General features: G+C 38.7%; 111 protein-coding genes, 4 tRNA genes, 2 pseudogenes and 1 riboswitch. Of the genes and pseudogenes, 12 read left to right on the top strand and 105 right to left on the bottom strand.

From position 1 onward, the window contains the following. The coding region (locus NGR58_RS02005) for an IS3 family transposase (RefSeq protein ID WP_133296300.1) at positions 1-97 on the top strand (97 nt) is incomplete at its 5' end. A 69-nt stretch (positions 98-166) separates the two neighbouring features. Here the strand turns inward: NGR58_RS02005 and glyS are convergent. The 16 genes from glyS to coaBC form a co-directional block, all read right to left on the bottom strand. Then, complete coding sequence (gene glyS, locus NGR58_RS02000; RefSeq protein WP_258088038.1) at positions 167-2,251, bottom strand: glycine--tRNA ligase subunit beta; 2,085 nt, start codon at positions 2,249-2,251, stop codon at positions 167-169. 1 nt (position 2,252) lies between these two features. Further along, on the bottom strand, positions 2,253-3,179 hold the full coding sequence (gene glyQ / locus NGR58_RS01995; RefSeq protein ID WP_115471308.1) for a glycine--tRNA ligase subunit alpha: 927 nt from the start codon (positions 3,177-3,179) through the stop codon (positions 2,253-2,255). Positions 3,180-3,488: 309 nt separating this feature from the next. Further along, positions 3,489-4,271 carry a DNA repair protein RecO gene (gene recO / locus NGR58_RS01990; protein ID WP_258088037.1) on the bottom strand — a complete coding sequence of 261 codons (783 nt, stop codon included), beginning with the start codon at positions 4,269-4,271 and terminating at the stop codon, positions 3,489-3,491. Positions 4,272-4,328: 57 nt separating this feature from the next. After that, positions 4,329-5,237, bottom strand: a complete 909-nt coding sequence (gene era / locus NGR58_RS01985) for a GTPase Era (protein ID WP_258088036.1) — start codon at positions 5,235-5,237, stop codon at positions 4,329-4,331. 25 nt (positions 5,238-5,262) lie between these two features. Continuing rightward, on the bottom strand, positions 5,263-5,688 hold the full coding sequence (locus tag NGR58_RS01980; protein WP_258088035.1) for a diacylglycerol kinase family protein: 426 nt from the start codon (positions 5,686-5,688) through the stop codon (positions 5,263-5,265). Further along, positions 5,672-6,154: an rRNA maturation RNase YbeY gene (ybeY, locus tag NGR58_RS01975; protein ID WP_258088034.1), complete on the bottom strand. Its 483-nt coding sequence runs from the start codon at positions 6,152-6,154 to the stop codon at positions 5,672-5,674. The genes NGR58_RS01980 and ybeY overlap by 17 nt, the downstream gene beginning before the upstream one ends. A gap of 2 nt (positions 6,155-6,156) precedes the next feature. Then, on the bottom strand, positions 6,157-7,143 hold the full coding sequence (locus tag NGR58_RS01970; RefSeq protein ID WP_258088033.1) for a PhoH family protein: 987 nt from the start codon (positions 7,141-7,143) through the stop codon (positions 6,157-6,159). Positions 7,144-7,230: 87 nt separating this feature from the next. Further along, positions 7,231-7,671: a GatB/YqeY domain-containing protein gene (locus NGR58_RS01965; RefSeq protein WP_258088032.1), complete on the bottom strand. Its 441-nt coding sequence runs from the start codon at positions 7,669-7,671 to the stop codon at positions 7,231-7,233. A gap of 73 nt (positions 7,672-7,744) precedes the next feature. Further along, the gene (rpsU, locus tag NGR58_RS01960; RefSeq protein WP_002828392.1) at positions 7,745-7,930 is read right to left on the bottom strand and encodes a 30S ribosomal protein S21; all 186 of its coding nucleotides are present in this window, start codon (positions 7,928-7,930) and stop codon (positions 7,745-7,747) included. A 123-nt stretch (positions 7,931-8,053) separates the two neighbouring features. Next, entirely contained in the window at positions 8,054-8,935 is an 882-nt protein-coding gene (locus NGR58_RS01955) for a YitT family protein (protein ID WP_258088031.1), read from the bottom strand. Between the two features lie 251 nt (positions 8,936-9,186). Next, a complete protein-coding gene (aspS, locus tag NGR58_RS01950; RefSeq protein WP_258088030.1) occupies positions 9,187-10,992 on the bottom strand; it encodes an aspartate--tRNA ligase in 1,806 nt (601 codons plus the stop codon). A gap of 6 nt (positions 10,993-10,998) precedes the next feature. Beyond that, complete coding sequence (hisS, locus tag NGR58_RS01945) at positions 10,999-12,306, bottom strand: histidine--tRNA ligase (RefSeq protein ID WP_258088029.1); 1,308 nt, start codon at positions 12,304-12,306, stop codon at positions 10,999-11,001. A 296-nt stretch (positions 12,307-12,602) separates the two neighbouring features. Then, complete coding sequence (locus NGR58_RS01940; protein WP_258088028.1) at positions 12,603-13,487, bottom strand: N-acetylmuramoyl-L-alanine amidase; 885 nt, start codon at positions 13,485-13,487, stop codon at positions 12,603-12,605. 248 nt (positions 13,488-13,735) lie between these two features. Next, positions 13,736-14,131, bottom strand: coding sequence for a nucleoside 2-deoxyribosyltransferase (locus NGR58_RS01935; RefSeq protein WP_258088040.1), 396 nt, complete (start codon positions 14,129-14,131; stop codon positions 13,736-13,738). A 178-nt stretch (positions 14,132-14,309) separates the two neighbouring features. Next, complete coding sequence (locus NGR58_RS01930; protein WP_258088027.1) at positions 14,310-15,476, bottom strand: hydroxymethylglutaryl-CoA synthase; 1,167 nt, start codon at positions 15,474-15,476, stop codon at positions 14,310-14,312. An 8-nt stretch (positions 15,477-15,484) separates the two neighbouring features. Continuing rightward, the gene (gene coaBC, locus NGR58_RS01925; protein WP_258088026.1) at positions 15,485-16,687 is read right to left on the bottom strand and encodes a bifunctional phosphopantothenoylcysteine decarboxylase/phosphopantothenate--cysteine ligase CoaBC; all 1,203 of its coding nucleotides are present in this window, start codon (positions 16,685-16,687) and stop codon (positions 15,485-15,487) included. Positions 16,688-16,902: 215 nt separating this feature from the next. On the opposite strand from coaBC, the gene NGR58_RS01920 reads away from it, so the two are divergent. From NGR58_RS01920 to NGR58_RS01910, 3 genes are all read left to right on the top strand, one after another. Continuing rightward, a tRNA-Glu gene (locus NGR58_RS01920) sits at positions 16,903-16,974 on the top strand. Between the two features lie 30 nt (positions 16,975-17,004). Further along, positions 17,005-17,076 (top strand) — tRNA-Glu (locus tag NGR58_RS01915). A gap of 83 nt (positions 17,077-17,159) precedes the next feature. Beyond that, positions 17,160-17,248: transfer RNA gene (locus tag NGR58_RS01910), tRNA-Ser, on the top strand. Between the two features lie 147 nt (positions 17,249-17,395). Here NGR58_RS01910 and NGR58_RS01905 read toward each other — a convergent pair. Beyond that, complete coding sequence (locus tag NGR58_RS01905; RefSeq protein ID WP_258088025.1) at positions 17,396-17,980, bottom strand: hypothetical protein; 585 nt, start codon at positions 17,978-17,980, stop codon at positions 17,396-17,398. 42 nt (positions 17,981-18,022) lie between these two features. Then, the gene (locus NGR58_RS01900) at positions 18,023-18,670 is read right to left on the bottom strand and encodes a hypothetical protein (protein ID WP_258088024.1); all 648 of its coding nucleotides are present in this window, start codon (positions 18,668-18,670) and stop codon (positions 18,023-18,025) included. A 193-nt stretch (positions 18,671-18,863) separates the two neighbouring features. Between NGR58_RS01900 and NGR58_RS01895 the strand changes: the two genes are divergently transcribed. Continuing rightward, positions 18,864-19,004 carry a hypothetical protein gene (locus NGR58_RS01895; protein WP_258088023.1) on the top strand — a complete coding sequence of 47 codons (141 nt, stop codon included), beginning with the start codon at positions 18,864-18,866 and terminating at the stop codon, positions 19,002-19,004. A gap of 108 nt (positions 19,005-19,112) precedes the next feature. Here the strand turns inward: NGR58_RS01895 and NGR58_RS01890 are convergent, their stop codons facing one another. Beyond that, a complete protein-coding gene (locus tag NGR58_RS01890; protein WP_258088022.1) occupies positions 19,113-20,042 on the bottom strand; it encodes a manganese-dependent inorganic pyrophosphatase in 930 nt (309 codons plus the stop codon). Between the two features lie 210 nt (positions 20,043-20,252). Between NGR58_RS01890 and budA the strand changes: the two genes are divergently transcribed. Next, positions 20,253-20,960 carry an acetolactate decarboxylase gene (gene budA / locus NGR58_RS01885; protein WP_258088021.1) on the top strand — a complete coding sequence of 236 codons (708 nt, stop codon included), beginning with the start codon at positions 20,253-20,255 and terminating at the stop codon, positions 20,958-20,960. 69 nt (positions 20,961-21,029) lie between these two features. Here the strand turns inward: budA and NGR58_RS01880 are convergent, their stop codons facing one another. The 3 genes from NGR58_RS01880 to ccpA all read right to left on the bottom strand — a co-directional run bounded on the left by NGR58_RS01880 (position 21,030) and on the right by ccpA (position 25,325). Then, a complete protein-coding gene (locus tag NGR58_RS01880) occupies positions 21,030-22,370 on the bottom strand; it encodes an aspartate aminotransferase family protein (RefSeq protein ID WP_258088020.1) in 1,341 nt (446 codons plus the stop codon). 40 nt (positions 22,371-22,410) lie between these two features. Next, the gene (locus tag NGR58_RS01875) at positions 22,411-23,883 is read right to left on the bottom strand and encodes an APC family permease (RefSeq protein WP_258088019.1); all 1,473 of its coding nucleotides are present in this window, start codon (positions 23,881-23,883) and stop codon (positions 22,411-22,413) included. Between the two features lie 431 nt (positions 23,884-24,314). Then, positions 24,315-25,325 carry a catabolite control protein A gene (gene ccpA / locus NGR58_RS01870; protein ID WP_258088018.1) on the bottom strand — a complete coding sequence of 337 codons (1,011 nt, stop codon included), beginning with the start codon at positions 25,323-25,325 and terminating at the stop codon, positions 24,315-24,317. Between the two features lie 257 nt (positions 25,326-25,582). On the opposite strand from ccpA, the gene NGR58_RS01865 reads away from it, so the two are divergent. Further along, the gene (locus NGR58_RS01865; RefSeq protein WP_258088017.1) at positions 25,583-26,683 is read left to right on the top strand and encodes a M24 family metallopeptidase; all 1,101 of its coding nucleotides are present in this window, start codon (positions 25,583-25,585) and stop codon (positions 26,681-26,683) included. 98 nt (positions 26,684-26,781) lie between these two features. Here the strand turns inward: NGR58_RS01865 and NGR58_RS01860 are convergent, their stop codons facing one another. The 15 genes and pseudogenes from NGR58_RS01860 to NGR58_RS01790 all read right to left on the bottom strand — a co-directional run bounded on the left by NGR58_RS01860 (position 26,782) and on the right by NGR58_RS01790 (position 37,613). Beyond that, on the bottom strand, positions 26,782-27,372 hold the full coding sequence (locus NGR58_RS01860) for a hypothetical protein (RefSeq protein WP_258088016.1): 591 nt from the start codon (positions 27,370-27,372) through the stop codon (positions 26,782-26,784). Positions 27,373-27,407: 35 nt separating this feature from the next. Further along, entirely contained in the window at positions 27,408-27,806 is a 399-nt protein-coding gene (locus tag NGR58_RS01855) for a DUF948 domain-containing protein (RefSeq protein ID WP_115471287.1), read from the bottom strand. Positions 27,807-27,952: 146 nt separating this feature from the next. Then, positions 27,953-29,767 (bottom strand): oligoendopeptidase F, encoded by a 1,815-nt coding sequence (pepF, locus tag NGR58_RS01850; protein ID WP_258088015.1) that lies wholly within the window; start codon positions 29,765-29,767, stop codon positions 27,953-27,955. A 102-nt stretch (positions 29,768-29,869) separates the two neighbouring features. Continuing rightward, on the bottom strand, positions 29,870-30,889 hold the full coding sequence (locus NGR58_RS01845) for a competence protein CoiA (RefSeq protein WP_258088014.1): 1,020 nt from the start codon (positions 30,887-30,889) through the stop codon (positions 29,870-29,872). Between the two features lie 87 nt (positions 30,890-30,976). Next, positions 30,977-31,747, bottom strand: a complete 771-nt coding sequence (locus tag NGR58_RS01840; RefSeq protein WP_258088013.1) for an adaptor protein MecA — start codon at positions 31,745-31,747, stop codon at positions 30,977-30,979. A 158-nt stretch (positions 31,748-31,905) separates the two neighbouring features. Beyond that, the gene (gene spx, locus NGR58_RS01835) at positions 31,906-32,304 is read right to left on the bottom strand and encodes a transcriptional regulator Spx (protein WP_115471283.1); all 399 of its coding nucleotides are present in this window, start codon (positions 32,302-32,304) and stop codon (positions 31,906-31,908) included. Positions 32,305-32,451: 147 nt separating this feature from the next. Next, a pseudogene (locus tag NGR58_RS01830) lies at positions 32,452-33,437 on the bottom strand (toxic anion resistance protein). A 115-nt stretch (positions 33,438-33,552) separates the two neighbouring features. Next, positions 33,553-33,762, bottom strand: a pseudogene (locus tag NGR58_RS01825) (5-bromo-4-chloroindolyl phosphate hydrolysis family protein); the annotation flags it as partial. A 12-nt stretch (positions 33,763-33,774) separates the two neighbouring features. Beyond that, entirely contained in the window at positions 33,775-34,329 is a 555-nt protein-coding gene (locus NGR58_RS01820; RefSeq protein WP_258088012.1) for a hypothetical protein, read from the bottom strand. A gap of 69 nt (positions 34,330-34,398) precedes the next feature. Continuing rightward, positions 34,399-34,869 (bottom strand): phosphate-starvation-inducible PsiE family protein, encoded by a 471-nt coding sequence (locus NGR58_RS01815; protein ID WP_258088011.1) that lies wholly within the window; start codon positions 34,867-34,869, stop codon positions 34,399-34,401. A 240-nt stretch (positions 34,870-35,109) separates the two neighbouring features. Continuing rightward, positions 35,110-35,193: transfer RNA gene (locus NGR58_RS01810), tRNA-Leu, on the bottom strand. A 58-nt stretch (positions 35,194-35,251) separates the two neighbouring features. After that, a complete protein-coding gene (locus NGR58_RS01805; RefSeq protein ID WP_258088010.1) occupies positions 35,252-35,758 on the bottom strand; it encodes an antibiotic biosynthesis monooxygenase family protein in 507 nt (168 codons plus the stop codon). A 92-nt stretch (positions 35,759-35,850) separates the two neighbouring features. Beyond that, a complete protein-coding gene (locus NGR58_RS01800; RefSeq protein ID WP_258088009.1) occupies positions 35,851-36,579 on the bottom strand; it encodes a CPBP family intramembrane glutamic endopeptidase in 729 nt (242 codons plus the stop codon). Beyond that, positions 36,566-36,772, bottom strand: coding sequence for a hypothetical protein (locus tag NGR58_RS01795; RefSeq protein WP_075269970.1), 207 nt, complete (start codon positions 36,770-36,772; stop codon positions 36,566-36,568). Before NGR58_RS01795 ends, NGR58_RS01800 begins: the two co-directional genes overlap by 14 nt. A gap of 1 nt (position 36,773) precedes the next feature. Beyond that, complete coding sequence (locus NGR58_RS01790) at positions 36,774-37,613, bottom strand: Cof-type HAD-IIB family hydrolase (RefSeq protein ID WP_258088008.1); 840 nt, start codon at positions 37,611-37,613, stop codon at positions 36,774-36,776. Between the two features lie 178 nt (positions 37,614-37,791). On the opposite strand from NGR58_RS01790, the gene mscL reads away from it, so the two are divergent. Next, entirely contained in the window at positions 37,792-38,178 is a 387-nt protein-coding gene (gene mscL, locus NGR58_RS01785) for a large conductance mechanosensitive channel protein MscL (RefSeq protein WP_258088007.1), read from the top strand. Between the two features lie 192 nt (positions 38,179-38,370). After that, a complete protein-coding gene (locus tag NGR58_RS01780) occupies positions 38,371-39,009 on the top strand; it encodes a deoxynucleoside kinase (RefSeq protein WP_258088006.1) in 639 nt (212 codons plus the stop codon). A 106-nt stretch (positions 39,010-39,115) separates the two neighbouring features. Here NGR58_RS01780 and NGR58_RS01775 read toward each other — a convergent pair whose 3' ends face one another. From NGR58_RS01775 to rimM, 8 genes are all read right to left on the bottom strand, one after another. Then, positions 39,116-40,558: a C40 family peptidase gene (locus NGR58_RS01775; RefSeq protein WP_258088005.1), complete on the bottom strand. Its 1,443-nt coding sequence runs from the start codon at positions 40,556-40,558 to the stop codon at positions 39,116-39,118. 227 nt (positions 40,559-40,785) lie between these two features. Continuing rightward, positions 40,786-42,291 (bottom strand): glycerol kinase GlpK, encoded by a 1,506-nt coding sequence (gene glpK, locus NGR58_RS01770; protein ID WP_258088004.1) that lies wholly within the window; start codon positions 42,289-42,291, stop codon positions 40,786-40,788. A gap of 110 nt (positions 42,292-42,401) precedes the next feature. After that, on the bottom strand, positions 42,402-42,587 hold the full coding sequence (locus NGR58_RS01765; protein ID WP_075269976.1) for a 2-hydroxymuconate tautomerase: 186 nt from the start codon (positions 42,585-42,587) through the stop codon (positions 42,402-42,404). A gap of 24 nt (positions 42,588-42,611) precedes the next feature. Continuing rightward, the gene (locus NGR58_RS01760) at positions 42,612-43,565 is read right to left on the bottom strand and encodes a YitT family protein (protein ID WP_258088039.1); all 954 of its coding nucleotides are present in this window, start codon (positions 43,563-43,565) and stop codon (positions 42,612-42,614) included. Positions 43,566-43,731: 166 nt separating this feature from the next. Continuing rightward, positions 43,732-45,021, bottom strand: coding sequence for a dicarboxylate/amino acid:cation symporter (locus NGR58_RS01755; protein WP_258088003.1), 1,290 nt, complete (start codon positions 45,019-45,021; stop codon positions 43,732-43,734). Between the two features lie 84 nt (positions 45,022-45,105). Beyond that, a complete protein-coding gene (gene rplS, locus NGR58_RS01750; RefSeq protein WP_258088002.1) occupies positions 45,106-45,462 on the bottom strand; it encodes a 50S ribosomal protein L19 in 357 nt (118 codons plus the stop codon). Positions 45,463-45,582: 120 nt separating this feature from the next. Continuing rightward, positions 45,583-46,320 carry a tRNA (guanosine(37)-N1)-methyltransferase TrmD gene (gene trmD, locus NGR58_RS01745; protein ID WP_258088001.1) on the bottom strand — a complete coding sequence of 246 codons (738 nt, stop codon included), beginning with the start codon at positions 46,318-46,320 and terminating at the stop codon, positions 45,583-45,585. 1 nt (position 46,321) lies between these two features. Further along, complete coding sequence (gene rimM, locus NGR58_RS01740) at positions 46,322-46,828, bottom strand: ribosome maturation factor RimM (protein WP_258088000.1); 507 nt, start codon at positions 46,826-46,828, stop codon at positions 46,322-46,324. Between the two features lie 126 nt (positions 46,829-46,954). Between rimM and NGR58_RS01735 the strand changes: the two genes are divergently transcribed. Beyond that, entirely contained in the window at positions 46,955-47,623 is a 669-nt protein-coding gene (locus NGR58_RS01735; RefSeq protein WP_258087999.1) for a histidine phosphatase family protein, read from the top strand. Between the two features lie 105 nt (positions 47,624-47,728). Here the strand turns inward: NGR58_RS01735 and rpsP are convergent, their stop codons facing one another. The 54 genes from rpsP to NGR58_RS01465 form a co-directional block, all read right to left on the bottom strand. Then, the gene (gene rpsP / locus NGR58_RS01730; RefSeq protein ID WP_258087998.1) at positions 47,729-48,001 is read right to left on the bottom strand and encodes a 30S ribosomal protein S16; all 273 of its coding nucleotides are present in this window, start codon (positions 47,999-48,001) and stop codon (positions 47,729-47,731) included. Positions 48,002-48,092: 91 nt separating this feature from the next. Next, positions 48,093-49,550, bottom strand: a complete 1,458-nt coding sequence (gene ffh, locus NGR58_RS01725) for a signal recognition particle protein (protein WP_115471266.1) — start codon at positions 49,548-49,550, stop codon at positions 48,093-48,095. A 4-nt stretch (positions 49,551-49,554) separates the two neighbouring features. After that, positions 49,555-49,896, bottom strand: coding sequence for a putative DNA-binding protein (locus NGR58_RS01720; RefSeq protein ID WP_258087997.1), 342 nt, complete (start codon positions 49,894-49,896; stop codon positions 49,555-49,557). Next, positions 49,896-51,140, bottom strand: a complete 1,245-nt coding sequence (ftsY, locus tag NGR58_RS01715) for a signal recognition particle-docking protein FtsY (RefSeq protein WP_258087996.1) — start codon at positions 51,138-51,140, stop codon at positions 49,896-49,898. Before ftsY ends, NGR58_RS01720 begins: the two co-directional genes overlap by 1 nt. Before the next feature lie 16 nt (positions 51,141-51,156). After that, on the bottom strand, positions 51,157-54,711 hold the full coding sequence (gene smc / locus NGR58_RS01710; RefSeq protein WP_258087995.1) for a chromosome segregation protein SMC: 3,555 nt from the start codon (positions 54,709-54,711) through the stop codon (positions 51,157-51,159). A gap of 9 nt (positions 54,712-54,720) precedes the next feature. Further along, on the bottom strand, positions 54,721-55,419 hold the full coding sequence (rnc, locus tag NGR58_RS01705) for a ribonuclease III (protein ID WP_258087994.1): 699 nt from the start codon (positions 55,417-55,419) through the stop codon (positions 54,721-54,723). 144 nt (positions 55,420-55,563) lie between these two features. Then, entirely contained in the window at positions 55,564-55,806 is a 243-nt protein-coding gene (gene acpP / locus NGR58_RS01700) for an acyl carrier protein (RefSeq protein ID WP_258087993.1), read from the bottom strand. A gap of 66 nt (positions 55,807-55,872) precedes the next feature. Further along, positions 55,873-56,907 carry a phosphate acyltransferase PlsX gene (plsX, locus tag NGR58_RS01695; protein ID WP_258087992.1) on the bottom strand — a complete coding sequence of 345 codons (1,035 nt, stop codon included), beginning with the start codon at positions 56,905-56,907 and terminating at the stop codon, positions 55,873-55,875. A 93-nt stretch (positions 56,908-57,000) separates the two neighbouring features. Beyond that, positions 57,001-59,037 carry an ATP-dependent DNA helicase RecG gene (gene recG, locus NGR58_RS01690; protein WP_258087991.1) on the bottom strand — a complete coding sequence of 679 codons (2,037 nt, stop codon included), beginning with the start codon at positions 59,035-59,037 and terminating at the stop codon, positions 57,001-57,003. A 119-nt stretch (positions 59,038-59,156) separates the two neighbouring features. Next, complete coding sequence (locus NGR58_RS01685) at positions 59,157-60,842, bottom strand: DAK2 domain-containing protein (protein WP_258087990.1); 1,686 nt, start codon at positions 60,840-60,842, stop codon at positions 59,157-59,159. A 24-nt stretch (positions 60,843-60,866) separates the two neighbouring features. Beyond that, a complete protein-coding gene (locus tag NGR58_RS01680) occupies positions 60,867-61,229 on the bottom strand; it encodes an Asp23/Gls24 family envelope stress response protein (RefSeq protein ID WP_075269992.1) in 363 nt (120 codons plus the stop codon). 127 nt (positions 61,230-61,356) lie between these two features. Next, positions 61,357-61,557 (bottom strand): large ribosomal subunit protein bL28, encoded by a 201-nt coding sequence (locus NGR58_RS01675; RefSeq protein WP_115471150.1) that lies wholly within the window; start codon positions 61,555-61,557, stop codon positions 61,357-61,359. Between the two features lie 122 nt (positions 61,558-61,679). Further along, positions 61,680-62,348, bottom strand: coding sequence for a thiamine diphosphokinase (locus NGR58_RS01670; RefSeq protein ID WP_258087989.1), 669 nt, complete (start codon positions 62,346-62,348; stop codon positions 61,680-61,682). Continuing rightward, the gene (gene rpe / locus NGR58_RS01665) at positions 62,348-63,007 is read right to left on the bottom strand and encodes a ribulose-phosphate 3-epimerase (RefSeq protein ID WP_258087988.1); all 660 of its coding nucleotides are present in this window, start codon (positions 63,005-63,007) and stop codon (positions 62,348-62,350) included. Before rpe ends, NGR58_RS01670 begins: the two co-directional genes overlap by 1 nt. A gap of 26 nt (positions 63,008-63,033) precedes the next feature. Continuing rightward, positions 63,034-63,948 (bottom strand): ribosome small subunit-dependent GTPase A, encoded by a 915-nt coding sequence (rsgA, locus tag NGR58_RS01660; protein ID WP_258087987.1) that lies wholly within the window; start codon positions 63,946-63,948, stop codon positions 63,034-63,036. A 21-nt stretch (positions 63,949-63,969) separates the two neighbouring features. Beyond that, positions 63,970-65,904 carry a Stk1 family PASTA domain-containing Ser/Thr kinase gene (gene pknB, locus NGR58_RS01655; RefSeq protein ID WP_258087986.1) on the bottom strand — a complete coding sequence of 645 codons (1,935 nt, stop codon included), beginning with the start codon at positions 65,902-65,904 and terminating at the stop codon, positions 63,970-63,972. Further along, positions 65,905-66,645 (bottom strand): Stp1/IreP family PP2C-type Ser/Thr phosphatase, encoded by a 741-nt coding sequence (locus NGR58_RS01650; RefSeq protein WP_258087985.1) that lies wholly within the window; start codon positions 66,643-66,645, stop codon positions 65,905-65,907. A 30-nt stretch (positions 66,646-66,675) separates the two neighbouring features. Beyond that, entirely contained in the window at positions 66,676-68,046 is a 1,371-nt protein-coding gene (gene rsmB, locus NGR58_RS01645) for a 16S rRNA (cytosine(967)-C(5))-methyltransferase RsmB (RefSeq protein ID WP_258087984.1), read from the bottom strand. Next, entirely contained in the window at positions 68,039-68,989 is a 951-nt protein-coding gene (gene fmt / locus NGR58_RS01640; protein WP_258087983.1) for a methionyl-tRNA formyltransferase, read from the bottom strand. Before fmt ends, rsmB begins: the two co-directional genes overlap by 8 nt. A gap of 62 nt (positions 68,990-69,051) precedes the next feature. Then, positions 69,052-71,472: a primosomal protein N' gene (gene priA / locus NGR58_RS01635; protein ID WP_258087982.1), complete on the bottom strand. Its 2,421-nt coding sequence runs from the start codon at positions 71,470-71,472 to the stop codon at positions 69,052-69,054. A 162-nt stretch (positions 71,473-71,634) separates the two neighbouring features. After that, entirely contained in the window at positions 71,635-72,825 is a 1,191-nt protein-coding gene (locus NGR58_RS01630) for an acetate/propionate family kinase (protein ID WP_075270002.1), read from the bottom strand. A 105-nt stretch (positions 72,826-72,930) separates the two neighbouring features. After that, positions 72,931-73,938, bottom strand: coding sequence for a class I SAM-dependent methyltransferase (locus NGR58_RS01625; RefSeq protein ID WP_258087981.1), 1,008 nt, complete (start codon positions 73,936-73,938; stop codon positions 72,931-72,933). A 67-nt stretch (positions 73,939-74,005) separates the two neighbouring features. Continuing rightward, positions 74,006-74,302, bottom strand: coding sequence for a hypothetical protein (locus tag NGR58_RS01620; RefSeq protein ID WP_258087980.1), 297 nt, complete (start codon positions 74,300-74,302; stop codon positions 74,006-74,008). After that, complete coding sequence (locus NGR58_RS01615; protein ID WP_258087979.1) at positions 74,286-74,675, bottom strand: hypothetical protein; 390 nt, start codon at positions 74,673-74,675, stop codon at positions 74,286-74,288. The genes NGR58_RS01620 and NGR58_RS01615 overlap by 17 nt, the downstream gene beginning before the upstream one ends. A 20-nt stretch (positions 74,676-74,695) precedes the next feature. Next, the gene (locus tag NGR58_RS01610; protein WP_258087978.1) at positions 74,696-74,866 is read right to left on the bottom strand and encodes a hypothetical protein; all 171 of its coding nucleotides are present in this window, start codon (positions 74,864-74,866) and stop codon (positions 74,696-74,698) included. Between the two features lie 13 nt (positions 74,867-74,879). After that, positions 74,880-75,221 (bottom strand): hypothetical protein, encoded by a 342-nt coding sequence (locus NGR58_RS01605; RefSeq protein WP_258087977.1) that lies wholly within the window; start codon positions 75,219-75,221, stop codon positions 74,880-74,882. 51 nt (positions 75,222-75,272) lie between these two features. Continuing rightward, positions 75,273-75,599, bottom strand: a complete 327-nt coding sequence (locus NGR58_RS01600) for a competence type IV pilus major pilin ComGC (protein ID WP_258087976.1) — start codon at positions 75,597-75,599, stop codon at positions 75,273-75,275. Continuing rightward, positions 75,596-76,600 (bottom strand): type II secretion system F family protein, encoded by a 1,005-nt coding sequence (locus NGR58_RS01595; protein ID WP_258087975.1) that lies wholly within the window; start codon positions 76,598-76,600, stop codon positions 75,596-75,598. The genes NGR58_RS01600 and NGR58_RS01595 overlap by 4 nt, the downstream gene beginning before the upstream one ends. After that, the gene (gene comGA, locus NGR58_RS01590; protein ID WP_258087974.1) at positions 76,560-77,483 is read right to left on the bottom strand and encodes a competence type IV pilus ATPase ComGA; all 924 of its coding nucleotides are present in this window, start codon (positions 77,481-77,483) and stop codon (positions 76,560-76,562) included. The genes NGR58_RS01595 and comGA overlap by 41 nt, the downstream gene beginning before the upstream one ends. A 124-nt stretch (positions 77,484-77,607) precedes the next feature. Then, on the bottom strand, positions 77,608-79,059 hold the full coding sequence (locus NGR58_RS01585; RefSeq protein WP_258087973.1) for an NCS2 family permease: 1,452 nt from the start codon (positions 79,057-79,059) through the stop codon (positions 77,608-77,610). 271 nt (positions 79,060-79,330) lie between these two features. Continuing rightward, a complete protein-coding gene (locus NGR58_RS01580; RefSeq protein WP_258087972.1) occupies positions 79,331-80,053 on the bottom strand; it encodes a YebC/PmpR family DNA-binding transcriptional regulator in 723 nt (240 codons plus the stop codon). 77 nt (positions 80,054-80,130) lie between these two features. Further along, complete coding sequence (gene recD2, locus NGR58_RS01575; protein ID WP_258087971.1) at positions 80,131-82,641, bottom strand: SF1B family DNA helicase RecD2; 2,511 nt, start codon at positions 82,639-82,641, stop codon at positions 80,131-80,133. After that, the gene (locus NGR58_RS01570; RefSeq protein WP_258087970.1) at positions 82,622-83,290 is read right to left on the bottom strand and encodes a tetratricopeptide repeat protein; all 669 of its coding nucleotides are present in this window, start codon (positions 83,288-83,290) and stop codon (positions 82,622-82,624) included. The genes recD2 and NGR58_RS01570 overlap by 20 nt, the downstream gene beginning before the upstream one ends. Positions 83,291-83,305: 15 nt before the next feature. Further along, positions 83,306-83,968, bottom strand: coding sequence for a histidine phosphatase family protein (locus NGR58_RS01565; RefSeq protein WP_258087969.1), 663 nt, complete (start codon positions 83,966-83,968; stop codon positions 83,306-83,308). 112 nt (positions 83,969-84,080) lie between these two features. Then, a complete protein-coding gene (gene ileS / locus NGR58_RS01560) occupies positions 84,081-86,873 on the bottom strand; it encodes an isoleucine--tRNA ligase (protein ID WP_258087968.1) in 2,793 nt (930 codons plus the stop codon). Between the two features lie 280 nt (positions 86,874-87,153). Then, positions 87,154-87,801, bottom strand: coding sequence for a DivIVA domain-containing protein (locus tag NGR58_RS01555; protein ID WP_258087967.1), 648 nt, complete (start codon positions 87,799-87,801; stop codon positions 87,154-87,156). Between the two features lie 14 nt (positions 87,802-87,815). Further along, positions 87,816-88,601: a YlmH family RNA-binding protein gene (locus NGR58_RS01550; RefSeq protein ID WP_258087966.1), complete on the bottom strand. Its 786-nt coding sequence runs from the start codon at positions 88,599-88,601 to the stop codon at positions 87,816-87,818. Between the two features lie 8 nt (positions 88,602-88,609). Further along, the gene (locus NGR58_RS01545; RefSeq protein WP_075270017.1) at positions 88,610-88,873 is read right to left on the bottom strand and encodes a YggT family protein; all 264 of its coding nucleotides are present in this window, start codon (positions 88,871-88,873) and stop codon (positions 88,610-88,612) included. An 11-nt stretch (positions 88,874-88,884) separates the two neighbouring features. Further along, the gene (locus NGR58_RS01540) at positions 88,885-89,337 is read right to left on the bottom strand and encodes a cell division protein SepF (RefSeq protein ID WP_258087965.1); all 453 of its coding nucleotides are present in this window, start codon (positions 89,335-89,337) and stop codon (positions 88,885-88,887) included. An 11-nt stretch (positions 89,338-89,348) separates the two neighbouring features. Further along, entirely contained in the window at positions 89,349-90,593 is a 1,245-nt protein-coding gene (gene ftsZ, locus NGR58_RS01535) for a cell division protein FtsZ (RefSeq protein WP_258087964.1), read from the bottom strand. Positions 90,594-90,622: 29 nt separating this feature from the next. Continuing rightward, positions 90,623-91,984: a cell division protein FtsA gene (gene ftsA, locus NGR58_RS01530; RefSeq protein WP_258087963.1), complete on the bottom strand. Its 1,362-nt coding sequence runs from the start codon at positions 91,982-91,984 to the stop codon at positions 90,623-90,625. 107 nt (positions 91,985-92,091) lie between these two features. Continuing rightward, the gene (locus NGR58_RS01525; protein ID WP_258087962.1) at positions 92,092-93,072 is read right to left on the bottom strand and encodes a cell division protein FtsQ/DivIB; all 981 of its coding nucleotides are present in this window, start codon (positions 93,070-93,072) and stop codon (positions 92,092-92,094) included. 33 nt (positions 93,073-93,105) lie between these two features. After that, positions 93,106-94,203, bottom strand: coding sequence for an undecaprenyldiphospho-muramoylpentapeptide beta-N-acetylglucosaminyltransferase (gene murG / locus NGR58_RS01520; protein WP_258087961.1), 1,098 nt, complete (start codon positions 94,201-94,203; stop codon positions 93,106-93,108). A gap of 27 nt (positions 94,204-94,230) precedes the next feature. Next, entirely contained in the window at positions 94,231-95,565 is a 1,335-nt protein-coding gene (murD, locus tag NGR58_RS01515; RefSeq protein ID WP_258087960.1) for a UDP-N-acetylmuramoyl-L-alanine--D-glutamate ligase, read from the bottom strand. 60 nt (positions 95,566-95,625) lie between these two features. Next, a complete protein-coding gene (mraY, locus tag NGR58_RS01510) occupies positions 95,626-96,621 on the bottom strand; it encodes a phospho-N-acetylmuramoyl-pentapeptide-transferase (RefSeq protein ID WP_258087959.1) in 996 nt (331 codons plus the stop codon). 29 nt (positions 96,622-96,650) lie between these two features. Then, positions 96,651-98,840, bottom strand: coding sequence for a penicillin-binding protein (locus tag NGR58_RS01505; protein WP_258087958.1), 2,190 nt, complete (start codon positions 98,838-98,840; stop codon positions 96,651-96,653). 1 nt (position 98,841) lies between these two features. Continuing rightward, the gene (ftsL, locus tag NGR58_RS01500; RefSeq protein ID WP_258087957.1) at positions 98,842-99,219 is read right to left on the bottom strand and encodes a cell division protein FtsL; all 378 of its coding nucleotides are present in this window, start codon (positions 99,217-99,219) and stop codon (positions 98,842-98,844) included. A 21-nt stretch (positions 99,220-99,240) separates the two neighbouring features. Continuing rightward, the gene (gene rsmH, locus NGR58_RS01495) at positions 99,241-100,185 is read right to left on the bottom strand and encodes a 16S rRNA (cytosine(1402)-N(4))-methyltransferase RsmH (RefSeq protein WP_258087956.1); all 945 of its coding nucleotides are present in this window, start codon (positions 100,183-100,185) and stop codon (positions 99,241-99,243) included. A 36-nt stretch (positions 100,186-100,221) separates the two neighbouring features. Next, positions 100,222-100,656, bottom strand: coding sequence for a division/cell wall cluster transcriptional repressor MraZ (mraZ, locus tag NGR58_RS01490; protein ID WP_258087955.1), 435 nt, complete (start codon positions 100,654-100,656; stop codon positions 100,222-100,224). 401 nt (positions 100,657-101,057) lie between these two features. Next, the gene (locus NGR58_RS01485) at positions 101,058-101,438 is read right to left on the bottom strand and encodes a hypothetical protein (RefSeq protein ID WP_258087954.1); all 381 of its coding nucleotides are present in this window, start codon (positions 101,436-101,438) and stop codon (positions 101,058-101,060) included. A 21-nt stretch (positions 101,439-101,459) separates the two neighbouring features. Continuing rightward, on the bottom strand, positions 101,460-102,200 hold the full coding sequence (locus NGR58_RS01480) for an RsmE family RNA methyltransferase (RefSeq protein ID WP_258087953.1): 741 nt from the start codon (positions 102,198-102,200) through the stop codon (positions 101,460-101,462). Then, positions 102,200-103,153 carry a 50S ribosomal protein L11 methyltransferase gene (prmA, locus tag NGR58_RS01475; protein ID WP_258087952.1) on the bottom strand — a complete coding sequence of 318 codons (954 nt, stop codon included), beginning with the start codon at positions 103,151-103,153 and terminating at the stop codon, positions 102,200-102,202. The genes NGR58_RS01480 and prmA overlap by 1 nt, the downstream gene beginning before the upstream one ends. A gap of 148 nt (positions 103,154-103,301) precedes the next feature. Further along, positions 103,302-104,726, bottom strand: a complete 1,425-nt coding sequence (pyk, locus tag NGR58_RS01470) for a pyruvate kinase (protein ID WP_258087951.1) — start codon at positions 104,724-104,726, stop codon at positions 103,302-103,304. A gap of 252 nt (positions 104,727-104,978) precedes the next feature. Next, the gene (locus NGR58_RS01465) at positions 104,979-106,454 is read right to left on the bottom strand and encodes an amino acid permease (RefSeq protein ID WP_258087950.1); all 1,476 of its coding nucleotides are present in this window, start codon (positions 106,452-106,454) and stop codon (positions 104,979-104,981) included. A gap of 95 nt (positions 106,455-106,549) precedes the next feature. Further along, positions 106,550-106,727, bottom strand: a riboswitch (Lysine riboswitch). Positions 106,728-106,900: 173 nt separating this feature from the next. On the opposite strand from NGR58_RS01465, the gene NGR58_RS01460 reads away from it, so the two are divergent. Continuing rightward, positions 106,901-107,548, top strand: a complete 648-nt coding sequence (locus tag NGR58_RS01460; RefSeq protein WP_258087949.1) for a hypothetical protein — start codon at positions 106,901-106,903, stop codon at positions 107,546-107,548. Between the two features lie 53 nt (positions 107,549-107,601). Here the strand turns inward: NGR58_RS01460 and NGR58_RS01455 are convergent, their stop codons facing one another. From NGR58_RS01455 to mreD, 5 genes are all read right to left on the bottom strand, one after another. Then, positions 107,602-109,269: a formate--tetrahydrofolate ligase gene (locus NGR58_RS01455; RefSeq protein WP_258087948.1), complete on the bottom strand. Its 1,668-nt coding sequence runs from the start codon at positions 109,267-109,269 to the stop codon at positions 107,602-107,604. Between the two features lie 281 nt (positions 109,270-109,550). Then, on the bottom strand, positions 109,551-110,384 hold the full coding sequence (locus NGR58_RS01450) for an amino acid ABC transporter substrate-binding protein (RefSeq protein ID WP_258087947.1): 834 nt from the start codon (positions 110,382-110,384) through the stop codon (positions 109,551-109,553). Continuing rightward, a complete protein-coding gene (locus tag NGR58_RS01445; RefSeq protein WP_258087946.1) occupies positions 110,381-111,031 on the bottom strand; it encodes an amino acid ABC transporter ATP-binding protein in 651 nt (216 codons plus the stop codon). Before NGR58_RS01445 ends, NGR58_RS01450 begins: the two co-directional genes overlap by 4 nt. A 12-nt stretch (positions 111,032-111,043) precedes the next feature. After that, positions 111,044-111,688, bottom strand: a complete 645-nt coding sequence (locus NGR58_RS01440; RefSeq protein ID WP_258087945.1) for an amino acid ABC transporter permease — start codon at positions 111,686-111,688, stop codon at positions 111,044-111,046. Between the two features lie 326 nt (positions 111,689-112,014). Next, complete coding sequence (gene mreD / locus NGR58_RS01435; RefSeq protein ID WP_258087944.1) at positions 112,015-112,635, bottom strand: rod shape-determining protein MreD; 621 nt, start codon at positions 112,633-112,635, stop codon at positions 112,015-112,017. 151 nt (positions 112,636-112,786) lie between these two features. Between mreD and NGR58_RS01430 the strand changes: the two genes are divergently transcribed. Beyond that, positions 112,787-113,413, top strand: coding sequence for a carbonic anhydrase family protein (locus NGR58_RS01430; protein ID WP_258087943.1), 627 nt, complete (start codon positions 112,787-112,789; stop codon positions 113,411-113,413). A 63-nt stretch (positions 113,414-113,476) separates the two neighbouring features. Here the strand turns inward: NGR58_RS01430 and NGR58_RS01425 are convergent. After that, positions 113,477-113,973, bottom strand: a 497-nt coding sequence (locus tag NGR58_RS01425) for an IS3 family transposase (protein ID WP_258087942.1), incomplete at its 5' end; no start/stop codon positions are given.

Genomic DNA, 113,973 nt, shown 5'->3' with positions numbered 1-113,973 from the left:
TTATATCTATTACTACAACAATAAACGGATTAAAACAAAGCTGGCCGGAAAAACTCCGGTTCAATACCGAAGTCTTTCCGACCAGCTAGTTGCTTAAACTTCTCTCCAATTTTTGGGGTTCAGTTCACAACCTCTTTTATGAAAATTATTCGTATTTATCAGAAAATTAGTTTGATTTCACATCAAGCGCCATAAAGTTAGCAACCTTTTCCGCTTCATCAGAAACTAATTGCAAGGTTGCCAGACGATTCTGCTTGACAGCTTCATCGTCAACCATAACCATCGTTTGGTCAAAGTATGCAGCAATAGCTGGTTGCAAACTTAATAATGCAGCAACTAATTCATCAGTCGTAAATGCTTTATCAGCGAATGACCCAATTACATCATAAAGTTGCTTTTCGGCTTCATTTTCAAACAAAGCCGTATCAACAGCTGCATCCGTTGGGTTTTTAGAAGTTAAGCGCATCACACGAGTTAATGATTCGACACCTTCACGGAACATTGAGTCTTCACTATGCGCCAATAACGCACTCGTTGATGTAAACATTTGCGTTGTATCTGTTAACTTACCAGTAGTTACCGCGTTGATAACATCATAACGAACCTTTTCAGTCTGTAATGCTTTAACAACACGATCAGTTAAGAATGCAATGACATCATTAATCACAGCTTGCAAGTTATGGGCAACATCTTCAGGAAGTCCCATATAACTGTCATCCGCTAAGACATCATCTGCCAAGGTTGATAGAAGGTCATTGACTGGCAAGTGCCAATCGTTCGCATGCAAAATATTAACCACACCAGAAGCAGCACGACGTAGCGCATATGGATCATTAGAACCTGATGGCATCATACCACCCGCAAAGAATGATAGTAGACTATCTAACTTATCAGCCAAGGCCAAAACTTTACCAAGCACAGATTCTGGTAGATCCCCGTCAGCAGAAATTGGCATATAATGCTCACGGATAGCTTGAGCAACGGCTGGGTCTTCGCCAAACAACAAGGCGTACTTCTCACCCATCACACCTTGCAATTCGTCAAATTCGCCAACCATGCCCGTCATTAAGTCGAACTTATAAATCTCGGCAGCACGAGCTAATTGATGCTGTTGGTTTTCAGACAATGAAATATTGTGACCAATTATGGCAGCTAATGCTTGAACACGAGTTGTATGACTAGCAACTGAACCTAATTTGGCGTGGAACGAAACAACCTTCAACTTATTATTATAAAAGTCTATGTCATTCTTTTGGTCTTCATGATAAAAGAACTTGGCATCTTCCAAACGAGCAACCAACACTTTTTCATTTCCAGCAATAACGTTATCTAAGTGTTCATTATTACCATTACGTACTGAAACAAAATATGATAATAATGATCCTGACTCATCAATAACATGGAAGAATCGTTGGTGCTCACGCATTGAAGTAATCAAAACTTCATCAGGTAATTCTAAGTACTCCGCATCAAAACGACCAACAAAGGCAGTTGGATACTCAACAATATTATTAACTTCCTCTAATAAGTCAGCATCCTTTTCAATCTGCCATTTGTTTTCTGCTGCAAGTGCATCAATTTGAGCGACAATATTCGCCTTACGCTTATCAGCATCTGCCTGGACGTAAACTTTTTCCAAATCATTTTCGTAATCAGTTGCATTTTCAATGTCAATGGTTTGACCCAAGAAACGGTGACCACGTGTTTCGCGTCCTGAAATGACATCTAAGATATTAATTGGCACAATCGTATCATCAAGTAAGGCAACAATCCAACGAATTGGTCGTACATACTCAAACGTATGACGTGCCCACTTCATCGTTGTTGTAAATGTCATACTTGTGATCACTTCTTTAAAGCCTGCTAAAACTTCTGCAGCTGGTTGACCAGCTTCGAACTTTGTCACAAAAATATACTCATTACCCTTGAATTCTTTAAAAGTAATATCGTCAGTGGTCATTCCTTGACCACGAGCAAATCCTTGGGCTGCCTTTGAATAATTACCTTCTTTATCAAAAGCGGCTTTTTTAGCAGGTCCTTTAATTTCTTTCGTTAAATCATCTGCTTTATCGGCAACATCTGAAATTAAGATTGCCAAACGACGAGGTGTTGAAAATGGCTTGATGTCACCATATTGTAACCGGTTTTCTTTCATAAAATCTGCTGCACGTTCAACCAGTTGATCAATTGCTGGTGTCACCAAATGTGCTGGCATTTCTTCTAAACCAATCTCTAATAAAAAGTTTGCCATATTAGTTTTCCTCCTCGTCAGCTGGCAAGTACTTTGCCCGCAATTCTTCATCCTTTAATAGTGGGAAGCCTAGTTTCTTACGCTCATCAATAAATGCACGTGCGACTGAACGAGCCATGTTTCGAATACGTGAAAGATATTTTGCACGCTCGGTAACAGACACAGTACCACGAGCATCTAGCAAATTAAATGTGTGTGATGACTTCAAGATATAATCATAGGCTGGATGAACAAGGCCTTCTGCTAATAATTTTTTAGCTTCCGCTTCATACTCGTTAAAATGACGTAGCAACATCTCTGAATCTGACTTTTCAAATGAATAAACGGAATGCTCATATTCAGGTTCCTTAAAGATATCACCATACATTACGCCATTTCCCCATTCCAAATCATAAACAGTTGGCACATCCTGAATATACGAAGCTAAACGCTCCAAACCGTAAGTAATTTCAGATGTTACAGCATCGACTTGGATGCCTCCAACTTGTTGGAAATAAGTAAACTGGGTCACTTCCATACCATCAAGCCAAATTTCCCAACCAATACCAGCAGCTCCCATTGATGGGTTTTCCCAGTTATCTTCAACAAAGCGAATATCATGAGCTAACGGATCAATTCCCAGTGCCTGTAATGAATTCAAATATAATTCTTGAATATTATCAGGGGATGGCTTCATAACTACTTGAAACTGGTGATGCTGATAAAGACGATTAGGATTATCACCATAGCGACCATCAGCTGGTCGACGTGATGGCTCAACGTAGGCTGCGTGCCATGGTTCAGGACCATTCGCACGCAAAAAAGTAAATGGGCTCATAGTTCCCGCACCTTTTTCGGTATCATAGGCCTCCATTAACATGGCTCCTTGGTCAGCCCAAAACTTTTGTAACGTCAAAATAATATCTTGCACACTCATTTTTGCGCTCATTATGACAAATATTCCTTTCTTTCTACTGAGCAAAGCCACAAAAAAGCCCTACATCAACCATCAAACATTGGTTAATGTAGGGACGATAATTTCGCGGTTCCACCCTACTTCTAGTACCGAAATACTAGCAGCTTTTTTAATTGAGTTTATTAATTAGTAGTGCCCCTTAATTATTACTAGACCACCCTCACATTAACGATGGCTTGCTGCGCTAATAACAGATTAATTTTTCCACTAATTGTCGTAAGCTTTACAATTTATAAGTTTAGCACGCCTTACTTACTTGTCAATAAGGACATTTCATGGTGTTCAGTTATCATCATTTTCTTCACGCTTTATCATTCGATTTTGCCAAGAAGCTAACTGCTGAATAAATGACTTTGATTTTAAATGAATACCAACTTGATCATCATACAGTTTGTCCATCACACGCGCCATTTCTTGTTTCGTTTGCAGCTTTAAATCCAAAGTACCAACTAATCTTAGGTCAATGTGTGCCAATTTAGATAGAATACGCACCGCCTTAGCGTCTGCATGTAAACGATGCTCATCAACCGACCAATGTTGTTGACACAAGGTGCCATTTAATTCTTCAGAGAAATCCAATGGCAGATCACTACGACCACAAATCACACATTGTCCCCAAGTAGGTCGTATACCAAAAACAGATAATAACTGTATCTCAAAATAATTTGCAATCCCTTGTGGATCAAGACCGTTCTGTAATTTATCAAGTGCTTCAATAATCAAATCATACCATTTCGTAATAGGTTGATTATCGACAAAGGCCGCATCAATCAAGCCCAAAATATAGGTCATATATGCATTTAAAACAATATCCGTCATTAAGAATGTTGTATCTTTAGTCGCCTTCACATCATTAATAAAACTTAAACCAGTCGTATTAATCGTTCCCTCAAAGGTGGCTGCACTCAGTGGTTGGATTTCGGCCGTAAATTGATACCTTTGGCTTTTGCCATGACGAATATAAAACATTCGTTTGCCCGCTTGACGTGTTAACATTTTGACCATTAAGTCCTTTTCTTTATGGTCGCGTTGATACATGACAATTGCATCAAAAATTTCTGTCATTTTATTCACCTATTAAAAAAGAGTGAGACAAAATCACTGCTAAACTCTTACTTTTTACTATATATCTGAATCTTCCTTGTAACCATATGACTGTAAAGCTTGTGGTTTATCTCGCCAACGATCTTCCACCTTCACCCAAGTTTCAAGGAATATTTTGTCACCAAGTAAACGTTCAATATCTTTACGGGCACGTATCCCAATTTCCTTGATCATAGCACCACGCTTACCGATGATAATATTTTTTTGACTTGGACGTTCAACAACAATCGTTGCTTGAACATGTAGCTTTTGTTCATCCTCACGAGCAATCTTATCAATAACGACTGCAACGGAATGCGGTACCTCTTGACGTGTTAACTCCAAAACTTTTTCACGAATCAATTCACTCATAATAAAACGTTCCGGGTGATCTGTTAATTGATCTGCTGGATAATACTGTGGTCCAGCAGCCATATGATCCATTGTAAACTGCAGCAACTCCGGTACACCCTCACCTGTTAGGGCAGAAATTGGGAAAATTTCGGCAAAGTCCATCTGTGCATTGTAATCTGCAATTTGATTCAACACCTCAGCACGGTCAATTAAGTCTACTTTGTTAATAATCAAATAAACTGGCGTATTTGATTCTTTTAAACGGTTAATGATGAAATCGTCACCAACGCCACGTTCTTGATCTGCATTCACTAACAACCAGACCATATCTGACTCACGTAGCGCTGACATCGCAGTTTTCACCATATAATCTCCTAATGAGTTATGAGGTTTATGGATACCAGGCGTATCCATGAAAACCATCTGACCTTCATTAGTCGTGTAAATACCTTGGATTTTATTACGGGTCGTCTGGGCTTTAGGTGACATGATGGCAATTTTTTCACCAATCATCTTATTTAAAAGCGTTGATTTTCCAACATTTGGTCGACCAACAAGGGCAATAAACCCAGACTTAAATTCTTGTTCGCTCATTAAACTTCTCTCTATTTCTTTTTTATTATCTAAAAATCATTTGTAAATTGGGTAGCAAATATGGTTGAAAAATTAGGATACCGACAACAATTGCAAAAGCAGCGGCAGCCAAGACGCCCCCGGATGCAACATCCTTAGCGACTTTAGCTAGCGGATGATAATTTTCACCCACTATCAAGTCAACAATTGCTTCAACAACTGTGTTCAAAAACTCCGCACTAATCACAGTAAAGACGGCGACTGAAATCCACAACCAATCTGAGCGTCCTAAATCAACGTAAATTCCTACGATTAGTACCACACAAGCAGCAAATATGTGAAAACGCATATTACGCTCACGTACCAATAATTCACCAATTCCCGCCATGGCATGACCGAACGCTTGCACAAAATGGGAATTTTTGTGAACTTGATGGGTATCTTCTTTTTTCTTATTATCTTTTGAGTCCATAGCTATCTAATATTTCACGCTGCAAATCAAACATGATTTTTTCATCTGCTTCACTTCGCATGTGGTCGTATCCGTTTAAGTGTAAGAATCCATGTACGACCAAAAATCCTAGTTCACGTTCATATGAGTGCTCAAGATATTCAGCTTGCTCACTGATTTTATCAACTGAAACAATGATATCACCAATATTCTTCGCGATATCATCTACCATCTCATCATCCATCAATAAAGGCATATCATCACCATCATCTTCGATAGCAAAAGAAATAACATCAGTTGCTTTATCTAAACCACGATATTCCCGATTATATCTTTGAATCTCATCATTATTAACAAAAGTTACCGACATTTCGGTATCATCTGGCAAAGATAGATAATTACCAGCATAATTTAAAACATCGTTAACTAATTTTACTTGTTCCTCTGGAACGCCTGGTTTTGATTGATCGATTATTGCTAAATCCATTTTTATTCCTTTTCACTTGTTTGATTTTGTTTAACATCGTACGCCTCATAAGCATTAACAATTGCCCCAACAACCGGGTGTCGAACAACATCATCTGCATCAAATGTCACAAAAGAAATATGTTGCACATCTGATAACACTCTTTGCGCCTGAATCAACCCAGACCGCGTCTTTGTTGGTAAGTCAATTTGTGAAATATCACCATTAACGAGCATTTTTGAGCCAAATCCTAGACGTGTTAAGAACATTTTCATTTGTTGTGGCGTTGTGTTTTGGGCCTCATCTAAAATAATAAATGCATCATCTAATGTACGACCACGCATATATGCCAATGGGGCAATTTCAATCGTTTCACGCTCCATCAAACGTTCTGTATGCTCCTTACCCAAAATGGCATATAGTGCATCATAAATTGGACGTAAATAAGGGTCAACTTTTTCCTTCAAATCACCTGGTAAAAAGCCAAGACTTTCACCTGCCTCAACCGCTGGACGTGTAATGATAATGCGTTCGACATCCCCACGCTTCATTGCCGCAACCGCCATGACAACGGCCAAATACGTTTTACCCGTTCCTGCTGGTCCAATCCCAAATGTAATATCATTTTGGCGAATAGCATGAATATAACGGCGCTGGCCATAATTTTTAACTCTTACCGGGCGACCTTTAACATCACGTAGTAGCGTTTCAGTATACATATCTTCAAAGTATTCTATTGTACCACGCTCAGCCATATTGATAGCAGATACAATATCAGCGGGACCTATTTTGACACCCCGTCTTATCAATGATGTTAACGCCGAGACTACTGAATAAGCAGCTGCAACCTTTTCCGCATCACCCTTTATCGTTAGTTGATCACCCAAAACCGATAAGGTCACTGCCAAACCTTCTTCAATCAATTTTAGCTGACTGTCTTGTGGTCCGACTAAACCAATTTCTTGTTCTGCATTTTCAAAATGATAAATTTTTTCAACTTGAGTTGCCAAACGTTAAATCCCTCACATTTCAATGTTTTTTGCTTAAGTATAGTATAACGCAAATATTTATGTATCGGGGAGACCCCCGTTTTGGAATTATAGTAGTGATTGCACTTTTTGGCTAACTAGCTTACCATCAGCTTTTCCTTTAACCTTTGGCATCAATGCGCCCATTACCTTACCCATATCAGCCTTGCTTGTAGCGCCAACTTCACTGATAGTTGTCTTAACAATGTCTTCCACTTCTGATTCAGACAATTGTTTAGGCATATATTTATTTAAAACATCAATTTGTTGCTGAATATTTTGTGCCAAATCATCACGATTTGCCTCCTGATAAGAATCCAACTCTTCCACACGTTGTTTCATTTCACGTGATAACACGGTCATTTCTTCGTCAGGTGTCAAGTCATGCCCTAACTGAATTTGCTCATTTGACAATGCAGACTTGACCATGCGGATGACACTAAGTGTTTCCTTATCCTTTGCCTTCATGGCCACTTTCATATCTTCTGTTAATTGTGCTAATAGTCCCATGGTATACTCCTATTTTTTCTTCATTATACAACAAAACCGGACTACCAACTAGGATAGCCCGGTGCGAACCGTTTTAACGGCCCTTCTTGTTCTTGCGCTTACGTGCGGCCTCAGCCTTCAACTTACGTTGTACTGATGGCTTGATGTAAAATTCACGCTTACGGTATTCTTGTAGAGTACCGTCCTTTGATACACCACGCTTAAAGCGACGGAGAGCATCATCAAGAGACTCATTCTTACGAACAACAGTCTTTGCCATAATGTTTACCCTCCCTTCACGTGTGAAGATTTCAACTTATATTTAATATATGTCGCACACTTTGTTCTTTATTATTCTATCAAAATAAGCGTGTTTGTCAATCGTCACTTTGAAAATAGCCGCCTATAATTTTGGCTCATAGAAGCCACCAAAGATCCGATCAACTCGCCATAACGATGCCCATGCCGTTGGATCTACCCGGTAAATAGCCTCATGTAATTCAAATTGCTCGTACATCGAAATAACTGTAAACAAAATTTCTTTTTTTCGATGATTGTAACCGCCTTCAGCCTGATGAACAATCGTGATACCACGATGCAAACCATCCTGAATTTCAGCAATTACCTTCTCTGGCTCTTCTGTAACAATCATCACTTGCATTTTCTGTTGTCTTGTATAAACTAAATCGATTACACGTGCATTAACTACTAATCCAATTGCCGTAAATAACGCATATTGGACACCGAACATGATACCAGATGCCACTAGAATAAAGAAATTAAAGGTTAAATTCACTGCCCCCATTTTGGCACCCGTTCTACGTCGAACAATGATACCAATAATATCCAATCCACCGGTCGATAACCCATTACGTAAAGCAAATCCTGTTCCAAAACCATTGATGGCACCACCAAAAATCGCCATTGCTAAGGGATCATCTGTCCACAAATGGGTGGGTTGCTTTATCCAATTCATGGCAATAGCTGCTAACAAGATGGCCAGGCCAGTAAAGAAAGCAAAACGCTTACCAATTTTTCGATAAGCCAAAATAAATAACGGTAAGTTCAGCAAAACTAACCAAACACCAACGGGTATTTGGACACCAATCAATCTAGTTACTAATGTATTTAGTAACTGCGCTAACCCAGTAAATCCCGATGAGTAAATATGACCTGGTGTCCAAAAAAAGTTCAAGGCAACCGCCGAAGCCAAAGCATAAATCATGGCACTACCAAAACGACTTGAATATTGATGCTGATTAAAATACTGTTCTAACTGCTCCATTTTCCCTATTCTTTCATAATACACTGCAATAAGTCCGTTTATGATTTTATCATGCGATGTACTTTTATCCAAGTTATTAAACTAAAAGCTTGTCGTCCCACCAAGACAATCTTTTATCATATGTTCCTAGTCGCAATTTACAAGCTTTTTAGTTAATAATAAAGGCGGAACATTTTTATCTGTTCCGCCCTATTTATTGATTAAATTAATAACTATTTAGTAATATCAAACGTATGCGTAACTGCAAGTTATTACTCTTCTGCCATATTTGGTGCAGTGACATCAGCGTATTCTGGTGCCGTTAACTTCAAATCGCCAATAATTTGTGCTTTAGCTACTGGTGTTGGTGCCTCAGTCATTGGCTCTGTTGCCTTAGAGTTCTTAGGGAAGGCAATCACTTCACGAATGTTATCCTGACCAGCCAACAACATAGCTAATCGATCAAGTCCTAGCGCAATACCACCCATTGGTGGGAAACCATACTCCATACCTTCCAAGAGGAACCCAAAGGCTTCATGTGCTGCTTCTTTAGTAAATCCTAACGCAGACAACATCTTTTCCTGTACAGCCATCTGATGAATACGGATTGAACCAGAACCTAGTTCATAACCATTCAACACTAGATCATAAGATTGTGCATGCGCCTTGTGGGCACCTTCAGTCGTTTCCAATAATGGCAAATCCTCTTCATTTGGCATCGTAAATGGATGATGAGCAGCAATCCAACGGTCCTCTTCTGGTTGGTAATCAAACAATGGCCAGTTAACAACCCAAGCAAAGGCCCACTTACTTTCATCGATCAAATCTAATTCTTGTGCCGTTCGACGACGTAGCGCATCCAAAGTTGCAGCAACAATATTCTCATTATCTGCTGCGAATAATAGCAAATCACCAGCCTGTGCGTTTGTTTCTGCTAACAAATCAGCTTCTTTATTTTTAAGGAACTTCGCAATTGGTCCAGAAATACCCTCATCGCTAACTTTTAGCCAAGCTAATCCTTTGGCACCAAAACGCGCAACATATTGGGCCATCTTATCAATGTCCTTACGAGAATAGTGTTCTGCCCCACCAGGTACGACGATTGCCTTTACTTCACCACCATTCTTGATAGCATTCGCAAAGACACCAAATTCTGAATCAGCCATTAATGTTGATAGATCTTGCAACTCCAAACCAAAGCGCATATCAGGCTTATCGGTTCCAAAACGACGCATTGACTCAGCATAATCCAAAACAGGAATAGTCGTCTTATCAAGATCGTAATTCACAGTCCGTTTCATAATGGCTGCTACCCAATCAGATACCAAATCCATGATTTCATCTTGATTCATAAATGACATTTCAACATCAAGTTGTGTAAATTCAGGTTGACGATCACCACGTAAATCTTCATCACGGAAAGCACGCGCAACTTGATAGTAACGGTCAAAACCAGCTCCCATCAACAATTGCTTAAACAATTGCGGTGACTGAGGCAATGCATAAAATGAACCAGGATAGACACGTGATGGCACCAAATAGTCACGTGCTCCTTCAGGTGTTGATTTTGCAAGATATGGTGTTTCAATATCGATAAAGCCATTTGCATCCAAAAATTCATGCGTTGCAGCTGTTATCTTTGAACGGATTCGTAAATTGCGTTGCATTTCAGGACGACGTAAGTCCAAGTAACGGTACTTTAAACGTAATTCATCAGAAACATTGATGTCATCTTCAATATAGAAGGGTGTTGTCTTTGATTCTGATAAAATTTTAGCAGCTGTGACGTGTACTTCAATTTTACCAGAACGCAAATTTTCATTAACCGCTCCTTCACCACGTGACTGAACAGTTCCAGTAACTTCAATAACGTATTCCGTACGCATATCTTCAGCAACTTTTAAAGCTGTTTCGCCAAATTCGTTTGAAAAGGCTAATTGGACGATACCTTCACGATCACGTAAATCAACAAAAATTAAGCCACCTAAATCACGGCGTTTCTGTACCCATCCCTGAAGCGTTACTTCCTGCTCTAAATACGCTTCGTCAATTAATCCTGCATAGTTTGTTCGTTTCATTATTACTTATTCTCCTTCATCTTCAGGTGACTTTATATATTCTGGTAAGTTAGTGTACAATTCAGCAAGCTTAATAGAAGTTTCTTTACCTGTTGCCATGTCTTTCAAATGAGCAGATTGTTCTGCGAGCTCACGTTCACCAATGGTAATCATGTAACGCGCATTTAAACGATTAGCTGTCTTGAATTGCGCCTTTAGCTTGCGGTCTTCATAATCGCGATCGGCACTGTAACCAAATGAACGAATTGCTTGAACCATTTGCATCGCTGTAATATCAGTATCCTGCCCTTGATTAGCTACATAAATGTCTAATTTATTTTTTTCTGGTAGGGGTGCATTTTCTGATTCTAACAGTAACATTAGTCGTTCTAATCCGATTCCAAAACCAACACCAGCCATTTCAGGGCCACCGAACTCTGATACTAAGCCGTTGTAGCGACCACCACCAGTAATCGTTGACCAACCATGTCCCAAAGCCTTTGACTTCGTCATCACTTCAAAAATTGTGTGGTTATAGTAATCAAGGCCACGCACCACATTTTCATCAATTTCATAATCAATACCTAAAGCATCCAAATATTGTTGAACTTTTTGCCAATGACTTTGTGCATCTTCCGTCAAGTAGTCCAAAATTGATGGTGCATCAGCCACAATTTCCTGATCCTTAGCATCTTTTGAGTCCAAAACTCGCAATGGATTTTTCTCTAATCGCTCTTGAGAGTCCTGTGACAATTCATCAAAGTGGGGTTTTAAGAAATCAATCAATGCTTGGCGGTAGTTTTCACGAGACTCCTTATCACCTAATGAATTAACCTTAACCTTTAAGTTGGTGATTCCTAAGGTCTGGAAGAAATCAACCGCCATTGCAATAACCTCAGCATCAAGAGCTGGTGATTCTGAACCTAGTGCTTCAACCCCGATTTGATGAAATTGACGCATTCGACCAGCTTGTGGTCGCTCATAGCGAAACATTGGTCCAACATAAAATAGTTTATATGGCTTAGCATGTTCTGGTCCAAATAGTTTATTTTCCACAAAAGCACGTACTACACCGGCTGTTCCCTCAGGACGTAGCGCAATGTGTCGATCTCCCTTGTCCTTAAAATCATACATTTCTTTTGTCACAACATCTGAAGTATCTCCAGCTGATCGTGCAAAAACATCAAAGTTCTCGAAAATTGGCGTGCGAACTTCTGCATACTGGTAGTCGCTGAATAATAATCTAGCTGTTTCTTCTACATAATGCCACTTGATTGACTCAGCAGGTAGTAAATCAGCTGTCCCCTTTGGCTTTTGAAATAATTGCTTTGCCATAAAACTCTTCTCCTATTCGTTTTTACAAAATAAAAAAACACCCTTAACGATATCGCAAACATCGTCAAGGGTGCTTATCACAACAGCACGGTACCACCTTGTTTTTTTGGCTAATAGCCGTAACGTGGCTCTACGCACAAAAATTGTGACCTTAAAAGTGTCCCCTCAAAAACAACAACACGGACTTTCACCTATTTCCGCTCGCTTTGGTTATTCTTAATGAGTTTTCTTTCTCATCGGTTTTATTTATTACATCTTATTATCTTATAGTTCTAAAACGCCGTCAAGTAAACATCCTATTGCGCTGTTGTCGTTTGATTACTTAAATAATTTTGAATTCCCACTGGAATTGCCTTAGCAATCTTTTCTTGATAAGCCTTTGATTTAATTGATTTAAAGTCATCTTTTGAATTCATATAGCCATTTTCAAGCAAAACTGCTGGTACGGAATTATCACGAATAACCAAGAAATTACCATATTCAACACCTTTATTAACCAACGGCAGCGATAACTCAGCATTGATGTTGCTAGCAAGGTCATACGACCCATTATTTTTATGATAATAGTACGACGTATAGCCTGTGGCCGAGTTAGGTTCGGGTGACGAATCAAAATGGAACGAAATAAACATGTCTGCATGATTATCTTCTGCTACTTTAGGTATTTTAGCCAAATAAACTAATTTATCTGTATTACGAGTCATAATCACACGAGCACCACGTTGACGTAATTGTTTAGCAACACGCTTTGCCAACTGTAACGTGTATGTTTTTTCGTATTTATTATTTATCGATAACGAACCAACATCGGAACCACCATGGCCTGGATCAAGAACAATAGTTGTTTCTGATAGTGGTGTTACTGTCTTTAACGGTTTTTGCCTATGTAATAACCAGCCGGCCACCCAGCCAGTTGATTCATCCTCGCGACGAATTTGATACCAACCTTCAGACTTTTTTAGAATTTGTAAATGTTCACCTTTTTTTAATACGGAAACTGGCGCACTTTGAACGCCTTTTTGCTTTCGCAATGTCAAATTAGGAATTTGCACAGTTACTTGCTGTTTATGTAACAACACAACTGTCAACGAAATCGCCGTTCCAAGCATGACAATTACAATTGTTAACGGCACCCAGAATTTCATTAACCATTGTCGCAATACTTGTATTAAATCTTTCATGATTTGACCTCATATTCTGGTTATATACCCATTAGTTTACCCTTTTTTAGGCTAAATAGCGACACAAACTCATAAAAAAAGAGGGAGACAATTATTGTCACATTGAATTCTCAGATTTTTGAAATGCGTCGATGTTTTGAATTTTTAAAATCACCAATAGTTAATTTTAACCATAAAGAGGATGGAACATCTTCTTTTGTCCCATCCTCTAGTACATTGTAATCTATCTCAGTATAGACTGAAGCCTCTTAAAAAGCCTTACCTGTCCACTTACTTGCAGGCAATTCATCAAAATCATAGGTTGCAATATCAGCAGCATCTGTCACAACAGTATGAGCTGGTACAGACATCATCAAATTAATCGCACCTTCTTTTTCCTTGACTAAAATCACTGGTTTTTGAGTTGCCTCAGAATAGCCAATTTCCCACGCTGTACCTGGATCAACGTGTTCATTATCATAGTCAATAACCGCCACGACTACATCGGCTGGATCTAAGTGGTCTTTGTCACCTTTATAGATTGCCTCTGCCCATTCTGGCGAGCCAAATTCAAATTCATCGTGCACTTCCGTACGAGGACTAAAAAATTCAGACACTGTCTGATTATTCGTCAACGCCTCTTCTAACCGTTCAATACGATCAATTTATTCATCATCAAAAAATGGTCCAGCAAGATAAACGCGCTTCATAGTACTATCCTCTTTTATCAATCGTTTTAATGATATTATTTTATCAAATAAATAGCGAACAATCAATTAAAAATAGAACGTTTTTTGATTAATTTGTGAACTTAATGAAGCTTATTGATCGTTTTATCAACTTTTAATTACAGATATACTGACGTCGTTCATTTTTTAATCCATGAAGAACAAATTTGGCAGGATCACCTTTGAAGTCAAACTCCCGATCTGCTGCACCCTTTAGCTGATTATTAAATATCTTTTCGTAATCAGCAATCGTTACATACTGTCGATTAGCTAATAGGGTGTCAATTTGCCCGGTTACTAAGCCAGCACTAAAGTGTGGACGCAAAGTCAATGAATAAAACTCTCCCTCTGCACCAGATCCGTAAGAAAACATCCCAATACGATCACCAGCTTTGAGAGATTGTGAATTGTCTAGTAATGAATACAAACTTAGGTACAATGACCCTGTATATAGGTTACCAATTCGCTTATTGTACACACGGCTAGCTTCGAATTCATCCATTAACACGACCTGCTGTTCATCAGTTGCTTCAGGCAATACATCACGTAAGGCTTTCAATCCCATTTTAGTAAATGGCAAGTGAAAGGCTAACGCTTTAAAATCGGCAATGTCACGACCAGTTTTAGACTTATACCGTGTCCAAACCTTTTTGAAAAAGTCTTGATAGACATTTGATGAATATTTACCATCGACCCTAGCAGTATCCGCATAAACAGGACGCCAAAAATCCATGATATCTCGTGACAAGAATTGGCTATCTTGGTTAATTTCAGCAATCATGGGGTTAGCAGCTACCAACATGGCAACAGCACCACCACCTTGAGTGACTTCACCACTTGTTTGTAAACCATAGCGGGCAATATCAGAGGCAACCACGAGCACTTTTTCGTCAGGATGTAAGGTTACATAATCGCGAGCTTGCATTAGTGCGAAAGTCCCTGCATAACAGGCTTGCTTCAATTCGATTGTGCGCGCATAAGGGTTAATACCCAGTAATCGTTGTAAATAAACGGCCCCAGATTTAGAATTATCAATTCCCGATTCCGTTGCAAAAAGAATCATCGTAATTTTCTTACGATCTGAAGCTGTTAACATTTCATCAGCCGCATTTGCAGCCATCGTCACAACGTCTTGCGTTGATGGAATGACTGCTTGTTCCGTCTGGCCGATGCCAATTAGATATTTATTGGGTTCTTCACCACGTGCATTAGCTAATTCAACCATATCAATATATTGATGTGGTGAAAAGAAACTCATTTTATCAATTCCAATAATTGTCATTTTTCTACCTACCCATTGATTGCAACACTAATTTTTTTCATAATTTCACGAGCCAGCGTAATTTTACTCTGTAGTGGCAATGACTCTGGTTCATTATCCTTCGTCAAAATAGTCACTTGGTTCGTATCATATCCAAAACCGACTTGATCTTTTGACACATCATTCGCAACTAACATGTCAGCATTTTTCTTTTTCAACTTATTTTGGGCATAAGTCATCAAATTTTGGGTTTCAGCTGCAAAGCCAACTAAATACTGATCGGTTTTTGCTGAACCTAATTGAGCTAAAATATCAGGGTTTTCAACTAAGGTCAAGTGTAGTTGCCCTGAATCTTGCTTTTTGAGTTTGTTTTCAGCCGTCTGGGACATGCGGTAATCTGAAACGGCTGCAGCCATAATAATAACATCCGCATGTGGCAACATCACAAACATTTTATCCGATAATTCTTGTGCGGATTGAATGTGGATCGTTGTGACACCAACTGGATCAGGAAGCTGCGTCGTTGCTGATACCAAGGTCACATCAGCGCCCTGCTCAGCTGCCGCACGCGCTAGCGCATAGCCCATTTTACCTGACGAGCGATTTGAAATGTAACGTACCGGATCAATTGCTTCAACGGTTCCGCCTGCAGAAATAACAATTCGCTTATCTTTTAGCTGACCATGTTTTTGATAAATAGCAAGTTCGCTAAGCGTTAAGATTTCCTGGGGCTCTGGTAAACGACCTTTCCCAGCATAACCCTCTGCTAACATGCCATCAACTGGTTCAACGACAATGTCTCCATCTAACTGGATTTGTTGTAGATTCCTTTGCACAGCAGATTGTAAGTACATATTTTCGTTCATTGCTGGTGCAACAATCATTGGTGTATGTCTAGCAGCTAATACAGAACTAGCCGCATCATCGGCCACCCCATTAGCAATTTTCGCAATGATGTTGGCTGTTGCTGGAACGACAAAAAAATAATCTGCCCAATCGGCCAAAGCAATATGGTCAATGGATTCTCCCGTCTTATCGGTAAATAAATCTGTCAAAACGGGCTGACTTGTTAATACAGCCATTGTTTTCGGTGTGATAAATTCGGCAGCTGTTGCAGTCATGACGACTTTCACCGTTGCATCCATTTTTACCAATAAACGTGCAAATGACGCAGCTTTATATGCTGCAACACCTCCACTAATGACTAATACTATGTTTTTTTGTGAAAACATACGCTTTTCTCCTTAGTTTAAAAAATCCGGATATATTTAGTTTACCATGAACAACAAGCCTTAAATTAAAAACAAATTGCTACCCGTTATTTTAAATGACAACCATGATAAATAACAATATTCAAGATTTTTTCAATAAATCCTTGCATCGTTTCAATTCATCTGGTATATTATTATTTGTTGTTGAAACAGAGGCAACATAGTTAACATTACATGGCTCATTGGTCAAGCGGTTAAGACTCCGGTTTTTCACACCGGCATCCAGGGTTCGACTCCCTGATGAGCTATTGGTTTCGACCAAAAAACTTCATATTTTTGGCTCATTGGTCAAGCGGTTAAGACTCCGGTTTTTCACACCGGCATCCAGGGTCCGACTCCCTGATGAGCTATTGATGTTACTAGGATACCTTTTATCCTAGTTTTTTTATACTTGAAACACACGCGCGATATCGGTATAATATTTAGTTGTGATGGAGCTATGGCAGAGTGGTAATGCAGCGGACTCGAAATCCGCCGAACCGGTGTTGAACCGGCGCACGGGTTCAAATCCCGTTGGCTCCTTTTTAGGGTTTACAAGTATCTCTATAAGTAAGAAAGCTCAACGCTAATCATGTACATGATTAGCGCTTTTATTTCGCTTAAAAAAACACCAGTAAATAAATACTCGTGTTCAATGGTTATACTGATATGATATCCAACTATTAAAAATTAATTAGCTTTTTCAACCCTTCCATCTGGATAAATGATGCCAATTGAACCAGTACTCGACCTGACATCACGTCCCCAAATAACTAAATTTTCTGATGGCGGAGCTGGCATAAAGGAAAAGCCCCAAGCCTTCATTTGAATCATTTTTTGTTCATACGTTAAAGGTGCAGTGACAATATAATCTAAGTTTTCTAAATCTTCATTTCGTTGTCGATCGCTTTCAGCAATACCTGCATTATCCTGCTGACTTTCTTCAACCGAATGGCCGTACGCATTAACTTCTTGGCTCTCTTCAGTTACCTCATTTTGTGAGCTCGTTATTTCATTAGCTGTGTCCTCATCATTACTGTCTTCACTTGATGAGCTACTATTAGTTTCTTCATGACTATTATTAGGCACTGTATGTTTTTTTACAGAGGATGCTGATTCTTGTGTGTCTATTTTATTTTGCTTGTTCAACTGATGAAAAACAAACGCACCACCAATAATAATTAATGCAGTAATAATAGTAATAGTTAGCACAATCCGTTTTTTAACTTTCTTGTAATGCTGTTGCCCCTTTGTCCGTTCCTGCCTTGAACTCATTGCCCTATCCTCTTTCGTTATTAAAGATATAGATCAAAAAATCTATCTTATGCCATACTGATGCAATTCTTCTTCTGTAGGCGATGGATAACCAGCGCCGCCCATTCCGCTAGGTTTTTCTAATATAATATTTTCGAAAATATTCTCACCATCGGCTTCTACTTGCCAACCTTGATTTTCTTCAAATTTGTAATCATCCGCAAGTCCTTCAGAGTTATCAACCTCTTTCACTTTAAGAATATTCCCATTATCAAAATAAACGGTAAATCCATGTGGTATTTCTGTCATGTAGCTAAAGTTTGGCGTATCTTTACTTCTATCATAATAGACTGACTTATTGATTCCTAATACAATTTCTTGCCGCTGACGAAGCATCTTCGTTTCATGCGCCGTTACATCATCACCTTCAGAACGATTTGAATTCATAACGTCTTCTGAACTACCTATAGCACCTGCTGAATCACTTGTGCTATCAACCATTGAACTTGAGTTTTCTAATTTGGCATTTTCTTCTGATGAAACATTACTCATTGAACTAGCTGACTCCATCTTGTTAGACTTATTTAACTGATGTGAAAGTCCCCAACCTATGCCACAAATCAACATTATCAACACAATAACAAATGCTATAATAATAGCTTTTATTTTGTGTCGTTGTTTTGCCTCTGTCCGTTCCTGCCTTGAGCTCATATATTCACCTCTTTCTCAAATTTCTAAACTAAGCCTGTCCTACTACATAAATATTGCAGCTAATATTGAGAACTAGCAAGTAATCCACGATATAAAAAATAGAAGTTTCTCAATATGTGTTAAAATTATCGTATATCATAACAAACAAATAGACATATACACCATATGTTTTTCATTCAGAAAGGACGATACTATGTACTGGAAAGGTTTATCTAAAACAACTGAAAAGCGCCTCTCAAAAGACAGTGTCACACCACTTTCTCAAACTGAGACACCAACACTATCAGAAACCAATAAGGATGGCTTACAAGACTTGTTAACCAGTCAAAATTAATCAATAGGTCCACTTTCAATATACTTTAATAATCAATATTCAAAAATTAATTAGTATGAACTTCCATCATACTAAAATAACGCTACTCAATTAATTGAATAGCGTTATTTATTTGGCTAGAGAGGCTTTGATCAATAGTGGAATAATCTGTTTTTTACGCGAAACAACACCTGGCTGATAACACATATCATGATTTAATTTAGTATTAAACGCGCGCTCAACAACTGCCCTTTCATCCCCCAACACCACTATCATAGAATCAATTTTTAGAATATCTGTCACAACAAACATAAATAAATCACAATAATTTTTTGAAATGTGTTTATTCATTTCATTCTTAATATCTGTTATTTTTTCTAAAACTGGTGCCATATCTGTCACGTATACTTGTGCTATGCGAATGTGTTTGCCATGAATAAAATATTCTTTGACATCACCATTAATAAAATCTTTGGCCGTATTATTATTTATTGCCGCACCTGCTTTTAACATTTCTGCACCATACCTATCAACATTAGCTACACCACTAATATCAGCTAAATCTTGGTAGGCCACACAATCCTTCTTAGTTGTCGTTGGCCCTTTTAATAGTAAAGTATCAGAAATGATAGCTGATAACATTAAGCCAGCTATTTTTTCAGGGATACTAATTCCTAATTCTTTATATTTAAAATAGATGATTGTCGCTGTTGCACCAACGGGTTCGCTTAATAAATAGATTGGTTTATTGGTCTCAATTTCAAGCTTATGATGATCAATAATTGCTAATACTTCTGAGTTTTTAAAGTCAGCTAATGATTGTGCAGTCTCATTATGATCAACTAATATAATTTGCTTATTAGCAACAGTTCTAACAACCGCTGGCGTTGGTATTTTAAAATAATCTAGTACATACCTTGTTTCTATATCTGGCTTTTGAGAGATAACCGGAATCGCTTTAAAATTGTATATTTCATTCAATAAATATGATAAGGACATAGCAGATCCAATTGCATCCGTATCTGGATGATTATGTCCTAATACATAAACTTCTGTCATATCTTTGCTCCGCCCCCCAATTATCTTTTGTTTCAGTATACCAGTCTATAAACACGCACTTCTATACCAAAACAGAAGCTTAATAAAAAGTCGATCAATAATATTAATAATTTGTAAGTTCTTTTTAAGTTATAAAGTGCTATAATCACTTATTAAATGTAAGAACATTAAGTAAGCATTTTAGATTTAATAAGAAACATGGAGTAGACAATGAACAAAATTTTTCAACACGGCACTCTCGAATTAATTATGGCTGGTTTATATGATGGTACCCTTAGCTTTTCAGAATTACTTGAAAATGGTGATGATGGCATTGGTACAACACATGGCTTAGATGGTGAAGTCACTATTCTTGACGGTCATGCTTACCAAACAAAGTCCTCAGGTGAAACAGTTGAGATCACTGATTTGAGTACAACCACGCCTTTTGCATCAGCCCACAAGGCCTCAACTAATAATGTAAAAGTTGACGATACACCACTAACCTTTGAATTACTAGAAAAATTAGTCAAGGAACAAAAGTTAAATAACACATTCCTATCGATCAAAGCCCACGGTACGCTTAAAAATCTTCAAGTTCGGGTTGCACCTAAACAGGAAAAACCATATCCAGATTTCGGTACGGTCGCTGCTAATCAACCAGTATTCAACTATGAAAATGTTACTGGTACCCTAGTTGGTGATTTTGGTAATGACTTGTATACTGGTGTGATGGCTGGTGGCTGGCACATTCACTTCATTAGTGATGATCGCACAGTCGGTGGCCATGTATTAAGTTTTGATACTGATAGCGTCGACTTAAAAATCGACATATTTGATACATTAAACTTGCATTTGCCAACGAACAATACAGACTTTACAAAACATAATGTCGACTTTGCTGGCTTACATGCTGCTATCTCACAGGCAGAAAAGTAAAAATATTTTACATAAGAAAACGACCAACCAATCATAACAATTTGTTATGGTCAGTTGGTCGCTTTTTAATTACCAGCCAATGTGATGACGTCCACTTGGTTCAACTAATTCACCAGCTTGATAGCTAGTAAAGGCCCTATGCATCACATCAAATGCTTGTTGTAATTCTTCCTCTTTAATCACTAGTGGCGGTTGGAAACGCAAAGTACTACCACGTAATGAAATCATCAACACACCTTGTTTAAATAGGTTATAGATAATTGTATTAGTCCCTTGTTCATCCCCCAAACCAGTCTCTGGATCAATGATATCGATACCACCATTCAATCCATATAGGCGAACATCACCTATAAAATTAAATGTGGCTTGTTCTTTTTCAAAAAACTGCTTAGCAAACTTACCAAGTTCGGCCGATCGTGCGACTAAACTTTCAGATTTAATCACGTCTAGCGTTGCCAACGCTGAAGCAGCACTGATAGGATTACCAGCTGTTGTATATACATTAGCTGGTGCATCAAGGCTTTGCATAATCTCTCGTCTACCTAAGACGGCACTTAATGGTAATCCAGATGCCATTGACTTTCTCATGGTAATCAAGTCCGGTTGTAGGCCAAAGTTCTCAAAAGACCAAAACTTACCTGTTCGACCATAACCTTGATTAACCTCATCAACGGCTAACAAAATACCATGCTCGTGAGCAAAAGCTGCTACTTTTTGCCAGTATCCTGCCGGTGGCGCCATAATGCCCCCATCCCCTTGAATTGCCTCAATCATAATAACCGCTGTCCCTTCAGCTGGTAAATAATTTTCGAAGGGTTCTTTAAACGCTGCAAACAGGCGCTCTGAAAAATCAGCATCGCTTTCACCAGGTAAACGCTTATCAGGTGATGGAAATGGCACTTTGTAAAAACCAGGTAATAATGGTCCCATTTTACGAGTCATATTTAAACTAACAGCCGATGCAGACATCGATCCATAAGTTGATCCATGATAGGCACCCACAAATGAAACAACATTTGGTCTTCCTGTATAACCACGTGCAAACTTAATCACTGCATCATTAGCATCTGAACCTGAATTTCCAAATACAACAATCCAGTCTTTTTCATCACCGGGAGCTAATTTCACCAACTCTGAAGCTAGCTTAGCCTCAGTTGACGTTGCAAAATATGCTGGCGTGTAATGAATCAACTTTTCTGCTTGTTCTTTAATAGCCTTAACAATCTTTGGGTGCGCATGACCTGTGTTCGTTGCACTAGCACTTGCTAACAAGTCAATGTACTCGTTACCAGCAACATCTTTTAAGATGGCCCCTTTTCCTGAATCGAGTACCACATCAAAATAATAAACGCGGCCCGCACCTGCAAAATTTTGTTCTTCTTGGTTTAAGATATCATTATTTTCATCCATGTTTGATAACTCACTCCCCCCTTAGTAAAAATAAATTTAACTACTTGTTTGATTTACTTCTTAATACGGAATGTTTTGCGCCATAAAGGAAGTACACAATAATTCCAATAATGAACCAAATCAATGCATAAAGCTTTGCTTCAGAACTCAAGCCCCAGAAGACCCAGACTGATAGTATTGCACCAATAGCCGGCGTTACAGGGTAACCTGGCATTTTAAAACCAGCCTTAGGCAAGTCTTTACCTTCACGCTTATGTAGTGAGTACATTGCTAATGAAACAAAGATAAACGCAATCAACGTACCAGCAGAAATTAGCTCTGATAGGAACGAGAATGGGAAGAATGATCCGACAATAACAGCGACAACTGTCAAAACGAGCAAACCACGGTTTGGCAATCCTTTATTTTCGGTAACTTCTCCTAACCACTTTGGCAACATACCATCACGGCCGAATGAATAAAGCAAGCGAGAACCAGCCATCATCATACCAATCAAGGCCGTTACCATTCCAACAACGGCAATTGTTGAAACAGTGGCTGCGACAATTGGATGACCAGCTTGTCGCAAGGCCCAACCAACCGGTTCAGCGTTATCAACATATTTTGTATACTTAAACATTCCCACAAGAACAAGTGAAACACCAATGAACAAAACAACTGCGATCAATAATGATCCCAAAATACCACGAGGCATTGTCTTTTGTGGATTTACCGCTTCCGCAGAATTTGAGGCAATCGAATCAAATCCAATGTACGCCAAGAAAATACCGGATACACCGGCCCAAATTCCTTGAAAACCACCAATAGTTGTGCCGTTAGGCGTATAGGCAGGAACGAATGGTGAATAATTTTCAGGGTGAATAGCTGTTAAACCAACCACAATAAATAGCAAAACGGCGAGCACTTTAATAACAACCAAGATAACTTCAACACGAGATGCCTCATGCACACCATGCGATAACAACCATGCTACGGCAATAATTGCGATAAAGGCAACAATATCAATAACCCCACCTTTAGGTCCACTAACCGATGATGCCCAACCAAATAATGAATGGGTATCAAGAGCACCTGATAATGCTGGTGGCAAATTAATACCAATTTGAGAAATCAACCCTCTAAAATTCGCTGATAACCCGGACCCAACAAACGCGACGGCAATGATATATTCAGCCAATAGTGCCCAACCTGCAATCCAACCAAATCCTTCACCAAATAGGACATTGATCCATGAATATGCCGATCCAGCGACTGGTAAAGTTGAGGCCATTTCGGCATACGCTAAAGCAACAAAACCAGCAACGACTGCCGCCAAAAGGAATGAAAATACCACACTAGGTCCGGCATAGTTAGCCGCGACAACACCTGGTAAAGTAAAAATAGCTGTCGAAACAATCGTTCCAACACCTAATGCTAAAAAGTCCTTTGTATGTAGGATACGTGGCATATCCGAATCTTTACTAATATATGTTGAAGCATCCTCACGCTCCAAAAATTTTGACCATAGCCCCATATAAAAATTCTCCTAACTTGGGTGTCTTTATCAAGTATAATTTTACGATTTAACGATCAGAAGGTTAAAAAGATATCTGATTTTAAATAAAAAAAACACCTGTTACAATACTTTTGATTGATTTTGGCATTACTATTCAATCACTAAAAATTCTAAAAATAATAGCTTTATAATGTAGTGACAGTAAAATATCAATCGATTATTTCAATGATACCGCGCTGATTATAAAAGTCAATATTTTTCTAATTTATTTATAATTTTACGATTAGACTTGCTATAAGACTAACCTTTTAAAATAAAAAATAGGATGGCATTTTTCAAAGACAATCGAAAAATACCACCCTACTTACACTGTCCTACCAGTTAATAGGCTCAATTTTATTTACAAATTATAACACCAATTTTTGGCTCACACTAATTGATGGCAACGATTATTTAACATTCTTTGTTGATCCACGATCAGCAAATCCGTGTGGCAAAACAACATCGTTAACCGCAAGTTCTTCATGGTTCATTAATTTCGTTAACATCCGCATAGCAACCGCACCAATATCATAAATTGGTTGCGTAATTGAAGACAACTGAGGACGCGTGATAACAGCCACCTTCGAATCATTACTAGTAATAATTTCGAAGTCTTCTGGCACATTAACACCGGCATCAGTTAACCCATTAATGACACCCGCAGCCATTTCATCATTGGCAACGATTGCAGCGGTCGCCGCTGAGTTTTTTATTTGATCAGCTAACTGATAGCCCGATTGATAATCATAATTTCCTTCAAAAACAAGGTTTGCATCATAGTCAATGTCATAAGCTGCCAAAGCATCTTGATACCCCAGTAACTTATGTGCTTTGTTCATGTAATGGTTCAAATCACCACTTACAAAAGCAATTCTCTTATGACCTGCTTTAAGTAGTTCTGTCGTCGCATCGCTCATTGCTGATCGGTAAGCAATATTAACTGAAGGCTGTTCTTCAGCCTCGTCTAGTAAACCAGCTAAGACAACTGGTACATCGGCTTTTTTAAATTCATCACGGATGGCATCATTTAACGTATTACCCATAAAGATAATCCCGTCAACTTGTTTACCAAGTAGATTTTCCATCACTTGCACTTCTTTTGTATCAGATTCATCCGAATTTGCTAAAATAATTTGATAATGATACATTGCGGCAACATCATCAATTCCACGAGCTAGTTCCGCAAAATAATGATTGGTTACATCAGGAATCACCACACCAATAGTCGTTGTTCGTCGTGAAGCTAATCCTCGAGCAACTGCATTTGGTCGATAACCTAACTTTGCTATCACTGCATTGACTTTTTCTTTTGTTTCGGCTTTAACATTTGCATTGCCGTTCACGACACGTGAAACTGTGGCCATTGAGACTTTGGCTTCTCGTGCCACATCATAAATTGTGACCGTTTGTTTATCCATTACTATTCTCCTAAAAAATACAAATTTTTAATTCAGCCTAAACATTAAATGAAAGTATTTCATATAATAACTAAAGACCTTCTTTATTTTACGGGAACGCTTACAATGTGATTGTAACATGTTTTCATGATTTGTTTCATTATTTAATAAAAATTTCACACAACGATTCATTGTAACATAACTTTTAATCATGGATAGGCATTTTTTTAAAATGAGCGTACAATTAACCATGTATTTCAATCAAAGGAGAATTTTTAATGACCGATAAACTTTCATCAATCCAAAGTTGGCTAGAAGAACAACAATTAGATGTTGCTTACTTCTCAGATTTTCATTCAATTGATTACTTAACAGGTTTCAATTCTGACCCTATCGAACGTGTGCTTGCTCTAGTGGTTTTCCCACAAGATGAACCATTCATCTTTGCACCAGCACTTGAAGTTGAAGCCGTGAAAAGCGCAGGTTGGACACACCCTGTTTATGGTTACCAAGACCAAGAAAACCCATGGGATTTAATTAGTCAACACTTACATGCCCACACACAACATACAGAAAAATGGGCAGTTGAACAAGATCAATTAACACTAAAGCGTGCTTCTCTTATTCAAACAGCCATCCCAGAGGCAAAGTTTATTGGTAACCTATCACCATTAATGACCAAATTACATTTGATCAAAACTCCCGACGAAATTGTTAAATTACATAAAGCTGGTGAAGACGCTGATCGTGCATTTGAATTTGCCTTTAATGCTTTGCAAGCTGGTGTTTCAGAACTACAAGTCATGGCAAAATTAGAATATGATCTAAAATCATCAGGCGTTGTTGGTATGTCATTTGATACACTTGTTCAATTCGGCGCCCATGCTGCTGAACCACATGGTGACACAAGCAACAATACGTTAAAGTCTGGTGACCTTGCGCTATTCGACCTTGGTACTATCTACGATGGCTATGTATCTGATGCCACACGTACTGTTGCCTTCCAATCAGTATCAGATCATCAACGTGAAGTCTACGATGTTGTCTTAGAAGCTGAGCTCACTGCTCAATCAGCTGCCAAGCCAGGTATGACGGCTGGTGAGTTAGATGGCATTGCCCGAGACATTATCACCAAGGCTGGTTATGGTGAATACTTTGTTCACCGTCTTGGTCATGGAATTGGTTCATCTGTCCACGAATCAATTCAAATTGCTCAAGGAAATGATCTAGTCTTACAACCAGGTATGTCATTCTCAATTGAACCAGGTATTTACATTCCTGGTGACTTAGGTATCCGTATCGAAGACTCAGTAATTGTTACCGAATCTGGTGTCGATCCATATACACACTCACCTAAGGAATTACGTATTATTGAATAATTTATAAAAGTTAATACGTATAACTAAAAAACGCTAACTCGAATTAGTTAATCGAGTTAGCGTTTTTCTTTATATTGAATTAGACAAACATTAGCGATTTACTTGTCAGCTTTTTTAGATAGTCCTTCTTTATCAGTTTCTGACAAACCTGAAGTTGGTTCTAATACCTCTGATTCAACATCATCTTCAAAACTTTCAAAAGTTTCTGATGCAACTGCGTCATCAGCTGGTGAAAGAACAATATCTTCTTCAGTTTGTTCAGCAACATCAGCCTTAACTTGTTCTTTGAAATCGTCAGCCTTGGCCTTAGCTTGATCAGTCAAATCTTGCGCTTGGTCACGCAAGTCGTTTGCCTTTTCTTGTGCTGAAGCTACTAATTCATCAGCCTTTGCACGTAAGTCAGCTGACTTTTCCTCAGCTGATTCTTTTAAATCAGTCACTTTCTCATCGAAAGCATAACTTTTATCAGATACAAAGTCGTCCGCTTTGTCACGAACTGAAGCTACTGCATCAGTTGCAGCATAACTATAATCTACTACTTTATCACGAACGTCAGCTACTGTTTCATCGAACTTGTCTTTCAAGTCCTCTTGTTGTTCAACAGTTAACATCTTGTAATAACCATACCCTGCCGCAGCAACTAAACTACCAAATGCGACACCTGCTAAAAATCCTTTTGTTTTTGACATGAACGTATCCTCCGTTTTGTTTGATTAACTAATGACTACTTTTCTGCAGCCGCAGCTTTTTTGGCACTCTTACGATTCTTGCGTGCCGCGTTAGCAGCAAACACTGCTGACGCCACTTTGGTTTTATTTGAACCAGATGATGATTTAACTTTATCAGTTAGGTTATGTGTTGCATCGTTCAATTCTGATACTGAAGTCCCCAAGTCAGCAATCGCTTGGAAGGCAGGATCAACTGTCGCCACCTTGCCATTTACATCATTTAACAATACATCTACATTAGCTAATATATCATTAGCCTCGCGTGCAATAATATCAACATCCTTCGTGACAACACCCAATGTTTGCGTTAACTTCACCAAGAATAGTCCAATAAATAGAACTAATAATAATACGGCTACAGCTAAAATTATTAGAGCAATTTGTCCACCTGTCATATTTTCCCTCCTAGCATCCTGTGTATATCCACTATTCTAACGTTTTATGTGCTTGCTGGCAATTGTAAGACTTTTATAGGTAAATGTATACCACCAGATATGATAACCATATCACCATTATTTTCTATCAATCACCATACCTTTACCTATTCGAAGTCTAACTCTTCTACCAACTGCTCAAATTCATTCAAACGATTTTCAAATACTTTGAAAGTTTCTTGTAGATACTCTGGCTTCGTCATATCGACACCTGCTTTTTTCATGACATCGATTGGGAAGGCTGACGCACCTGCCTTAAGATATTCTTTATAGGCATCAACTGCCGGCTGACCTTCATGTAAGATTTTATCTGCCAAAGCAGTTGCTGCCGCAAAACCAGTACTGTACTGGAAAACATAATAATTATAGTAAAAGTGCGGAATACGTTCCCACTCATGAGCAATTTCTTCATCTACAGTCAGAGCCGGTCCATAGTAACGTTGGTTCAATTCAGCATAAGCATCATTAAGTACCTCAGCCGTTAAAGGCGTCCCAGCTGCATCAGTTTCATGCATCCATTGTTCAAACTCAGCAAATTGTGTTTGTCGGAACAAAGTGCCTTTGACACCATCCAAGTATTGGTTTAATACGTATGCTTTTAATTTTTTATCAGTAATCGTATGTAACAAGTAATCGGTCAACAAATTTTCATTGGTCGTTGAGGCAATCTCAGCAAGAAAAATTGGGTAATCCCCATATTGATATGGTTGATTTGTCCTCGTCAAATATGAATGGACAGTGTGTCCCATTTCATGTACCAATGTACTCAAATTATTCAAATTATCAACCCAATTTAGTAAGATAAATGGATTGGTATCATAAGAACCGCCCGAGTAAGCACCTGATCGTTTACCTTTGTTTTCAATAACATCAATCCAACGACTATCAAAGGCCTTTTGTACAATAGCCAGATAATCCTCACCCAAAGGTGCTAATGCCTTTAATGCTTCAGCTTGTGCACGAGGATAGTCAATCTCATAATCCGGCTCACCAAGAATAGGTGTATAAAGGTCATAAGAATGTAATTCTGACAGCTTTAACAAACGTTTACGTAACTTCATGTAACGATGCAATAATGGCAACGCCTTATTTACTTCAGTAACTAACGTATCATAAACTGTTTCAGGAACATTATCAGCAGCTAAGGCCGCTTGGCGAGCTGAATCATAATGGTGAACACTTGCTAAGTAGTTGTGCCCCTTAACATGGCTACCAATTAATGAAGCAAACGTATTATCCAATGCCATGTAAGATGCGTAAAATGTTTTAAAGGCATTTCTACGTACATCGGGATTAACAGATTCTAGAAGCCGTGAATAGACACCATCAGATAGTGTTTCTAATTCACCTTCATCATTTTCTACAGCGTCAAATTGTATATCAGCATTATCTAACATACCAAAAGCACGTTCTGAAGCCCCAAACACATCCCCAGCAGCGGCCAATAATTTCTCTTCATTTTCAGGAAGAACATGTCCTTTTTGCGTCAAAATATCGTCAAAATAATGTTTGTAATCATTCAAACGTGGCTCAGCTGCAAAATATGCGGCTAATTGATCTGACGATAGTGACAACACTGCTGGATCAAAAAATGAAATGGCTGCAGAAACTTTAGCTGCTAAGCTTTCAGCCTTGTTACTCAGGCCTTGGTAGAATCCATTAGCAGTATCCTGGTCAGATTTCATTGAAGCGTAGACGTATAATTTTTCTAAATCACGCATCAAGCCTAACCCATACTGCAGTGCATTATATAACGCAGTTCCCGATTGCGTTGCATTAGCAGCAAAAAATTCTGCCGTATCAAGACGCTCTGCTACTTCATTATAGGTATCTTGCCAGTCTTCATCGCTTTGAAAGATCGTGCTAAGATCCCATGTCGCTGACTCTGGTAAGTCTTCACGTAAAGGTAATTCTTTAGCCATTATTTTCCCTCATTTCAGTCTAATATAACCTTCATTCTACCATAGTTTACCTATCTATTCAGGGTGAGTTATGACGTTCAATGTACTTTTCTTACCAATTTTTTATCTATTTCCCTGAAATGCTTTTAATTTATCATGGTAATTATCAAACCAACTGACGGTATCTGCCAACTGAAATCGGCCATTTACAAATTGAATTTGTTTCAAATTAATAGCATCGTTTAAAAACCAATCAAGCCATAGCCTTTGTACATCTGCCAATTTTAAACAACCGAATTTGTGCCACTCTTGTGCAAATAATTGTTGATACATCTCATCTATGGTAATTGGTTTATGCTCTAATAACATGATGATTCGTACAATTACCTGCCATTGCGGTATCTTAAGTCCCCCTGGTAATGAATAGGCTGGATGGCAAATCCAAGGAATACCGACAACGTTCCTATTCTGTGCATAAAGCTGCTTTTGTATTGTACAAATTTGTGATTGCGCCTGTATGATCGCTTGTTGTATTTTAAACAGTTGCTGTACATGATTGTCGACTCGTTTATGCCGGGTAACAGGTTTTCTATGGTCAATTTGCCACCATGCCTTGTAATAAATTCCCTTCTGAGCATGCCAGAAAAATATTTTTAATTCTTTACGGTGTAAAGTGGCAAATTTCGCCATTGTTGATGACTGTATTCGCTTTTTCTGATAAGGTTCTCCCAAAATCCAAATAACTTGCATTTGTAACTGTCGATAGCCAGCCATACGTTCCCGAATACGTTCAATTGTAATTGGCGCACATTGAAATTCAATGACGGTCCAAGTAGTCCCTTTTCTTACCATTAAGTCAGGGCGTTGCTTGATTTTACTGAGCCATGGCTCCAATTTAACCTCATCATATTTATCACTAAAATATTGAAACAAAGCCAATTTTCCTTGAAGATGCGTGGCCGATTCCCCTTCTGTACTCACATGGCATTGTCCAAATTGCTGATGAGCATAGTGGGCTATTTTTATATTCCCTTTTTTTAAACGAACCGGTTCCCCACAACCTGGACATTCGTATTTATCTATTACATTGGCTGAGTTAGCATCAATGTAGACCATTGTAGTTGTGTTCTTTGCAATAAACATTCACTAACCTCCGTATTAATAGACGCGCATTGATGTCTGTTTTACAAAAAAACTGAGACAGATTACTCTGCCCCAGTACGATTGTTTTTAATTAAAGTAAGTTAGCACTTGTTCAAGTGCATCATTTGCAAAAATAACTTGACCATGTTCTATCAAAACTTCTGCCGATACTTCTGATATCTTAGCAAATTCACGAGCAACAGCTGTTAAGTCTTTCATATCATAATTATCTTGCAGTGCTTGGCCATCGATTCCCAAGATATAATAAAACTTGCCATGGTATTTGACCAACTCTGTACTAAAAGCAAAATCCTGCTTCTTCATAATCAATGAAAACTGAATAATGTTTTCAAAATCATCAAATTGCAGTACTAGTTCTTGGTCAGCCACGTTATCTGAATCCAACAACTTATCAACTAAATGGTTCTGCTTATCTGACGTCGTCACATCTTTTACCTCGGGCTGTTTAATAACGGGTTTTTCTGGCTTATTCTGATTATCTGTACTATCACTAGCTAATAATTTGTCTAATAGATCATCAGAAACTTCATCATTAGCCTCACCAGCATCCCGCTTACCTAATACAGAATTTAACATGCCTTCCATCATTGACTTATCATCGATATTCTTAGAAATAAATAATTCTAACCCATTTCGATTTGGTAATACTTGGAAGGTGACTGCTTCATTATCTTCGAAGTCGCCATCGACATCGACCTCTTCTAGAATATTATAGAAGAACTCCTCAATTTCATCTTGGTTGCCCAGCAAATCAACAATTGAAATACTACGCTCCGCTAAATCGTCATTTGTGACAACAACGCGAATGGTATCATCATTTATTCGTTCCATTTCCATAATGGGCACCCCTTTCTTCTCACTCAATCATGAGAAATCGTTTCAATAATATATTATAACAAATTCTTAGTTTGTTAGTCGAATACATTATACAAAAAAGTTGATGTCACAATTGAACATCAACTTCATAATAAACTATTTTCATAAAAAGACAGCTACTATAGGTCAACCATAGCAGTAACCCGTGCTAACTCTGCCTGACGCATTTCATGAGGCAAGAATCGACGAATTTCATCTTCATTATAGCCGACCTGCATACGTTTCTCGTCCATTATTAACGGGCGCTTCAACAACGCGGGCTGACTATGTAGTAAATCAATTAATGAACTTAATGACATATCATCTAATTTGATGTCTAGTTCTGTAAACAATTTTGATCTTGTTGAGATGATTTCTTCAGTACCATCCTCAGTCATACGCAAAATGTTCTTAATCTCTTCTCGAGTCAATGGTTCTTTAAATATATTTCGTTCTTGATAAGAAATCTCATTCTCCTCGAGCCATGCACGCGCTTTTCGGCATGAGGTACAACTTGGTGATGTATATAACGTTACCATAATGGGCCTCCTCTCGGCACTACAATGATACGACTATTCATACTACTGTTCCTTATAGTGTCCATTATAACGGTATCGTCCCAAACATGTAACCCTTTTTTGTCAAATAATTGTAATAAATTAAAAAAGTCTCATTTAGCAAACTGACTATTGTTTATTATTTTTTTCTGTTGCCATTGAAAGTAATTTCTTTTTAAGCTCTACTTCCATCTCTTTCATTTGTTGTTCGGCCACTACGCGTTTCTCTCGACCTTCCTGTTGAATGGTCATGGTTTCTTCAATTGTTCTAACCAATTGATTTTGTGTATGTTGCAAGGTTTCAATATCTACAACTCCACGTTCATTTTCCTTAGCCGTCTCAACCGTATTTTGCTGCAACATATCTGAATTTGACTTAAGTATTCATTCGTTGTATCCGCTACAGCACGCTGCGCTGTCACAGCTTTCTTTTGTTTTAGTAATGTTAACGCAATGGTAACCTGATTTTTCCATAGCGGAATAGACGTATTGATTGATGTTTGAATTTTTTCAGCCAACACCTGGTTAGTCGTTTGAATCAATCTAATTTGCGGTGCCTGCTGCAGAGTCATTTAGCGTGTTAATTTTAAATCATGCACACGTTTTTCAAGTCGTTGTTGAAATGGCACTAAATCTTGCACTTTTTGCGCTAATAATTGATCATCTGACTCCCGGGCACGTTTTTGTGCAGTTGGTAATTCTCTTTTTTCAATATCCGTTAATTTCATCTCTGCACCAACAATATGGACATTGAGTTGCTGTAAAAAAGCCATGTTTTCACTATACAAATCATCTAACATACGATTATCAGACATTAACTCTGCTTGATCATGTTGTAATTGCCCCGCCACCTGATCAACTTGAGCACCAATTTTTTGATATTTTGCTGTTAATTCATAGATGGATTTTTGCATATTTTTAAATAGTCGTGCAAAAAATCCTTGCTTAACAGGCGCTAACTCAGATGGATTGGCTTGCGACAAATTGGTCATTAATTCTGAGAGCGTGTCACCAATTGGTCCAACATCCTGTGATTGCACCTTATCTAGTACCCCCTGAGAAAAATCGATTAAATTTTTTTGTGTATCAGCACCATACGAAATAATTGAATCCATGTGTGCCACATCAAGCTGTTGTGCTAGCTTCAAGGCTTCTGACCTTTCCTGTGCCGTTAAATCACCGACACTATCATGTTCATCAGTTGCTACATCATTTTTTGATTGTTGTTTCTCAGTCATGATTGCCTCCAAGGGTATCTTTCGTTGCGCTCATCCGATCATTTAAATTATTCACATCCTGACGAATCACCAAACGATAATCGTCATAAACAGCGATTGCTAATTGCTTAATTAATTGGCGTGCTTCTTTTAATTGCTTTTTATCGTTATCGCTAATAACTGCATGATGTGCAATTTCTACATAACTCACCAACAATTGTTCTAGGTTAGGTAATCAGCGGTATGCAAAGTCATCCACTACCGTAAGTTGAGTAGGATTCGCTGCTAGTTCTTCTAGCGTAGCATTAATATATGTCACAACTTTTGTTTCTACGTTAATACGCCTTAGTCCAACCGTTTCCGCCAACAAAGCTTCAATATGCGCCGCAGATATTCGCAATCGCTTAAACGTTTCCTTAAAAACATGCACATCCCGCCGTGTTAAATCATTCGTATTGATTTTCAATCGTGATTGGTATTTTAATCTTTTATTATTTGCATGTGGTATAACGAATAGTTCACGTAATCCGATGACAGTCAATACCAATATCCCTTGCGTCATCAATCCTAATTGTGGCGTACCAATAATTAACAAAACAAAAACAATTGGTAAAACCCAGCGGAAAATTTGTTTGATTGATACACCTAATACAGTAATACCACCAATAAAGAGCCAGGTTGCTGCATTTGTATAGTTACTAAATAACACACCAAGTATAAATAGCCCCCAGAAAAAGCCCCATCTTATTTTGTGCCAATATTGTTTTGGTATCTTGTTTAGATCAAACATTTCTGTGCCCCAACCCATTTTTCACTTTAGTTAACATGCGGCAGTCAAATACGGCATCATCCCATATGACTATTTTTCATTCTCTAGCTGTTGTTTGTGGTGTTCTTCAGCAAATATCGCTTCTTTCCTAGCTTCTTCTTGTTCTAAATCCGCTAAGTAACGTCGTGACCAGCGATAAATAACCAGAACTAGTATCATAAGGGCAATCGAGATCGATTGAATCAATATCCCCATCGTATCATCGTGATAAACCAATAAATTACGTAGCATTGCCGTTACACCAATATACATGAAATTTTGTAATGAAATATGATTTTGTAAAAAATACTCTTGGGTCAATACGACAAATTCAAAGAATAGAAAGGTTTCCAAAATCAATTGTGCAATACTATAGAAATTTTTTTGCAAATCAACTTGCCAAATCATTTGTAATAAAACCCACAAATCTTTCACAAAGAAACCAAACATAATGATTCCTAAAATAAGCATGCCTACGCCTAAAAAAATATTATATCCTTTTTCAAGGTGCTTATATCCCATGTGATATCCTCCATTTATTTATTATCTCCATATTACCAAACCAATATATGAAGCGATAGTTTTTTAAATGTGTGTGTTCACAAAAGTAAATATTTGTAGCAAATACGTAGGAAATGAAAACAAAAAAGGCAGTATTTTATGGTAAAAATAGACTTTTTATAAACGACAAAAAGCCCTATCACACCAACGGTTTGAGCCGGTATAACAGGGTTTCTGTAAAATTATTAAATTTGTTCCTAGTGCCGTCGACAGGAATCGAACCTGCACGAGATAAATCTCACACCGACCTGAACGGTGCGCGTCTGCCAATTCCGCCACGACGGCATACCCATTACATAACAGTGATAACTATAACAGAAATCAATGTCATTGGGTAGTATTTTTATAACTTTTGCTTTGCTAAAGCTGCAAAACTAAGCTGTTTTCTGTATAAATTATATTGGGCATGCTCATAGCGATGTAATGGAAAATCAGTTGATTCTTGCCAATCGGACCAATTTTCCTTTAGACGCCATGTCGACAAAATAACAAGTTCATGTGCATTCGTTGTTTTTTGTAAAATATACGAACTAATAAAGCCAGGTGTTTCAATATCTAACTTACTTGCTTTGTACCGCCGAATAAAATTATCTCGTTCTAAATCATTAAGACTGATAAAAGTAAAATTCATCCAACCTCTTAGTTCATCAGTCTCCCCATGGCTAGCAAGAATCTCATATGTTACTGGCATAGCAAATACAGAATTTTTATCAGTTGTTTTTTCCAATAATTCATATTTTTGTCGATCAGAGTCGTCACTCATTAGTAAGAGTCCGCGCTCTAAATTATTATTCCGCACATTTTGTAAAACATCCTTTGATCCAAACGTCTCATGTAAATATTCAGTCATAATGTTTCCCCCATTCACATCGTACTTGGCGATGATTCTATACTAATCATAATCTAAATCGATTAAAAAATATAGTCACACGAATTATCGCATTATGAACCAAACGCCATGCCAATTAAGCTAAGAGCGGCAATACTATTGTTCAACATGTGTGTGGCCATCGAATACTGAATTTGCTTGGTCTTTTTATAAACAACGGCCAATGATATTCCCATTAATGAATATTGAATAAATGCAAAGGTTTGGAAATCTTGATAAACATGGAAGTAGCCAAATAAAACACCCGAAATAATGACATTAAACCACCAAGGGCCTTCTTTAAAAAAGTAATTCAAAATAATGCCACGGAAAATCAGCTCTTCGACCAACGGTGCGACAAAAACCGCCAGAACAACGACAAAGACGAGCGCTGCCCCACCTTTTTTAGCCATCTCCTCTAATGCGACTTGATTACTAGCGGTCATCTTTTGATGAGAAAATACATATTGTAAGGCGACTGTTACCATACCAGCCCCAAGAATCATGGCATAACCATAGCCAACCCAAGCTAGTTTGTCACCACGAAACGGATGTAAGCTTGTCTTGGGAGCCTTTTTTTGAACGGCATAAGATAATATCCAAACTGTTATCGCAGTTAATATGGCGGCAACAATTAACATCACGGCAATGCCAATGGGATGATTTTTATCAACGCCTAGCCAATTCACAATTCCCACTTTACTGTAAGTACTACCTAACTGAATAACAAAATCTAAAATAACCCCAACGACTACCCAAATGATTCCAGTTATCAAGCTGCCGACTTGATTAATCTTTTTCATGTTCATCCTCCTGATTTTTTGGTTGCAGCGCTAATGATAACACTGTTATCAAAATCGTGAATAAGACAAACAATACAAACAAGGCGACACCAATCACCCATGTTGGCCAATTTGCTATTTTTGCAAACCAGACAAAACCAATAAAAACAATAACAACAATAAAACTCGCACCAATTTGAATTGCAAAACGCATACTAATCTTCACCTGCCAATACAAATTGATCTAATACCTCGGCAATCGCACCTTCATTATTCGTGTGTTGCGTTACAAAATCTGCCGCTGCTTTAACTGATGCAATTCCATTGGCCACACTAACACCTAATCCTACGGCAGTAATCATCTTTAAATCATTATTATTATCACCAGCAGCCATTATTTCAGAAGGCTCAATACCTAGTTTTTTACCTAATAACAATGACACACTCCCCTTATCAACGCCTTGCAGATTAAATTCAACATAACGTCCAGATGAATATGTTGCTTCAACACTATCACTGCCTACTGCCTTAATCACAGCATCATGTATTTGTCTTTGAACGATTGCGTCTTCATTTTCAAAAATCACTTTCATAATTGGCTGTTCATCATTTAAAAATGATAAATCAAGCTGATCGATTGTTTCATATACCACGCCGCGAGTTGCCATATACCGCTTATCGGATTCATTAAGATCGTAGATAAATAACTTATCTACTGTATAAATATGCACATCAATTTGGCTGTTCAAATATCCCGCCGCAACTATCTTTTTTGCTAAGGATACCGGCATACCTTGCGTGGCTATAACTCGATTATCATGATTCTCAACAATTGCAGCGCCATTATATGAAATAACATACTGGTCTGCTTGATCAAATAATCCTAACTCTTTTAACATATTTTGGACCGATATAAACGATCGACCAGTATTAGGGACAAACTTAAACCCTTTTGTCATTGCTTGCTTAATTGCACGTACGTTTTCTTTGTGAATGGTACCATCATCATTTAGAAACGTTTCATCTAAATCGGACACCAACATTTTATAACTCATTGACTACTTCCTCTATGTCACATATTTTCTTTATTCTACCAGAAAAAATTAATTTGCTTGTAACGATATTTAATATAAAAGAGATAATTAAAAAAATTCTAGTATCTTCCACATTTATTTTGACTTGACTAGAGCACTGTGCCATATTTATTAATAGGTTAATAAAAGGAGACATTTTATGCGTAATTTTATAAATGAATTTAAAGACTTTATCATGCGTGGTAACGTTTTGGACTTAGCAGTTGCCTTTATTATGGGGGCTGCTTTCCAAACAGTTGTGACATCTGTCGTTGATGATCTAGTTATGCCCCTAATTGGTATTATTACTGGCTCAATCTCATTCTCAACAATCGTTTGGCATGTCGGTTCAGCTAATATCAAGATTGGATCATTCATTGGTACACTGATTACATTCTTATTGACGAGTTTTGCCATTTTCTTAATTTTGAAGGCTATTCGTAAAGCACAATCACTAGCTAAAAAAGATGAAGAGGAAGAAGAAGAAGAAACTGAATTGGTTGTTCTTCAAGAAATTCGTGACGCACTAGCAGAAAAGAAAGACTAATTTTTTATTTTTAAACAGGAACGCCCTTGATATATAGGCATTTGTCTATGTAAGGACGTTCTTTTTATTTTGTCAAGATGTTGAATTTATTTATTATATTGGCTAATATAGTTATCAGCTGATAAGCTCACTCATGTACTTTATAAGATGAGTATTTGGAGAAAATATAATCCTGAAGGAAGAAGGACTACCATGGTGATTATCACAGCTGGTATGATCGGTGTCGGGAAAACCACACTAACTGATTTGATTGCAAAACATCTTAATACACAGGCCTTTTTTGAGCCTGTAGGTGAAAATCCTGTGTTGCCTCTTTATTATGCAGATCCAAAACAATATGGATTTTTACTACAAATTTACTTTTTGAACAAGCGTTTCGCAATGATCAAGAAAGCTTTATCGGATGATAATAATGTCTTAGATCGTTCTATTTACGAAGATGCGCTGTTCACCCAAGAAAATCATCGTGAAGGTAACATCTCTGATGCTGAGTTAAATGTTTATATGACATTGCTTAAAAACATGATGGATGAAATCCAAACGATGAAAAAAGGTCGTCCAGACTTAATGGTATTTGCTGATGCCGATTTTGACACCATCCTTTACCGTATTAAAAAACGCGGTCGCGATTATGAGCAATTTGAAGACAATGCTGATTTACGACAATATTACTTCAAGATGTGGTCAGCCTATCAGAAATGGTATGCAGATTATGATGCTTCACCAAAAATGAAAATTGATTTGCAAAAATATGATCTTGAAAATGAAGACAGTCAGAAAATTGTTTTACAACAAATTGATGACCGACTAAAAGAATTAGAAACTGTTTAATTGATTACACAAAAGTAAGTGAAACCATAAATTAAAGGGACGTTAATCTACCAATTTAACTTGGTCAGATTGACGTCCCTTTAATCTTTAATATGATTTTTTAAGCTTAATGAAAACTATATGCCCCAACAAAATCAGGTAGGACATTCGTATCCGCTATGTTAGCAATTTGAACCTGTTGCTCAGGCTCAGAAGCAATGACATATTGCCCATCACCAACATAAATAGCGACTTGCCAAGTTGCACCATGACCACCCCAGAATAATAAATCACCTGGCTGTGCTGCAGACAAAATATCTGGTTCATTTTGAACATCTTGTGTTGTAACATAAGCCTCTTCAGCGACCGTATATGCTGGAATCGAAACGCCAGCTGTTCGATATGCTTTTGCTACCAATCCTGAACAATCTAGTCCAGCAGCAGTCTTACCACCCCAGACATAAGGAATATTTTGTGAAGCATATTTTAATGCTGCCGAAACAATATCATTTCTTTGGGTCTGTGTTAATGTGCCGGTTTCAGCATTCTGCGCACTCAGTGTCTGTACACTTGGTGAACTAGAATCTTTAGTTACTGTATCTGCGCTACTTTGCTTAGTTGGCAAGGCATCTAGCACAACATCACCATTAGACATCACCTGGCTGCCGCTTGTCGTTGTCTCATGCCTTTGTTGATTCTGTATTGGTGAGCTTTCCAAAGATTGTACATTGACTTGTGTATCTGATTGCAAGGTCGCCGAAGTCGTATCCGCAGTGAAATCACGCACAGATTGTTGTACTGGTTCAGCATAGGCTGACTGTGACTGTGCATCGTCAACTACCGTTGTATCCGCTGCGTACGTTGCTGTGTCTGCCGTTTCTGCTGTTGCATCATACTGTGTGTCATAATTAGCCGCTTGGGAAACATCATCTGTGCCAGCAGCTGGCACAGAGATTGACTGCCCAATTTGTAACATGCTAGTATCAGCATCTGGATTAGCCGCCTGTAAATCAGCAATTGAAATCCCAGTAGCCGCTGCTACTTTCGCTAATGTATCACCGTCTCTAATCGTATAAACGCTTGTTGCGTCCGACTGTGTGCTATCACTATTCGCTTCAGAAACCACAGCATCTTCAGCTGGTGTCGTTGAAGCATCGGTTTCTGTTGTATCCGTTGTTGAATCATCATAATATGATGATGTCGTCTCATCCGCTTGACTAGAGGTAACTAGCGCTTCTGTCATTGCTTCAGATGCGACATTGTTCACATCAGTTGTCGTTCTTTTATCAGCATGCTTGGTTTTACCCGTAAAGGTCGCAATTGCTGATTTTTTTGACCCCTTTTCTCGAAGAACATCCGACTTTGTTGTCACTTTACCATGCTTCTGTCCAGATGCCACTTCTTGAATAAAATTCGTCACACTCTGAAATTGCGTCACATGTTCCGAATCAGGGGCTAAGTTCACAGCGCCCCTGACTGCAGCTTGTACATCCGGCACTTGTGTGGTTGCCACAACACCCAATGCACCAACAAGACCAGTGGTGATCACCTTTTTTGAAACCTGTACCATAGGCATAACTCCTCTCAAATCCTAATCGTTAAACCCAGGTTTAAATACACAGACACCAGCTTATATTTAAACTTTATTTAACATCTATATCATACCTTAATTTTCCTTAAATTTTTAGGGGAAACTTTGTTCGCCTTTGTTGTAACCAAAAAAGAGACATCAATTTAACCATCTTGGGATAATAAATCAATGTCTCTTAAACCTTTTGTATCTCCGTTTAACTCATATTAATCTGTTGGAAAAAGACGGGTCGCAGCCACTGCACGTTGCCATCCCTTATAGGCATGCTGCACTTGATTCTGACGTTCAGCAAGCGGTTCTTTTAGCTGTAGATGGTTAGACGCTGGTAAACTATCTATATCTTCCCAAAAACCAACACCTAAACCAGCTAGATATGCTGCACCTAACGCCGTTGTCTCCAATTGTTCCGGTCGCTTAACCACTGTATTAATTAAGTCAGCTTGGAATTGATGCAAGTAATCATTTGCAGCAGCCCCACCGTCAATAACCAAATTGGTTATTTCAATATTTGTATCGTCCTGCATAGCATCTAACACATCTCGTGTTTGGTATGCAATTGATTCCAATGTGGCTCTTACAAGATCTTCCTTAGTTGTCGCACGAGTTAGGCCAAACATAGCGCCACGTGCATTCTGATCCCAATAAGGTGCCCCTAACCCAGCAAAAGCAGGTACTAAGTAAATCGGATCAACGTGTTGTTCGCGGGCGATTTCGGCCAGTGCTGCGGTTTCTTTAGCACTCTTAACGAGTTGTAAACCATCACGTAACCATTGAATAGCAGCACCTGCTATAAAGACAGAGCCTTCCAGGGCATAGGTTACTTGTCCATTAATACTATAGGCAATCGTCGATAGCAATCCATTAGTTGAAGTTGCAATTTCTTGGCCCGTATTCATCACAATAAATGAACCTGTGCCATATGTATTCTTAACATCACCTTGCTGAAATGCTTGATGACCAATCAATGCCGATTGTTGATCACCTGCAATTCCTGCAATCGGTACTTGAATACCAAAGAAAGCATATTCGGCGGTATAACCAAATATCCCTGAAGAATCGCGAACTTCAGGCAGCATTGTGACGGGAATATTGAATTTCTCTAGTAAATCTTGATCCCATTCTTTCAAATGTATGTTAAATAACATTGTTCGTGATGCATTTGAATAATCAGTCGCATGAACATGCCCATTAGTTAGTTTGTATAACAACCATGAGTCAACTGTTCCAAACAACAAATCGCCTTTTTCAGCACGTTCTCGCGCACCAGGTACGTTATCTAACAGCCACATAATTTTTGTCGCTGAGAAATATGCATCGACCCATAATCCTGTTTTCTGATAAATGTAGTCTGTCAATCCTTCAGCTTTTAGCTTTTCAGCAATTTCAACACTTTGTTTTGATTGCCAAACAACTGCTGGTGCTATTGGTTCACCCGTTAAACGATCCCAAATAACCGTTGTTTCACGTTGATTGGTTAATCCAATACCTGCAATTTTGTACGGCGGTATATTAGCTTTAATGACAACCTCAGCCATTACTTGGCGGGCATCTTCCCAAATACCATTCGCATCATGTTCTACCCAACCCGGATTATTAAAAATCTGGGGTAACTCTTTTTGCGCCGTGGCAACTACTTGCCCGTCTTTATCAAACAACATTGCTCGTGTACTTGTTGTACCTTGATCGAGCGCCAATATATATTGATCAGCCATCTATCTCTATAGCTCCTACTTTTATTTTTCAATAACCAATAATTGATTATGCCCCTCATGACAAAAAAAAGATGAAACACATAACGTGCTTCATCTTCCATTGTACGAAATTATTTCTCAGAACGCAAAACGCCGCCATCCATGAAACGATCGGGTTGCATCTCATTAACAACTACTTTAACATTTTCACGAGGCACACCAATGTGTTTCTCAAGAGCGGTTGTTACATCCGTCATCATCGCTTTTAACTGCTCATCACTACGTCCTGCAACCAAATCAATATGAACTAATGGCATTATATACGTCCCTCATTATCTTTCTTATTTGTCTACATCAATTTTATCAGCTTCTTCACTGAGATTCAACGCATCCGTAATCTGTGCCTTAGCAACCGTGCGTTCACGTCTAATTTGCGATTGTAAGTCTTCATTCCAGAAGTTATTAGAAACTTCCACAGTACTAACAATGTTCACAAATGCATCGACATCCACAGATTTAATCAAATTTTGCATTTCTGTCAGCTCATAACGTGATAGAACCATCATCAATGTAGTATTAGGCTCTTGCGTAAATGCACCACGCGAAGGCATAACCGTAATACCACGCACCAATGCTTCCTGTAAGGCTTTGATGACCTCATCCGGATGGCTGGTAACGATAAACGCTGTTAACTTTTGATGGCGTGTATGAATAGCATCCACAGCAACAGATGTGGCATAGATACCAATGATCGTATACATCGCATTTTGCCAACCAATAAAGGCACCAGCAACGATGACAATGAAACCATTAATAAACATATTAATCGAGCCAATTGACTTTCCAGTTGTCTTTTGAACAATCATGGCGACAATATCCATACCACCAGTAGAAAAGCCCATTTTAAATGTTAACCCAATTGAGATACCTAATAACAACCCACCAAACAAACCTGCCAAAATTGGTTCTTGAGTCACCAAAGAGCTTTTGGGCAATACAATTTGCATAAACGAAGCAGCAAAATTATTCAAAAATGATAAAATCGTAAACTTTCGTCCAGCAAATATCCAACCAGCAATCGCTAGTGGGATATTTGAACCCATAATAATTGCCCCAACTTCAATATGTATCCCAACTACTGAATCAAAAAATAAACTAATTAGTTGTGCCACACCATTGAAACCACCTGAAAAGATGTTGTTTGGGATGAAAAAACTATTCATTGAGATGGCCACTAAAACGGCTGCTAAAACAAATACAATCGTCTTCATACCATACTCACGTACACGTACCATTGTCACAACATCTGCCTCCTATCTTAAACAAAAATCATTTATCCATTATCACACAAAAAAAGGCATTATTCCATACACAAAGCCCATTTGTCGCAGTTTTTTAACTTATAAACAAAACAACAGCTAGCTATAACCGATTTGGCTATAGCTAGCTGTTGCTATTTAGTTAATCATTAAAGCTTGCTAAATACTTAACATTTTTTTCTTCATCAAAGTCCTTTTCAGACTTACCAATGACAATTGATGCCGTTGAATTTCCAACAACATTAACTGCCGTACGTCCCATGTCAACCAAACGATCAACACCAGCAATAAAGGCTAATCCTGAAGGCGGTACACCGATTGATGATACCGTAGCCAAAAGTACCACGAACGATGCCCCCGGCACACCGGCCATCCCTTTTGAAGTAATCATTAGAACAACTAGTAAGGTCAACTGTTGTGCTAACGATAAATGAATATTATAGGCTTGTGCCATAAATAGCGCACCAATTGCTTGATATATAGCGGAACCATCAAGATTAAATGTATAACCTGTTGGAACAACAAAGGAAACAATTCCTTGACTGACCCCAAACTTTTCCATCTTCGACACAATTCTTGGTAATGTTGCTTCTGAAGATGCGGTTGTAAAGGCTAAAATGATTTCATCACGTAGCACCTTGAATAAGGTAAATACATCCACGTTATAAATTTTCAAAACAATGCCTAGAATAACAATCATAAAGAAAATCATCGTCAGGTAAGAAACGAATATAAAATATCCTAGTGACCCCAATGACTTTAGTCCCATCTGAGCAACTGTGGCTCCAATTAAAGCCCCAACACCAATAGGTGCTAACTGCATGACCCAATTTGTCACTTTAAACATGACTTCTGCCACTGCATCAAAAAAGTCAATAATAATTTGCCCCTTATTACCAATTGCTGCAGTTCCTAGACCAAAAAATACTGAAAACAAAATAACCTGTAACATTTTGTTTTCTGATAATGATGCAAAGAAGTTAGTTGGTACGATATCCATTATCGTTGCCCAAACGCCACCATCACTAGCAGATTTTGCGGTTGACAAGTAATTACTAATATTAGTTGCTTGCAAGTTGTGCACATTGACATTGGCACCTGGTTCAAAGACATTTCCTGCTAACATACCTAATACAATCGCAATCGTTGATAATATCTCAAAATAGAGCAACGTCTTCAATCCAACACGACCTAATTTACGAATATCACCCATCTTGGCAATACCAACCGTTAAACTAGATACCACAATTGGCAACACAATCATTTGAATAAGACCAATAAACATTGTTCCTATATTTTGCATTGCCGTAATAGCCGTCTTGTTCTTAAAAAAGATAACTCCCAAAATGACACCAACAATTAAACCAATAACGATTTGCCACCCTAAACCAATACTACGTTTTTCTCTCTTAGTCTTTCTATCAACACTCAAAAACTTAACCCCTCTACCATATCATTTTATCTGCAAAAAAAGCCAACCCACAGAGGTTGGCTTTTTACTAATAGTTTACCCTTATTAGTTGCGGCGTGCTTCTGGAATACGAGCAGCCTTTCCGTGCAATGCACGCAAGTAATACAACTTGGCACGACGTACACGTCCATGACGAACTACTTCAATTTTGTCAACACGTGGTGAGTGCAATGGGAATGTACGTTCCACACCAACACCACTTGAAATCTTACGAACAGTGTAAGTAGCTTGGATACCAGTACCCTTACGCTTGATAACAACACCTTCAAAGATTTGGATACGTTCGCGTGAACCTTCAACGATACGTGCGTGAACACGAACTGAATCTCCGGCACGGAACTCTGGGATATCTGTACGTAATTGGTCAGCAACCAACTTTTCTAACAAAGCGTTTTGACGCATAATTAAATCTCCTCTTCGACAATCATTGCACCACTCGGCCAGCGGATTATCGGGTTTTATTTTGTGCTATAAGCACTGAATAAAATAATACCACATTAATAATCTGTTAACAAGCAATGACTAATTGATTTGTTCTTCTTGTTTAATTTCTTTTAATAGTTTTTGATCATCCGTCGTTAATTCATAATCGGCTAGTAAATCTGGACGCCGCTGATAGGTGCGACGTAACGCCTCTTTATGCTTCCATTTTGCAATATTAGCATGGTGACCAGATAGTAGCACATCGGGCACTTTCAAGCCTCTAAAATCAGCTGGCCGTGTATATTGTGGATATTCAAGTAAACCAGTTGAAAATGATTCATCAACAGCAGAGCGTTCATCTCCAAGCGCCTCATCTAATAGACGTACCGTGGCGTCAACCACTGTCATCGCACCTAGTTCACCACCAGTTAACACAAAGTCTCCCAAGGAAATTTCATCATCAACTAACGTCCGGATACGTTCATCGTAACCTTCATAATGACCCGCGATAATAGTTAGATGATCTTCTTGGGCTAGTTCTTCGGCAATGGCTTGATTGAAAGTCTTACCCGCTGGATCCATCAAAATAACTCGGCCACGACTGCCAGCTTCCTTTTCCACGGCATCCATCGCATCAAATAATGGCTGTGGCATTAAAAGCATGCCTTGCCCACCACCATAAATTTCATCATCAACCTTGTTGTGTTTATTTTCTGTATAATCTCTAAAATCAGTCACATTAAAATCAACCAAGCCCCGTTCAACTGTTTTACCAATAATAGATTCTCGCATTGGCGCAAACATATTTGGGAATAGGCTTAATACATCAATTCGCATTTTAAATTTCCTCTAACATATTTACTTTTGCAGTACCAGCATCTAAATCAATGTCGGTAACAACATCCGCAATAAATGGCAAGAATAAGTCTTCTTCACCCTGTGCACGAACAACCCAGACATCATTTGCTGGTAATGGCATGATTTCACTTACCTGACCAAGGGTTTCATTTGTTGCGTTATCAATAACATTCAAGCCAATAATTTCATGATAATAATATTCATTATCAGGCAAGCCTTGTTGCAATTCGTCAGTCACAAAAACCTCGCACTCTTTGTATTGCTCAACATCATTAATATTTTCCATATCGACAAAACTAACTAACATAAATTGTTTATGCTGACGTGCTGTCGCAATTTGTACTGTTACATTACCTTGTTGTGATTGAATAACCAAACTTTGGTTCTTTTTAAAGCGATCTGCAGGAAAATCTGTCGTTGGCACAATGCGTACTTCACCACGAATACCGTGCGTATTAACAATTTTACCTACTTTATAAAGTGCCATGTTGTCTTCCTTTTCATTAGTCATATTAATTGTAGTATACCAGTAAAAGAAAACTAACTGAATAGGAAATCCTGAGAATTATTTGATAAAATCTAACTAACAACTGCACCCTAAGGAGAGCAATCAATGAGTATCAATCTTTATATCGTCAGGCACGGTGAAACGTACATCAATAAATATAAACGTATCCAAGGCTGGACTAATGCCCCGCTTACCGAAAAAGGCATTCAAGATGGTCGAGCCGCTGGTGAGCGCCTACAGGACATTGTATTCGATCGTGCCTATTCTTCTGATTTGGAACGTGCGGTGTCAACAGCTCAAATGGTTTTAGACCAAAACAACCATACTGATGCCTCATTATTACAATCTTTACCCGAATTAAGAGAACAATTTTTTGGTTATTTTGATGGTATTTCTAACACTATTGCGGCGCAATTGATTGCCAAAAAACGTGCCTTACCTGTGACAACAACATTTGACCAGTTAACTCGTCAACTTGGCCCATTCGAAATCATAAATGCCATTCATGAGGCCGACCCGACCGGGGATGCCGAAACAGCTGCGGTATTTTGGCAACGACTGATGAGTGGCTTTAAACAGATTGCTGCCGAAAGTACTGAAAATGCCAACGTACTTTTAGTTTCACACGGCAGACTATTGAGTACATTAGGGCAACACTTTGCAAAACTTGATGGTGAACATGCAGAGCCAGATAATGGCGCAGTAAGTCTTTGGCAACTGACTGGCGATCATTTAACATTGCGCGTCTTTAATGACTTACAAACTATCTGGTAAGTACACAAAACAAAAGACTTTAAGATGCCTAATTAGACCATATTAATAATTAAAAATCCACAAAAAAAGGAATCCAAAAATGGATTCCTTTTTTGATGTATCAAATTATTTTGAATACTTTGCATCATGGTACTTTGCCATAATGCCTGCATTTGATAGCAAATTCTTAACAGTATCTGATGGTTGTGCACCATTGTTCAACCATGACAAAATTAATTCTTCGTCTAATTTAACTTCTGATGGTTGGATAAGTGGGTTGTAAGTACCTACTGTTTCGATAAAGCGACCATCACGTGGTGAACGTGAGTCAGCAACAACGATACGGTATACAGGGTGCTTCTTTGAACCCATGCGCTTCAAGCGAATTTTAACTGCCATATTTTAAATAATTCCTCCAATTGTTTTCTACATTTATAACTATAACAGACTTAGCAAATGCTGTAAAGTGATTTTCCTTTACACTTTAAAATTAACGACGTTTTTTCTTGTTCTTACGAATTTTTCGCGCCATTTGTTTCATTGCAATGTCGGCCATCTTACCTTTCATACCGCCACCAGCTCCTGGGAAGCCAGCACCATTAGCACCACCGCCCATGGCGTTCATCATTTGTTCCATACCAGCCATGTTACCATTCATCACACCGCTCATCATCTTCTTCATCTGATTAAATTGTTTAACCATACGATTGACTTCGACCACTGGCCGACCTGCTCCTGCTGCTAAACGGCGCTTACGCGATGGATTCAAAACATCTGGATTTTCACGTTCTTCAGGTGTCATTGACATCACAATTGCACGAATATGTGCCATATCTTTCGGATCAATTTTTGCATTCTTCAAAGCTGGATTATTTGCCATACCCGGAATCATTTTCATAATATCTTCCATTGATCCCATATTTTGCAATTGGTCCATCTGATCAATGAAATCATTGAAATCAAACGTATTTGATTTCATTTTTTCCATTGTTTCGTTAGCTTGTTTCTCGTCGTAATCTTTTTGGGCCTTTTCAATCAAAGTCAGTAAGTCACCCATACCAAGAATTCGACTAGCCATCCGGTCTGGATAGAAGATATCCAAATCGGTCATTTTTTCTCCTTGACCAACAAACTTAATTGGCTTGCCAGTCACTGCACGAATTGATAAGGCAGCTCCACCACGGGTGTCACCATCCAACTTCGTCAAAACAACACCAGTAATATCAAGGCGATTATTAAATCCTTCAGCGGTCTCTACCGCGTTCTGACCAGTCATCGCATCGACAACCAACATGATTTCATCAGGCTGCGCGATATCCTTAACATCAGCCAACTCTTGCATCAGCTCTTCGTCAATTTGTAAACGACCAGCCGCATCAATGAAAACATAATCCGACTTTAACTCAGCCGCTTTTTCCATCCCTGCTTTAACGATATCACGTGGATTAACATCCGTACCCATGTCAAATACAGGCACATCAATTTGCTCACCTAATGACTTTAATTGATCAATGGCGGCTGGACGGTAAACGTCGGCTGCAATCATCAATGGTCGTGCATTTTGTTCATTTTTTAACTTCAGTGCTAACTTACCAGCCGTCGTCGTTTTACCAGCACCTTGTAACCCAACCATCATAATCACTGTTGGTATCTTAGGCGACTTATTAAGTTCTACGGCTGACTCACCCATCATTGCCGTCAACTCATCATTAACAATTGAGACAATTTGTTGAGCTGGGTTAAGTCCGTCTAAGACTTTGGCACCCGCTGCTTTTTCACGAACACTGCGTACAAAGTCCTTAACAACTTTAAAGTTAACATCGGCTTCCAATAATGCTAGCCGGATTTCACGCATCGTCTCGCGTAAGTCTGCGTCTGTAACTTTTCCTTTACGACGTAAGCCACTCAAGGCTTTCTGTAGTCGATCTGTTAAACCTTCAAAGGCCATTACTTTACTCCTCTTCTAATGTCAATAATTTTGATGCTAAGCGAATCAATGCTTTGTCATCAGGATAGTTTTGTTGAATATAGTCATTCAAGTGATCAGCTGCTTGTTGTCTATTTTGATAGTCATCATACAAATGTAATCTACCTTCATAATTCTCTAACAACTGGGTACTTCTCTTAATATTATCATAAACTGCTTGCCTAGAAACTTGATATTCTTCAGCAATTTCACCCAGAGAATAATCATCCGCATAATATAGTTGCAAATAATCATTTTGCTTCACTGTCAGTAAGGGCTGATAGAAGTCGAACAACATATTAAGCCGCATACTTTTTTCTAGTTCCATTATTTTGACTCCGTTAGCAAACTACCGAATAGACTCTTGGCAAAATCGTTTGCTTCAAATGGTTGAATATCCGTAACCTTTTCACCTAATCCAACCCATTTAACTGGTAAGTGCAACTCATTTCGAATTGGTAGAACAATCCCACCCTTGGCTGTTCCATCCAACTTTGTTAACACGATTCCCGTCACATCAGTTGAATCCTTAAATAATTTTGCTTGTTGTACGGCATTTTGACCAGTCGTTGCATCTAGAGTCAATAATACTTCCTGTGGTTCATTTGGTAATTCACGCGTAATAATACGCTTCATCTTTGATAATTCTTGCATCAAATTAACATTATTCTGTAAGCGACCAGCTGTATCAACAAATAATATATCTGCCTGAGTATCAATAGCCGTTTTAACACCATCAAAAACAACGGATGCTGGATCGGCCTTAGCTGAACCAGTCACAACAGGAATATCGTTACGATCACCCCATGCGACTAATTGTTCAGTGGCACCAGCTCTAAATGTATCGGCAGCCGCCAAAACAACTTTTTTACCTGCCCGCTTATAATAAGCAGATAGTTTCCCGATCGTAGTCGTCTTACCGACACCATTAACACCGACCAACAAAATCACGGTTGGTCCTTCAGGTGCAAAGTGCATTGAGGCATCTTCATTAACCCCCTGGCTACGATATAGATCAACCAGCTTGTCAATAATTACCTCAGAAATTTCTTGCTTACTTTTAGCGTTTTGCAATTTAACTTCATCGCGCAATTCATCTGTTAATTGTAATGCTGTTTGGGCACCAACATCAGCACCAATCAGTGTTTCTTCCAAGTCGTCAAAGAAGTCCTCATCGACTGAACGGAAATTAGCCATAAAGGCATTCCAACGTTCAGACCAAGTCTTCTTAGTCTTTTTCAGACCAGTATCTAGTTTTTCACTAGCATCCTCTGTTTCTACTTCTGTTTCTGTTTCTGTTTCTGTTTCTGTTTCTGTTTCTGTTTCTGTTTCTGTTTCTGTTTCTGTTTCTGTTTCTGTTTCTGTTTCTGTTTCTGTTTCTGTTTCTGTTTCTGTTTCTGTAGTATCGGCCTTGGGTAACTCGATGTCAATTGCTTCACCAGGTGTTGGTTGTAATATTTCAACAGCGACAACTTTTACTGGTGGCATGCCATTTTCCCAATTACTTGGGTATAAGATTTCAACTTCAACTTGCTTGACTGGCTTCTTTTTAAAAAAATCAAATAATCCCATGATTATTCATATCCCCCTAGTTTTCTACCAGTGTTTCATCCAGATCAGTCAAATTAACTGAAACCATGGTTGAGACTCCTGGCTCTTGCATTGTTACACCGTAAAGCACATCGGCTTCCGTCATCGTTCCTTTTCGATGGGTGATGACAATAAACTGTGTGCGATGGTTTACTTCATGAAGATAACGTGCAAATCTATCCACATTCGCCTCGTCTAACGCAGCTTCAGTTTCATCAAGAATTGCAAAAGGCACTGGTCTCACCGCAAGAATTGCAAATAGTAAACTAATTGCGGTTAGCGCTTTTTCACCACCCGATAACAAGCTCATTTGTTGAAACTTTTTGCCAGGTGGTTGCGCTTTAATATCAATACCAGTGGTTAATAAATGTTCTGGGTCTGTTAGGACCAATGACGCTTGCCCACCACCAAACATCTTAACAAAAATTTTAGCAAACTGCTCTGCAATCGCATCAAATGTCGATTGGAATCGTGTAATAACTTCCGTATCCATCTCAGACATTGTCTCTTGTAAATTATCTTTAGCCGCAATTAGGTCTTGTTTTTGTTGCGTCAGAAAATCATAACGTTCCTTAACCGTTGCATACTCATCAATAGCATTCAAATTGACATGCCCAATTTCGTCCAAGCCTTGTTTTAGCAATTTTAACTTTGTCCTAATTGTCGCAATATCAAGATTTAACATCTCAGATTTTGCAAACTCAAATGACGTGTCATAAGTTGTTTCTAACAACTGTTCATTAGTATTAATAGATGATCGTAGTTCACCCAAACGACCATTATATTGCGAAATATTCGTTAGCATTTCACTAACTGTATCTTGGATAATACTTAATTCACTGTTTGTTGTATCATGTTGCTCCTGCACTTGTTGTAATTTAAATTTTAGCGTTGCCAAATCCTGTTCAGCAGTCATTTTCTGCTGTTGCATATCTTTTAGTTGTTGTGCCAAACGTTTTTGAACATCATTCTTATCCTGTGTCAAATCAGTAATTTGCTGTTGAATGGCTTTAACCTGATCTTGTTCAGCATTTTTCTGCTCAAGTAAGTCTTTTTTTCGAGTAGTCAATGAAGATAACGTTGCCTCAGCTTTAGCAAAAGCTGATTTGAAGTCACTGATTTGCTGATCTGCTTGTGCAATCTCAGATTCTAGGTCCGACCGCTGCCGCAAATAGTCATCCAAATTCTGTTGCAATTTTTGTTGTTGCGCAGACAACTCTGCAATCGACTCTTCGTTCTGATCAACAGATGCTTTCTCGTGCTGAGAATCAGCAGCTAACTGATAGTCATATTGTAACGCAGCCTGCTCCTTTTTGACTTGTTTGAGCGTTGATTGTGCTAATTGTAAATTAGCCTTATCATTTTGCCATTCTTCATTAGCTGATAACACCCGCGCCTGCTGTTGATTGAACGCTTCTGTAACTTCCTTAAGCTGCTGGTCAATTTGTTTAACTCGCTGTTCCAGTGCCAGCGTAGCCTGATGCAATTCAGACTCTTGTTGCGTTAATTGATCGATCTCGTTTTTTTGCGAAAGTAGACCATTCCCATGCTGACGCGTGGCGCCTCCTGTCATGGATCCACCAGCGTTCATGATCTGTCCATCCAAAGTAACTAAACGGACACGATGTTTTAATTGCTTAGCCATCGGAATAGCTGCTGACATATCAGTAACAACCACTGTGGTTCCTAATAGGTTCGCAATGATATTTTGATAGTCTGCTGCTGTTGTTACTAGCTCTGATGCAATCCCGACGAATCCAGCAATATTCTGCACCTTTGCTATCTGATAATCAGGTAACTGACGTGCTTTAATTGTCGTTTGTGGCAAAAAAGTAACCCGTCCTAAACGATGTTTAGACAAATATTGAATGGCCGACTTTCCAGCCTGTTCATTTTGAACAACAACATGTTGCAATGCCGAACCTAATGCTGTTTCAATAGCAACTCGGTGTTGATCATCCACTGAAATCAAGTTCGCAATAACATCTTGAATACCTTCAAATTGTTGTTGCGCCTTCATTAAGTTCTTAACGCCTTGATAATAACCGTCATAATTTTCTGATAAGTGTTGTAATGATTGCAACCGTGTACTTAATCGTTGTTCTTGCTCCATCTTGGTAAACCAAGCTTGTCGCTCAGTATTACGTTGTTGCTCCAATTCTTGGCCTTTTTTCTTCAGCTCTTCAAATGACCTCTGAACTTCAGTTAATGTTTTCTCTGTTTGATCAACATGCTGATTTCGCTCTTCAACCAAACGATTCGCCTCAGCTAACCGTTGATCGATTTTCGCTTGACGTTGTCGTAGTCGTAACGATTCTGCATCACTACGTTGATTTTCTTGAGCTAAATAATTTTGCTCATTTTTAGCACTCGTCAAATCTTGCATAATGGCAACTAAATCATGGCGAACTTGCTCGATAATAGCATTGATCTTTGATAATTTAGTTCGCGGATGACTGTCAGTTGCCTGCTGAATTGCTTGTTGATAATACGTATATTCAGCCTGCTGATCCGTTAACTCTTGTAAACATGTTTGGTATGTTTCCTCAAGTGAGGTTAACCGCTCAGTTGCTACTTTTAAACGATTGTTTAAGTCAGTCGTTGTTTCAGTTCGATTTTTAAGTCGTTCTGACTGCAAGTTTTGTTCACCAGTCAATTGTTCAACTTGCTTGATACTTTCTAACAAGACTTCTTGCAATTTTTGTTGCTTTGCATTTAACGCAGTTTGTTCTTGCCTAAATTTTTCCAGCTCTGTTTTCTTAGTATTCACAACCGTCTGTTGTGTATCATATTCATCTTGAGCCGTTGTTAATTTTGTCGTTAACTCATCTTTTTCTTGATACCAATCAAGTAATTCGAGCACAATTCGCGATTGATCCAACTGATCATAAGAGGCTTTGGTTGTTAGATAATCCTGCGCTTTTGCTGATTCTTCCGCCAATGGTTCAACGCGTCCTTGTAATTCATACAAAATATCCGTAATACGCGTTAAATTATCATGGACATCGCCTAGTTCCTTTTCTGCTTTATCTTTATTTTGCTTATATTTATAAACACCTGCAACATCTTCAATAATACTGCGTCGTTCAACTGGTTTCGCACTAAAAATACTTTCAACACGCCCTTGCGAAATAATAGAAAAGCTTTCACGGCCTAGCCCTGAATCCATAAACAGTTCATGAACGTCCTTCAGCCTTACCGGCACCCCATTGATTTGATAATTTGAATCACCATTGCGGTATAACGTTCGTGTGATTGTGATTTCTGAATAATCTGAATTTAAATAATGGTCAGTGTTATCAAAAGTTATCGCAACTTCAGCACGATTTAAAGGCGCCCTTTCTGACGTACCACCAAAAATAACATCGGCCATTTTATCACCGCGCAATCCTTTAGCAGACTGCTCGCCCATTACCCAGCGAATTGCTTCAATAATATTTGATTTTCCTGATCCATTGGGGCCGACAACCCCGGTAATACCTGGCATAAATTCAATTTTAGTTCGTTCAGCAAACGACTTAAAACCAGTTATTTCCAAAGTTTTTAATTTCATTTCATAGTCCTAGTTGTTCATTAAAGTTTGGTAAGCTTTTCGGGCAGCCGCTTTTTCGGCATCCTTGGTAGATTTACCTTCACCAGTTGCTAATGGTTTACCATCAACGGATACTTGTATCGTAAAGACTTGTTCATTATTAGAGATAGCTCGCTCGTCAAGCTTTTCATAAGAAATTTTAACTGTTCCATGTCGTTGCAAAAACTCTTGTAATTTAGATTTATAATCTACAAATTGATCATAGAAACCTTCATCTATTTTGACAAACATAATTTCTTTCAAAAAGTCCATAACAACTTCTTGTCCTTGATCTAAGAACAAAGCACCGATGAATGCTTCCCATAAATCTTCTAACAATGAATCTCGATTGCGAGCCCCAGACAATTCCTCTCCACGACCTAATTGCACATAACGATCTAGATGCAACTCACGTGACAAAGCTGCGAACGCCCTTGTTTGGACCATTGAAATCCTCAACTCTGTCAATCGACCTTCATCCCAGTTTGGAAAACGTTTAAATAAGTAGACCGCCGTGGATTGTTGCATAATAGCGTCTCCTAAAAACTCAAGACGTTGATAATCACCCCCAGTGTAACCCGGGTGCTCATTGATATAGTTTGCTTGTGTTAGCGCTTCTTCTAACAACTTTAAGTTATTAAAATGAATGTGGTGTTCTTTTGCTAAGTCTGCTTGTAATTGTTTAAACATAGTCCTACCTTCTTTTATATATACACCTTTCTATTATACCAGACATTAATTATCTATATTATTTTTTAGTAAAAAAACTGAGATAGAATTTCTTCTACCTCAGTTTGTATGATATTGCCCATTTTGACATGGCAATTACCAAATTTACTTAGCGCGTGATGCAATGTAATCGACAGTATTATTAACTGTAATTAACTTTTCGGCATCTTCATCTGAAATCTCAGCACCAAATTCGTCTTCCATTTCTAAGACCAATTCAACAAAATCAATCGAGTCTGCATCAATATCTTTTGTTAAGTTAGTTTCACCAGTTATACTGGCTGGATCTAATTCAAAATGATCAGCAACTAATGTGATTACCTTATCTAAAATTTCCTGTCGTTCCATGATAACTACTTCCTATTCTTAAATCATTTACCCTAAGCGTATCTTATTTTTAGCGTAACGTCTAATCTACTCAGCCGATTTTGACAAATCAGATTTATGTTCTGCCACAAATGCCTCTGTCTTTGAAACAAGGTCAGTTTCTAGCATAGTATGTATCTGTCCCATGGTGTTGGCAACTGCACTAGGTCCAGCCGAACCATGAGTTTTAACAACTGGTGCTTTAACACCAATAACAACTGCCCCACCATGTTGCGAATAGTCTAACTGTGACTGAATATCTTTCATGGCTGGTTTCAACATTAATCCAGCTAATTTAGTTTTGACATTACCATCTAGAATAGTATGCTTAATCAATCTTAGCATCGCAAGGGCTGTTCCTTCAGTTGCCTTCAAAGCTGCATTACCTGAAAATCCATCGGCAACCACAACATCTGCTGGACCTTGTAGCAGGTCACGAGATTCAACATTTCCTACGAAATTCAAATAAGATTGTGATGCACCATGCTTTAACAGTTGATGTGCTTCTTTATGAATTGGATCACCCTTATCTTCTTCAGCACCATTATTCAATAGTCCAACACGCGGATTATCATACCCTAGAACCTCTTGCGCATAGAATGAGCCCAAAATACCATATTGGTATAAATGAGTTGAGCGATTTTCAGCATTCGCACCAACGTCCATCATAGCAAAGGCATCATGTGGACCATCAAGTGCTGGCAAAACAGTCAACAGTGCTGGACGATCAATACCGCGTATACGACCTACCGTAAAAATACCAACCGCTAATAATGCACCAGTATTTCCGGCCGAAAAGATTGCTTCTGCTTCTCCATCTTTAACAGCTTGTGCTGCCATAACTAAAGAGCTTTGCTTTTTACGACGAATGGCTTTAACTGGTTCTTCACCCATCTCTACAATTTCATCAGATTGTATTAACGTCAAACGTTCTTCATTTTTTACTAATGGCTTTACTTTATCTAATTGACCAAATAGCAAAAATTCTGTATCTGGCATTTTATCACGTGCTTGTTCAATACCAGCTACGATCGCTTCAGGTGCATTGTCACCACCCATTGCATCAACAGCAATTTTATACATAATTGACTCCCTCACGGATTTATTTCTTTTTATAATTGCAATACTATAAAATGTAACACATTTTATCGTCCTGGTAAAAATATAAAGTAATTTTTAATCAAAATTACGATATCGACCCATTGTTTCTGATAACATTTCAGCTAACCCGGCCATCTCTGGCGACTTATCCCAATCCGGCTGTGAAACAATTTCAATTGCTTCCTCCTGGGCGACGTTCATCATAGCCAAGTCAGCAATGGGGTCCCCGACCCTAAACTCTGGTACACCTGATTGACGATTTCCCAAAACATCACCTGCACCACGTAATTCTAAGTCCTTTTGAGCTAAGACGAACCCGTCAGTCGTCTTGACCATTGCTTCCATACGATCAATGCCATACTGAGTTTTGGGGTCACTTACTAAGAAAGTATATGCTTGCCGTTCGCCACGCCCAACTCGACCACGTAATTGATGTAGTTGCGATAAGCCAAATCGATCAGCATCCAGAATCAACATCATGGTTGCATTTGACACATCAACACCAACTTCAATCACCGTTGTTGCCACCAAGACTTGAAATTGGTTCGCTTTGAACGCTGCCATAATACTGTCTTTTTCTTCATTCGATAACCGACCATGTAATAAACCAACGTTAAACTTAGGGGAAAAGTAGGCCGACAGTTCTTCATAAACCGCCTGTGCATTTTGAACATCCAACGTTTCGGATTCCTCAATTAAGGGTGTCACAACATAAGCTTGGGCTCCTGTTGCTAGTTGCTCTTTAACAAACTGAATCGCTTTTTCGAATTTATTATGACGTAACCAATAAGTTTTAATTGGTTTACGACCTGCGGGTAATTGGTCAATAATTGACACATCCATTTCACCATATGCTGTAATAGCTAGAGTTCGTGGAATCGGTGTCGCAGTCATGGCCAAAATATCTGGGTTGACCCCCACTTTTCGAAGGGTTGCTCGTTGTTGCACGCCAAAACGATGTTGTTCATCAATAACCGCTAGGCCAAGATTATGAAACGCAACATCTGGTTGAATCAACGCGTGTGTGCCAATCAAAATATCAATATCGCCAGCCGCTAAATCTGATAATATTTGTCGCCGGGCTGCTGCTTTAGTCGCCCTTGTTAATATTTCGACACGAACTTCATTTGGATTAAAATAATTTCCTATTGTGCGCGCATGTTGTTGTGCCAAAATTTCAGTTGGAGCCATTAAAGTTGCCTGCATTCCAGCAGTAATTGTTGCGTACATCGCTAATGCAGCAACAACTGTCTTTCCCGACCCGACATCACCTTGTAACAAGCGATTCATATGTACAGGTCTTCGCATATCACGCACAATTTCGTTAACGACCTTTTTTTGTGCAGTCGTTAATTCAAAGGGTAAAGTTTTAATAAACGCCTTTAACTGTTGATTATCAAAATTCACCGAACGTCCCTGGTTTTGTCGATCCATTTGTTTGATAACCTGCAAACGCATTTGAAAAATAAAAAATTCCATAAATGATGCAGTACGACGTGCTTCTTCTGCCATACGTTCATCATCAGGTGCATGCATACCAAAAATGGTATCGTGATAATTCATTAGGCGGTATCTGCGTCGAATATCTGCTGGGACAATCTCCTGCGTCAGTAAGTCACCATATTTGCCTAAAGCCTGAAAGACCAAATCTTTAATCGTACCTGCCTTTATCTCCTTTGAAGAAGGATAAATAGCTTCTAACTCATTTTCGTTGTTTTTAGGCATGATTTTAATAGCCGATAAACTTTGATGCGTCTTACTGTACGTGCCATAAACTGCAACCTCTTCCCCAATCACAATATTTTTCTTTAACCAAGGCTGGTTAAAAAAAGAAATTTGAATCGTGTCATGGGACACTGTTAGTCTAAAGTTTAAGCGTGTTTTTTTAAAACCCATCCGACTCACAACTGGCGGGGACGTGACCAAGCCTTTAAACGTTACTTTCTCGCCATCCAACGTTTCAGAAGGTAATTTTTGTGCTAAATCATTGTAACGTCTTGGATAATACGTTAATAAATCATCAATTGTAAATACACCCAATTTGTTAAGAGCTTGTTCACGTTTTGGACCAACACCTGACAATTCTGCAATACTATCCATTAAGCTTGACATATTCCCCCCCTTTCTGACTAAACGACTAAAAGGTCCTTAGTAACTTATGCACCAAAGACCTTTTAAATAAATTCTGACATTTTTTATTGTGCATTTAAACTGAATAACACATTAGATTACTATTCAACTGATAGCAAAATTGGGTATAGTGGTTGACCACCATCATGAATTTCAAATTCTAGTTCATCATCTAGTGCTTCACCAGCAGTCTGTAGCGCTTCAGCTGCATTAATTGTCGAATCTTGACCATAGTAAATCGTAACCACTTCTGAATCTTCATCGACCATTTTTGCCAACAATTCTGCCGCAGCTTGATCAACATTTGCGTCAGGAACTGCAACAACAATTTCGCCATCTAATAGACCAATGGCATCCCCAGCTTGGATAGATAACCCATTAATCGTTGTATCACGAACAGAAGTTGTCACTGATCCAGATTTAACTTCAGTAATCATTGCAGACATAGCTGCTTCATTCTCATCAAGTGACTTCAATTGATCATATCCTAGAACGAGCGCTGTCAATCCTTGTTGGATCGTCTTCGTTTTCACGACTTTAACAGGCACATCGGCTAGAGAAACAGCCTGTTCAGCAGCCATAAAGATATTACCATCATTTGGCAGTATAATCGCACTTGCTGCATGACTATCTTTAATGGCCTGCAACAAATCTTGTGTTGCAGGAGCTTGTTTACTGTCAATAATGACAGTTGCCCCTGCAGAAGCGAAAATTTCTTTAATACCTTCACCTGCAGCAGTTGTAATAATTGCTAATTCAGGACCATCTTCATTGTCTTCATCAACTGCTTGAGACTTTTGTTCGGCTGCAACACTAGCTGCTTCAGCTTGCTGATCACGCATATTATCTACTTTAACTTTACGTAATGAACCAAACTGAGTTCCCCAGTTAATAACATCACCTGGGTCCTCTGTATGAACGTGAACTTTGACAACATCATCATCGTTAATAACAAGTAATGAGTCACCCAAGCCAGCAAGATGATTATAAAATGTATCATAATCAAATTTCTGATTATAAGTCGTTCCCTTAGCAATATCCACCATAATTTCAGTACAATAACCATACTGAATATCTTCTGGATTCAACTCACCTTGCACACCAGCGTTATGTAATGAAAGAACCATTGCATCAAGATTAGCATTGTCTAACTCGGTTTTGACTTCTTGGCCAGACAACACGGCGTAAAAAGCACTCAAAACAATCACCAATCCTTGACCACCAGAATCAACAACACCAACTTCTTTTAAAACTGGCAGTAATTCTGGCGTTGAGGCAAGGGCTTTTTCAGCTGCCTCTAATGCATCTCCCAAGACTTGGGTAGCATTATCAGTTTTTTTCGCTGTCTTATTGGCAGCTGAAGCGGCCTCACGAATAACTGTCAAAATAGTTCCTTCAGTTGGCTTCATGACAGCTTTATAGGCTGTTTCAGCACCACCCATCAAGGCATCCGCTAAATCACGAGCTGACAAAGTTTGCTTATCAGCAATTTTAGCCGCAAAGCCACGGAATATTTGTGACAAAATAACCCCTGAGTTTCCACGCGCTCCCATTAGCAGCCCTTTTGCCGTTGCTTGGGCTAACTTACCGAGATGTGTATCATTTTCATTACGTTCATACTCGGCACCACTAGCCATCGACAAAGTCATATTTGTTCCTGTATCTCCGTCAGGAACGGGGAAAACATTCAATTTATTTATTTTTTCCGCATTATTTTTTAACGCATCCGCTGCTGCGTTAATCATTTTACCAAATTCATCGTTGGTAATTGTCGTTACAACTTCCACAGTATTTAACTCCTTATAACCAGGCTAATCCCCTAGCATACGTACGCCTTGAACCGTCACATTTACCTCACTAGCAACAATGCCTAACATAACGTTCAAATCATTTTTAACACGTGATTGTACACTCTTAGAAATTTCGGAAATTTTCATGCCATATCCAACAATAATATGAACATCTACCGTGACACCACCATCTTGTTGGCGAACAACAACACCCTTTGAGAAGTTATCACCGTTCAATATCTGATTCACACCATCACGCAACGGATTTTGGCTGGCCATACCAACAACACCATAGTTATCAGTTGTTGCCCCACCTACAATCGTTGCAATGACGTCATTTTCAATTTCAATAGCACCTTGTGCTGTTTGAATCTTTACTGCCATTAGAATGACCTCCATATAAAGCTAATACTATTTTACCACAAGCTTGGCATTAGTACCGGCTAGTAATCGTCGCAATCATTTTTATGCCGTATAAAAGAAAAAAGCTACCAAACGGCAGCTTTTCATCTTATACACGCTCAATTGAGCCGTTCTTCAAACCAGCCTTCAAAGTACGAGCTGATAGGTACACCTTCTTAGGTGCTGAACCGTTAATCTTAACCGTCACTTTTTGCAAGTTAGGCTTCCAGCTACGACTACTTGAGTTAAGGGCGTGTGAACGTTGTTTACTAAAACGAGTACGCTTTCCATTGACTACATCAACTGCCATATGTTTACCCTCCAATCTTAAGCTCTTTTAAATTCAGTGCTTTTATTTACTTGAATAATGATACCAAACCCTTACACAATAAGCAAGGGTTTTCTGTAAAGTATTTTTACTTTACAGTTTTTTTACTGATCAGCAGTTTGACCAATTAAGTCTCGACTTTGAATGACAGCCACGATTCCACTCTTAAAAGAAAAGTGATTGACTGTACCGTCAAACTCATTTGAAGAAAACGAAAACGGATTCCCTGACCAGTTAGTCAATCGGTATTTTTCATCGTCTAGCGTCAATCCACTAACCGGTGTTAACGGCATGAAACCAAGGTACTTCATCGTTGGCTCTTTTTCAATCGTATGCTCACCTGGCAAAAAGAATGAAATGTGATTAATTCGATCGATTATCGTAATCTTTTCAACAATGGCTGAAAAGCGCGGTTGCGTAAAAATCCAAATATTCGATAATAATTGATCAATACGACCACCTGTGGCACCATAAATTTCAATTTCTTCCGGTTGGTAATTTTTTTCAACCAGACTTAACAATAATTCAGTATCCGTGTCATCCTTTTCAGGCTTAACACTAACAATTTTAGGTAACTGATCAACTAACTTTTGTTGTTCTTCAGTAGTTACGGAGTCAAAATCGCCAACTGTTAAAATCGGAATCTGTCCCAAATTCAACAAGCGTAACGATCCGCGGTCTGCAGCCGCCCATGGTCCGGCAAGTCGCCCGCTTTTTAGATCATCTGGCCATTCTGTTACTGGCCCACCAATCAACAAACGTATTCGCTCCATTAGTCAGCCGTAACTTCCTTCAATTTTGCAATCTTAGCCGCAGGATCCACTTTATCATAAACATAAGAACCAGCTACTGCTACCGTTGCGCCAGCGTCATAAGCCATCTTAGTCGTTTCATCATTAGCGCCACCATCAATTTCAATGTCAAAATCATAGCCCTTTTCACGTTTAATTTGATCCAAAGTAGCGATTTTCTCTAGCATTTCAGGTAGAAACTTTTGGCCACCAAATCCGGGGTTAACAGTCATTACCAATACTTGATCAACCATATACAAAACTGGTTCAATCAAAGAAACTGCTGTGCCGGGATTAATAACCACTTCTGCTTTGACACCATGGCCTTTAATTTGTTGCAATGCACGATGAATATGGTTCGTTGCCTCATAATGCACACCAATAATATCTGCACCAGCAGCCGCAAACTCATCAATATAGCGTTCAGGTTCAACGGCCATTAAGTGAACGTCAAGTGTCATATTACTTACTTTACGCAATGCTTTTACCCAATTTGGACCATAGGCAATAGCTGGCACAAATGAACCGTCCATTACATCAATGTGTAATAACTCGGCCCCTGCATTTTCCACTAATGCCACATCATGGGCTAAATTCAAGTAATCCGCAGCCAAAATAGATGGTGCAACTTTAATTGTCATAATTTTTACCCTCTTTAAAAGTATTACTAATGTTTTTTATCATGTTTATTATAAACCGGGCGCCGACCAGCAATCAAATCATAAAACAATTTATAATTCTCATATCTGGTAGCCATAATTTTTCCTTCAGTCACAGCTTCTTTAACCGCACAGCCAGGTTCATTCAAATGAACACAACCTCGAAACCGACAGTTACTTGAAAAATGGTTGAAGTCTCGAAAGTACTGTCCCAATTCACGGGCGGGCATATCAAAAACTTCAAAGGCTGAAAAGCCTGGTGTATCTGCTACAAAGCCATCAAATAAATTAATTAATGCAACTTGACGAGTCGTATGACGGCCACGACTCAACGCCTGCGATACTTCACCAGTAGCTAAGTTAAGCTCTGGTGAAATATGGTTCAGTAGCGTACTTTTACCAGCACCAGTTTGTCCCATTAAAACAGTTAATTTATCTGCTAGTAGCTGCTCAACCTGACCCAGGCTGGTTTCATCAAAAGCCTCTTCTGGTAAGATAACTTTATAACCAATCTGACGATAACCATCAGCAATCATCGCAAACATCTTCTTTTCTTCACTATTCAGTAAATCAGTTTTCGTAAAATAGATAACTGGTTCGATACGTTTCTCTTCAAGTGCGACAAGTTGACGATCTAACAAATTACTTGACCAATCCGGCATTTTCACTGCCGTAACAATAATTACTTGATCAACATTAGCCACAGGCGGACGGACAATGCTGTTCCTTCGTTCGTCAATAGCAAGAATGTATCCTTCTGTAGCTGTTTCAGCGCTAAATGTGACCCAATCACCTACCAACGGTTTTAAAGATTTTTTACGGAAATTTCCCCGCGCACGGGTTCGGAAAGTTTTACCTTCTGCTGTTAAGACATCATAAAAGCCCGCTAATGCTAATTGAATTTGTCCATGATATTCTGCCATCTAAACTCCTATCTAATTTAACTAATCTGACTCTGATGATGAACTAGATGGTTGCGAACTTTCTGATTCTGGTTCACTAGTTGAATCAGACGTCGTATCCTCAGACTCACTGCTTGATGAACTATTTTGCGATGAACTACTACTCTCGCGTCCACTATCACTATCATTATCACTTTCGCTTCCGCTACTGTTATTATTTGATGATTTTGACTCGCTACTTGATGAATGAGATGCCGCATTTGGACCATTTGAAATCGTCACTAGCAAGACATCACTTTTAGATAGCTTACTACCCGGTGTCATTGATTGAGAAACGGCATAGCCAGCTGGAATACTATTGGAATAAACACTATTAAAATCAACTGATACACCATTACTCTGTGCCCAGGCACTAACTGTGCTTTGCGCCTTACCAGTAAAATTAGGTACCGTATAGCTCTTTGGCCCAGTTGAAACCTTGAACTTCACCTTGGTTTTACTTGGGACAACACTGTCTTCCGCATTCACATTTTGTGACACAATATAGCCCTTTGGTACGGTGTCACTAGCCACTTCCTTTTTCGAAACTGTAAAGCCTTTATCCTCTAATTTGTCACTAACTGTACTGTACTTCTCATTGACGTAATCACCAAAGCGTACTTTGGCTGGTCCGTTAGAAACAACTAAGTCAATCACTGAATTTGCTGCCACTGTTTTACCGACCTTGGGCTTAGTTTGAATGACCTTACCACGATCAATATCACTTGAATGCTTCGTCGTAATATCACCCATCTTTAACCCGTCTTCATCCAAAGTCTTTTCAGCATTCGCTTGTGTCATACCACGCACATCGGAAACATGAACATTATCTGGTTGCATTGCCCCATAGACACCAAAGCCACTAATTATAATCACCAGTGCTAGTAATGCTAACCATATATATCGGCGACGCCGTTTATTTTTAGACTTAGCAGCAGATTGTTGCTTCATTTTACTAGCGTCTACATGTTCTTCTTTTACAAGTGGTTCAGGTTTTTTCGTTTCATCTGGACGTTGATTCGCAACTTCCTTAATTTGTGCCAACGGAATAACTTTGGTCTCAGTATCATCTTCCTCAGCATCATTAGTATCACGCCAAACTGGTTCATTGATCCGATTTGGTGACAAGACGGTCGCTAAATCATCTGACATCGCTTGGGCTGAAGTATATCTGCTCATCGGACTTTTAGCTGTGGCTTTAAAAATAACATTTTCCAACGCCTGTGGTACACGTGGATCAACCTCTCTTACCGATGGCATTGGGCTTTGAGCGTGCTTAACAGCAATCGCAACCGCCGTCTCACCTTCAAACGGTACATGTCCAGTAATCATTTCATACAACATAATTCCTAATGAATAAATATCACTACGATTAGAAGCAACTTCACCACGAACCTGTTCAGGTGCCATATAATGAACAGACCCAATTGCTGTATTTGTTTGCGTCATACCAAATGATGTCTGTGCTCTAGCAATTCCAAAATCCGAAATTTTTGCTTCGCCTTCATTACTAATCAAAATATTTTGCGGTTTTAAGTCGCGATGAATAATCCCAGCTTGATGGGCAACTGATATTCCAGCCAAAATCTCTTGCATAATATCAACAATCCGACTAACTGGAATCGGCCAATTTTCAGCAATATAACGTTTTAAATCCATCCCTGAAACAAACTCAGTTACTAAATACTGTGAGCCGCCTTCTTCACCATAATCGTATACTTGAATAATATTTGGATGCAAGATAGCTGATGTCGCAGCAATTTCATTATTGAAACGACGACGAACAGACTCATCATCTCGCATGTCCAAACGCATCAGTTTCAACGACACGTCTCGATCTAAAATAATATCATGCGCACGATAAACGTTAGCCATACCACCTTCGCCAAGTGGTTCTACAATGCGATATCGTTCACCAATTAATTGATTTATTCGCATTTAGTAGTCCTCACTTTCTTGGTGACCAATAAGTACAGTCACATTGTCTGATCCGCCAGCATTATTTGTATTCGTAATTAACTGCGTAACCGCATCAGCAATATCATTAGCTGATAAAACCGTTTGTAAGATGTTTTCGTCACTGACATGTTTTGGCATACCATCTGTCGTCATCAAAACATAGTCATCAGGATATAAATTAATCGCAAACAAATCTGGTTTTGAATCATCTGTTACACCTAATTGACGTGTAATCAAGTGCCGTCCAGGATGAGTCATTGCCTCATCTTCTGTAATAGCACCTTCTTGCAATAATTCATTTGCCAAATTATGATCTACTGTTAACTGTCTCATTTGACGTTGTCGGATGACGTAGGCTCTAGAATCACCAATATTAGCGATTATTAGTTGATTTGCCAATATTACCCCAATTACTAAAGTTGTTGCCATACCATTTAGCGTTCGATAACGTTGGGCCGTCTTCACGATTGTGTCATTTTCACTATCAATCTGTTCAATTAGCCACTGCTTAGCTGTTTCGACTGTTTCAATCGTTGATTGTTGCCATTGATTACCAATGTGGGAAACAGCCATCGTTGCTGCAACATCCCCACCATTTTGGCCACCAACACCATCAGCAACAATAGCTAGCTGCGCACCAGATTGATTGATAAAAACACTAACATAATCTTGATTTTCGGCACGCATACGACCAGTGTCAGATGCATATGCTATTTTCATATCTTATCATCCCTTCATCACTACAATCTATTATTGTTTAACTAATGTCGCTATAAAGAAACCATCTGACTGAAAATCATCAGGGTACAGGTGTAACATGCCTTGATCATCCAAAACATCTAAGTTATTGACTGTTTTAGTAGGGACTAGTTTAAAATCACTATGACTCGCCAAAAAGTCATTGATAACATCTTCATTTTCAGTTTGCAAAATTGTACATGTACCATACACAAGACGGCCACCTTTTTTTAGCTTACTTGCAACTGCATCTAAAATCGCACGTTGTATTTTCTGTAATTGGTAACTATCTTGTAATGTTTTTTCATACCTAATTTCTGGCTTCCGTCGTAACAAACCAAAACCTGAACAAGGTGCATCCACTAAGATACGATCAAATGTCTCATCTTCATACTTTTCACTCACTTTTCGCGCATCCAAAACTTGTGTTTCTATGCGGTCTGCAACATTTAATCGATCGGCATTTTCTTTAATCAACTTAGCCTTGTGATCATGAATGTCTAACGCGACAACATGACCGCCTTGTGATTGGTCCAGGTACGTTGCAATTTGTGTCGTTTTACCACCTGGTGCAGCGGCAGCATCAAGCACTTTATTATCAGGCATAATCTCCAGACTAGGAGCCATTAGCATTGCTGATTCATCTTGAAGTGTTAGCAAACCATCTTGAAAAGCCTTTGAGCCAGCAACATGACCACCAGAAACCAATAATGCATCAGGAGTGACTTCAGAAGATTCCACATGATACCCGTCATCTTCTAATAACTGCGTCACCGTTGCTAATGAAGTCATCTCATGGTTTACACGTACTGATTGCTTTGGTGCTTCATTAATTGCCAATGCAATGGCAACTGTCTTAGACCAACCAAGCTGATTATTTAACGCTTCAATCAACCACAAAGGTAGCGACGTTTGGATTGATAACCGTTGTGTTTCTTCTTCAATATCTTCAAAGTCGGTCAGACCTTGTCTTTGGATTGCATGCAAAACACCTGTAACGAACTTTCGCGTACCATCATGGCCACGACGTTTTGCAATATTAATGGCCTCGTCAAAAATCGCATGGTCTGGGATTTTATCCAAATATTGCATCTGAAATAATGAAATATACAATAACTCACGCACCCAGGCATCCAGCTTCTGTGGTTGCTTGATAAATGGTGTTAGCCAGTACTCTAAGGTTAATCGATGTTGGATTACACCATAAACCATTGTTGTCAACAGATGAACGTTCTTCTCCGATAAATTGGCTTGCTTAATCATACTATCTAGTTGCAAATTAGAATATGCGCCATTATGCACTTTTTCTAAAACACGAACCGATAGAGCACGAGGGTTAGTTAATTCCCAATTAGCAATTTTTTGGTTACTTTTTTTACTCATAAGTAATTACTTGATCTCCCTCTGCAAAATTTGCATGGCCATTTAGATAGGCTGTAATTGTCATTTTGGGCTTACCAGCAGGCTGCAACTCATCAATCGCAATCACATGGCCATCGCCAGCCGCTAACCACAATTCATGCTTTCCTTTTTTCACAACCGTTCCCGGCTTTGCATCTGTCGTCTCATCAACCAGATGTGTTTGTTGGATTTTCGTCCGCGTACCATTAATTGACGTATGGGCAATTGGAAATGGGAACAATCCTCTAACATGATTATGGATAACTTGAGCTGGTTTCGTAAAGTCAAGAATCTCTTCCTCAGGTTGAATATTGGGTGAAAAGCTTACTTTATCAACATCTTGTGGTACAGGTGTCACATCACCTGAAATTAATTTTGGTAAAGTAACTAATAATAAATCACGACCTAATAAACTTAATTTATCAAACAAGGAACCAGTATTATCTTCAGGTAAAATAGGCAATTCTGCTTGCGCAATAATGTCTCCCGCATCCATGGCTTTGATCATGTACATAATTGTAACCCCGGTCTTTTCATCACCATTTAAAACAGCGTAGTGAATTGGTGCTCCGCCACGGTATTTAGGTAGTAATGACGCATGCACATTAATAGCTCCCATTTTAGCAGCAGCTAATAGCTTGGTTGGTAAAAATTGACCATAAGCAGCCGTAATAATGAAATCGGGTGCTAATGAAATAATTTGTGCCATTTCTTCAGAACCTGATAACTTATTTGGTTGTAATACAGGAATATCAGCCGCCACTGCTACTTCTTTCACTGGTGTTGGTTTAAGCGTACGCTTACGTCCCACCGGCCGATCTGGTTGTGTCAAAACAGCCAGCACATCATAAGCTGAATCATCAATTAAACTTTGTAAAATAGGGGCCGCAAATTCCGGTGTACCCATGAAAACAATACTTGTCATTGCTTTTAACTCCTTTATTATATGTATGATAATATCAACCATTTAGGCAGTATTATCTGTAACTACATGAAATTAATAGGCTCACGATCAATCATGATTGTAACCCCTTTTTTTTGTAATCGCTGACCCTTTTGCATTAAACTTGCAAGCGCCTGCATTAACTTGTCATCATGCCGATATTTAAGAACTAAACGGTAATAATATTTATTTTTTATACGTGGAATCGTTCCTGTGGCTGGTCCTAGCATAATCGTTTCATTGTTCACAATATCTTTCAACCAATTAGCAATTTCAAAGGCTGCCTTTGCTGATTCATCAACTTTTTCATGTGCAAATTTGATTTGAATCGTAAAATAATATGGCGTATATCGCCAAGCGTGTCTGAAAACCATTTCTTGGCGGTAAAAAGTCTCGTAATCTTGCTGTCTAGCTAATTGAATCGCATAATGATCCGGATTGAAAGTCTGCATGATAACATTTCCAGCTTTATCCCCTCGACCAGCGCGACCAGAAACCTGAGTCAGTAATTGAAATGTACGTTCTGATGCACGGAAATCAGGCAACGACAAGGTTGTATCAGCATTTAAAACGCCGACCAAGGTAACATTGGCAAAATCTAACCCTTTGGCAATCATTTGTGTCCCCAATAAGATATCGGCCTCGTGGTTACCAAAAGCCGTCAATAAACGATCAACTGATCCTTTCTTGCGCGTTGTATCAACATCCATGCGTAGTACCCGTGCCTGCGGAATTTGTTGCTGCAACTGTTCAGCTACTTTCTGCGTCCCAGTTCCAAACTGGCGAATTCTTGTTGAACCACAATTTTTACATTTCGTTGGGATAGTTTCACTATAACCACAATAATGACAAACTAACCGCGAAATATCTTTATGGACTGTCAATGCGACATCGCAATTAACACAACGTGGTGTGTAACCACATTCTCGACAAACTAAAAAATTTGCATAGCCACGACGGTTTAACATCAGGACAATTTGTTCCTTTTTAACCAAACGATCTTTAATAGCCGCTAACAATTGTGGTGAAAAAACATCATCGCCACCTTGTTTAATAGCCTCTCTCATATCAACGATGTTTGTTTCTGGTAATGTACTATTCGTGGCGCGGTGGTTTAATGTTAATAATTGATAAACCCCTTTTTGCGCACGTGCACGGCTTTCTAATGATGGCGTCGCTGACCCCAAAACCAGGGTTGCATGATGATATTTTGCACGCCATTGCGCAACATCTCGTGCGTGATATCTGGGGTTTTCATCTTGCTTATACGATGATTCATGTTCCTCATCAATGATAATAAGACCAATGTTTTTTAGAGGTGCAAAAACTGCTGACCTTGCACCGACTACCACATGAACTTCTGACCGTTGTACACGCCGCCATTCATCATATCGTTCACCATCAGATAGCCCCGAATGCATTACAGCAACATCATCACCGAAGCGACTTTTTACGCGACGCACCATTTGTGGTGTCAAGGTGATCTCAGGTACTAACATTAATGCTGTTTGTCCTACAGTCAATGCTTTTGCAATTGTCTGTAGATATATTTCCGTTTTCCCAGAACCTGTCACCCCTTCCAACAAGAAGGTCTTTGTATCATTTTGTGAAATATTATTTGCAATATTTGTATAAGCTTCCTGTTGCTCTGCATTTAAAGTTAAAGGTTGTGTTTTGTTCACAGGGGTACTAAGTTTTGGAATTCGGTATGACTCCAGCGGCTTCTGAATGAGCCATCCTTTACTTTCTGCTTGTTTTACCGATGCATAATCTAATTGATACGACTTGATCACTTCTTTAACTGGAACAAATAATCGTGGTGCTTGTATCAGGTAAGAAAGTAGTCGCGCCTGTTTCACTGCAGACGGACGCAATTGTGATCGTTGTTTTTCATAAAATTCTACTGACTTAACTGGCTTTAAAGAATTAATTTTTTTAACTTTTGCTCGGTTTTTTACAACATAACCAATTTCAAGCACGCGTTGTTTTTGTAATTTCAATAAAGTAGGCACTAGCGCCATATCAACATTGTCAGTATCAAAAGGCACCTCATCACGATCAATGAACAAAGCTTTGATTTCTGGTAAGTCGTCCAAACCGTCTGGTTCAACAACTCGTAACACCTTGCTATATTTGGCACGCATAACATTAGGTAACATCGTTTGCAACACACTGATACGAAACGCAAAATTATAATTTGCAACCCAAATTGCTAACTGTAACAATTCATCATTTAAGACTGGCTCTAATTCAACAATCTGCAAGATATCTTTTAGTTTGTCGGATGCCTCTGTTTCATCAACAATTTCAGTCACAAAGCCTTGTACCAACCGGTTGCCCTTCCCGAAGGGGACGATCACACGCATACCTCGTACAAGCTCTTCTGAAAAAAGACTCGGAATTTGATAGGTATATGGCTGGTTGGTTTGCATTGTCGGTACATCAACAATTACTCGCGCGTACATAAACTTTCTCCTTCCTAATCTTTCGTCAAAGTAATTAGTCACTTAATTCATTTTACCAGAATTCATGCAATCGACCTAATGGTGGTTTAACTAATTACCAAATAAAAAGCCAGAACCACAATAGTTCCAGCTTTCATATATTATTTATATTGAAATTATTTGTTATTGCTTAGCTTGCAATGCTTGAACATCGCGTGCAATCATAACCTCTTCGTCAGTAGCAACCTTCAAAACTGCTGCAGTTGAATCGTTTGTTGACAAAATAACTTCATCATCTCGTGATGCGTTCTTTTCTGCATTGATTTTAATGCCCATGAATCCCAAACGCTTAATGATTTCTTCACGTACAGCTGCATCGTTTTCACCGATACCAGCAGTAAATGTTAATGCATCAACACCACCAAGTTCAACATAGTATTGACCAATATAACGAACCACACGATCGATAAAGATTTCCAATGCAAGTGCTGCATGGTCATTAGTATCTGAAACAGCTTCCAAGTCACGCATATCAGAAGAAATCGTTGATACTCCTAATAATCCTGACTTTTTATTCAAAACGTCAAGCATCTCATCGTTTGACAAACCTTCACGATTTTGGATGTAGTAAACAAGAGAAGGATCAACATCCCCTGTACGAGTAGCCATCATGACACCAGCCAATGGTGAGAATCCCATTGACGTATCATATGACTTACCATCCTTGATAGCAGTAATTGATGCCCCAGCACCTAAGTGCAAAGTGATCAACTTCATATCTTCTAATTTCTTACCAAGCATTGCTGCGGTACGTTGTGCAACATACAAGTGTGATGTTCCGTGTGCACCATACTTACGTGCACCATACTTTGTGTAGTATTCATATGGCAAAGCATATAGGTAATTCTTCTTAGGCATTGATTGGTGGAATGCCGTATCAAATACAGCAACTGAAGTAGCATTTGGTAGCAACTTTTGGAATACTCGAATTCCCAATGCTTCTGATGCATTATGCAATGGTGCATATGCAGCTAAACGTTCAATCTTGTCAAGAGCTTCATCGTCAACAATAACTGACTTGTTGAACCACTCACCACCAGCAACAATACGGTGACCCACACCAGTAATTTCTGTAAGGTCTGCGATAACTTCATGTGCTTTTAATTGCTCAAGCAACAAGTTGATTGCTGCTTCATGATCAGCAATTTCTTGCACAAGCTCAGTTTTCTCCCCATTAAATTTCAAAGTAAAAATTGCATCGCTCATACCGATACGTTCTACTTGTCCCTTTGCAATTACTGTTTCTGCTGGCATTTCAAATAATTGAAACTTTAATGATGATGATCCAGCATTAATCGCCATTGTCTTAGCCATATACACTTATCTCCTCTTTCCATACGGAATTCATTATTAACTCAGAATAGTATATCACAAATAAACAACTTTCGTGTAACTAAAGCCACTAACAAAATGGCGCAATCACTTAGTATATAAATGATTTGCCTTCATCCAAGCTGTCAATTCTGTCACAAACTTTTTGTTTTCAGGTCCGTCATTTAATTCTGGTGCCTTGGCTAACATGACAGGTTTTGCTTGCCTAGCATTGTCTCCAGAACGTTGTAATACCAAGATTACTTTTCCTAATTTAGGATCTTTGAATAATTTATCCGGTAATTGAATGAGCGACTGAAAGTATACCCCATCAGTTTGTATATAACTTAACAATTTTTTACTTTGATCACTCTCAAATAAGTTTGCTGGGACGGTTAAAATTGCCAAACCACCTGGCTTTAATGCAGCAATGCTTTGCTCTATTAATAGGTGATGTACAAATGTTAAGCCTTCCTCAACTTTTGTTGCGAAATTATCCGCCGTATTTTTCGGATAATAACCAATAGGTAAGTCACCAATAACGACGTCAGCATCATCGATCATTGATGTTGCGACAGTATCAACCAACGAGATTTGCCATGATTCATCTAGTAGTGCTGCAACGCCACTGGCAACTGTCAACATCGTATCATCATTTTCAAATCCTTGAATGTGGACCGCTTTCCCTGCAGATTGTAATACTTGACTCGTTGTTGCCAATAAGTTTCCGGTACCTAGGGTTATATCTTTAAGTTGCACAGCCTTTTTTCCCTCAGTAAAAGTATCAGCAATAAAGGCAATCCACATGCCTATTGCGTCAGGCGTTACTTGGTAGTTAGCTTGTAAACCATCCTGATGAATCGTACCGACTAGCAAAAATTGCAACACTTGGCGTCGATTAGCTGCTTGTAAGTCAAAAAATTTTGCTGCTTGAACATCTGACTGAACAGCTTGCCTTTGTTCATCAGATAATGACTCCCAATCCTCATCAGTTTGTCCTAACATCACTTCAAATAAAATAATTAAAGCTTCTATCGATGCAATATCCAGAAAATCTACTAGTTTCTGTTGCGCTGATTGTAGATTTTTAACACTGCTTTCAATTGATTCGTACATGTCGTTACCTCATCTTTCATTCTAGAGACTAGTTTAGCTAGTTTCTTGATAACTGACAAGCGCTATATCATTTATTTATTTGTGGTACCCTGACTGTTTGTAACTCTGTAACTTTTACAATGTAATGTCCCCTGGCAACGCCAATGACACGTGGTAAAACAAATAATCGTTTATCAACTTTAATGTCCTTGCAATTTCGTATATAGTGTACCGCTTGATAACGACCTAACCAATACTGATACTCTTGTTTTCTGACCTGTTGTTGTGTTATTTGTTTTCCTAACCAAACCGTTAACCCCATTAATAGGCAACAACTTAAAGTAACTGTTTGGACTAAAATGATTGCCTTACGTTTTCTGACCATTAATATATATTTCTTCCTTGAAAATTGCTCCATTTGTAAACTGCAAGGTCATGTCATATAGGTGCGGTTTCAACTGTTTAAAATTCACTTTTTTCACTTGCAACATATAAGATAAAAATTTGCCGTCTTGACGATACAGGCACAAACAGTGCCCCCATAGTCCAAGATGATACGTCTTATCTGTTTTCAAATTTTTGATAGTTAAAACTTGTTCAGTGCCCTTAATAATTTGATAATTCCAAGCATCATTTTCTAAACGATCAATTAAACGGGTAACCTGTACCTTTTGAATTTCATAATTATGTTGCTGATTAACGAGATTGAAGCCTTGTGTTGCGATAGCGAAGGTCAACAATAGACCACTAAAAATCATCAGCGCCACCATACACTCAATTAACGTAAATCCGTTCCTGTTAACCATGCTTTGCGTTCCTTATAATATTTTTCCTTTATAACATTGATGGCATGTTCATCGGCCCGATTGCGTTGACTAACAGATTCAATCGATTGCCAACCGATCAACAACGTCCCCAAAACAACCACCATACCCACTAAGGCCTCCAATAAAATAAACCCCTTACGTTGTGAACCGATATGCGCCACCTCCTAATTGAAAAATTAATGCAACACGTTCATTAGTCATACGATTGTAGAAACGAATCGTTCCAGCAGTCACAGTAGTTGGTCGCCAATTAATGTGCACATAATTACTAGTACACCACCCCTGAGGTAATTTAATTTCTTCATCACCTATACAAAGCGTATCGCCATCCCCATAGATATTAAAATCAAGCGCTCTTCCTAAAACAACTTTTTGTTGTTCTTTGATATACTTCTGGGCAAATTCCTGCTTTACATTTTGCCAATTTCGAGCATGTTCATACTCGGTAATATTACTGGTATAGTAAGCACGACACAAATAGCTAATACAATTATTGTCTCACACAACATGATGCCTTTTCGGTTCATATCACTTGCCTTGAACTACCTTATCACCCTTAATTTCAAAATGCGCTTTCGTCATTTGCTGTACTTGCGCACTGGTTAAATAACCTGAATTCATTAAATTAGCTAGCGTAATCGCTTGGCCGTTACCATCTTCATGTGCAATATGGTACATATTGATTTGGCTTTGCAAAGTATGCATCAATGCTGTTCGTTGGCGATCTTCAGCCGCTTTACGAATACTAGCAACATTGGGATAAATCAATACAACTAACAGGCCAATAATGAACAACGTTGTCACAACTTCAATTAAAGTAAAACCTCGGCGACGTGAAACTTGCTTCTTTTTCATGACACGATTCCTCCCATATTTTTATACATTGGTACCAACGTTAAGTAATATAACCCAATGACAATCAGACCGATAATAGCAAAACAGATTGGTTGAATTAGCGTTAAATACTTTTTGATGCGCTCATCTAATAACTCAAATTTACGAGTCGCTAATATTTGGAAATTTTCACCAATTTGTTGTTGTGTGTGACCAAGATTGAACAATAATGCACATTCCTTTGGTAGTAAATCGACAGATAGCACAAAATCACGAATATCTTCTCCATTACTTAATGCCTGCCAAGCCTTATCACCAATATAAGAAAGCAGTTCATTTTGTGAGTTTCGGCGAATTCGCTCCACGATAGTCGTCAGCTGCACCCCACTCGATATTAAGAGACCTAATTGTAATGAAATATAGTATTCAATACTAAGCCTTAATAACGAACCTAAAATGGGACACCTCATCAGCACTTTCATTCGCATCCCCCACTGTTGCTTCGTAAACCACCAAAAACTAAGTGAACAACTAATTATAGGTAGTGCACAGCCTGTTATAATCCAACAAGTATTTAAGCGTAAATTTAAAGTTGATAAATTCATTCCTGCTTGCCTAAATTCAGGCAGTAAAATAGTCAAATAGCCAACAATTAATGTAAATAAAAAAAACATCAAGACCATTGGGTATATCAATATTTGTCGTAGTTTATTAAATTGTGCTAATTTTATGCGCTCGCGAGCACCTAATTCTTGGAGCAATGGTGTCAATCGGCCATGGATGATTGCAAAGTCAAGCTGTTGTACAATTTCACTCCTGACATACGGTGTCATGACTGCCGCAAAAGTTTTGCCAGCCGTTAAGCCAGCAATAATGTTTGCCGTATCTTTTACCGGCAATTTAAGTAACATCTGTAACATTTTCAATGCATTCTCTAAATCAAAACCAAACTTTGATAAGTGACATAAGTTTTCAAAAAACTCAACTTGAAGCTTGCGACGCCATTGCGTGTGTTTCTGCATTTTTTAAATCCACCAATAATTTGTTTAACTGTTCGCCACTAGCCATTTTTAAATGTACATATGCCTGATTGTCGTGAGTCATCATTTTCTGATAACCTAAGCCAACCACTACCTGATTCAATAAATCTATTGGCACACCAAATGCCCGCAATCGGTACCAAATACCTTTGATTGACATGGCGTGCACAGTACTCAAAATCAAGTGCCCACTCAGCGCTGCTTGAACAACGATATGAGCAGTCTCGGCATCTCGAATTTCACCAATAATCATAATATCGGGATGGTGACGTAATGCTAACTTAAGTAACTGTTCGTATCCCATATGCGCAGCATTATTCACCTGTAATTGTAAAAATTCTGGTGCAACTAATTCAACAGGGTCCTCAATTGTTAATACCATTTGATTGTTTAAATGATTAGTTGCAACATGATAAAGCGTCGTTGTCTTGCCAGAGCCCATCTGCCCTGCCAGTAAAATCAATCCTTGTTTTAATTTTAGAAGATCAGCTAATTCATCTAATTGATTCTTGGGTTGCCAATCTAAAATATTATCTTGCATATCATAAATTAAGCGAATAACAATTGATTCACGATTTAAAAAATCTGCGACACTTGAAACTCGCAAGTGCAGTGAGTGTTGGTCTATCAAATAGTGCCAACGTCCAAGTTGCGGCCGACGAACTTCGCTAATATCCATATGAGCTGAAAATTTGATATGACGAATAAGCGCCTCACCGATTGTAGTATTAAAATGATGTACTTTTTCAATACCAATAGCCGAATAATAGATAACTTGAAATCCATCTGAATCTGGCCAAATATAAATATCACTCGCATGACGTTCTGCAGCAGCAACCATGAGATTATAAAATGTTTTTTTCATTTGACGTTCACCTCCTAACATCAACAAAGACGTTGTTCTTTTTGAATTGTCCAATTTTAATAAAAAAGAAGTTGGAACAACTAAATGTTCCAACTTCCTGACGCTTAACATACTCTATTTTAAATTAATCAATGGCCATTACAACAAAATTCAAAACGAACAATAATGACACAATCCACAAAATAACACTAATTTCACTAAACTTACGCTTTACACTCTTAATCAAAACATAGAAAATAAATCCAGCAGCAATTCCATATGAAATCGAGTATGACAAAGCCATGAATGCTGAGGTAAAGAAGGCCGGTATGGCAACTTCCACATCCTCCCAATCAATTGCCTTAAATTCATTCATCATTGTAATACCAACAACCACTAAAATAGGAGCCGTTGCAGCACTTGGAATCACATTAACCAATGGCGCCGCAATGATTGACAATAAGAAACCAATTGCAATCACGACAGAGGTTAGTCCTGTACGTCCACCGGCCTTAATGCCGGCTGAAGCTTCAATAAATGTGGTTGTATTTGAAGTTCCAAAAATTCCGGCAAACATAGTCGCAAAAGTATCGGCAACTAAACCACGATCCATCTTAGACTTGAATCCTTTATTTTCATAGAATTCTTGTTGGTCTTCCTTTGAAAAAATACCACTGGTGATACCAGTTCCAATAAAGGTTCCAATCGCATCAAATAACCCTGAAAGCCCCATTGAAAAGACTGTCAAAATAACCACTAAAATATTTTTGGGTGATGTAAACATTGACCATAACCCATCTGAACCCAACGCTTGCCCGAAAATTGAACCAAAATCATGAAATGTTGAAGTAAATGATGACAGACCACCGATATGTGTATTAGTAACCCCCATTGGAATACCAATCAAAGTAGTTGCAAATACAGAGATTAGAAATGCTCCTGGTACTTTCGAAACAACTAGTAATACCAAAATAATCAATCCAATCAACGCTAAGATGACAGATGGATCAGTAAAAGTAGCAATCTCAGGGGTTGTCCCACCATTACTCGTGAGTGTTTCAATTGTCTTAGCACCACCACCATTAAATGGTGTATTATTCAAAGAAATAATATTTTCTGCATTCACCAAATAGTTGATAAAACCAGCGTTCTTTAAACCAATATAAGCAATAAACAAACCAATACCAGCAGCAATTGCATGTTTTAACTGCGCTGGTATTGATTTCACAATCAGTGAACGAACCTTAGTCAAGGTAATAATAACATCGACTAAGCCGACCAAAAACACCATTCCTAGCGCTTGTTGCCAAGTATATCCTAACCCAAACACAATAGTATATGTAAACATTGCTTGCATACCAATTGACGGAGCAAGTGCATATGGTAAGTTAGCAAATAAACCCGTAATTAACGTACCGGTAACTGCCGTTAAAATCGTTGCCAAGAAAACACCTTGGCTTGGCATCCCCGTCAACGAAAGGACTGAGGGGTTTAAAAAGATGATATAAGCCATGGCCACAAAGGTGGTGATACCCGCAATGACCTCGGTCCGTACTGTTGTATGGTTTTCCGATAGCTTAAAGAAACGCTCCAACATAATAAGTTCTTCTCCCTAAAAAAAATCATGTTAACGTAAACTGTCAACATGACCAAAACACATTTGATATACCTAAAGCCATAGTAGTTTCAACAAAAGTTGTCATAATCAAATGTTTAAGTCTGTGGCAGAACACGTTAACGACTCTATTCAAATAAATAATATTTTAACACTATCCCTAATTTAATTATTAGTCAATATTATTTTAAATAAAAAGAGAACTTGTCGACAAAACAAGTTCTCTTAATCATTTTCGGAAAATAAAACACCATTATTCAGCTGTTGTAAATACTGCTTGTACGTCTTCATTATCTTCCAATTCAGCAACTAGATTTTCCAATGATTCTTGCTTATCCTCAGGTACAGCCATTGGATTTTGTGCAATCATCGTTACTTCATCCATACTGAATTCGTAACCTTTTTCTGCCAAAGCATCACGTACTTCAGGGAATGCCTTAGGATCAGTGTAGATTTCAAATTGGTCATCAAATGTCTTCATGTCATCTGCACCAGCATCTAACATATCTTCCAACAATTGATCCTCATCAATTTCCGTATCTTCATCACGTTCAATTTCAATATAACCTTTACGGTCGAATTGGAATGATACTGAACCTGATGTTCCAAGTTCACCACCAAAGTGCTTGAATGATGAACGTACAGAAGAAGCAGTACGGTTAGTGTTATCCGTTAAAGCTTCAACTAAAATAGCAATACCTGCTGGTCCGTATCCTTCATAAGTTAATTCTTGATAATTAGCACCATTGGCTCCAGATGCCTTATCTAAGGCACGTTGGATATTATCTTTAGGCATGTTTGCTGCCTTAGCCTTATCAACAACTAGTCGTAATCCTGAATTTGTTTCTGGATCTGCACCACCCGCTTTAGCTGCCGTGTACAAATCACGAGCCAACTTTTGGAAAATCTTACCACGCTTTGCATCTTGGGCGTTCTTACGTCCTTGGATGTTATGCCATTTACTATGTCCTGACATTTCAGAAACCCCTTTTCTATCGAAAATTTATCGTCTTATTCTATCATATAATTGACGCATTGACTAGTTTATAACACTCACACAGCCATAAAGTCCGCTGGTGTCAATCCATCTAACCCAATATTAGGATCAATTTGATGGCTCTCAATTAAGTCACTTGTGAGTAGATAATTATCCTGCGTTACCTTTTGTGTTGCTTTTTTAACCTCATCATTGGCTACTTCACGTTCTTTTTCCGTATCCGAGTCAGGCTGCTCAGCCACAGTCATTGCAGTCACCTCTTGTGGCTCCCTTTGTACTGACTGTTGATTAGCATACTGCATAATCCGTGCCTGTAGGGTAGTCTGTCGATCAACGCCAGTGGTTAGGACTGCTTGTTGGTAAGCACTTTCCTGACCCAATAAGACTAGCGACTCACTAGCTCTGGTTAAACCAGTATAAAGCAAGTTTCTTTGTAGCATGCGCGAAAAAGCACTCACCAACGGCATAATAACCAACTTATATTCCGTGCCTTGTGATTTATGAATAGTCGTCGCATAAGCTAGCGTTAGATGTTGCCAATTTTCACGGGTATAAATCACTTCACCAGTATCAAAAGATACCGTAATCACATCTTTTTTATCTGTATTCGCTTTATCCTTAGCAAGTAAAATCGTCGAAATATAGCCGATATCCCCATTAAAAACATTATTTTCTGGGTCATTTGTCGTTTGCATGACCTTATCGCCAACTCGAAAATTGAATGTAACCGCACCATTTTTTACTGAAATAGTTTTCTTTTTATTTGACAGTGGATTAAATATATCCTGTGCAATTTCATTCAGATGATTAACGCCAGCTTGGGTACGATACATTGGTGCCAATATTTGCATATCGGCCACAGAATGGCCTTTTTTTTGCCAACTCGTAGCAATTTTTTCTACTAGACTCGGCACTCGTCTTAAATCAGCCGCAAAAAATGATCGGTCTAATTTTTGTTCTTTAAAATCATCTGGTAAGTGACCGTTTTTAACGTCATTTGCTAAGGAAATAATCGTTGACCCCTTACCTTGACGATGAATCGTCTCAAGTTCGCGATAATTTAGAATACCACTTGCCAATAAATCATAAAATACGCGTCCTGGACCAACAGATGGTAATTGATCTTTATCACCAACTAATATCACCTGCATGTCGGGGCGTACTGCTGATAATAATGTTGCAAATAACTGTGTATCAACCATCGACATTTCATCAACAACTAATAATTGCCCAGTCAATTCCTCAATATCTACATCATCTAAATTAGCCTCACGACCGGTTATCCCTAATAAATGATGAATTGTACTAGCAAGCATCCCCGTTGATTCTTGTAATCGTTTGGCTGCCCGGCCAGTTGGCGCGGCTAAATGAATCCCTTGATCGATTTCATCAGTCTTCATCCCATCTTGTCTGAGCAACTTTTTTAACGTCGCAACAACACCACTAATAATCGTTGTTTTACCAGTTCCTGGCCCACCGGTCAGAATAAATAATTGGTTAGTTAAAGCTGCGATAATCGCTTCACGTTGTGTCGTATCATATTTAAAATCATTGGCTGATTCAACTTCATCCAGGTATTTAACAACTTGTTTTCTCGAATAAGTATGCTGTTTTCTTTCAGTTAAATCAATAAGTTGTTTGGCAATTTGATTTTCAGACTCATAAATTTCCCTAATATAGAGATAACTACCATCTGCAACAACAATGCCTTCTTTAGTCAATGTTAATAATGCTTGTTTTATTAAATCATCATCTACTACTACTCGTTGTGCACGCTCAAGAATCTGCTTTGTGGTAGCTAATAAATCAGGTAATACCATATACGTATCACCAGATTCAAAAGTCTTTAAATTAATAGCAGCAATCACACCAGCGTTAACCCGCCGTTCATCTAAAGCATCAATTCCTTGTTGTAACGCAAATTGATCAATTCTTTTAAACGACACCCCATCAATATCGATAACTAATTGATAAGGATTATTTTTTAAAATGGTTAACGTTTCTTGTTGATATTTTTGGTAAATCGTCGTCGCTAAATTAGAACCAAACCCAAAATCATTCAGTGCAATTATCGCTCGTTCCATACCGTCAGACTTTGCTAATTGGTTAATGATGACCTGTTGTGCTTTTTTTGAAATATTAATGTTTGCTAACACTTTTTCATTATCTAAAATTAAATCAATTGCATCTGTTCCTAAAGTATCGACAATTTTCGTTGCTGTTGCTTTACCAATTCCCGGAAATTTTTCACTCGAAAAGTAGGCGACTAATCCTGATACCGAACTAGCGGCTTGTCGATGGTAGTTTGTCGCCACAAACTGCATACCGTAGCGGGGATGTTCTTTCAGCTGACCTTTAAACTCATAACTGGCACCTATTTGAATATCGCCAAAGTTGCCAGTAATTGTCATTTCATCATCATCAAATTCAAAATTTTTTTCCACGATGGTAATCCGCAACACCTTATAAAAAGAATTTTGCGCCGAAAAAACGATATTCGCAACTTGACCGATAACCGTTGGTTCGGTCGTTTCATCCGTCAAAAGATCAGTTTGCGTTTCGCTCATCACTTGTGCTCCCCAACATTACCTTGATTAAATCATCTAAACGACCAGCATCTGTTTGATACTGTTTTGGATTTATATTTTGAGCAGTCTGTAACCATTGATTATCCTGTTCATTCAAAGCTTCAGCCACGACACCTCGCCCAAAATTTGCTGAATAATCGGCATGATTTATTACAAGCGCTGCATCAAAAGCTTCTCGCGCAGCTTTACTGTCACCCAAACTCAACCAAATATTCCCCAACAAAACCTGTGCACTTAAATCTTGGTTATCTTGTTGAACAGCTGTTAGCGCGAAAGCAAGGGCCTGTTTAAATTTGTTTTGTGCGTAAAAACTTTGTGCCTGCATCATGATGGCATCATGCTTTAATTTTTCATCTGTAATCTTATTGAAAAAACTGGTTGCACGCGTGTAATCAGCAGCCGTGTAATAAACATTACCAGTCGCATAAAACAACTCTTGCTGCGCAGCTGCGTTATCTTTAAAAATAGACAAACTTTTTAACGCTAAATCTTCTGCCTCAACCAAACTATTAGTCACTGTCAACACATTTACTAAATCCACATACGCTTGCCAGTGATCAGGATGTTCAGTGATATCCTTAACTAACCGTTTGATATCTTTTTGAACTTCATCATCTATTTTAGCCATTTTCCCCTACCTAATCTAAATTGTATTTGATACATTAGCGGATACATTCAAATAACTTGTGTCATTTCTAATTAATTCCTTAAACTTAATACCATCATTCGTCTCTAGTACTGAGGTACTCGTATTTCCTAATCCGCCGCGATCACGTAAGTTTGCTAAGGGAATGTTTAATAAGCCCCCCATCCCTGCCGTAAGAGCTGCACCATGACTAAAGAATATTAAGTTTACATCAGGACCACCATATGCCTGAACAGCATAATAAACTGCTTTTCTAAAGCGTTCTTGAACATCCTCAAATGTTTCTGATCCTGGTACCTGACTGGCGTCAAACTTTTCTGGGTGATGTCGTGATGCCTCATACATAGCTAACCAATCCTGTTTAACTTCTTGAAACGTCAAACCTTCCCAAATGCCAAATGAAAACTCCTTTAACCCATCCAAAACGGTTAATTCTGGTTGGTCATTCATATAAGCAATTGTTTGTTCGGCTGTATCCATCGCCCGTTTAATTGGGCTTGTAAAAGCATGGGCAAAACTAATATCACTGAGAAAGTCACCCAATTCAGCAATTTGAGCCACTGACTCAGGTAATAATGGTGAATCGCCGCCGGACCCTTGAAAACGCCCTTCAGCATTCCATACAGTCTTTCCGTGGCGGATAAAATATAATTTCGTCATGCAGTGATTCTCCAATCCATTTTAAGTAGTTACTATCCATTATAATCAAAAAAAGAGGTTGGGACAAAACAAATGTCCCAACCTCCATATGCTTAAAACGCATTAATGATACTTATTCTAAACCTTCTGTTAATGCTTCTGGGAAGTATTCACGGACGATTTCTGCCTCATGTGCTGATAACATTGGGAAATCTTTATCTGTTCCCAAATCAGTATGGTACATTCTATCTCGTGGTGAAACCTCACCAACGGCATGCGCTACTTGAATCTTATAACCGTCGTATTCAATAACATCTGCAGGTGCATCTGCCGCATTAGCAAGATGTAACTGAGATACGAGCAATAATACTCGGATATCTTGATTCAACGATGTCACTACCTGTTCCTGTTCAGAAGTCAAGTACAATGTTAAGGCAGCCTCAGCTGGCTTACCAATCAACTTAGCGTTACGAGCCTCTTCCAAAGCTTTATTTGTGGCATTACGTAATGTCATAAACGACGTCCATTTTTCAAATAAGGCTTTGGTATCACCCAAATCTTCGGTCTCTGGCATATCAGTTAAGTAAGCAAAGTCCTCTGTCTCATATGGCAAATATTCAAAAATTTCTTCCGCTGTATGTGGCAAAATTGGCAACATCAATTTATCCAAGCCAACGATAATCTTGTACAAAACGGTTTGTAGCGAACGACGCAAATGTCCATCTGGTGCTTCAACATACAAAATGTCTTTAGCAAAATCCAAATAAAAGGCTGACAAATCAACGTTAATAAAGTTAACTAATAATTTATGCACTGCTTGGAAATCATAGACATCATATGCTGCTTTTAGCTCGCCAATCAACTGGTTAAAGCGTGCATAGAAGTATTGATCAACTGGTGTTAGGTCATCATATGCAATCGCATCTTCATTAGGATTAAAATCAGTTGTATTAGCTAACAAGAAACGCATCGTATTACGAATCTTACGGTAAGTTTCTGAGGTTTGTGACAAGATATCCATTGATACACGTACGTCGGCAGACGTATCCACTGTTGATACCCATAAACGAATGATTTCAGCACCCATCTTTTTGATAACTTCATTTGGATCAATGATATTACCAATTGACTTTGACATCTTTTCACCGTTACCGTCCAAGGTGAAGCCCTGTGAAACAACTTCCTTATATGGTGCCTTACCAGTAACCGCTACTGATGTAATCAATGAAGAGTTAAACCATCCACGATATTGATCAGAACCTTCCAAAACCATTGTTTCTGGGAATTCTAGCTCTGGCCGAGTTGCCATAACTCCTTGATGTGAACTACCAGAATCAAACCAAACATCCATGATATCAGTTTCCTTGGTAAATTCTCCATTAGGTGAGTGTTCATTTGTATAACCTTCAGGCAACAAATCTTTAGCTTCACGCTCAAACCAAACTGTTGAGCCATGTTCAGCCACTAAATCAGCAACATGATCAATGACATCAACATCAATAATAGCCGTACCGTCCTCGGCATAGAAAATTGGTAGTGGTACACCCCAGACACGTTGACGAGAAATAACCCAATCGCCACGATCACGAATCATGTTGTACAGACGTTTCTTACCCCATGCTGGCTTGAAAGTCACTTCATCTAATGCATCCAAAATTTCTTGACGGAAACCATCAATTGATGCGAACCATTGTGGGACAGCTCGGAAAATAACAGGCTTCTTCGTACGCCAATCAAATGGATAGCTGTGTGTAATAGGTTCAGACTGAACGAGAGCATCGACATCTCTTAACTTCTGCAACGATATCTCATTAGCATCCTCGTAGAATACACCATCAAAATCTTCACCAGCTTCAGCTGTTAAGTACCCACGATCATCAACATTCATAATTGGTTTGATATCATAACGCTTACCAGTCATAAAGTCATCTTCACCAAATCCAGGAGCAGTATGAACCAAACCTGTTCCTGTATCATCGGTTACATAATCAGCCAAAACAACCAAAATATCACGATCGATATAAGGATGCTTCGTCACCATGTATTCAAGATCTTTACCTTCAAAAGTTGCCAAAATATCTGGCTCTTCCCAACCAAACTTTTCTGACAATGTTGTTAGTAATGATTCGGCAACTAGATACTTCTTGTCTACATTCTTTGGTTGCACTTGAACATATTTAAAATCAGGATGAACGGCCAACGCCTGTGAAGCAGGCACTGTCCATGGCGTTGTTGTCCAAGCAACTAGATACGTATCTTCGCCAAGTAGTCCTTTACCATCTTTGATTTGTTCAGAAATAAATGCTGACTCTGACGTCACATCATGATATTCAATTTCAGCCATTGCCAAAGCTGACTCTGATGACCATGACCAAAAGACTGGCTTCTTGCCACGGAAAATCAAATCGCGCTTTGCCATGCTACCAAACACACGAAGCTGTGCAGCCTCAAAAGAAGGTTGCAAAGTTAAATATGGGTTATCCCAATCACCAGATACTCCCAAGCGCTTAAAATCAGCCATTTGTTTCTTAACTTGCTTATGAGCAAACTCATCAGCCATCTTACGCCAAATAACTGGACCAACCTTCTTACGATTTTTACCAGCTTTTGTTAATTGTTGCTCAATGGGTAATCCATGCGTATCCCAACCTGGAACATATGGTGCATAATAACCATTCATAGACTTATAACGTACGATGATGTCCTTTGAAATCTTATTCATGGCATGACCAATATGAATATTACCATTTGCATATGGTGGTCCATCATGTAGCATAAATGACGGCTTACCTTCATTTAATTTTTGACGACGTTCATAGACTTTATTTTCAAACCAAATATTTTCGCGTTGTAGCTCTGTTTGTGGTAAATTACCACGCATTGGAAACTTGGTTTTACCAAGATTTAATGTTTTCTTGATTTTCATAAGTTTTTCCTTTCCTCAACCCATTGTTGATTACCAACAATAAATTGGTAACAAAAAAACCGCATCAGTCATTTTTGACTAATGCGGGACGTTTTTAACCGTGGTACCACCCGAATTCACAATTTAACCTAATAAACTGTCTCTTCAACATGTATGTGTACTGCTTTTCTGCTGATAGGTATAATTCGTTACTATCTTAGGCTCACACCATCTCCTAAGTCGCTGGTTAGAATAAACTATACTTTTTGGTCAGAAACTTTATGCTATCTATAATAACTAATTAGTTATCCTTATTCAAGAAATTTTCCGAATCTTCACTTGATTCTGGGAAAATAACAACTGTATCGGCATCATCTTCCGAAACAGCTTCTGAAGCAGGCTCAGAAGCGGGTTCAGAACCTGCTACTGCTGATGGCTCTTGATATGAAGCCGGTTGCTGGAATGCGGCCCATTCATCGGTTTGCACCATATCAATTTGCGCTTGTAGCATACCTTCAATTTTTGCCTTGAAAGCACCCATTTCCTTATCCAAGCCTTCTTTTTCAGCAACCAATGCTTCATTTTTGTTTTGTGAATCAGTCAATAGCGCATTCGCCTTTGCATTTGCCTCCATCACAATCTTTTGTGCTTCAGTTTGTGCTTGTTGCAAAGTTGCTTCGGCCTCAGCCTCAGTTTGTTTCTTCAAACGGTCAGCAGCCTCTTGGGCAATTAAGATAGATGAATTTACTGATTGTTTCATCTCCTCAACCTGCTTAGCATTTGCGTCAGCTTCAGCCAATTGCGTCTTCAATGTTTGATTTTCTTGCATCAAAGCATCATAATCTGTCACAATTTGATCCAAAAAGTCAGAAACCTCTGCCTTGTCATACCATTTGCTGCGACTTGTTGTGAATTCTTTTGCATGTATTTCTTGTGGGGTCAATGCCATGAGATTTCTCCAATCTATTTTTTAATAACAGCCATTGTTATTCGCCATTTATCTTTTTTAGTTAAACCATTAAGTTCGTCAATTTTCAAACGACCATACTGTCGTACCGAAACCAAATCGTTAACAGCTAGGACATAATCAGGCTTATTAATATCAGTCCAATTAACTCGTACTAAGTCATGTTCAATCATCTGCTTTGCATGGTTCCTAGAAATATTATACCCATTTGCGACGATACTATCTAGTCGTAAAGAACTCACCGTTGTATTAATGATTGTCCATTCATTATCAACCACAGTAATTTGTTTACCCGTCACTTCTTTAAAACGGACTTTTGCCTTACCAATGTGGTCTAACTGTTGTAAAATGAATGTCCCTATCGCCTTAGTGGCGACAAAATACCACGTTTCATTCTCACCCTTAATAATATCACCAATACTTTGCCGTGCAATACCATTGTGCATGAAAGTACCTAAAATTGTACTATGATGTAACGTTGTAAATTTTTCAGGATACTTAATTTGAATAACCTTTAAATCAAAGTCGTCTAATACTGGCACATAATAGTTTGGTGCAATCAATAATCGTTGATTCTCGGCATTCGGATATCCGCCATATTGAAATACTTTTAAATCATCCTGCTGATTGACCAAAGTTGTTAGAATATAAATTTCTCTTGGGTTCAAAAAATTCGTCAAGACTGGACTATATTCATCCAATACCTGACGAACCAAGCCTTCCGCTGAATTAAGAAACGTGGCTTCATTAGGGCGGAAATGTTGTGCTACATTATCAACCATAATCTTCTCTATATCATTGTTCGAGCAATTGCTTGCAATCCCATTTCAGCTGCTTGCAATAGAATCAACCCAACTAAAGGCGTTAAATCGATAATACCAATGGTTGGTATGAATCGTCGCAATGGGTTCAAAATCAAACCTGATATTCGACCAAGTAATTGACCAAATGATGAATGTTGCGCCCCAGGTAACCAAGACATCAACACCCAAATAACGATGATAAATTCTAATGCTCGGAGTAGCAAATTTAATAATCCAAGGATTGTTAACATATTACCACCTATTAATTAAATTGTTGTCCGAGATTCTGGGAAATCGTTCCTGAAATCTCGAAGTTATGCGGGGTTGCTAAAAATATGCGTTCACCAACTCGCTCAATCGTACCATCAACTGCAAATGCTGTTCCACCAAGGTAATCTAAAATACGCTTACCAGTGTTTTCATCGATTGATCCTAAATTAACGATAACTGCTTCACCGCCAAGTAACTGGGTAGCAATCGTTTGAGCATCTGCATATGTACGTGGCTCATACAAAGCTATCTTAGCTGGATCATCTCTTGATCCATCCATTTTGATAACATTTGCACGTCGCTCATTTGTTGGACGAGTGGCATTGTTATTTGATTCCGTGAAGTTTGTTGATTTTTGGTCTTCCTGACTACTTTCTGAATCATCGTCTTCATAATAATAGTTATCATCAACACCAAAAATATAATCTTTAAACTTAAATGCCATGACCAGTCTCCTTACTTATCACCACGTTTCATCCAATTGAAATAAGCTGGGCGCTCAATTTCTTCTTCAGATGAACTTGGTTGAGATGGTGCTGATTGTTGTTGAGATGGTGCAGCTGATTGGGCTGGCGCACTTTGTTGTGGCGCTTTAGGTTGCTCAGAAGGTGTACCCCAATCTGCAAAGGGATCATTATTAACAACCGGTTGTTGTGGCTGTGGTTGAGCTGGTTGTTCTGAAACCGCCTGGAAAGGACTAGCTTGCTTGTTAGCCCCTAAGTTGATTTCAGGGCGCGGTGTTTCTGGACGATCAATGCCAGTTGCAATAACCGTGACGACCAAGTCGCCTTCCATTTCCATATCAATCGTTGTACCAAAGATAATGTCAACATCAGTTCCTGATGCTTGTGCAATTGTTTCAGAAGCTTCTTGTGCTTCAAACAATGACATATCAGCGCCACCTTTAACAGAAAGTAACACATTTGTTGCACCTTCGATTTTTGCTTCCAACAATGGTGATGCAATTGCCTTACGTGTTGCTTCGGCTGCACGGTTTTCTCCAGATGCAGAACCAATTCCCATCAAAGCAGTGCCTTGACTAGCCATCGCTGTCTTAACATCCGCAAAATCAAGGTTAATAATTCCAGGCTTTGTAATCAAATCTGAAATTCCTGATACACCTTGTAGTAACACATCGTCAACCATCTTGAATGCTTCCATAATAGGTGCTTTCTTATCAACGATTTGTAACAAATTGTTATTAGCAATGACGATTAATGTATCGACATTATCCTTTAACTTTGCTAATCCTTCGGCTGCAGACTTACCACGTCTTGGTCCTTCAAAAGAGAATGGACGAGTCACAACACCAATCGTCAACGCACCAGAATCTTTAGCAATTTTTGCGATAACAGGCGCAGCACCAGTTCCAGTACCACCACCCATTCCGGCAGTCACAAAGACCATATCAGCACCTTGCAATGCTTCAGTTAGTTCTTGTTCGCTCTCTTTAGCTGCTGCTTCACCAACTTCAGGACGAGCACCAGCCCCAAGACCGCGCGTAGCTTTTGATCCAATTTGAATTTTATTCTCTGCTGAAGAACGGTCAAGAGCTTGTGCGTCGGTGTTAGCAACGATAAACTCTACACCTTCTACACCATCAGTTACCATTTGGTTGACAGCGTTTCCACCACCGCCACCAACTCCGATGACCTTTATTGTCGCACCGTATTCTTGGTTCATGTCCATTTGCAAATCCATATTGAGCTCCTTTTTTGTTAATTTATGAATTAGTCAAAGAACTCCGCAAAGAAATTCTTAATCCTATTTTTCTTCTTAGGTTGTTCTTCATCAGTTACTTCAGTCGACTCGGCCTTTTCAGGTTCAATTTGAGGGGCACGTTGTTGTTCGACTTTTTGCTTTTTCTTTTCGCCGCGCTTCTCACGTGGTAATTGTACTCCCATACTAGGCTGTCCGAGAACAACAAGTGGTAGCCCATACAAAGCTTGCTTTACAATCAGTTGAATTGGTGTTTGCTGTGCTGCATAGTGTACTAATGCCCATGCACCAGCGTAGCCAGGATGGCGTAAGCCAATATCATCTGGCGTAAACAATTTTGTCTGCACATTGTAAGCATCATGAATGGCTTCAGTCATACCACGTAAAGCGGCACCACCACCAGTCACAATAACACCACCAGGCATTTGAAATGCACCAACCAAGTCTAGTTTTTCGCCAAGCTTTCCTAAGATTTGCATGACTCTGGCTTCAATAATCTGTGCCAGTAATGTTTCCGAAATTTGTTCAGGCTCTTCAGCACTAACTTTCTTGATAACAAGTTGATTGTCGTCTTGCGCTAACTTTGATAATGCAAAACCAGAATCGAGCTTTAACATATCAGCATCATGTAGTCCTAATTCAAGAACTGTACTAATATCTCGAGAAATATTGTCGCTTCCTGCCGGGAATGATGACAAAAACTTAAGTTGGTGTTCATGAACAACGGTGGCTGAGGTTTGCCCAGCTCCCACGTCTAACAAAATTGTACCAAACTCTTGTTGGCCATCATCCAGCAATGTTTTACTATATGCTAATGGTGCCAAAACAAAATCACGAAGTTGTAGACCAGACTTACTAATGGCCATGCGCAAATTACCCATGACATTTCTTGGTGCTGTATAAGCAATACCGTGTATTGCTAATCGCATCCCCACCATATCATTTGGATCTTGAATGCCATCAAAATCATCGACTACAAATTCTGTCGGAATTAATTCAACTACTTCACGGTCTGAAGGCAATTGTATCTTAACTGCTTCCTGTACAGTATTAGCCACATCTTCATATGAAATATGTTGACTGTCTTTAACTGTTACAGTTCCCTTCACGTGTTGAATTTGAATGTTGCTGGCAGGTAAACTTGCAACAACTTCTGTTATCGGTTGCTCAGTCTGCTCGTTTATTTGTGCTACTGCTTGACGAATATCAGTCGCTGTTGCATCAATATCAACAACAACGCCCTTCTTTACACCGTGCGCAACAGATCGACCAACCGCTACAATATTAGCTTGTTGATCTCTAACATCTGCTGCTAGCACTTTAATGGTGTTAGTCCCAACATCAAGACCAACAATTAATCCATGGTTGGCCATCTTAATTCCTCCTTTGACTACCATACAAAATGTTTAAATAAATAAACAATTCTTTAAGAATAATACCATACTTTAGGGGCATTCTTCCAGACCTGCGCCTAGTTTTATTAATCATATGGTTTAAAATATGCTCCTACTTGCAAATCTGCTATCCCAGTTTTATTTAGTTGTGCAACCATCCCAGGATAGTACTTCAATTTCTTTGACATTTCATCTGCTCTAATCAACACTTGGTTACCATCATTCATATAAATCAATAATCGTTGATTATTTTGACTATTTGGTGACCAAACTATTTCTGATACTGCATGTCTTAATGGATCAGAAAGTTTACCAAATTCTGATAATGTTTTTCGTAATTGCTTGTCTGACGTGAAACCATCATATATTGGCAAGCCACCAACTTTTTGATTACTTAACCCGTGATCCAACATACTACCATTCTCTAATATCGGATAGTATTTATTATCAGCCTTAACATAACCAACTTTGACGATTTCATCAACTTTGACTTGTAGCGTATTATCTGACTTCCTCGTCAATTTCAAATGACGAATTTGGGGATTTTTACTTTTTGCCATGCGACTAAAATAATCGCCTTGATTTAGTGTCGTTAGCAGCGGTTGCCCCATTTTTAAGCCCGCAGCGTTTAATACCGTTTTATCCGACAACTCATGTGTACCAACAACCTCATATTTTTGCACTTGATTTGCTGGTGAAATTAAGTAAATCAACCCAGCAGCCATAACCAATAAAACAATCAGCGTTTTAATAGCTGCCTTCTCATGCGAAAACAAAAATCGTTCCTTTTTTGGACGTTTATGTTTTTTTGTCTTAGCCTCGTCATCATCGGGCTTAATTATCTCAGCTGAGGTGTCCGTATCATGATTATCTTCGGTACCTTGGTTATCATTCGCTTGTTCTGGATCGGAATGTGGCTCTTTTTCATCTGAATGCTTAGCATTCTTTGACCGCTCTGGTTTTGATGACTCAACCTTCCCTGATAATAAAGCATTTAAATGTGCCTGGATATCAGAGGAATTCGCATGGTCGCTCTCATTATGCGGATTTTCTTTTTTATCAGTCATCGTAGCCTCCTACAAACTCCTCACAGAAATAGTTTACTTTATAACACTCTTAATCAATGCAATAAATTGGTCCGCCGCATCAGGAACCCCCATCTTCATAGCCGCCCCTGCCATCTGTTCACGTCGTTTCTCATCGGTCATCAATTGATCAATCGTACCAAATAGCGTTGTACCAGATAATGATTCCTCTGTAATCATCTCAGCAGCCCCAGCGTTTGCTAAACTACGTGCATTTTTCGTTTGATGATCATTAGTCACATATGGACTAGGAATGAGAATCATTGGTTTACCTAAAGCTGTTTGTTCCGCCAAACTTGTCGCACCGGCTCGTCCAACAACTAGCGAAACTCTTGGCATTAATTGCGGCATATTACTAATGTATGGTACAACTGCCACATTTTCTGTCGTTACAATCTTTTTCGTTGCCATTTCTTGCTTGACGTCATCAAACCGTTTTGATCCGGTAACAAAAATAACTTGATATGGCTTATTCGCAAAACTTGATAAGGCATCAATCATTGAAGCGTTAATTTTAATGGCCCCTTGCGAGCCACCAAAAACAAGCACTGACGGTTTATTAGGTGATAACCCTAATCCTTCCCAATCAAAGCTACCCTGGCCATCAACAACTTCTTGTGCTCTAGGATTACCAACAATCGTTGCTAAATTATCTTTAAAAGCTGGTAATGCTGCTGGAAAAGCCACACCGACTTTAGTTACCTTTCTGGCCAAAAATTTATTTGTTACTCCCACAACTGAGTTTTGCTCGTGGATAACTGTTGGTATACCCATTTGTTGCGCGGCGTATAAGACTGGACCGGAAACATAACCACCAGTACCAACAACAACGTCTGGTTTAAATGCGTCTAAATATTTTTTAGCTTCACGAGTTGCTTTTAAGAATAGATAAATCGTCTTAAAATTGTCTAGCGAAAGTGAGCGATGGAAGCCTTGCACCTTCAATGATTTGAAGTTAAAGCCAGCTTTAGGTACGATACTACCCTCTAAACCGCGTTCACTACCAATATATAAAACCTCTGTGTCAGGTTCCAATGCTTTCAAGCGCTGGACTGTTGCTAATGCTGGATAAATGTGACCACCTGTGCCACCACCAGATACAATAATACGCATGTCTAATTCCCCTCTAACCTTTATTGTCTAATTTTTAAAATTTTTTACGGCATCAACAAACAAGTTTCCTCTTGTTTCAAAATCTGGAAATTGATCCCAAGATGCAGCAGCAGGAGATAATAGAATAACCTCACCTGCGTCACTTAACTCAAAGGCAGGCTCTACTGCACTAGGAGCATCCTTAGCGTGAACAACTGGTATCCCAATCGTTTTACCCACTTCGGCCAATTTATCAGCCGTTTCTCCAAATACAATCAAGCCCTTAACATGCTGCTTGATCGCAGTTAGAAGACGCATTTGATCATCTCCTCGATCTAATCCACCAGCTAATAATACTACTGGCACATTAAATCCAGATAAAGCCATTTCCGTTGCTTCAATATCAGTTGCTTTAGAATCATTATACACTTGACGATCATAGAACTTACCAACAAATTGTAATCGATGCTCTACTCCCGAAAAGCTCTTTAGTGCTTTCGCAATGCTCTCTGTGTCAATTCCCATTAGTTTCCCAACCGCAATAGCGGCCAGCGCATTTTCTATATTATGTGTACCAGGCACTCCCAATTCGTTAGCAGCCATAATAACTTCTTGTTGATAGTATAAGTTGCCTGCTTTCAAATAAGCACCTGCTTCACTAAATCCTTCCCGTGAGAAAGGTACAATAGTTGCTTTGGTCTGCTCCGCTAATTGACGCCACTCTTCTTTATCATAATTAACAACAAAAAAATCATTTGCTGTTTGATACTTTGTAATGTTCATTTTAGCAGCAACATAATTTGCCCGTGTCCCATGAAAATCCAAATGTGAACCAAAAATATTAGTTAACACAGCAATATGTGGCTTAGGAGCGGGCATCCCTGTTAGCTGGAAAGAAGATAGCTCAGTGACTAACACATCATCCGCTGTCATTTGAGGAGCAACCTCACTAACTGGAGTACCGATATTACCCGCAACTAGCACGTGACCTTTTCCTGGCTGCGTTCGCAACACGGATGAAATCATCTCTGTTGTTGTTGTCTTACCATTTGATCCCGTGACAGCAACCCAGTTTTTTTGAATATACTGTTGGGCAAGGGCCACTTCAACAACAATTGGAATTTGTTGTTCTTGGGCAGCTACCAATATCGGAATCGTGTACGGAATACCTGGATTTTTGACGATTATATCAACATTATTTAATAGTTCAACTGATTGATCAGTGGTAAATTGCACATCATTTGCCTTCAATGCCTTTACTTTCTCATCCATAATGTCTAGCTTAGGATCCGAAACAGTCACGCGGGCGCCTTCACTTTGCAATAAATTGGCCGCTGCTGCACCTGAACGTGCAAATCCAATTATTAATACGTGTTTATTCATTATTAAGAGCCCCTTTTTTAAGATATGTATATGGGGAATCACACCCCATGATTATTTTATTTATGAAAACCAGAATACAAGATAAAGTACTGCCATAACTAGCCCAGTCCCCCAGAAGAATAGATTTACTTGCCATTCATTCCACGGTTTCTCCGTATTACCAGTTAGACCGCCCTTTTCAAAACTATGATGAATAGGGGTCATTAAGAAAATACGTTTATTGAAGAAATGAAAACTAGTGACCTGAATAATGACACTTAGCGTTTCAATCATAAAGACGAAACCAATGATCAATAATGACCATTCATGGTGTAATACCAATGAGTTCATTGCTAGTCCGGCTCCCAGGGCAAGGGATCCGGTATCACCCATAAAAATAGTTGCTGGGTAATGATTAAAGAACAAAAAGCCAAGTAAAGCACCAATTATTAGTGCGTCCAACAAGACCATCGTCATATCGCCTTGCACGATAGCAATCACTAGATATGCAACGTAAGCAATGATAGCTGTCCCTGATGCCAAACCATCCAACCCATCTGTTAAATTAGTTGCATTTGACCAGCCAACTAACCAGAAAATCGTAAACAAAGTGTAAGCAATTACACTATGCCATTCACCTAACCCAAATGGTAAGTTTAAAAAGAAATCAAATTTACCTAAGGCTAGTACGATTACACCCAGAATAGCGGCTGCAATTTCAGCAAATAACTTGGGTAAAAATCGTAAGCCTTCGTCACGATGGTTGAAGACTTTAATACTGTCATCAAAAGCGCCAACAATTGCAAATACCACAATTGCAATCAACGTTGCCCAACCCGTTGAAGCAGCATTTTTAGTAACTAACGCTAAAATAATAAAACCGATAACAACGACTGGAATAAAACCAGCGCCACCCATTGTTGGTGTCCCTGCTTTGGCAGCATGATCGGGTTCATGTTCCCCAGTACGCATAACCATTTGGGCTACTTTAATTTTTTTAAACCAATCTCGTAGACGCGGCACTACCAGTACCGTAACAATTAGACTAAATAATAGTCCCACTAAAAAAGTCGACATTCGACTACTCCTCTCACTCATCTATATTCCTAGTTTGACGTCTTAGGCTCTTTAAATTCTACCGTAATTTCATGATAACCATCAGATAATTTTGAATCTGCCTTGACTGATTGAGTCGTTACAAATCCATTACCCTTGATATTAACCTTGATATCTGCCAACTCTGCCCAAGCTAATACATCACTTTTTGCCCAACCGGCCATATTAGGCACAGCAATATTCTGACCTGTATTCAAGAAAATACGTTGACCAACAATCGACTTTTCACCACTAGTTATTGACTGACTTTTAATTGTTTTACCGTCACCCATGACTACCGGTGTCAGACGATTGGACTTTATCTCTTTTGTAGATTCTTTAGTTGCACCACCAACAACCGTTGGTACATTCACTTCTTGATTAGCACTAACAACCACCTTATTGTCACCTTCAGACATATCCAAAGCTTGTGCCATCACCTTTTTGAAGACATCTGACATATCTTTTGCAATATTATCTGTATTTTTTTGTGGTTGCTTTGTCACAATATACATCATATAACGTGGATTGTTTGACGGTGCCATCCCCATCCATGAATGAATTTCATTAGTATTGTCTCCTGGTGATGAATATCCAGAAGAAGTAGCCACTTGAGCCGTTCCAGACTTACCAGTTGTCCGTACATCCGGAATGGCATAATCTTTTCCTAATCCATGCTTAGAATAGATAACATCTTCCAATTGTTTACGAGTTGCTTTGGCACTAGACTTACTAATTGGTTTAGAGACAGTCTTCGCCTTAGGTTGTGAAACCACTCGATTAGTATTTGGATCCACTACCTTCTCAATAATTTGTGGCTGTAATTCTTTCCCATTGTTAGCAATCGCTGAATAACCTTGCATCATCTGCAACGGTGTCACAGATATGGCCTGTCCAAAAGCAGTGTTGGCTTGCTCAATTGGGTACTTAAATTGCATACCACCTTTTGCTTCGTCGCTAAATCCTGAGTTCGTTGATTTCAAAAACTTAAATTTATTCAGATATTTGCGCCAAGTTTGGGCACCCATTTTTTGCTCAGTCAGGGCCATCGCTACGTTGGAAGAAGCTGCAATTCCTCGTCCATACGTGATACGTCCCCATCCTTCACCGTCATTCCAATCAGTAACTTTCTTGTCACCAATCTTTAAAGTACCTGATTCATAAGTATCATCTTCGTCCCAATTGTCAGAATCGATAGCTGCAGCTAGTGTGATACCTTTCAAAACCGAACCTGGTTCAAACGCAGTTCCATATAGCTGGTTCGTCCAAAGATCCCCAATACCTTCACCTGTTGTGGCATTGTAAGATGGACGCTGAGTCGTTGCAACAATTTTACCAGTTTTCGTATCCATAACTACTGCAAGTGCAGCCTTAGGTTTCATATCATCGGCAAGCGTCTGCATACTCTTTTCTAGAGTTGTTTGCAATTTTGTATTAATGGTCGTGTATATATCATAACCATTTTTGACAGCCAGGTTTTTCTTTGAAACTGCGCGATCATTGGTATCTGATGAGGTTGTTTTAACACCATTGTGCCCGGTCAATTGTTTATTCCAAGATTTCTCGATACCAGTTATTCCTGAAATGACTTTACCATCACTACTGTTATCATTTTTTGTTAAGCCAATTAAATCTGATGCAAAAGTCCCATTAGGATATAAACGTGACTCGCTTGGTGTAAAAGTTAATCCTGGCACATTAAGTGCTTTAAGCTGCTTATACTTTTTAACATTTAAATTTGAGCCATCTTGTCCAAACTGGACTTGTTTTAAGTTGTTCTTACGACCGCTTTTAATTAACTTTTCGTATGTCTTGGCTTTACCACCAATGACTTTTGCAATTTTCTCACTAACAGCCTTATCCTGGCTCTTCTTAACATACATTGGCTTACCTTTAGAAGACTTTTGACTGCTATCTAGTACAGCCGCCAACGTATAAGTTGTTGAGGATTCTGCTAGTGGATTACCTACTGCATCAAATATTTCGCCTCGTTTAGCTTGAATTTCATTTTGACTACGGTAGATTAGCTGGGCTGCCTTGTCTAACTTATGCCCCCTTACATCTTTCGTGATGGCGACATAAGAAAAACGGACCCCCAACACAACCAGCACCAGCATCATTAATATAAGCAGAATTTTGCCCGTATTACGACTGTTTTTATCCGGTTGATCACGTTTTGGCATCCGTCGTTTTTTTACCATGCTACTTTACGTTCCTTATATTTTGATTATTGAGTGTTAGTCCATTCTTTTCAGCAATCTTATTCAACCGATCCGGATTAGATAAATCACTAACTTCCTGCTTCAAGTCATTATTCTTATCGCGAACTTGTTCCAACTGTGCTGATGTCGTCGACAACTGCGTATTCGCTGTTGCACTCTTATTGGCCATAAAAATGACTAAAAAGGCCATAACGATAACCGTTAGAACCGCTGCGCCAACCATCATGAAATCGATTGTATCCCACTTAGGTTTAACCATTTTCACATTTTTGACAGTTTTGTGTCTCGCATTTGTCTTTGGGCGACTAATTTGTTTTGTTACAACATTACTATTGTTGTACTTGGGCAATCCATCCATAGTGGGCTTCCTCCATCATTTTTACTTGATACGTTCTATAATTCGTAGTTTGGCAGAATGTGCACGTCTATTATTGGCTAGTTCTTCATCTGATGGCAAAATTGGTTTTCGAACAACCAATTTGAAATCTGGTTTCATTTCTTCTGGAATAACTGGTAAACCTGAAGGTAAATCAGGTATCGTTACCTTTTCTTTAAACATCGTCTTAACAAGTCGATCTTCAAGTGAGTGGAAGGTGATTACCGCAATCCGACCATGGACATTCAACATCTCCAAGGCCTGTGCCAAAGACTCTTCTACTGCTCCTAATTCATCATTCACAGCAATTCTAATCGCTTGAAAAGTAGGCTTCGCTGGATGTCCACCTTTTCTTCTCGCTGCTGCTGGAATAGCTTCCTTAATGATATTAACTAAATCAAATGTCGTTTCAATTGGCTTTATTTCTCGTTCACGTTCAATTTTTCTTGCAATTTGTTTTGCAAACTTCTCCTCACCATAACGTGAAAAGATCCGCATCAACTCATGAAATGACCACTCATTGACAACTGTTCTTGCATTTAATGCTTGTGACTGATTCATACGCATATCTAGCGGCGCATCATACTTGTATGAGAAACCACGTTGACCATCATCAAACTGTGGTGAAGAGACACCCAAATCATAAACAATACCGTCAATTGCTGAGACATTCTGCTCAACTAGCGCATCATGTAAATGACGAAAGTTAGTCTGAATGAATGCAACTTTGCCAGCTTCTAATTCATCCGCCAGATGGGTTTCATTATATTTAATCGCCGTAACGTCTTGATCAAAAGACCATAATTTACCATGATCCAATCGACTAGCTAATAATTTAGAATGGCCACCACCGCCTAATGTTGCATCAACATAGACACCATCTGGTTTAACATTTAAGCCATTAATTGCTTCTTCTAATAATACTGTTACGTGTTTAAACTCCGTCATCGGTATTTAAGTTCCTTTCAATCTAATATGAAGCCATTAAAATCCTAGTTCTTCTAAACCATCCGCAATATCGTCGAAGTTTTCTGCAGTTTCATTTTCATAAGCCTGCCACTTCTCAGTGCTCCATAATTCGAAGGTTGTGTCCCCAAGACCGAAAACAGTTACATTTTTTTCAATTTTTGCATAATCACGTAATGTTTGTGACAGGTTAATACGTCCTTGTTTATCAAATTCAACTTCAATCGCACCACCAAAAACAAAGCGCTTAAATTGACGTGCTTTTGAGTTAGTTTCAGGCAACGCATTAATCTTTTTTGAAAAGTCTTGCCACCCTTCAAGGGTATAGGCACGTAATGAATGATCCATCCATCGGGTGATTACAAAAGATTCACCTAACTGGTTTCGAAACTTAGCCGGAATAATTAGCCGATTTTTTGTATCTAATGTATGTTGATACGTTCCCATGAACATCAGCTAATTCCCCCTCTCTAAATTTCGACATGTCACAATAACAACTCACCAATCTATTCGACAATTCAATACATTTAATTTACCACAATATCCCACTTTCAACCACCTTTCCCCACCCATTACCACCTTGTTTTTTTAAACATTTATTGTTAAGAAGACCGACGTATCGGTATATAGTGACTTTTTTAACATAAAGTTTACAATTATGCGTAATTTTAACAACAAACTGAACACCAATTGATTCATCAAAAACGGTGGGGAAAAGTGGGCATTGAAAATGAAAAAGGAGTTTGGGATACTTTCCCAAACTCCTTTTACTTAAGGCAGATTAATTATAAGCTTGTAACTTCCGGCTATTTATATGTCAAAACACCAACAACTAATTATTATAAATAATGCCCTTACACTTCACTAAAGCCACCATCAACTGGAATTTGCTTATCAATATCGAGTTCTTCTTCTTGGCCACTAGTAAATGCAAAAACTTCTAAAATCAAATACAACAAAGCAAGATAATAGCCATAAAACATCGAATTTATGTGTAGCCAAACCGAAATTAAGAATACGATTGGCCAAACCAGTAACAACACCCAAAAGGCACCTGTATGACGCAGAAAACGACCAGCAATAACACTAAATATCATATTGATAATAAAAAGTAATACGATAATTTTGAAATTAGCGGTTAGTTTCGTCAAGTTAATGACATATGGAAAAAGAATGCCAAAAATCGGCATTAAAATCCAAAAACGCCAATCAAAAGTTTTATTAAACCTTTTCATATAAAAACTCCTATTTCATTACTATATATTTAATTCTATAACATAACTCAAAGTACTCAAAGCATATAATGGCGCTGTCTCAGCTCTCAAAATACGAGGCCCTAATCCTACCGGCACAAATCCCTGTTCTACTAATGCATCAACTTCTTGTGAAGACAAACCACCTTCCGGGCCAAATAAGAAACTAACGGAATCAGCAGGTTGCAATCTATTTAATTGTTGAACCAATTGACTAGTTTCCCCTTGCTTAGCACTTTCTTCCCAAGCCACCAATTTTACTGTACTATCAACCTCTAGATCTACTAGTGATGCAACGTAACTGACATCTGGTATCCGTAGTCGATGAGCTTGTTCAGCTGCTGAAGTCGCTATTTTATTCAAACGGGTAATTTTCTTTGCCGCTTTCTGACCCCAATGAACAACCGACCAGGCTGTCTCAACAATGATAATATGATGAACGCCTAACTCTGTTGCCTTTTGAACAACCAATTCAGGTTTATCACCTTTAGATAATCCAATAACAATTGTTGTATCAACTGGTAATTCAACGTGAGACTCTTGTCGTGAAACAATCGCCATAATTGGATAATCATGTTCAAATCTTACGACTTTAGCAATAATAATTTCCTGTCGATTTGGTAATACAAATTCTGCCTGAGAACCCTCGTGACTTCGCAAAACAGTTATAAAATGATGTGCGACGTTTTCTGGTAATTGAAATTCTTCACCAGTAGGCACTTCATCTAAAAAATATCTCTGCATTAATCATCCTCATTCTTAAATTTTGCAATAATACCGTACCAATCGCCTAATTTCATTGATTGTTCAACAACTAAGCCTTGCGCCGTTAATGCACTGATCATCTGATCACGTTTATCATAATAAATACCAGATAATAGTAGATAACCATTTGGTTGCAAAATATTAGTAACATCTGGAATCAGCATATCTAACACTTCTGCTAGCATATTAGCAATTACTATATCATACTTTTTATCAGGAACATTTTTTAACAAATCACTAACAATCAATTGCATGTCAGCAGCCTTTGGATTCAAATCAACATTACCTTGTGCTGATCTTACGGCAACTTCATCAATATCTGTTCCCAAAATATCGTCCGCCCCTAATAAACGGGCTGCAATTCCTAACACACCTGAACCAGTTCCGAGATCAATGACAGATTCCCCACCACGTACAACAACTTCCAATGCTTGCATCATTAACTTTGTTGTTGGATGCGTTCCAGTACCAAAAGCCATTCCCGGATCTAAAACAATCACTTCTTCATCAGATTGCACTGGCTGATACTCTTCCCACTTAGGAACGACCGTTATATGACGTGTTACACGCACTGGATGATAGTACTTTTGCCATTCAGTTGCCCAGTCAGCATCCGCTACCGACTGGACACTAACTGTACCTGGATGGGCATCTAGTCCGAATTCAGCTAACTGGTCAACTTCTGCCTGAATAGTCTCTGTCATCGGTTGTAAATCAATTTCATTCGCAAAATAGCCAATCACAGCTGCGCCACTCAGACGATGAACGATATCCTCTTCTTTTATCATCACGGTAGCATCAGCTGGTTGATAATGTGCTAATTCTGCAGAATCATCAATTTCAACACCTTCTGCACCATGTGTCATTAATATATTACTGATTGCTTCAATCGACTCAGTCTGTGTCTCTATAACAATTTTTTGCCAACTCATGAATATCCCTCATTTACTATTACTATGTTCTAATTACGTTTAGAATACCACAAAATAACTCAAACGCCCATCTTATACAAACAAACAAAAAATACACCTAACAATCAGCTATGCCAATTATTAGATGTATTCGTTTTATTTATATAATTTAGTCAATTGTAACAATTGTCATCAAATTAGTCGTACCTGAAGTTGTTACAGGGATACCTGCAGTAACGATGATTGTATCACCCTTACTTGCAACACCGTTTTTAACAGCTTCCCGCTTTGCCGATTCAATCATTGCATCAGTGTCACCCACTGGTTCAGCAATGGTTGGTTGTACACCCCAGTAAATGTTCAACATACGTTGTACACCTTCTGTAAAGGTGATTGCCAAAATATCAGCATTTGGACGATACTTTGAAATCATCTTTGCCGTGTAACCTGAATTAGTTGCAGCAACAACTGCCTTAATATCCAAGTTACCAGCAGCGTTGGCAACAGCTGCTGCGACCGACTCAGTGACGTCAGTTGTATCAAAGTGATCATCATCATGATGACCATTCATTGCCAATGATGTTTCTGCCTTTTCGTCAATACGAGCCATAGTAGCAACAGCTTCAACCGGGTAAGCACCGTTAGCAGATTCACCCGATAGCATCGTGGCATCAGTACCATCGAACACAGCGTTGGCAACATCAGATGCTTCCGCACGTGTTGGACGAGGATTCTCTTGCATTGAATCAAGCATATCCGTAGCTGTAATAACTGGCTTAGCAGCTGCATTCATGCGACGAATCAAGTTCTTTTGTACCAAAGGAACATTTTCTGCTGGAATTTCAACACCCATGTCTCCACGAGCAATCATTAGTCCATCAGAAACTTCCAAAATCTCATCAAAGTTATCAATTCCCTCTTGTGATTCAATCTTTGGGAAAATCATAACTTCTTCGTGATGTGATTCAGTTAACAATTCACGAATTTCGAGTACGTCAGCAGCCTTACGAACAAATGATGCAGCAATATATTGAATACCATTCTTCAAACCGAAACGAATATCATCAGCATCCTTTTCAGTAATACCAGGTAGGTTAATTGCAACACCTGGGGCGTTAACCCCCTTACGTGATCCCAAGATACCGTGGTTTTGTACTTCAGTTACCAATTCCTTGTTTGCATCATCTTTCTCAGTGATGACCATGTCAAGCTTACCATCATCAAACAAGACATGACCACCAACATGAACATCATCAAACAAACCAGGATAAGTTACAGCAATCTTCTCTTTCGTACCTTCAATAGAAGAATCCATTGAAATACGAACAACATCACCAATGTTAAATTCAATCTTACCAGGCTCTTGTACAGTAGTACGAATCTCAGCACCCTTTGTATCTAGCAAGAAACCAACTTTCTTACCAGCTGCTTTCTCGGCCTCACGAACTGCATTCATTCGTCCCAAATGTTCCTCATGATCACCATGTGAAAAATTGAAACGGACAACATTTGCACCAGATTCGATTATCTTTGTAATCGTCTCTACATCAGAGCTGGCTGGTCCAAGCGTTGAAACAATCTTGGTCTTCTTCATGATTAAAAACTTCTCCTTAGTAAAAGATATTGCTATTTCTATCTATCTGCAATCATTGTACTATTTATCACTTTCTTTGTATACAAATTCAACTCGGCTTTTGTTTCATCAGTAGAACACTTTTTATCCCCTAAAAATAGAAACCTTTTTATATTAAGTAATAAAGCGCTATCATATTTTTAAATATATTTTTATTCTTTATATATAAAAAAAGATTAGAACAAATTGTCCTAATCTTAGTGATTTATTTATTTAATCTAATGATCTGGCATTAGTATCTAAATCAACGTCTGTTAGCTTACGTAACTTGGTATGATGCTTGATTTTATAACCAAAGTACAAAACTAAGAAGAGCGGTATAGCTAAGTACGTCGTGATAATACCAGGCCAATTCCAGTCACCAATCGAGCCTTTAAATGATGCCGTATCCTGTCCAACAACAACGATAATCGATAAGACCAAGGCAATAATTGGCCCAAATGGGAACCACTTTGCTTTATAACGTAATTTATTAACATCTTTACCTTGCGCGACAAATGCTCGACGGAAACGGTAATGCGAGATGGCAACCCCAATCCAAGCAATAAAACCAGTCAAACCAGAAGCGGCAACTAAGTAATAGTACAATCCTTGACCAAATACCGATGTAACGTAAGTAAATAATCCTACAGCAACCGTAGCTAATAAGGCAGGAACTGGAATGCCGGTCCGGATATTAACACGCTTGAAAATCTTAGGTGCCATACCATCTATTGCCATTGAGTAAAGCATACGAGAAGATGCATAAAGCCCCGAATTAGCTGATGATACAACTGCTGTCAGAATAACTGCATTCATGATAGAAGCTGCCGCGGCTAGTCCAGCAGACTTAAATACCAAAGTAAACGGCGAGACAGCAATATTTGTTTCACTTGAGTGCAACAAGCTTGGATCCTTGTAATAGATAATTGCACCAATAATGAAAATAGATAAAATGTAAAATAGTAAAATACGCCAGAAAATCTGCTTTACAGCAGCTGGCACTGATTTTTCAGGTGTTTCTGATTCACCAGCTGTAATTCCGACCATCTCAGTCCCTTGGAATGAGAAACCAGCAACCATAAACACTGACAAAATACCACCAAAGCCACCAACAAACCCATGCTTGCCACCGGCTGATAGGTTATGCACCACATCAGGTTGCTTAAACATAATCCCTAAAATAGTTAGTAATCCAACAATTAAAAAGGCAACGACTGCAGTAACTTTAATCATAGCCATCCAAAACTCTGTCTCAGCATAAGCCTTAGCTGATAACAAATTAATCACTGTAATTAACACCAAAACAATCGTTGACCAAATCCAACTGGGAACATTTGGTAACCAAAACCCCATGACAACCCCAACTGTGGCAGCTTCTACAGCTACTGTAATGGCCCAATTGAACCAGTAGTTCCACCCCATCGCAAAGCCAAATGCTGGATCAACGAAACGGTCAGCATAAACTGAAAATGAACCTGAAATAGGCATATAAGTTGCCAATTCTCCCAAACTGGTCATTAGAAAGTAAACCATTACACCAATAACAGCATAAGCAGTCAACGCCCCAAATGGTCCTGCCTGAGAAATAGTTGCTCCCGATGCAACAAACAGTCCTGTTCCAATCGTCCCTCCCAATGCAATCATTGAGAGATGACGGGTTTTCATTGTTCTCTTTAAATGTCCCGTCTGTTGTTGATTATCCGCCATAATTCCTCCTAAAACAAAGGCCTAACGCATTTAAAAACAAAAAAATCCTAGTTTACACATCTATCGTATAAACTAGGAACTCATTAGTTTTTAGTATTGTCGATAGCTCTCCGCAGCCGACTATTTTGCCGCGACAGTCTGCACACTATTAATATACACACCAACAATGAATATCACCATATCCACCATTTCGGCAATCGCCCCTTTCATCTAATATCCGCACCCGTCGGCTCCTTTAGACTAATTTTGTTGACTGCAACCTCTATATCTTATTTAATTTGTAACCTTAATATACATGAACCCATTTTACTTTGTCAAGTTATATTTTAAGTAAAGTAAAAGAGTCATTAAGCATTTTTGGCATACGTGGGCTATTTGTAACAAACATGATAAAATCAATATAGTTAAACATTTGACAGATTAGATGAGCAAAGGAGTATGGGCTTATGATTATAGCTAGATCACACACACGTTTTCTGACGTTTCTGATTAGTTTGCTATTATTTATTGTAATTTCAATATTAACCTATAGACATCAGGGATTCTTGCACACACTCACACAAATAGACTATTCAATCGCTAGGGCTGTTGTACCTAGTTGGTTAGAAAATATTATTAAACCAGCTTATATTTTTAGTCATGGCATCCTGGCTGGTTTACTAATCTTTGTCATTGCTTTCTTTTTGTGGGGATTTAAGTTTAAAATTCCAGCAACCTGGATTTTATTAACAAGTTTAAGTGGTTGGTTATTAATCAACATTCTTTCACTATTTTTTAACTTAGAAGTCAATGGAACAAAAATAGTTTATCCCGCACATACAACCTTTTTTATGACCTTGTTAATTTCTTACATATTACTCATTATTATCCCTGAAATTAAACGTGATTTCGGCCAATTTATCTGTCAAACCATTTTATTATTAAGTTGGGTCGGGACATTTATGATGACTTTATTGTCTCCTAACTACAACCTTGTTTCCGCACTTGCCGGTTGGATTTTAGCTATTGCTTGGCTGAAGTTTTCCGAAAATTTTTACCGCGTTTATGCTGGTGAATTATATCGGCGTAAAGGGTTCAGCAATTCATGGTACTAATAAAAATCGCCCAAGTATACGAATATATCGTATACTTGGGCGATCTTATTTTATTAATTTAATCCAGTAATATGACCATCACTATCAATATCTATATCAAGAGCTGCTGGATGCTTAGGCAACCCTGGCATCGTTAATATTGACCCAGTCAACGCAACCAAGAAACCAGCGCCTAATTTAGGCATAAATTCACGAATATGAATATCAAAGTTTGTTGGTGCACCAAATCGTTTTGCATCATCTGTCAATGAATTTTGTGTTTTAGCCATAATGATGGGTAATTTATCCCAGCCGTATTTCTTAAAGGTTGCTAGCTGTTTTTCAGCCTTAGCAGATAACACTGCTTTATGACCGCCATATATTTCTTGGACAATATGATTGATTTTTACCATTGCATCATCTTCTGGTTGATAAAGCGGTTTAAAATCCTGATAATCAGCTTGCTCGGTCGCCTGGACAACACCAGTAGCTAATTCTTGGGCACCTGAGCCACCTTGTCCCCATACGTCTGCAACATAAGCATCAACACCAAAGCTTTTTGCATAGTCCCTGACTAGAGCAAGTTCCTCTGCTGTATCATGCGTAAATTGGTTAATCGCCACCACCACGGGTACACCATAGCGTTTCATACTTTTTAAATGCTGACCTAAATTGCCAAGGCCTTGCTTTAACGTCGTCAAATTAGGCGTTGTCAAATGTTGTTTGTCCTCACCACCGTGCATTTTTAATGCTCGCACAGTTGCAACAATCACAATTGTATCCGGTACCTTTCCTAACAAAGGTGTTTTAAAGTCAAGAAACTTTTCACCACCCAAATCGGCTCCAAAACCAGCTTCCGTGACAACATAATCAGATAATTGTAGCGCCGTTTTAGTTGCTAAGATTGAATTAGTTCCTTGGGCAATATTGGCAAATGGACCACCATGAATAAGTGCTGGTGTATGTGCCAATGTTTGCACCAGATTAGGTTTAATAGCATCCTTCAATAACGTGGTAATTGCACCCTCTACACCTAAATCGGCTACCGTTACTGGCTCTTTATCATAAGTATACCCAATCACAATTCTTGAGATGCGTTGTTTTATATCGTTCAAATCATGTGACAATGTTAAAATGGCCATTAACTCAGAAGCTACTGTAATATCAAAGCCATCTTCACGAGGGATTCCCGATGTCGGACCACCAAGACCAATCGTGACGTGCCGTAATGCGCGATCATTAACATCTAAAGCTCGTTTCCATAAAATACGGCGTGAATCAAGATGCAGCGGATTTCCTTGATATAGACTATTATCGATCAAAGCAGCCAAGGTATTATGCGCACTAGTCAGTGCATGAAAATCACCAGTAAAATGCATATTTATATCCGCCATTGGGATAACCTGTGAATAACCACCACCAGTTGCACCACCTTTTAGGCCCATCACTGGCCCCAAAGAAGGTTCACGCAGCGCCACCATTGTTTTACGCTTTTGCTGCATCAACGCATCAGCTAAGCCGACTGTAACCGTCGACTTGCCTTCCCCTGCTGGTGTCGGATTGATTGACGTAACTAAAATCAGCTTTCCTAACTTATTCTGCTGTGTTGATGAGCTCAGCTGAACTTTTGCCTTATCACGACCATACGGCTCCCACTCATCGGCACTTAAGCCAATTTGATCAACTATTTTTTCAATTGGCCAAATATCTGCATACTGTGCAATCTCAATATCTGTTTTCATCCCAGCTATTACCTCTTCATATACTCAATATCATGTATCTCTAATTTATACCACTTAGTCTACTTGCTATTTCATATAATCTCAATACCTTTTTTTGATAAGCAACACCTGCTGATTATAGTTTAAAAATCGATACCTATTATGATGTCATAGGCCTTAATTAGAAACTGGTCGAGCAAACCAAAAAGCCACCAATCTACCAATATAACTTGGTTAGCTTAGTGGCTCTTGTGATTATTTATAAGAGATTACAGCTAGTTTAACATGCCAGCAACTAGCTTTTATTTATTATCAGTACCAAAATACTTTTGTGATATCTTGTCAATTGTACCGTCCTTTTTGGCCTCAGCAAGAGCATCATTGACCTTATTACGCAATGTCACATCGCCCTTACGCATACCAATACCATAGGCATCAGTGCCAAAGTTCGTCTTAATCGTCTTAAATGAGTCCGGATCTTTCTCGTGCGCGATATAATATCCGGCATAATCAGCGTCGATTAACACTGCATTCAAACGTCCAACTTGCAAATCATTCAAAGCTTTATCAAAAGTGTCATATTGCTGTGCGTCAGAACCAACCGTCTTTCGTAAGCTATTCCCCTGCTCGTTATAAGTCAATAATCCAGATGAGCCGGTTTGCGCACCTAAACGCTTCCCTTTTAGGTCATTTAATTTGTTAATTTGTTGGTTTTTCATCGTAACAATAACCTGGTGATCATGGTGATATGAATCTGAGAAAGCAACTTTCTCCTTACGATCAGCATTCTTAGTATAGCCATTCCAAATCATATCAATGTGACCGGTCTTTAATTCAGTTTCTTTCATTGACCAATCAATTGTCTGGAAATCAGCCTTTAGTCCCATTTTTTTCAAAGTTGCTCGAGCCAGTTCAACATCATAACCAACGAGATCACCTTGGGCATTGCGAAAGCCCATGGGGACAAATGTATCATCAACACCCACAACAACAGTTTTATCAGCCGTTACTTGACGCCAAGTATCTTGGCTATGAACGGTACGATACCAAAAAAAACCACCAATTAAAACTAAAACAATAATCACAATACCGTTACCGATAATTTGTCGCCGCCAATTAATTTTAGACTTAATCATAGGCTACCTCCTCGTGAAACATCAGTACCAAAATCAAACGTTTGGTCTGCAACTGCTTGAGCAAATGGTAAATCGTGGGTAACAATTAATTGTGTGACCCCTTGTTCTTTCAGATGTTGAATCACCTTAATTACTCGGTCGGTTGAACCCGCATCTAGTCCTGATGTTGGTTCATCATAAGCCAAGATACCAGGCTTCATTGCTAGCGCACGGGCAATCGCCACGCGTTGCTTTTGACCACCTGATAATTGAAATGGATATTGGTTGGTTTGTTCTGTTAAACCTAAATTATTTAACAATTCTTCTGCATTAGAATTTGCCTCATTTTTAGTCATCTTCTTAACAAGTTGCGGTGCCAATGTAATATTTTCTTTAACAGTATATTGTGGAAATAGGTTAAAGTCTTGAAAAATAACACCAACTTGTGCGCCCTGACGATCACCAGAAATATTTAGTGGCTCATTATTTAAAATCAATTCGCCACGATCAGCCGGTAACAAACCAGCCAAAATACGTAAAAAGGTTGTCTTACCAATACCCGATGGACCCACAATACTTAATACTTCCCCATCATTTATCGTTAAATCCATATCTTTAAAAATGACACGTTCATCAAAAGCTTTGGCTAAATTTTTAATTTCTAACATAATACTTTCTCCTTAACGATAATAGTTCATTTTTCTTTCCATCCGGCGCTGAACAATTGTTGCAATAGCGATTAATACTAAGTAAACCAATCCCACTAGCAAATATGGAATTAGTGTCACATCTCGAGAGGCCGCGATGTTTCCCGCACGCATCAGATCACCTAGTCCAATAACATAAACCAATGATGAATCCTTAACCAAATTAACCACTTCGTTCCCGACTGATGGCATCACAATTTTTAATACTTGTGGCAAAACGATTTTACGCATCGTTTGCAATTTACTTAAGCCCAATACTTTCGCACCATCATATTGCCCATCAGGGATACTCTGAATACCACCACGGAATATTTCAGCAAAATAGGCCGTATAATTTAGAATAAAAGTTACCGTCGCCGCTTCAAAGCGTGGTAAAGTCATAATATTTGCCAGGCTTAAGCCATAATAAACAAACACAATTTGTAGTAATAAAGGTGTGCCACGCATTATCCATACGTACGCGTTCATAACCCATTTCAATAAATAAATGTCTGAACGCAATGCTAACGACACTAAAATTCCTAGGGGTACCGAACCAATCAAGGTTAGGACAAACACACCTAAAGTCATTTTTAGACCACCTAGTATACTTGGTAAAATCTGTACAATATAGTCCATACGCAATCTCCTTAATAAATAAAAAAAGCCCTCAAGCAATTATACAAATTGCTTGAGGACGATTACTCGCGGTTCCACCTCAGTTTAATTAACCATTGCTGGTCAATACTCTAATACCATTGCTATCAAATGGTATTCATGGATAACATCATGACACGGGAACGATTAGGCTCCGATAATCTTGGGTGTGGTTCATCTAGTACCTTGGTTACTTTTCAGCTTCAGCGTAACTCTCTTAACAAGATAACAAGACTACTCGTCCAATCAAATCTTTCTATAAATAACTGTTTACAATAATATAGTTTAAAACCAACCATAAGTCAATCTTATTTTGACAGATTTCTTTGTGATCGGGAATCCAAGGTTAAACGACCGTTCAAATCACGCTGTGTGACATCGTAAGCTGAGATGTCTGGCTTTTTTGTGGCATTATATAAATAAATAACTAACTCATACACAATGATGAGTAAAACTAAGTTAATAATAATAGTTGGAAACAAATGAAACATGATAAAGTTAGGAATATTTAAGTTCACCAAACTGATAATGCCAAATGCCGCATAATCATACGCCATGTAGGCTGTCAATGTGACAAACCAAACAGCTAACGATGACGAAAAACTATAAGATAGGTATCTCTGAATGAACTCTGCTAATTTAAGCATCAGCAAAAAGCCGATGATAGCCGGACCAACTATACCCGTGTAAAAAATATCAACAAGCATACCTGCAAAAAACGCAATTGTATATAACCACTTACGTTTAATCTGTTGTGCATGTCCGGACATAACAGGCATCATCACAATAATTAGTGATAACATAGGACTTGCCGACATTGGTTGTTTAAATAGTAATGGTGCCAAATATAATGATATCCCACCGTCAAGCATAACGGCGATGATAACTAAAATAAAATGAACCCATGTGGTACTTATATATTTCAGCATAATTATTCTCCATAATTGTTACAAAATTGGTAACTACATTATAGTAGCCTGATTTTCACCATCTCGTCAACCAATTTACATCAAAAAAATCCTGTCATAAAACATACTAGACTGCTACACTTAAAAGAGTAGGTTAATAAGGAGAAATAGCATGCAAAAATTAGATTACTCTGCACAAGATAAATGGCCCCGTACTTCAAGTAATATGCAGTCACCAGTCGCATTATCTGACGATTTAGCAATTAAAAATGATTTTCAAACAGCATTATCTTTTGACTATGATCATACGGCCAATTATGTTCGCGATACTGGTGCAGGCATTGAAGTTGGTTTAACCGGCCATGCCGAGTTAGGAAATCGTCCCTTTACATTGAAACAATTCCACATCCATACACCTAGTGAACATACAATAAACAAACAAGCATATGATGCTGAAATTCATTTCGTGCATGAAGCCAGTGATGGTCGCCTGGCTGTTGTTGCAGCAATGGTTGAAGCTGGTCATAAATCTGCAACTTATGAGGCTGTCTTACAACACATGAATGAAACAACGTCCTTCAACATACCGGTGGATGATATTATGCCTGAAAACAAAGACTATTATCACTATATAGGTTCATTGACTACGCCGCCTTTAACTGAAAACGTTGAATGGTATGTATTAAAAACGCCAGTTACTCTCTCACAGGAACAAATCACTCATTTAATGACTTTCTACAGCCATAACAATCGTGACTTACAAGCACTAAATGAGCGTCCAATCATTTCTTCAAATTAAACACATATTAATAAATATAATAAAAAGCTGGTATGAACTGAACCCCAAAAATTGGAGAGAAGTTTAAGCAACTAGCTGGTCGGAAAGATTTCGGTATTGAACCGGAGTTTTTCCGGCCAGTTTTGTTTTAATCCGTTTATTATTGTAGTAATAGATATAATTATTGACGGCAGACTTCAGCTCGTCATAGTTTTGATAATGATTATTATGGACAGTTCCTACCTTCAAGAGATGGAAGAAACTCTCTGCCATAGCGTTGTCTAGACAGGTCGCTTTGCGACTCATGCTTTGAAAAACATGGTTGTTCTGCAAACGTGAGACATACTCATAATTTTGATACTGGAATCCCTGGTCAGAGTGGATTGTTAAACGGTAATTTAATTTGGGCCTAGTATTTAATAGTTCATCTAGTGGTTTCGTAACGAAATCAACGGTTGGATGAAGATCAATATTCCAAGTGAGAATTTCACCACTATAAACATCAATATATGCTGTAAAATATGCTCGTTCAGATACTGTTCCAGATCCCCAACGCATTTCAGTAACATCTGTGAGTACTT

The sequence above is a fragment of the Weissella fangxianensis genome, from assembly GCF_024718545.1.
GTDB classification, from domain to species: domain Bacteria; phylum Bacillota; class Bacilli; order Lactobacillales; family Lactobacillaceae; genus Weissella; species Weissella fangxianensis.
Note: the sequence above shows the minus strand (reverse complement) of the source record. Positions and strands in the feature narration are given on the sequence as shown.

What these genes read in the sequence shown, in the direction of transcription:
- NGR58_RS01650 (WP_258087985.1), bottom strand. Translation starts at nt 66,645, where the DNA reads ATGAAAATAGCATATGCATCTGACACTGGTCGTATGCGTGCCGAAAAT.
- recO (WP_258088037.1), bottom strand. Translation starts at nt 4,271, where the DNA reads ATGACAGAAATTTTTGATGCAATTGTCATGTATCAACGCGACCATAAA.
- NGR58_RS01955 (WP_258088031.1), bottom strand. Translation starts at nt 8,935, where the DNA reads ATGGAGCAGTTAGAACAGTATTTTAATCAGCATCAATATTCAAGTCGT.
- rnc (WP_258087994.1), bottom strand. Translation starts at nt 55,419, where the DNA reads ATGTTTAAACAATTACAAGCAGACTTAGCAAAAGAACACCACATTCAT.
- NGR58_RS01615 (WP_258087979.1), bottom strand. Translation starts at nt 74,675, where the DNA reads ATGATTTTTAGTGGTCTATTGTTGACCTTCGCTATCGCAACACAAGGC.
- ftsY (WP_258087996.1), bottom strand. Translation starts at nt 51,140, where the DNA reads ATGGGATTATTTGATTTTTTTAAAAAGAAGCCAGTCAAGCAAGTTGAA.
- murG (WP_258087961.1), bottom strand. Translation starts at nt 94,203, where the DNA reads ATGCGTATTATTGTATCTGGTGGTGGCACAGGTGGTCACATTTATCCA.
- plsX (WP_258087992.1), bottom strand. Translation starts at nt 56,907, where the DNA reads ATGTATAAAATTGCTGTTGATGCAATGGGTGGTGACAATGCACCTGAA.
- NGR58_RS01795 (WP_075269970.1), bottom strand. Translation starts at nt 36,772, where the DNA reads ATGCGTTTTGCAATTCAAATTGGTGCGAGTTTTATTGTTGTTATTGTT.
- glpK (WP_258088004.1), bottom strand. Translation starts at nt 42,291, where the DNA reads ATGGCTGATCAATATATATTGGCGCTCGATCAAGGTACAACAAGTACA.
- NGR58_RS01460 (WP_258087949.1), top strand. Translation starts at nt 106,901, where the DNA reads ATGATTATAGCTAGATCACACACACGTTTTCTGACGTTTCTGATTAGT.
- mreD (WP_258087944.1), bottom strand. Translation starts at nt 112,635, where the DNA reads ATGCTGAAATATATAAGTACCACATGGGTTCATTTTATTTTAGTTATC.
- NGR58_RS01450 (WP_258087947.1), bottom strand. Translation starts at nt 110,384, where the DNA reads ATGATTAAGTCTAAAATTAATTGGCGGCGACAAATTATCGGTAACGGT.
- NGR58_RS01765 (WP_075269976.1), bottom strand. Translation starts at nt 42,587, where the DNA reads ATGCCATTAGTTCATATTGATTTGGTTGCAGGACGTAGTGATGAGCAG.
- recD2 (WP_258087971.1), bottom strand. Translation starts at nt 82,641, where the DNA reads ATGAGCGAAACGCAAACTGATCTTTTGACGGATGAAACGACCGAACCA.
- smc (WP_258087995.1), bottom strand. Translation starts at nt 54,711, where the DNA reads ATGAAATTAAAAACTTTGGAAATAACTGGTTTTAAGTCGTTTGCTGAA.
- rsgA (WP_258087987.1), bottom strand. Translation starts at nt 63,948, where the DNA reads ATGGCAGAATATCATGGACAAATTCAATTAGCATTAGCGGGCTTTTAT.
- NGR58_RS01865 (WP_258088017.1), top strand. Translation starts at nt 25,583, where the DNA reads ATGACCGATAAACTTTCATCAATCCAAAGTTGGCTAGAAGAACAACAA.
- priA (WP_258087982.1), bottom strand. Translation starts at nt 71,472, where the DNA reads ATGTACGCGCGAGTAATTGTTGATGTACCGACAATGCAAACCAACCAG.
- NGR58_RS01890 (WP_258088022.1), bottom strand. Translation starts at nt 20,042, where the DNA reads ATGACAGAAGTTTATGTATTAGGACATAATCATCCAGATACGGATGCA.
- NGR58_RS01980 (WP_258088035.1), bottom strand. Translation starts at nt 5,688, where the DNA reads ATGGACTCAAAAGATAATAAGAAAAAAGAAGATACCCATCAAGTTCAC.
- NGR58_RS01480 (WP_258087953.1), bottom strand. Translation starts at nt 102,200, where the DNA reads ATGCAGAGATATTTTTTAGATGAAGTGCCTACTGGTGAAGAATTTCAA.
- rplS (WP_258088002.1), bottom strand. Translation starts at nt 45,462, where the DNA reads ATGCGTCAAAACGCTTTGTTAGAAAAGTTGGTTGCTGACCAATTACGT.
- NGR58_RS01625 (WP_258087981.1), bottom strand. Translation starts at nt 73,938, where the DNA reads ATGTACGAATCAATTGAAAGCAGTGTTAAAAATCTACAATCAGCGCAA.
- NGR58_RS01675 (WP_115471150.1), bottom strand. Translation starts at nt 61,557, where the DNA reads ATGGCAGTTGATGTAGTCAATGGAAAGCGTACTCGTTTTAGTAAACAA.
- rsmH (WP_258087956.1), bottom strand. Translation starts at nt 100,185, where the DNA reads ATGACGGAGTTTAAACACGTAACAGTATTATTAGAAGAAGCAATTAAT.
- NGR58_RS01430 (WP_258087943.1), top strand. Translation starts at nt 112,787, where the DNA reads ATGCAAAAATTAGATTACTCTGCACAAGATAAATGGCCCCGTACTTCA.
- coaBC (WP_258088026.1), bottom strand. Translation starts at nt 16,687, where the DNA reads ATGTTTTCACAAAAAAACATAGTATTAGTCATTAGTGGAGGTGTTGCA.
- NGR58_RS01965 (WP_258088032.1), bottom strand. Translation starts at nt 7,671, where the DNA reads ATGGGACTATTAGCACAATTAACAGAAGATATGAAAGTGGCCATGAAG.
- rpsP (WP_258087998.1), bottom strand. Translation starts at nt 48,001, where the DNA reads ATGGCAGTTAAAATTCGCTTGAAGCGCATGGGTTCAAAGAAGCACCCT.
- NGR58_RS01545 (WP_075270017.1), bottom strand. Translation starts at nt 88,873, where the DNA reads ATGTTAACAATCCTTGGATTATTAAATTTGCTACTCCGAGCATTAGAA.
- mraZ (WP_258087955.1), bottom strand. Translation starts at nt 100,656, where the DNA reads ATGTTCATGGGAACGTATCAACATACATTAGATACAAAAAATCGGCTA.
- NGR58_RS01760 (WP_258088039.1), bottom strand. Translation starts at nt 43,565, where the DNA reads ATGGTACGTGTACGTGAGTATGGTATGAAGACGATTGTATTTGTTTTA.
- glyQ (WP_115471308.1), bottom strand. Translation starts at nt 3,179, where the DNA reads ATGAGCGCAAAAATGAGTGTGCAAGATATTATTTTGACGTTACAAAAG.
- recG (WP_258087991.1), bottom strand. Translation starts at nt 59,037, where the DNA reads ATGTCAAGCTTAATGGATAGTATTGCAGAATTGTCAGGTGTTGGTCCA.
- aspS (WP_258088030.1), bottom strand. Translation starts at nt 10,992, where the DNA reads ATGAAACGAACAAACTATGCAGGATTAATTGACGAAGCGTATTTAGAG.
- NGR58_RS01630 (WP_075270002.1), bottom strand. Translation starts at nt 72,825, where the DNA reads ATGGCTAAGACAATGGCGATTAATGCTGGATCATCATCATTAAAGTTT.
- ftsL (WP_258087957.1), bottom strand. Translation starts at nt 99,219, where the DNA reads ATGGATGGATTGCCCAAGTACAACAATAGTAATGTTGTAACAAAACAA.
- mscL (WP_258088007.1), top strand. Translation starts at nt 37,792, where the DNA reads ATGCGTAATTTTATAAATGAATTTAAAGACTTTATCATGCGTGGTAAC.
- NGR58_RS01800 (WP_258088009.1), bottom strand. Translation starts at nt 36,579, where the DNA reads ATGAAAAAGATTAATCAAGTCGGCAGCTTGATAACTGGAATCATTTGG.
- NGR58_RS01875 (WP_258088019.1), bottom strand. Translation starts at nt 23,883, where the DNA reads ATGGGGCTATGGTCAAAATTTTTGGAGCGTGAGGATGCTTCAACATAT.
- NGR58_RS01930 (WP_258088027.1), bottom strand. Translation starts at nt 15,476, where the DNA reads ATGACAATTATTGGAATTGATAAAATGAGTTTCTTTTCACCACATCAA.
- NGR58_RS01845 (WP_258088014.1), bottom strand. Translation starts at nt 30,889, where the DNA reads ATGTTTATTGCAAAGAACACAACTACAATGGTCTACATTGATGCTAAC.
- NGR58_RS01540 (WP_258087965.1), bottom strand. Translation starts at nt 89,337, where the DNA reads ATGGCATTTAAGTTTAAAGATTATATTTTTGGTGTTGATGATAACTAT.
- glyS (WP_258088038.1), bottom strand. Translation starts at nt 2,251, where the DNA reads ATGGCAAACTTTTTATTAGAGATTGGTTTAGAAGAAATGCCAGCACAT.
- NGR58_RS01485 (WP_258087954.1), bottom strand. Translation starts at nt 101,438, where the DNA reads ATGAAAAGGTTTAATAAAACTTTTGATTGGCGTTTTTGGATTTTAATG.
- NGR58_RS01555 (WP_258087967.1), bottom strand. Translation starts at nt 87,801, where the DNA reads ATGGCATTGACCCCACAAGAAATACATGCAAAAGAATTCACAACAAGT.
- ybeY (WP_258088034.1), bottom strand. Translation starts at nt 6,154, where the DNA reads ATGGATTTAGCAATAATCGATCAATCAAAACCAGGCGTTCCAGAGGAA.
- ccpA (WP_258088018.1), bottom strand. Translation starts at nt 25,325, where the DNA reads ATGGATAAACAAACGGTCACAATTTATGATGTGGCACGAGAAGCCAAA.
- trmD (WP_258088001.1), bottom strand. Translation starts at nt 46,320, where the DNA reads ATGCGAATTGATGTATTAAGCCTATTCCCAAATATGTTTGCGCCAATG.
- ileS (WP_258087968.1), bottom strand. Translation starts at nt 86,873, where the DNA reads ATGAAAATCAAGAAAACATTAAATCTTGGTAAAACCAAGTTTCCAATG.
- rpe (WP_258087988.1), bottom strand. Translation starts at nt 63,007, where the DNA reads ATGACAATTAAAGTTGCACCATCTATTTTGGCTGCGGATTACTTGAAT.
- NGR58_RS01805 (WP_258088010.1), bottom strand. Translation starts at nt 35,758, where the DNA reads ATGACTGAATATTTACATGAGACGTTTGGATCAAAGGATGTTTTACAA.
- NGR58_RS01570 (WP_258087970.1), bottom strand. Translation starts at nt 83,290, where the DNA reads ATGGCTAAAATAGATGATGAAGTTCAAAAAGATATCAAACGGTTAGTT.
- NGR58_RS01455 (WP_258087948.1), bottom strand. Translation starts at nt 109,269, where the DNA reads ATGAAAACAGATATTGAGATTGCACAGTATGCAGATATTTGGCCAATT.
- NGR58_RS01860 (WP_258088016.1), bottom strand. Translation starts at nt 27,372, where the DNA reads ATGTCAAAAACAAAAGGATTTTTAGCAGGTGTCGCATTTGGTAGTTTA.
- NGR58_RS01670 (WP_258087989.1), bottom strand. Translation starts at nt 62,348, where the DNA reads ATGGAGCGAATACGTTTGTTGATTGGTGGGCCAGTAACAGAATGGCCA.
- NGR58_RS01905 (WP_258088025.1), bottom strand. Translation starts at nt 17,980, where the DNA reads ATGAGTTCAAGGCAGGAACGGACAAAGGGGCAACAGCATTACAAGAAA.
- murD (WP_258087960.1), bottom strand. Translation starts at nt 95,565, where the DNA reads ATGAATAAACACGTATTAATAATTGGATTTGCACGTTCAGGTGCAGCA.
- rimM (WP_258088000.1), bottom strand. Translation starts at nt 46,828, where the DNA reads ATGGCACTTTATAAAGTAGGTAAAATTGTTAATACGCACGGTATTCGT.
- rsmB (WP_258087984.1), bottom strand. Translation starts at nt 68,046, where the DNA reads ATGAGTAAAAAAAGTAACCAAAAAATTGCTAATTGGGAATTAACTAAC.
- comGA (WP_258087974.1), bottom strand. Translation starts at nt 77,483, where the DNA reads ATGAAAAAAACATTTTATAATCTCATGGTTGCTGCTGCAGAACGTCAT.
- NGR58_RS01780 (WP_258088006.1), top strand. Translation starts at nt 38,371, where the DNA reads ATGGTGATTATCACAGCTGGTATGATCGGTGTCGGGAAAACCACACTA.
- prmA (WP_258087952.1), bottom strand. Translation starts at nt 103,153, where the DNA reads ATGAGTTGGCAAAAAATTGTTATAGAGACACAGACTGAGTCGATTGAA.
- NGR58_RS01505 (WP_258087958.1), bottom strand. Translation starts at nt 98,840, where the DNA reads ATGGTAAAAAAACGACGGATGCCAAAACGTGATCAACCGGATAAAAAC.
- NGR58_RS01445 (WP_258087946.1), bottom strand. Translation starts at nt 111,031, where the DNA reads ATGTTAGAAATTAAAAATTTAGCCAAAGCTTTTGATGAACGTGTCATT.
- era (WP_258088036.1), bottom strand. Translation starts at nt 5,237, where the DNA reads ATGAGCGAACAAGAATTTAAGTCTGGGTTTATTGCCCTTGTTGGTCGA.
- rpsU (WP_002828392.1), bottom strand. Translation starts at nt 7,930, where the DNA reads ATGGCAAAGACTGTTGTTCGTAAGAATGAGTCTCTTGATGATGCTCTC.
- NGR58_RS01790 (WP_258088008.1), bottom strand. Translation starts at nt 37,613, where the DNA reads ATGAGTTATAAAATGTTGGTGTCCGATTTAGATGAAACGTTTCTAAAT.
- NGR58_RS01775 (WP_258088005.1), bottom strand. Translation starts at nt 40,558, where the DNA reads ATGGTACAGGTTTCAAAAAAGGTGATCACCACTGGTCTTGTTGGTGCA.
- NGR58_RS01440 (WP_258087945.1), bottom strand. Translation starts at nt 111,688, where the DNA reads ATGGACTATATTGTACAGATTTTACCAAGTATACTAGGTGGTCTAAAA.
- NGR58_RS01465 (WP_258087950.1), bottom strand. Translation starts at nt 106,454, where the DNA reads ATGGCGGATAATCAACAACAGACGGGACATTTAAAGAGAACAATGAAA.
- budA (WP_258088021.1), top strand. Translation starts at nt 20,253, where the DNA reads ATGAACAAAATTTTTCAACACGGCACTCTCGAATTAATTATGGCTGGT.
- NGR58_RS01550 (WP_258087966.1), bottom strand. Translation starts at nt 88,601, where the DNA reads ATGGTTGATAATGTAGCACAACATTTCCGCCCTAATGAAGCCACGTTT.
- NGR58_RS01855 (WP_115471287.1), bottom strand. Translation starts at nt 27,806, where the DNA reads ATGACAGGTGGACAAATTGCTCTAATAATTTTAGCTGTAGCCGTATTA.
- NGR58_RS01565 (WP_258087969.1), bottom strand. Translation starts at nt 83,968, where the DNA reads ATGACGAAATTATATTTTATCCGCCACGGAAAGACTGTATGGAATGCT.
- ftsA (WP_258087963.1), bottom strand. Translation starts at nt 91,984, where the DNA reads ATGGCCAACCATGGATTAATTGTTGGTCTTGATGTTGGGACTAACACC.
- fmt (WP_258087983.1), bottom strand. Translation starts at nt 68,989, where the DNA reads ATGACAAGTATTGTTTTCATGGGTACACCGGAATTTGCGGCCCCTATT.
- pknB (WP_258087986.1), bottom strand. Translation starts at nt 65,904, where the DNA reads ATGCGAATAAATCAATTAATTGGTGAACGATATCGCATTGTAGAACCA.
- pyk (WP_258087951.1), bottom strand. Translation starts at nt 104,726, where the DNA reads ATGAAGAAGACCAAGATTGTTTCAACGCTTGGACCAGCCAGCTCTGAT.
- hisS (WP_258088029.1), bottom strand. Translation starts at nt 12,306, where the DNA reads ATGGCAAAGCAATTATTTCAAAAGCCAAAGGGGACAGCTGATTTACTA.
- NGR58_RS01820 (WP_258088012.1), bottom strand. Translation starts at nt 34,329, where the DNA reads ATGTTTGATCTAAACAAGATACCAAAACAATATTGGCACAAAATAAGA.
- ftsZ (WP_258087964.1), bottom strand. Translation starts at nt 90,593, where the DNA reads ATGGATTTGCAAATGGACATGAACCAAGAATACGGTGCGACAATAAAG.
- ffh (WP_115471266.1), bottom strand. Translation starts at nt 49,550, where the DNA reads ATGGCCTTTGAAGGTTTAACAGATCGACTACAGAAAGCCTTGAGTGGC.
- NGR58_RS01735 (WP_258087999.1), top strand. Translation starts at nt 46,955, where the DNA reads ATGAGTATCAATCTTTATATCGTCAGGCACGGTGAAACGTACATCAAT.
- NGR58_RS01900 (WP_258088024.1), bottom strand. Translation starts at nt 18,670, where the DNA reads ATGAGCTCAAGGCAGGAACGGACAGAGGCAAAACAACGACACAAAATA.
- NGR58_RS01815 (WP_258088011.1), bottom strand. Translation starts at nt 34,869, where the DNA reads ATGGGATATAAGCACCTTGAAAAAGGATATAATATTTTTTTAGGCGTA.
- NGR58_RS01680 (WP_075269992.1), bottom strand. Translation starts at nt 61,229, where the DNA reads ATGGCAGTAAAGATTCAAACAGCACAAGGTGCTATTGAAATTGAAAAT.
- NGR58_RS01595 (WP_258087975.1), bottom strand. Translation starts at nt 76,600, where the DNA reads ATGCAGAAACACACGCAATGGCGTCGCAAGCTTCAAGTTGAGTTTTTT.
- NGR58_RS01895 (WP_258088023.1), top strand. Translation starts at nt 18,864, where the DNA reads ATGTACTGGAAAGGTTTATCTAAAACAACTGAAAAGCGCCTCTCAAAA.
- NGR58_RS01600 (WP_258087976.1), bottom strand. Translation starts at nt 75,599, where the DNA reads ATGAAAAAGAAGCAAGTTTCACGTCGCCGAGGTTTTACTTTAATTGAA.
- NGR58_RS01940 (WP_258088028.1), bottom strand. Translation starts at nt 13,487, where the DNA reads ATGAAAGATTTAATACAAGTATTGCGACAATGGTTAATGAAATTCTGG.
- acpP (WP_258087993.1), bottom strand. Translation starts at nt 55,806, where the DNA reads ATGGAACGACAGGAAATTTTAGATAAGGTAATCACATTAGTTGCTGAT.
- pepF (WP_258088015.1), bottom strand. Translation starts at nt 29,767, where the DNA reads ATGGCTAAAGAATTACCTTTACGTGAAGACTTACCAGAGTCAGCGACA.
- NGR58_RS01620 (WP_258087980.1), bottom strand. Translation starts at nt 74,302, where the DNA reads ATGGTCAGAAAACGTAAGGCAATCATTTTAGTCCAAACAGTTACTTTA.
- NGR58_RS01720 (WP_258087997.1), bottom strand. Translation starts at nt 49,896, where the DNA reads ATGGAACTAGAAAAAAGTATGCGGCTTAATATGTTGTTCGACTTCTAT.
- mraY (WP_258087959.1), bottom strand. Translation starts at nt 96,621, where the DNA reads ATGTCGACTTTTTTAGTGGGACTATTATTTAGTCTAATTGTTACGGTA.
- NGR58_RS01840 (WP_258088013.1), bottom strand. Translation starts at nt 31,747, where the DNA reads ATGGAAATGGAACGAATAAATGATGATACCATTCGCGTTGTTGTCACA.
- NGR58_RS01585 (WP_258087973.1), bottom strand. Translation starts at nt 79,059, where the DNA reads ATGTTGGAGCGTTTCTTTAAGCTATCGGAAAACCATACAACAGTACGG.
- spx (WP_115471283.1), bottom strand. Translation starts at nt 32,304, where the DNA reads ATGGTAACGTTATATACATCACCAAGTTGTACCTCATGCCGAAAAGCG.
- NGR58_RS01525 (WP_258087962.1), bottom strand. Translation starts at nt 93,072, where the DNA reads ATGACTGATAAAAAAGAAAATCCGCATAATGAGAGCGACCATGCGAAT.
- NGR58_RS01880 (WP_258088020.1), bottom strand. Translation starts at nt 22,370, where the DNA reads ATGGATGAAAATAATGATATCTTAAACCAAGAAGAACAAAATTTTGCA.
- NGR58_RS01580 (WP_258087972.1), bottom strand. Translation starts at nt 80,053, where the DNA reads ATGTCAGGACATAGTAAATGGCATAACATCCAAGGACGTAAGAACGCC.